At 63.3% G+C, this 108,865-nt stretch carries 128 protein-coding genes and 3 tRNA genes (2 of these 131 cut by a window edge); 81 read left to right on the plus strand and 50 right to left on the minus strand.

All coding sequences use genetic code 11. From position 1 onward, the window contains the following. Together JQ573_RS03450 and JQ573_RS03455 are read right to left on the minus strand one after the other, a co-directional pair. Positions 1-376, minus strand: the 5' portion of a protein-coding gene (locus tag JQ573_RS03450; protein ID WP_212317414.1) for a hypothetical protein. It extends 335 nt beyond the left edge of the window; only the first 376 of its 711 coding nucleotides appear in the window; the start codon lies at positions 374-376; its stop codon lies off the left edge, out of view. A 309-nt stretch (positions 377-685) separates the two neighbouring features. Next, positions 686-1,393, minus strand: a complete 708-nt coding sequence (locus tag JQ573_RS03455; protein ID WP_212317412.1) for a S24 family peptidase — start codon at positions 1,391-1,393, stop codon at positions 686-688. Between the two features lie 98 nt (positions 1,394-1,491). On the opposite strand from JQ573_RS03455, the gene JQ573_RS03460 reads away from it, so the two are divergent. The 28 genes from JQ573_RS03460 (at position 1,492) to JQ573_RS03590 (ending at position 22,036) form a co-directional block, all read left to right on the plus strand. Beyond that, entirely contained in the window at positions 1,492-1,764 is a 273-nt protein-coding gene (locus JQ573_RS03460) for a hypothetical protein (RefSeq protein ID WP_212317410.1), read from the plus strand. Next, a complete protein-coding gene (locus JQ573_RS03465) occupies positions 1,764-1,937 on the plus strand; it encodes a hypothetical protein (RefSeq protein WP_212317409.1) in 174 nt (57 codons plus the stop codon). Before JQ573_RS03460 ends, JQ573_RS03465 begins: the two co-directional genes overlap by 1 nt. Before the next feature lie 130 nt (positions 1,938-2,067). Continuing rightward, positions 2,068-2,406, plus strand: coding sequence for a hypothetical protein (locus JQ573_RS03470; protein ID WP_249131200.1), 339 nt, complete (start codon positions 2,068-2,070; stop codon positions 2,404-2,406). Continuing rightward, positions 2,407-2,967 carry a helix-turn-helix domain-containing protein gene (locus JQ573_RS40875; protein WP_312014357.1) on the plus strand — a complete coding sequence of 187 codons (561 nt, stop codon included), beginning with the start codon at positions 2,407-2,409 and terminating at the stop codon, positions 2,965-2,967. After that, positions 2,964-3,260, plus strand: a complete 297-nt coding sequence (locus tag JQ573_RS03480) for a hypothetical protein (protein ID WP_212317408.1) — start codon at positions 2,964-2,966, stop codon at positions 3,258-3,260. The genes JQ573_RS40875 and JQ573_RS03480 overlap by 4 nt, the downstream gene beginning before the upstream one ends. Positions 3,261-3,438: 178 nt before the next feature. Continuing rightward, positions 3,439-3,618: a hypothetical protein gene (locus tag JQ573_RS03485; RefSeq protein WP_212317407.1), complete on the plus strand. Its 180-nt coding sequence runs from the start codon at positions 3,439-3,441 to the stop codon at positions 3,616-3,618. Next, positions 3,615-3,809 (plus strand): hypothetical protein, encoded by a 195-nt coding sequence (locus tag JQ573_RS03490; protein ID WP_212317406.1) that lies wholly within the window; start codon positions 3,615-3,617, stop codon positions 3,807-3,809. Before JQ573_RS03485 ends, JQ573_RS03490 begins: the two co-directional genes overlap by 4 nt. Then, entirely contained in the window at positions 3,806-4,756 is a 951-nt protein-coding gene (locus JQ573_RS03495; protein WP_212317405.1) for a hypothetical protein, read from the plus strand. The genes JQ573_RS03490 and JQ573_RS03495 overlap by 4 nt, the downstream gene beginning before the upstream one ends. Positions 4,757-4,830: 74 nt before the next feature. After that, entirely contained in the window at positions 4,831-5,268 is a 438-nt protein-coding gene (locus JQ573_RS03500) for a hypothetical protein (RefSeq protein WP_212317404.1), read from the plus strand. 8 nt (positions 5,269-5,276) lie between these two features. Further along, positions 5,277-5,741, plus strand: a complete 465-nt coding sequence (locus JQ573_RS03505) for a terminase small subunit protein (protein WP_212317403.1) — start codon at positions 5,277-5,279, stop codon at positions 5,739-5,741. Positions 5,742-5,877: 136 nt separating this feature from the next. Continuing rightward, a complete protein-coding gene (locus tag JQ573_RS03510) occupies positions 5,878-6,351 on the plus strand; it encodes a hypothetical protein (RefSeq protein ID WP_212317402.1) in 474 nt (157 codons plus the stop codon). 119 nt (positions 6,352-6,470) lie between these two features. Further along, on the plus strand, positions 6,471-7,796 hold the full coding sequence (locus JQ573_RS03515) for a PBSX family phage terminase large subunit (protein ID WP_212317400.1): 1,326 nt from the start codon (positions 6,471-6,473) through the stop codon (positions 7,794-7,796). 186 nt (positions 7,797-7,982) lie between these two features. Then, positions 7,983-8,936 carry a hypothetical protein gene (locus tag JQ573_RS03520; protein WP_212317399.1) on the plus strand — a complete coding sequence of 318 codons (954 nt, stop codon included), beginning with the start codon at positions 7,983-7,985 and terminating at the stop codon, positions 8,934-8,936. Positions 8,937-9,288: 352 nt separating this feature from the next. Beyond that, entirely contained in the window at positions 9,289-9,414 is a 126-nt protein-coding gene (locus tag JQ573_RS40575; RefSeq protein WP_283815037.1) for a hypothetical protein, read from the plus strand. Between the two features lie 72 nt (positions 9,415-9,486). Next, positions 9,487-11,685, plus strand: coding sequence for a phage portal protein (locus JQ573_RS03525; RefSeq protein WP_212317397.1), 2,199 nt, complete (start codon positions 9,487-9,489; stop codon positions 11,683-11,685). After that, positions 11,686-12,105, plus strand: a complete 420-nt coding sequence (locus JQ573_RS03530; RefSeq protein WP_212317396.1) for a hypothetical protein — start codon at positions 11,686-11,688, stop codon at positions 12,103-12,105. Further along, positions 12,105-12,905, plus strand: coding sequence for a hypothetical protein (locus JQ573_RS03535; RefSeq protein WP_212317395.1), 801 nt, complete (start codon positions 12,105-12,107; stop codon positions 12,903-12,905). Before JQ573_RS03530 ends, JQ573_RS03535 begins: the two co-directional genes overlap by 1 nt. After that, the gene (locus JQ573_RS03540) at positions 12,905-13,336 is read left to right on the plus strand and encodes a hypothetical protein (RefSeq protein WP_212317394.1); all 432 of its coding nucleotides are present in this window, start codon (positions 12,905-12,907) and stop codon (positions 13,334-13,336) included. The genes JQ573_RS03535 and JQ573_RS03540 overlap by 1 nt, the downstream gene beginning before the upstream one ends. A gap of 3 nt (positions 13,337-13,339) precedes the next feature. Beyond that, a complete protein-coding gene (locus JQ573_RS03545) occupies positions 13,340-13,996 on the plus strand; it encodes a hypothetical protein (RefSeq protein WP_212317393.1) in 657 nt (218 codons plus the stop codon). A gap of 78 nt (positions 13,997-14,074) precedes the next feature. Further along, positions 14,075-15,067, plus strand: a complete 993-nt coding sequence (locus JQ573_RS03550; protein WP_212317392.1) for a hypothetical protein — start codon at positions 14,075-14,077, stop codon at positions 15,065-15,067. A 166-nt stretch (positions 15,068-15,233) separates the two neighbouring features. After that, positions 15,234-16,301, plus strand: coding sequence for a N4-gp56 family major capsid protein (locus tag JQ573_RS03555; RefSeq protein WP_212317391.1), 1,068 nt, complete (start codon positions 15,234-15,236; stop codon positions 16,299-16,301). A gap of 46 nt (positions 16,302-16,347) precedes the next feature. Then, positions 16,348-16,770 carry a hypothetical protein gene (locus JQ573_RS03560; protein ID WP_212317390.1) on the plus strand — a complete coding sequence of 141 codons (423 nt, stop codon included), beginning with the start codon at positions 16,348-16,350 and terminating at the stop codon, positions 16,768-16,770. 101 nt (positions 16,771-16,871) lie between these two features. Next, a complete protein-coding gene (locus JQ573_RS03565; protein ID WP_212317389.1) occupies positions 16,872-17,501 on the plus strand; it encodes a hypothetical protein in 630 nt (209 codons plus the stop codon). An 80-nt stretch (positions 17,502-17,581) separates the two neighbouring features. Further along, entirely contained in the window at positions 17,582-18,982 is a 1,401-nt protein-coding gene (locus tag JQ573_RS03570) for a hypothetical protein (protein WP_312011349.1), read from the plus strand. Then, entirely contained in the window at positions 18,979-19,287 is a 309-nt protein-coding gene (locus tag JQ573_RS03575) for a hypothetical protein (RefSeq protein WP_212317386.1), read from the plus strand. The genes JQ573_RS03570 and JQ573_RS03575 overlap by 4 nt, the downstream gene beginning before the upstream one ends. Then, positions 19,271-19,681, plus strand: a complete 411-nt coding sequence (locus tag JQ573_RS03580) for a hypothetical protein (RefSeq protein WP_212317385.1) — start codon at positions 19,271-19,273, stop codon at positions 19,679-19,681. The genes JQ573_RS03575 and JQ573_RS03580 overlap by 17 nt, the downstream gene beginning before the upstream one ends. Further along, positions 19,681-20,547 (plus strand): tail fiber domain-containing protein, encoded by an 867-nt coding sequence (locus tag JQ573_RS03585; RefSeq protein ID WP_212317384.1) that lies wholly within the window; start codon positions 19,681-19,683, stop codon positions 20,545-20,547. Before JQ573_RS03580 ends, JQ573_RS03585 begins: the two co-directional genes overlap by 1 nt. Positions 20,548-20,857: 310 nt before the next feature. Beyond that, positions 20,858-22,036, plus strand: a complete 1,179-nt coding sequence (locus tag JQ573_RS03590) for a hypothetical protein (protein ID WP_212317383.1) — start codon at positions 20,858-20,860, stop codon at positions 22,034-22,036. Between the two features lie 216 nt (positions 22,037-22,252). Here JQ573_RS03590 and JQ573_RS03595 read toward each other — a convergent pair whose 3' ends face one another. Beyond that, positions 22,253-22,411 (minus strand): hypothetical protein, encoded by a 159-nt coding sequence (locus tag JQ573_RS03595; protein WP_212317382.1) that lies wholly within the window; start codon positions 22,409-22,411, stop codon positions 22,253-22,255. Between the two features lie 105 nt (positions 22,412-22,516). Between JQ573_RS03595 and JQ573_RS03600 the strand changes: the two genes are divergently transcribed. Continuing rightward, positions 22,517-25,381: a hypothetical protein gene (locus JQ573_RS03600; RefSeq protein WP_212317381.1), complete on the plus strand. Its 2,865-nt coding sequence runs from the start codon at positions 22,517-22,519 to the stop codon at positions 25,379-25,381. Here the strand turns inward: JQ573_RS03600 and JQ573_RS03605 are convergent. Next, on the minus strand, positions 25,357-25,530 hold the full coding sequence (locus JQ573_RS03605) for a hypothetical protein (RefSeq protein WP_212317380.1): 174 nt from the start codon (positions 25,528-25,530) through the stop codon (positions 25,357-25,359). The genes JQ573_RS03600 and JQ573_RS03605 overlap by 25 nt on opposite strands. Positions 25,531-25,532: 2 nt before the next feature. Here JQ573_RS03605 and JQ573_RS03610 point away from each other — a divergent pair, with 2 nt between their 5' ends. After that, positions 25,533-26,240, plus strand: a complete 708-nt coding sequence (locus tag JQ573_RS03610) for a hypothetical protein (RefSeq protein WP_212317379.1) — start codon at positions 25,533-25,535, stop codon at positions 26,238-26,240. A 3-nt stretch (positions 26,241-26,243) separates the two neighbouring features. Then, a complete protein-coding gene (locus tag JQ573_RS03615) occupies positions 26,244-27,224 on the plus strand; it encodes a phage tail protein (RefSeq protein WP_212317377.1) in 981 nt (326 codons plus the stop codon). Here the strand turns inward: JQ573_RS03615 and JQ573_RS03620 are convergent. Further along, positions 27,221-27,739: a DapH/DapD/GlmU-related protein gene (locus JQ573_RS03620; protein WP_212317375.1), complete on the minus strand. Its 519-nt coding sequence runs from the start codon at positions 27,737-27,739 to the stop codon at positions 27,221-27,223. The two genes, JQ573_RS03615 and JQ573_RS03620, sit on opposite strands and share 4 nt — an antisense overlap. A gap of 261 nt (positions 27,740-28,000) precedes the next feature. Between JQ573_RS03620 and JQ573_RS03625 the strand changes: the two genes are divergently transcribed. The 5 genes from JQ573_RS03625 (at position 28,001) to JQ573_RS03645 (ending at position 30,209) form a co-directional block, all read left to right on the plus strand. Continuing rightward, positions 28,001-28,216: a hypothetical protein gene (locus tag JQ573_RS03625; RefSeq protein WP_212317373.1), complete on the plus strand. Its 216-nt coding sequence runs from the start codon at positions 28,001-28,003 to the stop codon at positions 28,214-28,216. Continuing rightward, positions 28,216-28,722, plus strand: coding sequence for a lysozyme (locus JQ573_RS03630; protein ID WP_249131201.1), 507 nt, complete (start codon positions 28,216-28,218; stop codon positions 28,720-28,722). Before JQ573_RS03625 ends, JQ573_RS03630 begins: the two co-directional genes overlap by 1 nt. Positions 28,723-28,725: 3 nt before the next feature. Next, positions 28,726-29,208, plus strand: coding sequence for a hypothetical protein (locus JQ573_RS03635; RefSeq protein WP_212317369.1), 483 nt, complete (start codon positions 28,726-28,728; stop codon positions 29,206-29,208). Positions 29,209-29,394: 186 nt separating this feature from the next. Continuing rightward, positions 29,395-29,910, plus strand: a complete 516-nt coding sequence (locus tag JQ573_RS40735) for an AP2 domain-containing protein (RefSeq protein WP_312011350.1) — start codon at positions 29,395-29,397, stop codon at positions 29,908-29,910. After that, the gene (locus JQ573_RS03645; protein ID WP_212317367.1) at positions 29,910-30,209 is read left to right on the plus strand and encodes a hypothetical protein; all 300 of its coding nucleotides are present in this window, start codon (positions 29,910-29,912) and stop codon (positions 30,207-30,209) included. Before JQ573_RS40735 ends, JQ573_RS03645 begins: the two co-directional genes overlap by 1 nt. Before the next feature lie 20 nt (positions 30,210-30,229). Here the strand turns inward: JQ573_RS03645 and JQ573_RS03650 are convergent, their stop codons facing one another. Then, positions 30,230-30,748 carry an acetyltransferase gene (locus JQ573_RS03650; protein ID WP_212317365.1) on the minus strand — a complete coding sequence of 173 codons (519 nt, stop codon included), beginning with the start codon at positions 30,746-30,748 and terminating at the stop codon, positions 30,230-30,232. 123 nt (positions 30,749-30,871) lie between these two features. Then, positions 30,872-31,255, minus strand: a complete 384-nt coding sequence (locus JQ573_RS03655; protein ID WP_312011351.1) for a hypothetical protein — start codon at positions 31,253-31,255, stop codon at positions 30,872-30,874. Between the two features lie 615 nt (positions 31,256-31,870). Between JQ573_RS03655 and JQ573_RS03660 the strand changes: the two genes are divergently transcribed. Further along, positions 31,871-33,457 carry a recombinase family protein gene (locus JQ573_RS03660; RefSeq protein WP_283815038.1) on the plus strand — a complete coding sequence of 529 codons (1,587 nt, stop codon included), beginning with the start codon at positions 31,871-31,873 and terminating at the stop codon, positions 33,455-33,457. A 107-nt stretch (positions 33,458-33,564) separates the two neighbouring features. Here JQ573_RS03660 and JQ573_RS03665 read toward each other — a convergent pair whose 3' ends face one another. The 3 genes from JQ573_RS03665 to JQ573_RS03675 all read right to left on the minus strand — a co-directional run bounded on the left by JQ573_RS03665 (position 33,565) and on the right by JQ573_RS03675 (position 35,343). After that, the gene (locus tag JQ573_RS03665) at positions 33,565-33,714 is read right to left on the minus strand and encodes a hypothetical protein (RefSeq protein ID WP_212317361.1); all 150 of its coding nucleotides are present in this window, start codon (positions 33,712-33,714) and stop codon (positions 33,565-33,567) included. Positions 33,715-33,924: 210 nt separating this feature from the next. Continuing rightward, positions 33,925-34,206 carry a hypothetical protein gene (locus tag JQ573_RS03670; RefSeq protein WP_212317359.1) on the minus strand — a complete coding sequence of 94 codons (282 nt, stop codon included), beginning with the start codon at positions 34,204-34,206 and terminating at the stop codon, positions 33,925-33,927. A gap of 261 nt (positions 34,207-34,467) precedes the next feature. Next, entirely contained in the window at positions 34,468-35,343 is an 876-nt protein-coding gene (locus JQ573_RS03675; RefSeq protein WP_212317357.1) for a hypothetical protein, read from the minus strand. A gap of 93 nt (positions 35,344-35,436) precedes the next feature. On the opposite strand from JQ573_RS03675, the gene epmA reads away from it, so the two are divergent. From epmA to JQ573_RS03695, 4 genes are read left to right on the plus strand one after another with little or no spacing between them, the layout of a single operon-like run. Further along, positions 35,437-36,489 (plus strand): EF-P lysine aminoacylase EpmA, encoded by a 1,053-nt coding sequence (gene epmA / locus JQ573_RS03680; protein ID WP_212317355.1) that lies wholly within the window; start codon positions 35,437-35,439, stop codon positions 36,487-36,489. Continuing rightward, positions 36,486-37,577, plus strand: coding sequence for a lysine-2,3-aminomutase-like protein (locus JQ573_RS03685; RefSeq protein WP_212317353.1), 1,092 nt, complete (start codon positions 36,486-36,488; stop codon positions 37,575-37,577). The genes epmA and JQ573_RS03685 overlap by 4 nt, the downstream gene beginning before the upstream one ends. Then, positions 37,546-37,797 (plus strand): hypothetical protein, encoded by a 252-nt coding sequence (locus JQ573_RS03690; protein ID WP_312011352.1) that lies wholly within the window; start codon positions 37,546-37,548, stop codon positions 37,795-37,797. The genes JQ573_RS03685 and JQ573_RS03690 overlap by 32 nt, the downstream gene beginning before the upstream one ends. 22 nt (positions 37,798-37,819) lie before the next feature. Then, positions 37,820-38,080: a hypothetical protein gene (locus JQ573_RS03695; RefSeq protein ID WP_212317352.1), complete on the plus strand. Its 261-nt coding sequence runs from the start codon at positions 37,820-37,822 to the stop codon at positions 38,078-38,080. 66 nt (positions 38,081-38,146) lie between these two features. Here the strand turns inward: JQ573_RS03695 and JQ573_RS03700 are convergent, their stop codons facing one another. The 3 genes from JQ573_RS03700 to JQ573_RS03710 form a co-directional block, all read right to left on the minus strand. After that, the gene (locus tag JQ573_RS03700) at positions 38,147-39,232 is read right to left on the minus strand and encodes a 3-deoxy-7-phosphoheptulonate synthase (protein WP_212317351.1); all 1,086 of its coding nucleotides are present in this window, start codon (positions 39,230-39,232) and stop codon (positions 38,147-38,149) included. Between the two features lie 235 nt (positions 39,233-39,467). Further along, entirely contained in the window at positions 39,468-40,040 is a 573-nt protein-coding gene (locus JQ573_RS03705) for an HdeD family acid-resistance protein (protein WP_212317350.1), read from the minus strand. An 80-nt stretch (positions 40,041-40,120) separates the two neighbouring features. Beyond that, positions 40,121-41,158, minus strand: a complete 1,038-nt coding sequence (locus JQ573_RS03710; RefSeq protein WP_212317349.1) for a PrsW family glutamic-type intramembrane protease — start codon at positions 41,156-41,158, stop codon at positions 40,121-40,123. Between the two features lie 209 nt (positions 41,159-41,367). Here JQ573_RS03710 and JQ573_RS40580 point away from each other — a divergent pair, with 209 nt between their 5' ends. After that, positions 41,368-41,586: a DUF2061 domain-containing protein gene (locus JQ573_RS40580; protein WP_212317348.1), complete on the plus strand. Its 219-nt coding sequence runs from the start codon at positions 41,368-41,370 to the stop codon at positions 41,584-41,586. A gap of 590 nt (positions 41,587-42,176) precedes the next feature. On the opposite strand, the gene JQ573_RS03720 is transcribed toward JQ573_RS40580, so the two are convergent. Beyond that, positions 42,177-42,665 (minus strand): ferritin-like domain-containing protein, encoded by a 489-nt coding sequence (locus JQ573_RS03720; RefSeq protein ID WP_212317347.1) that lies wholly within the window; start codon positions 42,663-42,665, stop codon positions 42,177-42,179. Positions 42,666-42,764: 99 nt separating this feature from the next. After that, positions 42,765-43,997: a Zn-dependent hydrolase gene (locus JQ573_RS03725; RefSeq protein WP_212317346.1), complete on the minus strand. Its 1,233-nt coding sequence runs from the start codon at positions 43,995-43,997 to the stop codon at positions 42,765-42,767. A 155-nt stretch (positions 43,998-44,152) separates the two neighbouring features. On the opposite strand from JQ573_RS03725, the gene JQ573_RS03730 reads away from it, so the two are divergent. From JQ573_RS03730 to JQ573_RS03745, 4 genes are all read left to right on the plus strand, one after another. Continuing rightward, positions 44,153-44,503: a hypothetical protein gene (locus tag JQ573_RS03730; protein ID WP_212317343.1), complete on the plus strand. Its 351-nt coding sequence runs from the start codon at positions 44,153-44,155 to the stop codon at positions 44,501-44,503. Between the two features lie 379 nt (positions 44,504-44,882). Beyond that, a tRNA-Glu gene (locus JQ573_RS03735) sits at positions 44,883-44,957 on the plus strand. Between the two features lie 168 nt (positions 44,958-45,125). After that, positions 45,126-45,383, plus strand: a complete 258-nt coding sequence (locus tag JQ573_RS03740; protein ID WP_176531167.1) for a PilZ domain-containing protein — start codon at positions 45,126-45,128, stop codon at positions 45,381-45,383. A 31-nt stretch (positions 45,384-45,414) separates the two neighbouring features. Beyond that, on the plus strand, positions 45,415-45,660 hold the full coding sequence (locus tag JQ573_RS03745) for a hypothetical protein (RefSeq protein WP_212317342.1): 246 nt from the start codon (positions 45,415-45,417) through the stop codon (positions 45,658-45,660). 12 nt (positions 45,661-45,672) lie between these two features. Here the strand turns inward: JQ573_RS03745 and JQ573_RS03750 are convergent, their stop codons facing one another. The 3 genes from JQ573_RS03750 to JQ573_RS03760 form a co-directional block, all read right to left on the minus strand. Next, complete coding sequence (locus tag JQ573_RS03750; RefSeq protein ID WP_212317340.1) at positions 45,673-46,314, minus strand: glutathione S-transferase family protein; 642 nt, start codon at positions 46,312-46,314, stop codon at positions 45,673-45,675. Between the two features lie 348 nt (positions 46,315-46,662). Continuing rightward, positions 46,663-47,115 (minus strand): VOC family protein, encoded by a 453-nt coding sequence (locus JQ573_RS03755; RefSeq protein ID WP_097672220.1) that lies wholly within the window; start codon positions 47,113-47,115, stop codon positions 46,663-46,665. A 788-nt stretch (positions 47,116-47,903) separates the two neighbouring features. Continuing rightward, positions 47,904-48,077, minus strand: a complete 174-nt coding sequence (locus tag JQ573_RS03760) for a hypothetical protein (protein ID WP_212317338.1) — start codon at positions 48,075-48,077, stop codon at positions 47,904-47,906. Between the two features lie 168 nt (positions 48,078-48,245). Between JQ573_RS03760 and JQ573_RS03765 the strand changes: the two genes are divergently transcribed. From JQ573_RS03765 to JQ573_RS03775, 3 genes are all read left to right on the plus strand, one after another. Continuing rightward, positions 48,246-48,593, plus strand: coding sequence for a GrlR family regulatory protein (locus JQ573_RS03765; protein ID WP_212317336.1), 348 nt, complete (start codon positions 48,246-48,248; stop codon positions 48,591-48,593). 232 nt (positions 48,594-48,825) lie between these two features. Then, positions 48,826-49,011 carry a hypothetical protein gene (locus JQ573_RS03770; RefSeq protein ID WP_212317335.1) on the plus strand — a complete coding sequence of 62 codons (186 nt, stop codon included), beginning with the start codon at positions 48,826-48,828 and terminating at the stop codon, positions 49,009-49,011. Between the two features lie 320 nt (positions 49,012-49,331). Continuing rightward, complete coding sequence (locus JQ573_RS03775; RefSeq protein ID WP_212317334.1) at positions 49,332-49,607, plus strand: hypothetical protein; 276 nt, start codon at positions 49,332-49,334, stop codon at positions 49,605-49,607. Between the two features lie 132 nt (positions 49,608-49,739). On the opposite strand, the gene JQ573_RS03780 is transcribed toward JQ573_RS03775, so the two are convergent. Continuing rightward, the gene (locus tag JQ573_RS03780) at positions 49,740-49,901 is read right to left on the minus strand and encodes a hypothetical protein (RefSeq protein WP_212317333.1); all 162 of its coding nucleotides are present in this window, start codon (positions 49,899-49,901) and stop codon (positions 49,740-49,742) included. 267 nt (positions 49,902-50,168) lie between these two features. On the opposite strand from JQ573_RS03780, the gene JQ573_RS03785 reads away from it, so the two are divergent. From JQ573_RS03785 to JQ573_RS03805, 5 genes are all read left to right on the plus strand, one after another. Next, on the plus strand, positions 50,169-50,930 hold the full coding sequence (locus tag JQ573_RS03785) for a Sir2 family NAD-dependent protein deacetylase (RefSeq protein WP_212317332.1): 762 nt from the start codon (positions 50,169-50,171) through the stop codon (positions 50,928-50,930). A gap of 212 nt (positions 50,931-51,142) precedes the next feature. Continuing rightward, complete coding sequence (locus JQ573_RS03790) at positions 51,143-51,805, plus strand: cold-shock protein (protein ID WP_092113928.1); 663 nt, start codon at positions 51,143-51,145, stop codon at positions 51,803-51,805. A gap of 122 nt (positions 51,806-51,927) precedes the next feature. Continuing rightward, complete coding sequence (locus JQ573_RS03795) at positions 51,928-52,407, plus strand: DUF192 domain-containing protein (RefSeq protein WP_212317331.1); 480 nt, start codon at positions 51,928-51,930, stop codon at positions 52,405-52,407. A 120-nt stretch (positions 52,408-52,527) separates the two neighbouring features. Continuing rightward, positions 52,528-52,604 (plus strand) — tRNA-Pro (locus JQ573_RS03800). 902 nt (positions 52,605-53,506) lie between these two features. Further along, the gene (locus JQ573_RS03805; protein WP_212317330.1) at positions 53,507-54,283 is read left to right on the plus strand and encodes a cyclase family protein; all 777 of its coding nucleotides are present in this window, start codon (positions 53,507-53,509) and stop codon (positions 54,281-54,283) included. Between the two features lie 357 nt (positions 54,284-54,640). Here the strand turns inward: JQ573_RS03805 and JQ573_RS03810 are convergent, their stop codons facing one another. Then, positions 54,641-54,922 (minus strand): hypothetical protein, encoded by a 282-nt coding sequence (locus JQ573_RS03810; protein WP_212317329.1) that lies wholly within the window; start codon positions 54,920-54,922, stop codon positions 54,641-54,643. Positions 54,923-55,288: 366 nt separating this feature from the next. Between JQ573_RS03810 and JQ573_RS03815 the strand changes: the two genes are divergently transcribed. Further along, positions 55,289-57,106 (plus strand): carbamoyltransferase C-terminal domain-containing protein, encoded by a 1,818-nt coding sequence (locus JQ573_RS03815; protein ID WP_212317327.1) that lies wholly within the window; start codon positions 55,289-55,291, stop codon positions 57,104-57,106. A 40-nt stretch (positions 57,107-57,146) separates the two neighbouring features. Here JQ573_RS03815 and JQ573_RS03820 read toward each other — a convergent pair whose 3' ends face one another. The 3 genes from JQ573_RS03820 to JQ573_RS03830 form a co-directional block, all read right to left on the minus strand. Beyond that, positions 57,147-58,595: a SagB family peptide dehydrogenase gene (locus tag JQ573_RS03820; protein WP_212317325.1), complete on the minus strand. Its 1,449-nt coding sequence runs from the start codon at positions 58,593-58,595 to the stop codon at positions 57,147-57,149. A gap of 30 nt (positions 58,596-58,625) precedes the next feature. Further along, positions 58,626-60,878 carry a TOMM precursor leader peptide-binding protein gene (locus JQ573_RS03825; RefSeq protein ID WP_212317323.1) on the minus strand — a complete coding sequence of 751 codons (2,253 nt, stop codon included), beginning with the start codon at positions 60,876-60,878 and terminating at the stop codon, positions 58,626-58,628. 184 nt (positions 60,879-61,062) lie between these two features. After that, positions 61,063-61,470, minus strand: coding sequence for a hypothetical protein (locus tag JQ573_RS03830; RefSeq protein WP_212317321.1), 408 nt, complete (start codon positions 61,468-61,470; stop codon positions 61,063-61,065). A 263-nt stretch (positions 61,471-61,733) separates the two neighbouring features. On the opposite strand from JQ573_RS03830, the gene JQ573_RS03835 reads away from it, so the two are divergent. Continuing rightward, entirely contained in the window at positions 61,734-62,624 is an 891-nt protein-coding gene (locus tag JQ573_RS03835) for a VOC family protein (RefSeq protein ID WP_212317320.1), read from the plus strand. Positions 62,625-62,633: 9 nt separating this feature from the next. Here the strand turns inward: JQ573_RS03835 and JQ573_RS03840 are convergent, their stop codons facing one another. Next, the gene (locus JQ573_RS03840) at positions 62,634-63,797 is read right to left on the minus strand and encodes an OpgC domain-containing protein (RefSeq protein WP_212317317.1); all 1,164 of its coding nucleotides are present in this window, start codon (positions 63,795-63,797) and stop codon (positions 62,634-62,636) included. Positions 63,798-64,038: 241 nt separating this feature from the next. On the opposite strand from JQ573_RS03840, the gene JQ573_RS03845 reads away from it, so the two are divergent. Then, on the plus strand, positions 64,039-64,344 hold the full coding sequence (locus JQ573_RS03845) for an ETC complex I subunit (RefSeq protein ID WP_212317315.1): 306 nt from the start codon (positions 64,039-64,041) through the stop codon (positions 64,342-64,344). Between the two features lie 142 nt (positions 64,345-64,486). Here JQ573_RS03845 and JQ573_RS03850 read toward each other — a convergent pair whose 3' ends face one another. Next, positions 64,487-64,984: an Lrp/AsnC family transcriptional regulator gene (locus JQ573_RS03850; RefSeq protein ID WP_176531184.1), complete on the minus strand. Its 498-nt coding sequence runs from the start codon at positions 64,982-64,984 to the stop codon at positions 64,487-64,489. A gap of 2 nt (positions 64,985-64,986) precedes the next feature. After that, entirely contained in the window at positions 64,987-65,640 is a 654-nt protein-coding gene (locus JQ573_RS03855; protein WP_212317313.1) for a TetR/AcrR family transcriptional regulator, read from the minus strand. Positions 65,641-65,832: 192 nt separating this feature from the next. On the opposite strand from JQ573_RS03855, the gene JQ573_RS03860 reads away from it, so the two are divergent. From JQ573_RS03860 to JQ573_RS03875, 4 genes are all read left to right on the plus strand, one after another. After that, complete coding sequence (locus JQ573_RS03860) at positions 65,833-67,005, plus strand: isovaleryl-CoA dehydrogenase (protein WP_212317311.1); 1,173 nt, start codon at positions 65,833-65,835, stop codon at positions 67,003-67,005. A gap of 143 nt (positions 67,006-67,148) precedes the next feature. Beyond that, positions 67,149-68,753 (plus strand): carboxyl transferase domain-containing protein, encoded by a 1,605-nt coding sequence (locus JQ573_RS03865; protein WP_212317309.1) that lies wholly within the window; start codon positions 67,149-67,151, stop codon positions 68,751-68,753. Between the two features lie 14 nt (positions 68,754-68,767). Beyond that, positions 68,768-70,777: an acetyl/propionyl/methylcrotonyl-CoA carboxylase subunit alpha gene (locus JQ573_RS03870; protein ID WP_212317307.1), complete on the plus strand. Its 2,010-nt coding sequence runs from the start codon at positions 68,768-68,770 to the stop codon at positions 70,775-70,777. Continuing rightward, positions 70,774-71,700, plus strand: a complete 927-nt coding sequence (locus JQ573_RS03875; protein WP_212317305.1) for a hydroxymethylglutaryl-CoA lyase — start codon at positions 70,774-70,776, stop codon at positions 71,698-71,700. Before JQ573_RS03870 ends, JQ573_RS03875 begins: the two co-directional genes overlap by 4 nt. 181 nt (positions 71,701-71,881) lie before the next feature. Here JQ573_RS03875 and JQ573_RS40050 read toward each other — a convergent pair whose 3' ends face one another. Further along, entirely contained in the window at positions 71,882-72,079 is a 198-nt protein-coding gene (locus JQ573_RS40050; RefSeq protein WP_249131508.1) for a hypothetical protein, read from the minus strand. Between the two features lie 138 nt (positions 72,080-72,217). Between JQ573_RS40050 and JQ573_RS03880 the strand changes: the two genes are divergently transcribed. From JQ573_RS03880 to JQ573_RS03895, 4 genes are all read left to right on the plus strand, one after another. Next, entirely contained in the window at positions 72,218-73,498 is a 1,281-nt protein-coding gene (locus JQ573_RS03880; RefSeq protein ID WP_409334700.1) for a diguanylate cyclase, read from the plus strand. A 1,075-nt stretch (positions 73,499-74,573) separates the two neighbouring features. After that, positions 74,574-75,500 carry an SMP-30/gluconolactonase/LRE family protein gene (locus JQ573_RS03885; protein WP_212311640.1) on the plus strand — a complete coding sequence of 309 codons (927 nt, stop codon included), beginning with the start codon at positions 74,574-74,576 and terminating at the stop codon, positions 75,498-75,500. A gap of 108 nt (positions 75,501-75,608) precedes the next feature. Further along, a complete protein-coding gene (locus tag JQ573_RS03890; protein ID WP_212311639.1) occupies positions 75,609-76,202 on the plus strand; it encodes a GNAT family N-acetyltransferase in 594 nt (197 codons plus the stop codon). A gap of 28 nt (positions 76,203-76,230) precedes the next feature. Beyond that, positions 76,231-77,874, plus strand: coding sequence for a GMC family oxidoreductase (locus JQ573_RS03895; RefSeq protein WP_212311638.1), 1,644 nt, complete (start codon positions 76,231-76,233; stop codon positions 77,872-77,874). Between the two features lie 198 nt (positions 77,875-78,072). Here the strand turns inward: JQ573_RS03895 and JQ573_RS03900 are convergent, their stop codons facing one another. From JQ573_RS03900 to JQ573_RS03910, 3 genes are all read right to left on the minus strand, one after another. Beyond that, positions 78,073-79,575 carry an NAD(P)/FAD-dependent oxidoreductase gene (locus tag JQ573_RS03900; RefSeq protein ID WP_212311637.1) on the minus strand — a complete coding sequence of 501 codons (1,503 nt, stop codon included), beginning with the start codon at positions 79,573-79,575 and terminating at the stop codon, positions 78,073-78,075. Positions 79,576-79,647: 72 nt separating this feature from the next. Continuing rightward, positions 79,648-80,490 (minus strand): MoxR family ATPase, encoded by an 843-nt coding sequence (locus JQ573_RS03905; RefSeq protein ID WP_092124583.1) that lies wholly within the window; start codon positions 80,488-80,490, stop codon positions 79,648-79,650. A 105-nt stretch (positions 80,491-80,595) separates the two neighbouring features. Beyond that, the gene (locus JQ573_RS03910) at positions 80,596-80,841 is read right to left on the minus strand and encodes a GlsB/YeaQ/YmgE family stress response membrane protein (protein ID WP_092124584.1); all 246 of its coding nucleotides are present in this window, start codon (positions 80,839-80,841) and stop codon (positions 80,596-80,598) included. 286 nt (positions 80,842-81,127) lie between these two features. Between JQ573_RS03910 and JQ573_RS03915 the strand changes: the two genes are divergently transcribed. The 3 genes from JQ573_RS03915 (at position 81,128) to sseA (ending at position 83,730) form a co-directional block, all read left to right on the plus strand. After that, a complete protein-coding gene (locus JQ573_RS03915; protein WP_166216842.1) occupies positions 81,128-82,303 on the plus strand; it encodes a VWA domain-containing protein in 1,176 nt (391 codons plus the stop codon). Between the two features lie 55 nt (positions 82,304-82,358). Next, on the plus strand, positions 82,359-82,772 hold the full coding sequence (locus JQ573_RS03920; RefSeq protein ID WP_016847778.1) for a rhodanese-like domain-containing protein: 414 nt from the start codon (positions 82,359-82,361) through the stop codon (positions 82,770-82,772). Between the two features lie 100 nt (positions 82,773-82,872). Then, positions 82,873-83,730, plus strand: a complete 858-nt coding sequence (sseA, locus tag JQ573_RS03925; protein ID WP_212311636.1) for a 3-mercaptopyruvate sulfurtransferase — start codon at positions 82,873-82,875, stop codon at positions 83,728-83,730. A 66-nt stretch (positions 83,731-83,796) separates the two neighbouring features. On the opposite strand, the gene JQ573_RS03930 is transcribed toward sseA, so the two are convergent. Next, positions 83,797-84,639, minus strand: coding sequence for a hypothetical protein (locus JQ573_RS03930; RefSeq protein ID WP_212311635.1), 843 nt, complete (start codon positions 84,637-84,639; stop codon positions 83,797-83,799). Positions 84,640-84,968: 329 nt separating this feature from the next. Between JQ573_RS03930 and JQ573_RS03935 the strand changes: the two genes are divergently transcribed. Beyond that, positions 84,969-86,204, plus strand: a complete 1,236-nt coding sequence (locus JQ573_RS03935; protein WP_212311634.1) for a L,D-transpeptidase — start codon at positions 84,969-84,971, stop codon at positions 86,202-86,204. 75 nt (positions 86,205-86,279) lie between these two features. On the opposite strand, the gene JQ573_RS03940 is transcribed toward JQ573_RS03935, so the two are convergent. Together JQ573_RS03940 and JQ573_RS03945 are read right to left on the minus strand one after the other, a co-directional pair. Further along, positions 86,280-87,242, minus strand: coding sequence for a D-2-hydroxyacid dehydrogenase family protein (locus JQ573_RS03940; RefSeq protein WP_212311633.1), 963 nt, complete (start codon positions 87,240-87,242; stop codon positions 86,280-86,282). A 124-nt stretch (positions 87,243-87,366) separates the two neighbouring features. After that, positions 87,367-87,609, minus strand: a complete 243-nt coding sequence (locus JQ573_RS03945; RefSeq protein WP_212311632.1) for a hypothetical protein — start codon at positions 87,607-87,609, stop codon at positions 87,367-87,369. Between the two features lie 270 nt (positions 87,610-87,879). On the opposite strand from JQ573_RS03945, the gene ettA reads away from it, so the two are divergent. Together ettA and JQ573_RS03955 are read left to right on the plus strand one after the other, a co-directional pair. Then, complete coding sequence (gene ettA / locus JQ573_RS03950; RefSeq protein WP_212311631.1) at positions 87,880-89,529, plus strand: energy-dependent translational throttle protein EttA; 1,650 nt, start codon at positions 87,880-87,882, stop codon at positions 89,527-89,529. Between the two features lie 168 nt (positions 89,530-89,697). Further along, complete coding sequence (locus JQ573_RS03955; RefSeq protein WP_176533115.1) at positions 89,698-90,282, plus strand: TIGR00645 family protein; 585 nt, start codon at positions 89,698-89,700, stop codon at positions 90,280-90,282. Between the two features lie 30 nt (positions 90,283-90,312). Here the strand turns inward: JQ573_RS03955 and JQ573_RS03960 are convergent, their stop codons facing one another. Next, the gene (locus tag JQ573_RS03960) at positions 90,313-91,425 is read right to left on the minus strand and encodes a toll/interleukin-1 receptor domain-containing protein (protein WP_212311630.1); all 1,113 of its coding nucleotides are present in this window, start codon (positions 91,423-91,425) and stop codon (positions 90,313-90,315) included. Positions 91,426-91,667: 242 nt separating this feature from the next. Between JQ573_RS03960 and JQ573_RS03965 the strand changes: the two genes are divergently transcribed. Then, positions 91,668-92,900 (plus strand): lytic murein transglycosylase, encoded by a 1,233-nt coding sequence (locus JQ573_RS03965; RefSeq protein ID WP_212311629.1) that lies wholly within the window; start codon positions 91,668-91,670, stop codon positions 92,898-92,900. A gap of 84 nt (positions 92,901-92,984) precedes the next feature. Here the strand turns inward: JQ573_RS03965 and JQ573_RS03970 are convergent, their stop codons facing one another. After that, complete coding sequence (locus tag JQ573_RS03970) at positions 92,985-93,269, minus strand: hypothetical protein (RefSeq protein WP_212311628.1); 285 nt, start codon at positions 93,267-93,269, stop codon at positions 92,985-92,987. Positions 93,270-93,506: 237 nt separating this feature from the next. Next, entirely contained in the window at positions 93,507-93,812 is a 306-nt protein-coding gene (locus JQ573_RS03975; RefSeq protein WP_050422015.1) for a hypothetical protein, read from the minus strand. Positions 93,813-94,197: 385 nt separating this feature from the next. On the opposite strand from JQ573_RS03975, the gene JQ573_RS03980 reads away from it, so the two are divergent. Both JQ573_RS03980 and bfr read left to right on the plus strand, forming a co-directional pair. Continuing rightward, entirely contained in the window at positions 94,198-94,470 is a 273-nt protein-coding gene (locus JQ573_RS03980; protein ID WP_016843730.1) for a bacterioferritin-associated ferredoxin, read from the plus strand. A 228-nt stretch (positions 94,471-94,698) separates the two neighbouring features. Beyond that, positions 94,699-95,187: a bacterioferritin gene (bfr, locus tag JQ573_RS03985; RefSeq protein WP_092126895.1), complete on the plus strand. Its 489-nt coding sequence runs from the start codon at positions 94,699-94,701 to the stop codon at positions 95,185-95,187. A 96-nt stretch (positions 95,188-95,283) separates the two neighbouring features. On the opposite strand, the gene JQ573_RS03990 is transcribed toward bfr, so the two are convergent. The 4 genes from JQ573_RS03990 to JQ573_RS04005 form a co-directional block, all read right to left on the minus strand. Beyond that, positions 95,284-95,697, minus strand: coding sequence for a hypothetical protein (locus JQ573_RS03990; protein WP_212311627.1), 414 nt, complete (start codon positions 95,695-95,697; stop codon positions 95,284-95,286). Between the two features lie 176 nt (positions 95,698-95,873). Further along, positions 95,874-96,227, minus strand: coding sequence for a hypothetical protein (locus tag JQ573_RS03995; RefSeq protein WP_212311626.1), 354 nt, complete (start codon positions 96,225-96,227; stop codon positions 95,874-95,876). Between the two features lie 158 nt (positions 96,228-96,385). Next, entirely contained in the window at positions 96,386-96,733 is a 348-nt protein-coding gene (locus JQ573_RS04000) for an MmcQ/YjbR family DNA-binding protein (protein WP_212311625.1), read from the minus strand. 245 nt (positions 96,734-96,978) lie between these two features. Beyond that, complete coding sequence (locus JQ573_RS04005; protein WP_249131203.1) at positions 96,979-97,380, minus strand: nuclear transport factor 2 family protein; 402 nt, start codon at positions 97,378-97,380, stop codon at positions 96,979-96,981. Positions 97,381-97,518: 138 nt separating this feature from the next. On the opposite strand from JQ573_RS04005, the gene JQ573_RS04010 reads away from it, so the two are divergent. Then, complete coding sequence (locus tag JQ573_RS04010; RefSeq protein ID WP_312011353.1) at positions 97,519-98,208, plus strand: metalloregulator ArsR/SmtB family transcription factor; 690 nt, start codon at positions 97,519-97,521, stop codon at positions 98,206-98,208. Positions 98,209-98,223: 15 nt separating this feature from the next. On the opposite strand, the gene JQ573_RS04015 is transcribed toward JQ573_RS04010, so the two are convergent. After that, entirely contained in the window at positions 98,224-98,469 is a 246-nt protein-coding gene (locus JQ573_RS04015) for a DUF2188 domain-containing protein (protein ID WP_173641286.1), read from the minus strand. 119 nt (positions 98,470-98,588) lie between these two features. Between JQ573_RS04015 and JQ573_RS04020 the strand changes: the two genes are divergently transcribed. Both JQ573_RS04020 and JQ573_RS04025 read left to right on the plus strand, forming a co-directional pair. Then, positions 98,589-98,855, plus strand: a complete 267-nt coding sequence (locus tag JQ573_RS04020; RefSeq protein ID WP_212311623.1) for a DUF2277 domain-containing protein — start codon at positions 98,589-98,591, stop codon at positions 98,853-98,855. A gap of 98 nt (positions 98,856-98,953) precedes the next feature. Then, entirely contained in the window at positions 98,954-99,181 is a 228-nt protein-coding gene (locus tag JQ573_RS04025) for a hypothetical protein (protein ID WP_212311622.1), read from the plus strand. A gap of 56 nt (positions 99,182-99,237) precedes the next feature. Here JQ573_RS04025 and JQ573_RS04030 read toward each other — a convergent pair whose 3' ends face one another. Next, positions 99,238-99,765: a collagen-like protein gene (locus JQ573_RS04030; protein ID WP_212311621.1), complete on the minus strand. Its 528-nt coding sequence runs from the start codon at positions 99,763-99,765 to the stop codon at positions 99,238-99,240. A gap of 129 nt (positions 99,766-99,894) precedes the next feature. On the opposite strand from JQ573_RS04030, the gene JQ573_RS04035 reads away from it, so the two are divergent. Then, the gene (locus JQ573_RS04035) at positions 99,895-100,881 is read left to right on the plus strand and encodes a hypothetical protein (protein WP_249131204.1); all 987 of its coding nucleotides are present in this window, start codon (positions 99,895-99,897) and stop codon (positions 100,879-100,881) included. Here the strand turns inward: JQ573_RS04035 and JQ573_RS04040 are convergent. Beyond that, positions 100,878-101,138 (minus strand): helix-turn-helix domain-containing protein, encoded by a 261-nt coding sequence (locus JQ573_RS04040; RefSeq protein ID WP_021076090.1) that lies wholly within the window; start codon positions 101,136-101,138, stop codon positions 100,878-100,880. The two genes, JQ573_RS04035 and JQ573_RS04040, sit on opposite strands and share 4 nt — an antisense overlap. 169 nt (positions 101,139-101,307) lie before the next feature. Next, the gene (locus JQ573_RS04045; RefSeq protein WP_212311620.1) at positions 101,308-102,075 is read right to left on the minus strand and encodes an SDR family NAD(P)-dependent oxidoreductase; all 768 of its coding nucleotides are present in this window, start codon (positions 102,073-102,075) and stop codon (positions 101,308-101,310) included. Between the two features lie 199 nt (positions 102,076-102,274). On the opposite strand from JQ573_RS04045, the gene JQ573_RS04050 reads away from it, so the two are divergent. Further along, positions 102,275-102,673: a hypothetical protein gene (locus JQ573_RS04050; RefSeq protein ID WP_249131205.1), complete on the plus strand. Its 399-nt coding sequence runs from the start codon at positions 102,275-102,277 to the stop codon at positions 102,671-102,673. An 85-nt stretch (positions 102,674-102,758) separates the two neighbouring features. Here JQ573_RS04050 and JQ573_RS04055 read toward each other — a convergent pair whose 3' ends face one another. Next, complete coding sequence (locus JQ573_RS04055; RefSeq protein WP_092124604.1) at positions 102,759-103,013, minus strand: hypothetical protein; 255 nt, start codon at positions 103,011-103,013, stop codon at positions 102,759-102,761. A 259-nt stretch (positions 103,014-103,272) separates the two neighbouring features. On the opposite strand from JQ573_RS04055, the gene JQ573_RS04060 reads away from it, so the two are divergent. Then, positions 103,273-103,713, plus strand: coding sequence for a hypothetical protein (locus JQ573_RS04060; protein WP_212311618.1), 441 nt, complete (start codon positions 103,273-103,275; stop codon positions 103,711-103,713). Positions 103,714-104,088: 375 nt separating this feature from the next. Here JQ573_RS04060 and JQ573_RS04065 read toward each other — a convergent pair whose 3' ends face one another. The 4 genes from JQ573_RS04065 to JQ573_RS04080 all read right to left on the minus strand — a co-directional run bounded on the left by JQ573_RS04065 (position 104,089) and on the right by JQ573_RS04080 (position 107,670). After that, complete coding sequence (locus tag JQ573_RS04065; RefSeq protein WP_212311617.1) at positions 104,089-104,670, minus strand: GDP-mannose pyrophosphatase; 582 nt, start codon at positions 104,668-104,670, stop codon at positions 104,089-104,091. Between the two features lie 19 nt (positions 104,671-104,689). Further along, positions 104,690-105,130 carry a GNAT family acetyltransferase gene (locus JQ573_RS04070; RefSeq protein ID WP_212311616.1) on the minus strand — a complete coding sequence of 147 codons (441 nt, stop codon included), beginning with the start codon at positions 105,128-105,130 and terminating at the stop codon, positions 104,690-104,692. Between the two features lie 14 nt (positions 105,131-105,144). Next, positions 105,145-106,572 carry an FAD-binding oxidoreductase gene (locus JQ573_RS04075; RefSeq protein ID WP_092124607.1) on the minus strand — a complete coding sequence of 476 codons (1,428 nt, stop codon included), beginning with the start codon at positions 106,570-106,572 and terminating at the stop codon, positions 105,145-105,147. A gap of 111 nt (positions 106,573-106,683) precedes the next feature. After that, positions 106,684-107,670 carry an L-threonylcarbamoyladenylate synthase gene (locus JQ573_RS04080; protein ID WP_212311615.1) on the minus strand — a complete coding sequence of 329 codons (987 nt, stop codon included), beginning with the start codon at positions 107,668-107,670 and terminating at the stop codon, positions 106,684-106,686. 79 nt (positions 107,671-107,749) lie between these two features. On the opposite strand from JQ573_RS04080, the gene JQ573_RS04085 reads away from it, so the two are divergent. After that, positions 107,750-107,826: transfer RNA gene (locus JQ573_RS04085), tRNA-Pro, on the plus strand. A 290-nt stretch (positions 107,827-108,116) separates the two neighbouring features. On the opposite strand, the gene JQ573_RS04090 is transcribed toward JQ573_RS04085, so the two are convergent. After that, positions 108,117-108,865 carry the final stretch of a PQQ-binding-like beta-propeller repeat protein gene (locus JQ573_RS04090; protein WP_212311614.1) on the minus strand. It continues 1,084 nt past the right edge of the window, so the window shows 749 of its 1,833 coding nt (coding positions 1,085-1,833); its start codon lies off the right edge, out of view — the gene reads right to left on this strand; the stop codon is at positions 108,117-108,119.

A 108,865-nucleotide genomic window follows, 5' to 3' on the forward strand; every position in this document is an offset into this window, starting at 1 on the left:
TCAGCGGCTCGAGTTTCCCATATACGAATTGCTGACCGCGTATCCAATGCAGCGCAGTCTTGTTTAGACCAAAACTTTCGCAAGCTTGCGTGACGATCTTCTCAGCTTCCTCCTGAGTCATCGGTTCCGTATAGAGCGAGGTTATTTTTTTCGGATCACTGCGATAATGCCTCAAGCTGAAATGGACTGAGTTGTTTATGCAGAACGCCGCGTACTCAAACTCATCCAGATCGTCGGTCCCAGTGTGTATTCTCAAAGTAAAAAAGCGCAGTGCACGCCCCAATATGGCCTGGGGTTCAAGTTCGCGATCAAGCTCATGCTTGTTCTGCTGGACGACGTTTACAGCTGCTTGTTTGTTACGTTTGCCTTTAGGCATGCGTAATCGACCCCATCGACTGTCTTCATTGTGATTCCAGGTGTGCGGCCTGCGTACCAATTTACGTGGAGCGGGCCTTGGTTTGGTTCAGGACAAATCTCCGTCGTAAAATCGATGCCTCTCTCGCCATTCTGCAACGGCATGGCATATCCGCGAACGGTTGCCGTGTAGCCGTATCGCGCGGCGGTTCCCCAAATTTCACCCGAGCTTGCTTGCACAATTGCTATCTCTTTGGTTTGTAGATTAGTTTCTTTCCTGCAATATACCCCATACAGCATCACTACTTTCAACCTCCTCATTTCGAAATAGTCATCGTCGTCCCTTGTACATCCCAACAACCTGATGGCAGATCGGCCAGTCGGCTCGGTGCTCGCTGAACGTCTTGGCCGGGTTGTATTGCTCGAGCTTGAACGAGCGATCGTTGAATGAGATCAGGTGCTTGATCATCGACTTGGCGTCGCCGGTGCGCGGGTCGTGATCGTAGAGAATTACATCTGTGCCGCGCTCGGGCGGCCGGCGAGGATGGACGAGAGCCATATCGCCGGGGCGGTAGGCCGGAACCATTGATTCTCCGACCACTAGGACGCCATAGCTGTCGGGGACGCCTTCGAGGATGACCGGCCGCTTGACCCACTCCATTACGTCAGTGTGCACGATCATGAAGCCTTCGCCGCCCTGTGCGGCGGCGTAGATTGGGAAATCGCGAATGCCGACGAGTTGATTGCCGGGAACGAAAGGCGGAGGTGGTTCGGTGAGCGCTTTGACCTTGCCAGCCGGTACGTCCGCCATAAGACTGGGGCCAGCGCCCAGGAGTTCGGCCACCGTCCAATCCAGTGCGCGGGCAACCTGCTCGTGCTTATCCGATCGAATGGATGCCTTTTTCCCATTGATGAAGTCGCGAATGTAGGTGCGTTCGAGCCCGACATTCGCCGCGGCCGTGATCGGCGAGCGGTCCAGTTCGGCGAGCCTAGCAGCCATTCGCGATCGCATATCTGGTTTTAAGTCATTGTCCTTCATGTGGAAATTATCCCACTTAGGGTGGGATTTTCCAAATGGAAACAATCCCACTAAATCCCCTTGTGAAGTAGGATTTATTCCACTACTCTGCTTGGGTGATGCAGCAATCATTCGAGCAGGCTTGCAAGAAAAAGCTTTTGGCGTGTGCTGAGGCATACGCGCGGCAGCGGGATATCAAGCTGACGACGTTGGGCCGGATTGTCGTCAACGACAGCCGGTTCTTTTCTCAAATGCATGATGGCGGTCGGAGCTTCACGGTCCGCAAGTACGACGAAATCTTGCGATGGTTCTCGCAAAATTGGGCGCCTGGCGTTGCTTGGCCCGATTGGGTCGAGCGTCCCGCTTTGCCTGCGGCGAGGGACGCCGCCTGATGCGCAACGTTTCACCAACGTTTCAGGCCACGGGCGCGCCGCTCAAACGCGGCTATGTGGCGCAAGCCTTGATCGACGTGGGCGCGGTGCTGTTCGGCCTGCTGTTCATCGGAACGCGGCTCGCTTCGATCGCGCTCAACATCTTCGCTCTGTTTTTGGTTTTGGGGATCTAGCACGCGCGCGGCGAAAACCGCGAGCGGCTGGAAGGGGAAGGGTTCGTTCTCGTTGTCCGGGTTCGTCATGCCGGAAGTTCAAACATGGCGCGTTTTGCAAGTGTGCAAATTGATTTGGAGGCGAAAGCAAATGCCGCGGTCTGCGTATCTGGATGAAGCGGTTAGGTGGTCGAAAGACCTGACGAAAATGCGTTCTCGGGGTGCAGGAGACACCGAAAACGCGATGCGTTCGATAGAGCGTGAGTACGGGGTGGAATACGGCGTTCTCTGGCGGCTTCGCTATCGGCGATCTCAGCTCAAGGACATCGGCGTCACCGCGTACATGCGCCTCAAGGCGGCCTACCAGGCCGAGTGCCAACGTCAATTGAGGATGCTCAAGCATGAAATTGCGATCACCGAGGCGGCGTGCGGCGCTGCATCGGATCCTGTGGTGCAGGCTAAGGCTTTGGTTCGCCAGAACGGGGGCTAAATGACCCCTGCGACGCACCGACCAACCGAAACGGAATTGAAGGCGCACCATCGGCGCTCAGCGTTCCGGGCCTCGATCGACGCGAAGGCCGCTGAACTGGCGGCGTCCAAACTGCGAGCCGCGCTCGAGGCGGCGCGGCCTAAGCCTGCTACGGTCAAGCCTGCGCCTGTCGTCGTTGATCCGCCGCTCTACTTCCCGCCGATGAAAGGGCCGTGGTTTGCGATAGATGGTGCGACACTGGTCAAGACGCTGACAGTTCGCGACATCCAGATTGCGGTTTGCGATCGGCTCGGCGTGACCATGGCCGAATTCCTGGGCGAGCGCCGACATGGGCCGATTGCCCATGCGCGGCAAATCGCGATGTATCTCGCCAAGGTATTGACCGGGCGCAGCCTTCCGGAAATCGGCCGGCGGTTCGAACGAGATCACACCACGATCATGCACGGGGTTCGGAAAATTCACCGCGAATGCGGTCTCGATCCCGATCACCCGGAGTGTTTCAGCGTCGAAACTTCCGACCTGGTGAAGCTGCTCCGCGCCGAGGTGGAGTATTGCGATTGAGCGGCCTGCCGCTGCTCGAGCTGATGTCCGCGCCGCCGTCTTATCCGGATGGCGTGCCGCTCAACGTCTGCCAGCAGTTCGAGCGCCTGGCGCTCGAGGTCCGCAACGTTGGATATGACCGATATTCGGCGGACGCGATCCTGCATCGCATTCGCTGGCATGAACGGATTGAGCGCGGCAACCGCGCTTTCCGCTGCAACGACCATTGGACTGCGCCGCTCGCGCGCTGGTTCCTCCAAATCCATCCAGAAGCCAAGGGCTTTTTCGAGCTGCGGGAGCGCGTGGACGAATGACAGTGTTCAAGAACAGGCAATTCCGCCTGCCATCGGGCGAGGCAGCGCAGGATTGCGACCCTGTGATTGCGCGGATGTGGGCTGACAAATTCGATACCGTCGACATCGCCCGGCGCGTCGGGAAGCCAGAGAGCTACGTGGCAAATCGCTTGGCCGCTCTTCGTGACGCGGGGCGCCGATGAGTGCGCCTGTGTTTGTCCGCTGCAAGGATGACACGCTAGCGCGTGAGATCCTGACCGTTGGTCGCGTGTACGAGGTCGCCGGCGAGCGGGACGGCAATTACCGCGTCCTGGGGCGCTGGCTGGCAGTCCGGCGGTTCGAGCCTGCGACCTATGACGATTGGGTGGCGCAGCGATGAGCGACGGGCCTGCGATCGTCTACGTCAACGTCTACCGCCCGCTGATGGGTGCTTGCGGCACCGTCTGGGCCACGCGCGAGCTCGCCGACCAGATGGCGGCGCGAAATCGAATTGCATGCGTGTCGGTAAAGGTGGGGGAAAGCCTCGGCTGCACGCTGTTCAACATGACACGGGAAGGGGCGGCGGGGTGAATAATCCTTGGTTTCGGATGTATGGGGACGTCATCAACGATCCCAAGGTGATGCGGCTTCCGGAGGTCATGCGTTGGCGCTGGGTTGCGCTGCTGTGCATGGCCTCGAGGAATTCCGGCCGGCTTCCCGGCGTGCCTGACATCGCTTTCGCCCTTCGCATGTCGGAGGATGACGCCGGCGCGACGCTGTGGGATCTCAACGCCGCTGGGCTGGTCGATGAGGTCGAGCCCGGAATCTACGCTCCGCACAATTGGGAAGGCCGGCAGTACAAATCGGACAGCTCGACCGCGCGCGTTCGCGAGCACCGCGAGAAGGTGAAGCGCGAGGCGGAAGAGGCGGCGAAGCGAAACGTTTCATGTAACGGTGACGGAAACGTTTCCGTAACGGCCCAGAACAGAACAGAACAGAGCAGATCAGAACATAGCTCTCGGTCTGTCGACCGATCGGCGAGCGAGCCCAAACAGATCGACCTTGAGGAAGCGATAGCGGCGAAGCGTGGTGCTGAACCGTCTCGCTTCGATGAGTTCTGGCAGGCCTATCCTCGCCGGGATGGTCCGAACCCGCGCAAGCCGGCGGAAACCCGGTTCAACTCGCTGGTGAAAACCGGCCTCGACCCGGCAATGTTGATTGCTGCGGCGAGGAAGCTCGCAGCCGATGAGCACGCGCGCGGCAACGTCGGGACGAGGTTCATTCCGCAGGCCTGCACCTGGCTCAATCAACAGCGCTGGTCGGATCATGCGGCCGTCTTTGCGCTCCAGACGATCGGCGGCGAGGCAGCGCACGAAATGGCGATTGAGGATGCCGTGAGGATGTTTGCGCGCAATGGCTTCTGGTCGCGCCACGCTGGGCCTGCACCGGGGCTCACTGGCTGTCGTGCGTCGGCTGAATTGCTCGCTAAGCACGGGTTGACGATCGACGGGCGGCGCCTCGATGTCGTCGCTGCGTGAGTTATCCCGAGAAATCTTAAAACCGTTCGCTTTTCACTAGGCGCTTTTACCAAATCAACCGCTCTCTAAAACCCATGAGCATCGCAGACCTCAAGTCCCGCTTGCCGGATGTGCCCGGTATCGAAACGCTCACTCTCGCGCTTTCGGCCGGTCATCAACGTTTGACGTGGGCCAATGGCTCCATGTCCGCAAACGTCGGCGCCTTCGCCTCCGACCAGGACATTGAGGACGCAATCCGCAATGCGGACCGGCTCCCTGCCGTCGCGCTGATCCCCGAAACCTCGAAAGGAAACGTCATGTCGGTTACCGGCGCTGGCTTTGCCGGCGGCAACCTGAAAACCCAACTCGCCGCGATCCGCCAGAAGATGCAGGACGGCCAAGCCAAGATGGCCGCCTCGCTGGCGAAGATGGATCAGGCCGCGACCGCTCATAACCAGCTCGCCGATACCGTGAGCGCGGAAGCTGACGCTCTTCTGGCCGACATCGGTCAATTCACCAACGGGGGCGAGTAAGTCCCCCTATGGCTCGTCCGTCCGATTACTCCCTCGAACTCGCTGCCGTGATCTGCGACCGGATGGCCGAAGGTGAGAGCCTGCGCACCATCTGCAAGGCGGAGGACATGCCCGCCCGGTCCACCGTGTTCCTCTGGCTGGCGGCGCACAAAGAGTTCTCGGACCTATACGCGCGCGCGACGGATGCCCGGGCGCACCTTCTAGCCGAAGAAATCCTCGAGATCTCCGACGACGGCCGGAACGATACCTACAAGGACGACGACGGCAACGAGATGACCAATCACGACGTCATCGCGCGGTCGAGGCTTCGGGTCGACAGCCGGAAATGGCTGGCGGCTCGCCTGGCACCTCGGAAGTACGGCGACAAGATCACTCAGGAGCATACCGGCGCAGACGGCGGACCGATCAAGCAGGAGGTCAGCCGCATTGAGCTGGTCGCCGCGCCGTTCCCCGCGAACATGGGGGAAGGCTGATGAACGTTGGGCCTCACGCCGGCGGGTGCCTGATCTGGGCTTACCTGATCCTGATCGGTGCTGCTGTGGCGGCCGTCTACTTCTTCGGGTGACGCTGAGCCGGCAGTTTCCGGCGGACTGAGACAAGGAGAATGATTTGAGCTCTACCGAACAACAGTTGCAGGACCGCGTACAAGAGCTTGAGGCGCTGCTAGGCGTCGGCAACGACGACGTTTCGCGGCTGTTGACGGTGCTCGATGCCACGCCGCAGCAATGCGAAATGGTCGGGTTCATGCTCAAGCGCGCGGTCGCCGGCCGTGAGGCAATGTTCACCGTCTTGTTTGGCGCTCGGCCCGAGTGCGACAAGCCGGAAATGAAGCTGATCGACGTGCAAATGGTGAAGGTCCGCGCCGCGCTCGAGAAGGTCGGCATTCCGGTCCACACCGAATGGGGCGCCGGCGGCTGGTCTCTCACGCGATCGGACAAGGCCAAGCTCCGCGCCATGATGGAAGGGCGCGAGCCGCCGCCGGCAGCCGCGCCGATCGCGGCGCCGCGGCCGTCGCCGCTTCCGACGCCTGGCGCGCGGGAAGCGCTCCGCGACCGCCGCATGGCCTTCCTGGAGGGCGCGTGATGCTGCTCATGGCGCTGCTCTGCTTCCTCAACGAATGCCCGGGGCTCGCGTTCATCGCGCTTTGCCTCTGGGCTCTGTCGGAATGAAACGTTTCCTCTGACGTTTCATAAACGTTTCGCATGACCGCGGCTCAAATCCTCCTGCCTCCTAAGCTCGTCCCGGTGTTCACTGGCGATGCCATGTACCGTGGCTCGCACGGTGGCCGTGGGTCGGCGAAAACGCGCTCGTTCGCCACGATGGCGGCTGTGCACGGGCTCCGTTGTGCGCGAGCGGGCCAAGACGGCGTTGTGGTGTGCGGTCGCGAGTTCATGAATTCGCTGGCCGATAGCTCGTTCGAAGAGGTCAAGGGCGCCATCTACAGCACGCCATTCCTCGCCGAAGCCTACGAGGTCGGCGAAACCTACATCCGGACCAAATGCCGCCGGATCAACTTCGCCTTCATCGGCCTGCGGCACAACCTCGATAGCGTGAAGTCGAAAGCGCGCATCCGGCTCGCCTGGGTAGATGAGGCCGAGCCCGTGTCGGATGTCGCATGGACCAAACTTGACGCGACCGTGCGCGAAGAGGGCGCCGAGGTCTGGGTCACCTGGAACCCGGAGCGTAAGAAAAGCGCGACCCATCTGCGCTGGCGGGCCGATCCGCCGCCACACTCGAAAATCGTAGAGCTGAACTGGCGGGACAACCCGTTCTTCCCGTCGACGCTCAACCAAAAGCGGCTGAACGATCTCGAAAAGCGGCCGGATCAATACGACTGGATTTGGGAGGGCGGGTTTCGAACCGCTGTCGAGGGCGCTTATTACGCCAAGGCGATGGCGCAGGCCAAGGCCGAGGGCCGGATTACGTTCGTCCCTCGCGATCCGCTCTTGCAGACGCGGGCCTATTTCGACATCGGCGGCACCGGCGCGCGCGCCGACGCGGTGGCGATTTGGATCGCCCAATTCAGCGGCCAGAAAATCAACGTCCTGGACTATTACGAGGCGCAGGGCCAGCCGCTATCGGTCCATATCGACTGGATGCGCTCCCGCGGCTACGGCAACGCTTGGGTGATCCTGCCGCACGATGGCGCGCACGGCGACAAGGTTTTCGCGACGTCCTATGAAAGCGCGATCCGGGAAGCCGGGTTTGATGTGCTGGTGATACCCAACCAGGGCGCCGGCGCGGCCTCAGCGCGCATTGAGACCGGCCGGCGGCTTTTCCCGCGCATATTCTTCAACGCCGATACCACTGAGCCGGGCCGCGATGCGCTCGGCTGGTATCATGAGAAGAAGTCCAACGATGAACGCAACATCGGGCTCGGGCCGAACCATGATTGGTCGTCGCATGGCGCGGACGGTTTCGGTCTGATGTGCATTCACTACGATCAGCCGGCCGGCTCGCCCCCGCCGCGGGAGCGCTATCGCAGCTCGGGCCGCAGCTCGGGTGGGGGCTCTTGGCAGAGCGCGTAGCGCGTGGCGCAGGATATCAAGCCGCGCCTGTCTCAGAATGGGACAAAATGGGGCTGAGGTGCGCCATGGGTGTGAATATGGCGCAAAAGTCGTGAAAAGCCGATCGTTTCTCGTTTTGTTCACGCATGTGTGGTACAACAATGCGTTGTGGCGAATCGCCGAACTCGCTCCAAAATGGAGATTTGATTGCTCGAACCTAAGACGATGGCCCGGAGCCGTACCGCGGACCACTGGGCAAATGTCAGTGACGAAAAGCTGATCGACCTCGAGCTTGAGATTGATAATCCCGAAAGTCTCGCGGGTCTCGTGCGGGAGGTGCCTCCCAACTTCGCTGATGCTCACGTCGAGTTCAAATACGACCTGACGGGCGTCGAGATGACGGAGGAGTTTTCCTGCGTCCACGGCCATCACCGCCACAAGAAGGGCTTCGTGATGAATGTCGACGGCACCCGGTTCATGGTGGGGTGGCTGTGTGCAAAGACGATCTACAACGAGGACTTCGATCGCTACACCGCCGACTTCGACGCTGCCGTCATTCGAAGAGAAGCCATTCTGCGGGTCCAAGTCATCAAGAACGCCGTGATGCCGTTCGCGGCATGGGTTGCGGATCTTTCCAAGGCGGATTGCGTCAAATACTTCAGCAAGCTGCGTGGGTCGCTAAACCATAAGATGGAATGGGTCTACGACAACCTGCCCGCTCTGGCAGCCTTGGATGAGCATGTCACGAAGGCGAAGATGCCGAAGCACCTCTGCGATGAGGTCACCGACGTTCGCGAAGAGTGCAATAAATTGATGGTCGAAACATCCGCCGTCGTCGCCTCGCTGGCAGGAGAAGCGCAGAAAGTGGCAGCGACGATCGGAGCGATCAGGGCAAGGTCCGATGGACTGATCAAACGAGCGGAAGCGTTGCTTGTGAAATTGGGTGACGTTGAGCTGTTCTTTCAGCCTGCCTGCCTTGCGGTGATCTGCGAGCATGCCAACAAATACGACAATCCGAAGCGGCGACGATATCAGGCTAGCATGCTCTCCTTGGCTTGTCGGGGGGCCGACAAGGCGTCTGTTGAGTTGCCGAGAGACTTCAAGATGCCAAGCCGGCAACCCATTGAATCCTTACGCACAGCCATCGCAAATTCGGCCTGAGACGGATGTGCCAAGGGCCACCGCTCGGGCGGTAGCGCTCGCTAAACAGGCGACCGCCTCACCGCACACCGTGAGCAGTTTTCAACCGATTGGATTTTCAGGAGTTTCGTTACCCTGCAAAAGTAATCGCGAATATGCAATGATTTCAAAGGCTTTATGCACATAGCGTCGGACAGCGATTGAAAAAATGGATTTTGGTGTCGTTTGCGTTTTTTCTAAGCGTTTGTTTTTGCGCGTAGATTGAAAAATTGGCCCTCGGTGCGTTGCGTCGATTTGGAATCCGTGTCTCCTACTTAAGCCCCCTGACAAGAACGATTCGCTCTTCAGATTTTTCTGAAAGGAGAGCTGCGTCGTGGATAAACTTGCCTTCAAAGTCTGGGGTCTTGCTGTGGATGCCCAGGGGACGCTTGCTGTGGTCGAGGCGTTCATTATTGCCGTGTTGTTTGTTTGTGCGGTGAGTTGGCGGTTTCGAAAGTGAGAGAAACGGCCAAGAAAAATCATTTCCGCCGCGATGTTAGGACCAAAAATCAATCCAATCGGATGATTTTTGATGCTGAACGACGCGGGCGGCTACGGGCAGGGCGATAAGGACGAGCGCGAGGCGCCGACCGATGCCGATGGCATTTTTTCCAAGCTCCAGAAGTGGTGCAAAACCGACTTCAACAGCAAGGGCCAAGCTGCATGGCGCACCGAGGCCCGCGAAGATTTCGACTTTGAGGCGGGCGAGCAGCTCACGGAAGATGACAAGGCGATTTTGCAGGATGCAAAACGCCCGATCGTTATTTTCAATCGCGTCGGGCCCGTGGTCGACAGCGTGTCGGGCCAGGAGGTCGGCAACCGGCAGGAAGTCCAATTCCTGCCGCGCACCGAGGGTGACGTACAGGTCAACGAGCTGCTGACGGCGGCGGCGAAGTGGTTCCGGCAACAGTGCGACGCTGAGGACGAGGAAAGCGACGCCTTCCGCGACATGGTCGTTTGCGGCATGGGCTGGACCGAAACCCTGCTGGACTATGAGGACAATCCCGAGGGTGATCCCAAGATTGAGCGGCGCGACCCGCTCGAAATGGTGTGGGATAGCGGCGCGTCCAAGCGAAACCTGCGCGACATGCGCCGGGTTTTCCACATCCGCCGCGGCGTGCCGCTGGATGAGGCCAAGGCGCTTTGCCCGGGTGATCCCAATAGGCCATTCGAGGACAGCGATTACAACGCCTCCTGGATTGATGACGTCGGGGCCAAGGACGAGGGCAAGCCGCACGAGAACGACAATCGGTTTTACGACAAACCCCAGACCGGAGAGGGCGAGGACAGCGACGACGGCGTGACGCTGGTTCGCGCCCAATGGTGGGAGCGCGTGCCGGTTTACCTGGTCCTTGATCCGACCGACCCGACCGGCGAAAAAATCCTGACGCTGGACAAGGACGATTTCGAGGATATGAGCGCGAAGGCGAAGCTCGCCGGCGGCTCGCTGCGCTTCACCAAGTCGACACGGAAGGTCTACCGGCAGGCCTATCTTGGATCGGTGCTGCTCGAGATCGGCGATGCGCCCTGCGAAGGCCATTTCTCGTTCCAGTGCATGACCGGCAAGCGGGACCGGAACAAAAACACCTTTTTCGGCCTCGTCCGCGCCATGAAAGACCCGGCGCGCTGGTCGAACAAGTGGATGTCGCAGACCATGCACATCATGAATACGACCGCAAAGGGCGGCGTGGCGGTCGAGCGCGGGCAGTTCTTCGACAATGACGCGGACGGTGAGGCGTCCTGGGCGAAACAGGACACGGTTACGTTCCTCAAGCCTGGAGCGCTCGGCGCGAGCCCGAAATTCGTTCAGAAACCGACCTCGCAATTCCCGCAGTCATCGTTTGAGCTGATGCAATACGCCGTTACGTCTCTGCGCGACGTTTCGGGCGTCAACGTCGAGATCCTGGGCATGCAGAGCGCGGCCGGGCAGGCGGCGAGCCTCGATTTACAGCGCAAGCAATCGGCGCTGACCATCCTGCAACCGTTGTTTGACAGCCTTCGCCGGTATCGGAAGCAGCAGGGCCGGCTCATGCTGTACTTGATCGAGCACTATCTTTCGGATGGGCGCCTGATCAAGATCGAGGGCGAGGAAAACGCGCAGTATGTCCCGCTGATCCGCCAGCAGGTTTTCACCAACAGCACGCAATATGACGTGATCGTTGATGAAAGCCCGACGTCGGCGAACCAGAAAGAGGCCACCTGGGCGATGTTGCAGCAGCTCTTGCCGGTCATCGGCAAGATGCTGCCGCCGGCAACCTGGCTCGCGCTGCTCAAGTATTCGCCTCTGCCGACCTCGGCGCAAAAGGCGATCTCGGACAGCATCCAGCAGGCGCAATCGCAGCCCGATCCGGAGCAGCAGAAGCGCGATGCGGAATTGAAGCTCCAGCAGGACAAGGCTGCGGCCGATATCGCCAACCACAAGCAGGCCTCGGACGCCAAAATCCAGACCATGCAGCAGGAAAGCGCGGCAAAGATGCAGCTCGCCGCGCAGGAAGCGCAGCATAGTGCCATGCTCAAGGCGTTGACCGCGCCTCCCGCGGTCGATCCGGAGACCGGCCAGCCGGTGCAGGGCTCGGGCGGCGGCGACACGGCGGCGCTGATCCTGGCTTTCATGCAGGAAATGCGGCGCGACATGAACACGCTGGCGACCGCGCTCAACACGCCGAAAAAGCTGATCCGCGATCCGCAGACCGGCGAAATCGTCGGCATCGCACCCGTAGGGACCAACTAAATGGCCGCTTTCAACAAGTTCAACGTTTTCATGGGCGACCTTGGCAGCAAGGTCCACAATCTGACTGCCGACGCGCTCAAGATACTGCTTACCGACGTCGCGCCGGTGGCCACGAACACGGTCAAAGCGAACCTGACGGAAATCGCCGCCGGCAACGGCTACACCGCCGGCGGCGGTGCGGCCTCGTTCACCTCCTGGACACAGGCCGCGGGCGTCTGGAAGCTCGTCTTGCAGCCGGTCCTCTTCACGGCGACCGGCGGCAACATCGCGCAATTCCGCTATGCCGTCCTCTACAACTCGACGCCGGCGAACGGAAACCTGATCGGATGGTGGGACTACGGCGCCGAGGTCAATTTGACCAACGGCAACAGCTTTACCGTCCAGCTCGACACCACTAACGGCGCGTTCACGCTCACCTGATGGCAAGCTCTTTTCTCGACGTCTGCCGCTTCACTCCGACCGCTGGCGGGACCACGGATTGGACCTATTCGAGCCCGGTCACCGGCTATCAGTCGCCGGCGGCTGCGGGCGCGGTCAATGGCGCGGTCTACAGCTATCGGGCGGAAAGCGCGGACCTGTCGCAATGGGAGGTGGGTTTCGGTGCCTACAGCACCGGAACCGGCGTGCTGTCGCGAACGACGGTGCTTTTCAATTCCGCCGGCACCACGGCGAAAATCAACTTCTCGGCCGCTCCGCAAGTCGCGGTTGTGGCGCTCGCTGAAGATCTGCTTTCGTTCAATGCGGCCCAATCGTTGACATCGCAGCAACAGCGGCAGGCGCGTCAGAACATCGGCGTCGATAATGGCCTGTTCATTGCGGATCGCAATGGCGTCGATCAGTCCGGCATGACAGCCAGCGCTTACAACAAGATTTCGTTCAACAACAAGGTGAAGGACGCGAACGGCTGGTACGATGCGACGACGAACTTCCGTTACACGCCACTGATTGCCGGCACATATGCTATCGCACTGTCTGTTGTCTCCAACCTCAGCGGCGGCGGCGAAGGCCCACAGGCGGCCTTGTACAAGAATGGCGCTGTCGCAAAGCTGGGCACCTACAGCGCCACAGGAGGCGTGACCAACAGCATGATCCTTGCGGCGATCCCCATGAACGGATCGACCGACTACGTCGAAGCCTACACCTACCTTCCGTCCACCATAACGTCGATGCTTGGCGCAACGCGGTTCAGCTACTTCCAAGGCTGGAGGATTGGTGACTGATGTATAGACCGGAACAGTTCGTCGACGCGATCCTCAGCCTTTGCTCTGGGCTGCAACCGCGCATTGACTTCGACGTCACCAATGACGGCGATGGCCCGGTGATTTCAGGCTGGTACCGGACGGACGTCGCGCAGCCGACGCAAGCGCAGATCGAGGCGGTTGACACGGATGCGCTGCAAGATCCGGCCACGGTACTGCCGCAAGATCTGATGGCGCAATTCACGGCGGCCGATGCTGCGAAAATTCAGGCAGCGATTGCCGGAAACGTTTCGTTCTGGCTGCTCTGGCAGGCCTTCACGACCCAGCGCGATCCCATGGTGGTAAGCAACGATCGCTTCAAGCAGGGTTGGGCCGGCCTCGTCTCGATCCTCGGCCAAGCGCGGATGAACGCGATTGCCAGCGCGCTCGGCGTTTCAGCACTGAGCGGCTAACGGATGTCCCTTCTCGGCTTCAACGCGGTCGGGCGGCTTGCCCTCGGGCAGATCGGGCAGGCTGGTCCGGTCAATATCAGCATGCCCGCTGCGCCTGGCGCATTCGCGCTCGCCGGTGTCGCAGTCACGTTCAAGCTGTCCGAGGCCGTAACGGCCGGCGGCTATGTGCTGGCCGGTGTCGCCGCCGGCGGCAAGATCACGGAAACCGCAGCGCCGGGGGCGTTTGCGCTCTCGCTCAAGCCGGCGACGTTCGGCGCGTCCTTCGCTACCGCTCCCGGCGCTTTCACGCTCACGGGCTATGCGGCGAATGAACCCGTGGTTGAGGATGCCGACCCGGGCGCATTCCTTTGGACCGGCAACGATGCGCCGCTGATCCGGACCGGCCTTGATTACGATTTCCAACAGGGCGGCATCGGCCACTACCTCGAGGAGTTGGAGCGAGTTCGCCAGCTCCAGCGGATCACGCGCAATCCCGGTGTGCCGATCGACCGCCGATCTCGGCCCCGTTTCCAGCCAATCGGGAGGCCGCTTGTCGCGCCGCCGGTACCTGCGGTGGATGTGCAGGCGATCGCCCGCGAGCGCATGGCGGCCCAAATGGCGGCCGTGGCTGCACAGAAAAAACGCCGGGACGAAGAGGCCTTGTTACTTCTCGCTTGCTAGGCGCGGTTAACGCTTGATCCGCGCGCACGGCGTTTCCGTGTTCTCTGCGGCGGCAGCACCGCCAGAAAGCGACAACGAATGAACTTTGAAGGGATCGAGGGCGGCGCCGGCGGCGGTGGTCCGACGATGACGGCGGACGAAGAGGCGTTTTTCACCAGCGGCGGCGAGAAAGGAATTCCCACGGATGAGGCTGGTGGCAGTGGTGATGGCGGCGGCGGTGAGGGCTCTGGCACCGGCGGTGCCGCTGACACTGGCGGCGCGGACAAGCCCGGCGCCACGGTCGACAACCCGGGCGGCGAGGGCAAGGGCAACCAGCATGTACCGCTCGCAACGTTCCTCGAGGAAAAGAACGCCCGCAAGGATCTGGCGAAGCAGCTCCAGGATGCGCAGCGGCAGATTGCGGAATTCACCGGCAAGTTTTCCATCATCGACCGTCTCAAGCTCGTCGGCTCCGATCCGGGCACCGGGCAGCCGGCCGCGCCGCCGACGCCGGAAGAAGACATCTTCGGCGCCGTGAAGCACGTCGGCGAGACGGTCGCCCAGATGCAGAAGCGGCTTGATGATCAGGCCGCGGCCGACAAGAAGGCCAAGGATGATGCGGCGGCGCAGACCGATTTCGTGAATCGTTACCGCAACGACGCGGAAACGTTTCAGAAGTCGAACGCGGATTATCGAACCGCTTATGACTTCCTCCTACAGTCGCGGGCAGCCGAGTTGCAGGCGATCGGGTACGACACTCCGGAGGCTCTGCATCAGGCTCTCATCGCGGATGAAACCGCCATTGCTGAAATGGCTTTCGCCAAGAACAAGAGCCCGGCGGAAATGATCTACACGCTTGCGAAGCAGCGTGGTTACAAGGCGGCCGCTCCCGATCCCTCAAAGGGAAAGGGCGCGGAAAAGCTCGATACCATCGAGCGAGGGCAGGCGGCCAACAAGAGCCTGTCCAGCACCGGCGGCAACGCAGGCGACGCGGATATGACCGCGGAAGCTCTGATAGCGATGCCGATGGACGAGTTCGAGGCGTGGACCGCCAAGAACCCGGCGAAGGCAAAGCGTTTGATGGGCGGCTGATACCGCCCGCGTGAGTAAGGCCCGCGGAGCCTCAATCCGTTTTCGAGTGGCGCCCGTCATCGCGCTACGCCTCCACCGAAGGCGGGAAATCTCGGTGTTGCGCTCGATCGCAGCGGGAAGCGGTCAACCCCCAACACCGAGATCAACCCCTTTCTGAGGCATCGAAATGTCTACGACCACCTACGGCGTCAATGACGCGCTCTCGAACAAGCTTTGGGCGAAAAAGCTCAACGTCGAAGCGCTCAAGACCACCTATTTCGGCAAGTTCATGGGCGAGAGTTCGTCCAACATGATCCAGGTCAAGACCGAGTTCGAGAAGAACGCGGGCGACCAGGTGACCATTGGTCTGCGCGTTCAGCTCGCCGGCGACGGCGTGACGGAGGGGCAGGTTCTCCAGGGCAACGAAGAGGCGCTTTCCACCTATTCGGATGCGCTGAAAATCGGCGAGCTGGCGCATGCGGTCCGTGTTCGCAACAAGAACACGATCGACGCCCAGCGCGTGCCGTTCAACCTCCGCAGCGAGGGCAAGGACGGTCTGACGGACTGGTTTTCCAACCGGTTCGATACGACCATGGCGAACCACCTTGCCGGCAACACGCTGGTGACCGATAGCCGGTATACCGGCAACAACGCGATCACGGCGCCGACCAACATCTACCGCAAGGGCGCGGCGACCGACGACGCAACCATCAACGGCGACAATACCGCGACCTTCAATCTCGGCATCATCGACGCCTTGGTGGAACGCGCCGGCGTGGCGTCGCCGCTGGTCCGGCCGATCATGGTCAACGGTGAGCGCAAATACGTCATGTTCCTGCACGACTACCAGGTGACGGACATGCGGACCAACACCAACGCCGGACAGTGGCTCGACATCCAGAAGGCCGCGCTCGCCGGCGGCATCGGCACGAAATCGCCGATCTATAACGGCGCGCTCGGCGAGTACAACAACGTCGTGCTGCACAAGTGGAACCGGCTGCCTTACGGCATTTCCAACGCCGGCGTCGCGCAGACCAACACCCGCCGGGCCGTGTTCTGCGGTGCCCAGGCGGCGGCGGTCGGCTTCGGCAAGGAGTTCGCGAAGGGCTCCCACTTCAAGTGGGTGGAAGAGCTGTTCGATTACGAGCGCGAGCTTGGCGTTTCGGCTCAGACCGTGTGGGGCATCAAGAAGTCCGTGTTCAACGGCGCCGACTTCGCCGCCCTGGTCGCCACCACCTACGCCGTCGCGCACTAAGCGCGACGGCTCCACCGATCCCGTAACCTAAAGAAGGCATTTCGATATGTCGGCGACCAACACTCCCAGCACCACCGCGCGCCAGTTGCAGGAGCAGCAGGTTCATTACCTGCGCTTCGCGGTGAACTACAACGACCCCGGCATTGCCGCCGGCGTCAAAAAGCAGACCCTGCCGAAAGGCGCCCTCCTGATCGGTACCGATGTCTATATCGGCGCCGCGTTCAACGCCGCGACCACCAACGTTCTGACCGTTGGTTCGGCCGCGGGCTCGAACGCCGATATCGTCAGCGCTGCCGCAGAAAACGAGGGTGCAACCGGCCTGACCCAGAATATCCCCCCGACCGGCGCCATGCTCGGCCCGCTAGCGGCGGATACTCCGGTGTTCGTCCAGTACACCCAGACCGGCGCAGCGGCCACCGCCGGCTCGGCCGTGGTCATCGTCAAGTACATCCCCAACAACGATATGTAGGGTGGTGGACGTCTGGTTGCATTACGCGGGCGCGGCGCTGGTTCTCAACGAGCCGGCGCCGCCTCCGTCTCCTGTCATCTATCAGCGCCCGGCGGTGGACTATGGCGAGCTATTTGGACCTCCAAACCAGGATCGCGGGCGACCTGACGCGCGACGATCTGGGAAGCCAAATAAAGGACGCAATCGGCGACGCGATCAAAAATTACGAAACTGATCGCTTCTATTTCAACGTCACGCGCTCAAAGACGTTTCCGACCGTCACCCTCCGGGGATCTTACGACGGCTCCGACCTCGCCGAAATTCCCAACATCATCCGGATTGACCACCTGTTCTTGCGTGACAGCGTGTCGACCTACGATCTCGAACGGCTCGAGCCGGACGAATTCGAGTGGTTGCAGGGCAACAACACGGGGCCGGGCAAGCCGAACGTTTTCACCTACATTGACGGTCAAATCATGCTCTGGCCGGTGCCGATCACGGTCTACACGATCCGGCCGCACATGCATTACCGCCTGGCGGCGCTCTCCGCGGACGGCGACAGCAACGCATGGACGAATGACGCGGAACAGCTCATCCGCGCACACGCGAAATTGCTGCTCTACACCAACGTCATCGAAGACACGGACGGCATGCAGCGCGTGCAACTCCAAATCCCAGCCTACAAGGGTAAGCTCGACTACGAGACCTCGGCGCGCATGTCGACGGGCAAGATCCGCGGGACGGATTTCTGATGCAGCTTGTCCCGTTCGGAGAATACAAGCCCGATCTCAGCGACTATGAGGCGCAGACCGGCCGCAACGTACTCAATGTGGTGCCGCGCGGCGACGGCTACGGGCCGTTTCCCAGCCTTACGGCGCTCTCGCAGGCGCTCGGCGCGCAGTGCCGCGGCGCATTTGCCGCGTACAAGACGGATGGCTCCGTTGTCGTGTTCGCCGCTACGGCGTCCGATCTCTGGGTGATGGACAACACGACCTATAGCTTTTCGAAGGTGTCGCTCGCCGGCGGTCCCTATGCCGCGATCTCGGCCAACGACAATTGGCAGTTTGTTCAGTTCAACAACCTGGTGATTGCTGTTCAAGCGAACGTCGTTCCGCAGGTTTTCGACGTTTCGAGCTCTACGGCCTTCGCGAACCTCGCCGGCAACCCGCCGCAGGCGCGCTACATCGACGTCGTGGGCCGGTTCGTCGTGCTGGGTGGCCTCCTGACCAATCCGAACCGCGTGCAATGGTCCGGCCTCAACGATGTGAACGGCGCGAATTCGTGGACGCCCGGCATCAACTCGGCCGATTACCAGGATCTTGCGGACGGCGGCTTTTGCCGCGGCATCGCGGGCGGCGAAACGGGCGTCATCCTGCAAGACAACATCATCCGGCGCATGATCTACCTGCCGGGCGATCCGCGCGTGTTCCAAATCCAGAAAATCGCGGAAGGCCTTGGCATCTATGGGCCGGGTAGCCTCGTCCGCTCGGGCTCGAGCATCTTCTTCTACTCGTTGAAGGGTTTCCATCGGATTGACCCCGGCGGGGTGCCAGTGCCGATCGGCCGCGAGCGCGTCGACCGCACGTTTTCAACCGATCTCGACGCGACCAACCCGCAACTCTTCCAAGGCTTCGCCGATCCGCGTAGCTCGCGCGTCATCTGGGCTTACAAGTCGGTCAACGGCGTGGTGAACCAGTTCGACAAGGCGCTTTGCTACGACCAGGTGTTGGACAAGTTCACTCCGCTTCAATTCTCCGGTGAGTTCCTGTTCAAGATGGCGCAACCCGGCATCACGCTTGAGGCCGTGGATACGCTCATCGGGTCGAACCTGGACGCAATTGTCCAGTCCTTTGACAGCCTGTCGACCGTCATCGTTCCGGAGCTAGCGGCGTTCTCGACCGATCACAAAGCGTCGTTTTTCCGCGGCCCGAACCTCGAGGCGACGCTAGCGACCGCCGAACAGGGCACCGATGGGCGCCGGGTCAAACTCAAGATCGGCTTCCGGCCGGTCTCCGATGCGCCGGCGGTCTACGGCTCGGCCTCGCGTCGCGAAAACCTGCAATCGGCGGTGCAGGCCGGCGTTGAGCGGCTAGTCAATGCCGTTACGGGCATCTGCAACATGCTGGTTGACACTCGTTACAGCCGTTTCCGCTGCCGGATCCCCGCCGGCACGGTTTGGACCTTCATCAACGGGGTTGAGCCGGTCGACCTGGCCGCGAAGGGCAAGCGATGAGCGTTTTTCTGCCGGATACCAACGAGCGAGATCTTTCAAAATACGCGATCTCGCTCCAGCAATTGGCGAACGGGCGCTCGAACGCGACGGGCTCGGTTACACTCGCCAGCGGCGCGACTTCAACGACGGTCTCGGCGATCAACTGCGCGCCCGGCAGCGCGGTTTTCCTCTTCCCACGAACTGCTAACGCCGCGGCGGCATTGTCGGGAACGTTCGTGGGGACTGTCGGCAAGCAGTCTTTCACGATCACCCACGCGAACAACGCTCAAACGGACCGAACCTTTTTCTATGTCTGCCTTGGCTGAACTTATCTGCGTCCCGCCGGAGCGCGTCCGTGAAATCTGGCCGCGCGTCGAGGCGATGCTTGGGCGCGCGGTGCTGCGCACCGATCTCAGCCACACTGCCGACATTGCGCGCGATGTCCTTGAGGGCGATGGGCTGCTCTGGCTTGCCTGCGATGGGGACAAGATCGAGGCCGCGGCAATCACGCTCCTGATGCGCACCGATCGGCATTTGGTGTGCCTGATTACGGCGCTCGGAGGCGAAAATCGGGAACGCTGGGTGCCGTTGCTCGAGCAAATCGAGGGTTGGGCTAGGGCGGAGGGCGCGAAGCGGCTGCGGCTGATGGGGCGCGCGGGCTGGGCGCGCGTCCTGAAAAACTACCACGTCTCGAACATCGTCATGGAAAGGGCGCTCTGATGGGCGGCACGTCAAAGAGCACCACCACCCAATCGTCGTCGCTGTCGCCCTATGATCCGGCGTCGGGCGCGCTGACCGGCCTCCTGGGCGGATTGACCAACCTGTCGGGCTCGGCCGGCAGCACCACGGCGGCGCAGAATGGCGCGCTCAACACGATCGAGGCGAACGCGAATAACAACCCGTTTGCCTCGCCGATGACGTCCGGAACGCTCGGGCTGCTCAATGGTGGCGGCGCGACGAACAACGATGCTGCGATCAAGTCGAACCTCGGCATGCTGCAAAATGGCATCGTCGGGCAGACCGCGAGCGGCGCCAACATCGGCAACAATCCCGCGCTGAAAGCCCAGCTCGACCAGATCACCACGGATGTTACCAATTCGACTAACGGGGCATGGGCCGCGGCGGGCCGCGATGGCTCGCCGGGCAACGCGCAGGCGCTCGGCCGCGGCATCGCCTCGGGCGTCGCGCCGGTGATCGCCGCGCAGTACAACACCGATGTCACCAACGCGCTGAACGCCGCCAATACGCTCTACGGCGCCGGCAACACCACCTATGGCATTTTGAACGCCAACAATGCGACGGCGAACCAGAACTTCGCCAATGGCGTAGGCACGGCCGGAACGGCGCTCGATAGCCAGAATTGGGGCGCGAACGCGACCCTCGCGGCGGAAGGGCAGCGGTTCGGAATTCCGGCCTCGCAGCTCACGACGCTGCTCGGCGCCGTCGCGCCGGTCGCCGCACAATTCGGCACGCAACGCGGGACGTCCAACACCGAAAGCCAGATGTCGGGTGCGCAGCAGTTCGCGACGATCGCGAGCGGCATCGGCTCGCTTTGGCCGAAGGGCAACATTTCTTTCGGGGGATAACTGAATGCCGGGGCTTCTCGATCTTCTCACGGGGCAATCGGGCGCGTCGCCCTTTAGCGCGCTGTATCCTTCGCCGCTCTACGGCACGCTTCCGGTTGCGACCGGGCAGGCGCCGAACGCCACGGACGCGGCCAGCTACGGCGCGCTCGGCGTCGATCCTTCCGCGTTCGCGCTGCCGACGCCTCCGGTTGATCCGTTCACGCCGCAGCCGCAGGCGGCTCCGACCGCGCCGGCCGATGGTTTCGGCAAGGGCGCAGTGCCGTTCAGCTTCGCCGGGCCTGGCTCGAACGTCGTCAATCCGTCGCAGATCGTGGCGCCGCCGCCGGCCGCCGCGCCGGTTGCGGCCGCAACTCCCACCGATGCGTCGTCGCGAAACCGCGCGCCGGATGACTATATCCCGGTCGGCAATTACCAGATGCCGGCATTCCGGGGCGGTGCGCCGGCTCCCGCGGCTGCGGAGGATGATGAAGAGGCCGCGCCGGCGGCTCCTGCCGCGCGTGCGCCGGTTACGGGTGCGCCGGCCTCGGCGCCGTTCTCGCTCGCCGGTGCTGGCGGCGGTTTCAGCGATCGGCTCATGAAGGCAACGCGCGGCTTCCTGGGTAACCTGTCGAGCGGACCGATTGGCGCGCTCGCCGGCGGCGCTGGCGCGCTCATCACCGGGCAGGAAACCGACCCGTCCGCGATCGCGCAAGGCAAGCTGAACGCGACCGGTCAAGCGCTGCTCGCCAAAGGCGCGTCTGTGCCGGAAGTGCGTGCTGCGCTCGGCAATCCTGCGGTGATGAAAGCGCTGATCGACCAATATTACGGCAAGGACAAATGGTCCGTGGTCAAGGTCGGCAAGGACGCGGACGGCAACGAAACCTTCATGCAGCAGAACCAGGTTGATGGCACGCTGCGGCCGTTGCCGGCTGGCACCGCTCCCGTGGCGTCTAGTCCGCCTGGCACTGTCACGGGGCCGGATGGCAAGGCGGTTGCGATCCCACCTGGTGTCGATCGCAAGACGTTCATCAAGCGGGTTTCGGAGAGTGCTGCGGACGCGGCGACCGGCAAGCAGACCGAAGCGCAGGCCAAATCCGCTGCTTTCGCCGCCCGTATGGAGAAGGCGCAAGCCGAGCTCGACAAGCTCCAGAACGAAGGCCTGAGCGCGACGCAGGCGATTTCCAGTAGCGTCCCATTCGTTGGGAACTACCTGCAATCGGCAAATCATCAGCAGTACGAAACGGCGAAATCGGCCTTCATCAGCGCCAAGCTGCGTGCGGAAAGCGGCGCGGCTATCAGTCCGTCCGAGTACACGCGCGAGGAAAAGGAACTGTTCCCGCAGCCCGGCGACACTCCCGCGCGCGTGCAGCAAAAGCAGCAATTGCGCGCGGCGGCTCTCGCAGAAATGAAGCGCTCGGCCGGTCCCGGTTATGCGGCTCGGCCCGCGTCTGCGAAGCCTGCCGGCTCAATCAACGTAGGCGGTCAGGCAATTAATTGGAGCGTCAACTAGATGGCTAATCTGACGATCGGCGACAAGTCGGTGACCGTTGACGATAGCTTCTTGAAGCTGTCGCCTGACGATCAAAACGCCGCTGTGGCCCAGATTGCCCAGCAGATCGGCGCGGCTCCCGCGTCGCCGACGCCGGCCGAACCTCCGGCGTCACCGGTCACCCTCAACGATGTTGCGCGCTCGGCCGCAACCGGCGTTCCTATCATCGGCGGCGCGTTAAACAAGCTCGATGCGGCAACGAATGCCGCGCTCGCGCCGTTGCTCAATCGGTTCTTTGCCCCTGGCGATCAATTGCAGGGTGAAACGTTTCATGACCGTTACGAGAATTCCCTGCGCCAGCAGGAAGGCGCCGACAAGAAATTCGCGGCTGAACATCCGATCGTTGACACGGCGGCGCAGCTCGCCGGCGGCGTCGCGTCGATGGCGCCGGCGGTCATGGCGGCGCCGAAAGCTTTCGGCGTCACTGGCACCATGCGCGAAATGGTGCGCAACGGCGCGCTCTCTGGCGCTGCGATGTCCGGTGCTGATGCGGCGGTGCGGGGCGAGGATGTTGTACCGGCGGCGACGGTCGGCGGCATCATTGGCGGCGCGGCCGGTCCGGTTGGCAAGGGCGTGGGCAAGGTGGTTTCCGCGGTCGCTGATCGCTTCAATCCTGCCGCGGCGACGCCTGGCAACGTCGTCAACGTCGCCGGCGTCGATGTCCCACTGTCGCAGTCTCAAATCACGCAAAATCCCGCGTTGTCGGCGGAAGAGCAAGTTTTGCTGCGCGGCGGTCGCGGTGAGCCGGCTCAGGCGCGGGCGCAAGCCTTCAAGGATCTGCAAGACGCGCGCGTGACGGAGGCGGGCGACCAAATCGCGGCTGGCCTCGACCCGACCGGCACGGCCGCGCGCACCACGCCGAACGAGGCCGCGGAGCGGATCGCCGCCGAGTTGATCGCGCAGGAACAGGCGCAGCAGGCCGCGGCGGCTGGTGTTCATGCCGGCCCAATGTCGCCTGCACAACAGCGGGTCGACATGGCCCGATCCATCGGCGGAGGCCAAATCCGGGCTGCGGCGCCGGTCGATGCCGCGGAAGTGCTCTCTGATCGCTTCGCGGCGGCTCGCGATGCGGCTAAGGCGGATTACCGCGGGAAATATGCGGACGTCGCCGCGGCGCCTGGTGAGTTCGCGCCGGGCTCTGCGTCTGGCTTTCGCGCTGATGTCGACGCGGGTCTGCTCGCCGGCGACAATCCGGTCAGGCTCGACGCGACGAACACGCCGAAATCGCTGCGCGGTCTCGAAATCATCGACGATAGCTTGAACGCCGCCGGTCCCGGCGTGCGTGCACCGGCCGCGCCTGGCGCTCCCGCCGCCGTGGTCGATGAGCACGCGCGAAACGTTGCGGACATCCGCGCGAAGTTCGGTGATGACGTCGCGGCGGCCTACAATCGACAGAAGGCGGCGGCCGTGCCGGCGCCCGCGGCACCGAAGGCGCAAAGCCTGCTGGAATTCATCGCGTCCAAGGGCGGCTTGGGGCCGGATGCCGAGTTGGCGGCGATCGGCGGGGAAGGCCACACCGTCAACGTCGAGGGCGTCGGGCGCCGCAAGTTGGTTCGTCAAGGCGGCTGGCCGCTCGATTACGCGCGCGAGGCGGCGGAAGAGGCCGGATACCTGCGGGGCAACCACGGCGGAACGTCCACCGTCAATGATCTGCTCGACGCGATCGACGCGGAAATGCGCGGGCAAAAGCGCTATCCGGAGGGTTTCGAGGGCCACATTGGCAAGCGTGAGACCGCGGCCCGCTCGGAGCGCGAACAGCACGAATTTGACGCGCACATGCGCGGCATTGACGAGGATCTGAACGCCGCCGGCTATGGGCAACTCGGCGGCGACGTCCGCCAGCGCGCAGCCAAGATCATGGCAGACGAGGGCGCAACCGCGGATGACGCGGTGGAGCGCGCTTTTCACCAGCTGGAGCAAGAGGACGCCGCGGCGCTCTCGCGTGGTTCTGACTTCCCTGGCGATCGGCCGGCCGCGCCGGCGCCGCAACCCGCCGGCGCGCCGTTCACCATGCGCGACGTCGAACAGGTGCGAAAACAACTCTCGACGCTCTATGGCGACGCGCGGCGCGCCATGATCGCCGGCGGTTCTGGCGCGGATCTTCACGCGCTCGAGCACATCACGGACCAGTTTGACCAGCGCGTGGCGCAAATGGTCGAACAGGGCAAGTTCTCCGGGGACGGTCCCGCGGTGCTGCAAATGCAGGAAGCGGCGCGGGCGTCCTTTGCCGACTACAAGCAGAAGTTCGCCAAGCGCGGCGCCGGCGATACGGTCGGCGCGGCCGTCGAAAAAATTCTGGGGAAATTCGCCGATACGAAGGCGACCCCGGACGAAATCGTAAAGCTGGCCTACGGCTCGGGATCCGCGCCTGGCGGTCAAATGCCTGTGCAGATCGCGCAACGGATCGAACGGATTTTCGGCCGCAACTCGGAAGAGTTCGCGACCTACAAGCAGGGTCTTTTCGCGCATCTGACCGCCGGCGAGCCGGAAGAAGCGGCGGCGCGGATCGGCGAATTCCTCAACGGCACGAAAGGCCGGCTGCTGGCTCATACCGTGTTCGATGCCGGCGAGCGCGCGCAGCTCGCCCGCTACGCCGATCGGCTGCGCGGCACCATCCCGCAACCGAACGAGCCCGGCGCGATCGCGGCGACCCTGCGGCGCTACAGCGGCGCCGATGGCGCGCCGCCGGCGTCCGCAAACAAGATCATCAACGATCTGATGGGCGCGACCGGCAAGGGCAACGGCGTGAACGCGCCGCTGATCGCTTCGGCGCTGAAACAGCGGCTTTCGCCGGAAGGGTGGACGTCGCTGCGTCAGGGCGTGTGGGAAAAGCTGACGAATGCCGGCGAGGGCAAAATCCCCTACGAGGCGCAAGCGCTCTCGCAACGGCTGCATGAGTTCTTGAACGGCGCGGGCTCGCAGCTCGCCGGCGTGCTTTATACCGACCAGGAACGCGCGCTCATGAAGCAACTGGCCGCGGTCTATAAGCAGATGATCCCGGTCAAGGGCACCACGAACCCGTCAGGAACGGCGCCGATGCTGGCGCGGATCGCGAACGGCGCGCGATCGTCGCTGCTGCCGCTGCTCGGCTTCAACACCGCGGGCCTGCCTGGCGCGGCCGTGGCGCTCGGCATCGACAAGGGTTTGGGCCGGATCGCGAACGCGAACCAGGCGCGCAAGGCGACGGAGCTATTTTTCGGCGACCAGCCGCGGCGCGCGGTCGATCCGCGATTTGCAACGGGCGCCGGCATTGCCGGCCGCGGCCTGTTCTCGATCGAGGATCAGCGGCGCCGTTCTTCGCGGTGATCGTACCAGCGCGCGGCGCCCAGCATGGCGGCAATGGTCACTAACCCGCCGATGATACCGAATTCAATGACTATGCCGTGGGCGGCGAGCCGTACGCCTTCCATGGCGACGGCGAAGAGAACGACGCAGGCTAGAATTCTGGTGGTCAAAAATGAACCTCGTTGATCAGATTGTGGGTGTGGAAAGCGGCGGGGACGCGAACGCAAAAAACGCGAACTCTTCTGCAGCGGGACCGGGGCAATTCATTGATAGTACCTGGCTCGACATGCTGGCGAAGCATCGGCCGGACATCACCGGGACGCGGGATGAATTGCTTGCGCTCAAGACCGATCCGGCCCTCTCTCGCGAAATGACGGCGGCTTACGCCGCTGACAACGGCGGGATTCTAAAGGGCGCCGGGCTTCCTGTCACGCCCGGAACGCAATACCTCGCGCATTTCGCCGGGCCCCAAGGCGCGGTCGGGATCTTGAGCGCCGATCCATCGACGCCGGCCGGCGCTGTGCTCGGCGCCAAGGTGGTTAAGGCAAATCCGTTCGTCGCCAATATGTCGGCTGGCGATCTCGCCGCCTGGGCGGACCGCAAGATGGGCGGGAAGGGCGCGCCTATGTCGATCGCCGGGCCGGCGGCGGTTCCTAGCTCGGCGCCGGCCGCCGTACCTGCTGGCGCGAGCGCGTCGGCGGATGCCGCGCCGGCGCAACCCTCATCGCCATCGGTGCAAATCACCGGACCGGGCGGCGGCGCGCCGGCGGTCAGCCTGGCGCAGCTTACGGCGGTCCCCCAAGGCACAAATTTCTTGCCGGCACTCCCTAATGTCTACGGCTTGAAGATCGCGCCGTTTTCTTTCAGGGGCAGGGGTTAAGGAATGACGTTTTGGAAGTGGAGCCGGACTGCTGCGAACAATGCGACGGCTGACAGCACTTGCCCGTTTCCGGAGGGAATGGCGCCCTCGGCGCTGAACGACGGTACGCGCGGCATGATGGCCGCTGCGGCGAAATATCGCGATGATATTTCGGGCGCGCTCGTCACCACGGGGACGTCGACCGCCTACGCGATCTCGAGCAACCAGGGCTTCGACAGTCTTCCGCATATGGATGGCGCAATGATCGCGTTCACTCCCCATGCGACAAATGGGGCCGGCCCGGTGACGCTCAACGTTGACGGGCTCGGGGTTCAGCCGTTGCGGACCGCGCCGGGGGTGGAACTGCTGTCTGGCGTTCTCATTCAGGGTACGCCCTATGTTGCCTTCTATCGGAACGCGGACAATGCGTTCTATCTGCAAGGTGGGTACGGCAACCCGTACAACGTGCCTCTGGGCGCCAGCTTGGACTATTGGGCGCTGGTCGCGCCGAATAGCTCGTTCGCTTTCCCGAACGGTCAGGCAATTTCGCGCACCACCTATTCGGCGCTGTTCAATCTGATCGGTACTCTCTACGGGGCCGGCAACGGAACGACGACGTTCAATCTGCCGAACAAGACCGGCCGCGCTTCCGTCATGCGCGATCCTGGCGGCACGCAAATCAGCGGAGCCGTTTTTACCTCTCTCGATCTCGGCGGCGTGGGTGGAAACCAGCTTAACACCCTCAACACTGCGAATTTGCCGCCCTACACCCCCTCCGGATCAGTGTCGGGAACCATAAGCGGAAGTGCCTTCGCGAACTTCTTTTCGACCGGCACCGGCTCACAGGCGAACGTCTATAGTCCATCCACCGGCAGCGCCAGTCCGCTTCCGGTATCTGGAACATTCTTTGGATCGTTGTCAGGCAATGCACAGGGCGGCACGAGCACGCCATTTTCGAACGTTCAGCCGTCGATCGTTTGCAACTGCATCATGCGGATAATCTAGGGCGCGATACTTTTGGTTACGACGCTGCCATGCGGCACGACGACATTGTTCCCAATTTCCACCCCGCGCAGAATGATGGAGCCGGCGCCTATTTGAGCGCCGTCGCCGATTTTTACAGGACGTTCGGCCAGCTCGATTTCCTTCGGGTGCCCAACCGTGAAGATGCTTCTAATCTGGGCGTGTCGCGCTGTGGCGCTAAGCGGGTGCGTGTGGTTGTCGAAAATGCTCACGTCGGGGCCGATCACGACGCCATTGCCGATCTTGATGGCGCCGCCGGACCATATCCGAGCGCCTTCATAAATATAGCAATCGCTTCCGATTTCGATATCGCCGCCGTGGGCAAAGACGAAAAGTTCGCCGCCTATAAACGAATTAGCGCCGACCCGGATGTGTTCGCTGCTTGCGCGCGCGTTAAGTATCCTGGCTTTCCAGCCGAGAACGGCGGCGGGTGCGAGTTTGCACGTCGGGCGTCCTAGCAGCTTTCTTGCCAGAAAGCCTAGGTTCGCTTGAACCATCGGATGACGTCGGCTTTTAGGAACAGCCAGCCGGATTTCAGCACGACTTTCCAATAGGGCAGGATACGTGGATCTCGCGCATATCGCGGAGCAGTGTTTTTGGGACGCATGAAGCGCAATTAGCACCACAACCCATGATTGACAATATTTGGCAACGCCCCGGCAGCATTTAGTAACCCCGTACCGGGCGCCGAAACATCCACTAACTGCGCCGCGGTAGCCCTTTCCGAGAACGGAATTCCTCTCGGAAACGGGTGCCATGTGAAGTTCGCCGCCAGTCTGAACGCATACCGCCGCCGGCACGGCCGGCGCATCGCGATTGAACAGGCCGTGTTCTGGAGCGCCGTGGGTGGCCTCCTGCTGATCTGGCCGCACCTCTCCGAAACTCTTCCGTCCGGAACCTACATCGTAGGCGGCGTGCTGCTGTCCGTCGCGAATGGGGTTGCGGTCTATCTCAAGCGGCCGGGGGCTCAGTGATGGCGGTTACTCGCAAGCATGTCGCCGGGTTGTCGGTCGCAGGCGCGGCGCTCGCCGGCGTTTTGGTCTCCCATTGGGAGGGCATAAACCTCGTTGCGAAGCATCTGCCGTTTGATCCGCCTGGCGTGATCACGGTTTGCGGCGGCATCACCAGTTACGATTGGCCGTGGCTCACGGAAGGGATGACCTTCACCAAGGCGCAATGCCAAGACGAGCTTTCGCACGTCGCGGAGCGCTACGCCGATAAGGTGGTGGTTTGCGTCCCGTCGCTGCCGACCATGCCGCCACACCGTCAGGCGGCCATCGCGTCGTTTGCGGTCAACCTCGGGCCGGGCAAGGTCTGCGGAACGTCGATTGCGCGGGATCTCAACGCCGGCCGGGTGAAAGAAGCCTGCGACGCCATGGTGAAGTACGTCGCCGCCAACGGCAAATTCTTGCAGGGCCTCTACAACCGCCGGACCGACGCCATGTGGGGCGAACGTCCGTGGTGTCTGCGGGAGGATTGACCTTTGCTCGGCGATCTCTTCTGGAACGTTGCAACGTCGTATTTCGCGCTCGGGCTCGACGGCCTCGTTTTCGTCGTGGCTTTCGTCATCGGGCATTTCCCGCTGCTGCGCTACTCGGCGCAGCTCGCGCCCTACGTCAACGTTGCTCGGCTCGTGTCCGTCCTGGTCGCCGCGCTCCTGTTCTTCATGATCGGCTTTCGCGTCTCGGATGAGCGCGAAGAGGCGAAAAGCCTGCGGGCAACCCTCGCGGCGCGCGATCTCGACTTGGAAAATTCACGGAAGTCACTCGACTATGAGACCGCGCGAGCCGGCGCGATCGCCGAAGGGGCACAAGCACAGCATGAAGCCGACGTTGAATATATCCGCCAGCTCGAGGGCAACGATGCTTGCAAGTTTGATCCTTTTGGCGGGGTGCGCGACGGCTCCGCGCGAGGATCTTCCGCCGCCGCGGGAAGTGGCGCGGGATCTCCCGCCGGCGCCCGATAAGCTCGCGAAGGCTCCTCCGGTGCCTCAACTCGACACTCAGTGTCATTTCCCCTGGTTCCGCGTGAAGGGCTGCGCGGGGAAAGACGCACGCGCCATGCTGCGGCTGACCGTTTCCGATGACCTCGAGGTTCGGAGCCGGCTTGGTGCGGTGCCGGATTGGTACGAAAGCGTGAGGAAGTCGTACAAGTGAAGAAGCGCCCGATTACAATCGAAGGCGATATCGCTCGTGTTCCGCTCACGAAGGGATATGTCGCGATCATCGACGCGGCCGATGTTGATCTTGTCGATGGGTACAACTGGCACGCATCGACGCACCCGAATGGCACGACGGTCTACGCCTGTCGTAAGGAGCGTGATGGCGCCGGCAAGTGGCGCGTGATCCGCCTGCATCGCGCAATTCTCGGCGTGACCGATCCGGAGATTGAGGTCGATCACAAAGACCTTGCTGGGCTGAATTGCCGCCGGGCCAATCTGCGCGAGTGCAGTCACGCCAAGAACCAACGCAATAGACGTATGCACCGCAACAATGCCAGCGGTCTAAAGGGCGCTTCCTGGGATGCGCGGCGCAGAAAATGGCGCGCGCACATCGAGGTCTCCGGTTTGAAGAAGCACCTCGGCTACTTCGATACGCCAGAGGCCGCGCACGCGGCTTATTGCGCGGCTGCGACTGACGTCCACGGCGAATTTGCGAGGGCGGCGTGATGTCGTTTACTCCCGCCCAGCGCAGCGAGTTTGAGCAGGTAGCGAAGATGGCCGCGAAAGAGGCCGTTTCTGAAACGTTTCTCATGCTCGGAGTGGACGTCTCAAACCCCGCGTCCGTGATCTCGGTACAAGGGCAATTCTCTTTCCTCCGGAACATGCACTACGCGGCCCGGCATTTGCGCAACGTCATCATAGCCGGTGTGGTGGGCGCGATGGTGACCGGGGCCGTGTGGGCGTTCTGGACAGGATTCAAGGTGAGTGCGGCGTCATCAATAGCGCCCATCTCTGGGTCCAGGTGATCTACGATGCAGCATCCACTCTATGGGAAGTATTTTGTCACGATCGTACCAGGGGGCACGATCGAGTCTGGAGCCACGACAGCTCCTCGAAGAACAAACGCTCCAGTTCCGATTGTCGTTCCGCGGCCGATAATGATTGGTTTGTCGAGAAGCAGGCCTTTCATATCTCTTGGGTGGCCAACCGTAAAAATAGAAATCGCCTGTTCCTTGCGCTTCGTTGCGGATAGCGGATGGGAGATGTTATCGAAGATGTTGACGTTAGGGCCGATGACTACGTCATCTTCGATCTTGATTGATATGCCGGACCATATTCGAACCCCCACGTCAATATAGCAGCGTTCGCCGATATCAATATCTCCTCCGTGAGGAAGGGCGCAAAGCTCGCCGTTGACGAACGTATTGCGGCCAACGCGGATGTACCGGCTGCTATCTCTTGGATTCAGGATTCTGGCTTTCGAACCGATCCTGGCGCCAGAGGCCAGCTGACAAGTCGGGCGCCCTAAAGCAACCTTCGCTAGATAGTTGAAATTCCAGTTCATATCTGCGGCCGGTTTCCGACCTCAGAGAGTATGGCGCGAACGGCTAGAACAACGAGCCCGACGACTAATAGAACGACAACCAAAGCTAGCCACCACATAGGTCTCAATCCCGCATCGCGCCTTCTATTTGAGGCGATATTTCCTGCCGTTTGTGCTCGGGTCGCTGTTATCGCTCGACGAAAACGTCAAGACGACTGGCGAGCCGGGCACGCCATGCGTAAGAGCAAACAGGCCGTGGCCTATCGTCGCGATCTCTTCCTGTTTGCTGTTGGCTGGTCCGAGTGGCTTATCGTCTTCGTACAATCGCGCGCTACTTAGCTCAGCAACTGGATACACCACGGGCACCCGATACGCGGACCCTTGGTAAGGCTGAAACGCTCCACGGATCAGGTATCTGTCGCCTGGAGGAGAGAATAGGGACAGGAAGTAGAGAAATAAGCTCGACGCAAAAGCAAAAAGCATGGAGCCGAGCGCGACGCGCGTATCGCACGAGAGTTTAATGGGCACGTTCACTGCTTCTTGCTTACTGGCCTATTGTTGGACGTCTGGGAGAGTTGAAAACCCTCAGTCATCCCCAATTGGCGTCCCTCTCTAAATCCAGCGCGATAGGCCAGTCGTCCGCAGATGAGGAGCAGCGCAACTGCGCCGGCAGCAATGGCCGTCAATGTCATGATGGATTACGAATTAGGTTGCACAAAACAAAGCGGGCAACCATAAACATTTAGAAACAGGAATGTAATCCCCATTTCGCACCGATTTGCGAGTTTCTGCTCATCCTTTCGATCTATGGTAGTATCTTGATACCCGGCTGGCCGTCAGGCATCTCTGGGCGCGGTAGATCGGCTGCACATGGTTCGTTCGTTGCAACTTACCTGTGCGAGCGAGGCTGGTCTGCTAGAGGGGAAGGTGCCAGCCATGCTTCTGCAGAACGGCCGCGAAAGCTCCAGTCGCCATCGCGACCAACGCATGCCAGAATGCGGTCGCGCCACGGGCGGCGCTCAGTGAGCGCAAGCAAGGGATTTCTTCAAGGCGGACTTTTGCGAACTTGCCGTGCCCTCAGGCACGAAATCCCATCTTCAAGCTGTCGCCGTGTTGGAGTAAGTTGGTGCGATCGGGGTGCCTATGGCAAACGCGCTTACGATAAAGAAGGAGCATCTTCCTCGAGGTGAACTGGAAAGGCGAGCGGCACAGTACGTTCGCATGTCCACCGACAAACAGGTCTATTCAATTGCGAACCAAATGGCGCTGATCGCAGCTTACGCCAGCGTTCACGGGTTGGCGATCGTCGAGACCTATAGCGACGAGGGCAAAAGCGGTCTTCAAATCAAGAACCGAGCGGGCCTTCAACGGCTCATCAGAGACGTCACGACAGGTTCGGCGGACTATGGCCAGCTTCTTGTCTACGACGTCAGTCGATGGGGACGCTTTCAAGACTTGGACGAAAGCGCACACTATGAATTCCTGTGCCGGCAGGCTGGCGTCAAGGTTGAGTACTGCGCGGAGGAATTCAAGAACGACTTCAGCACAGCTTCCACCTTGGGCAAATACATCAAGCGAACGTTGGCTGCCGACTTCAGTCGCGATTTGTCCGCTAGGGTCCATGCCTGCCATTCTCGGGTTATTCGACAAGGATTTTCGGTAGGCGCTCCAAAAACCTACGGACTTAGACGCGAGCTGGTCGATCAAAAGCAGCGCCCGAGGCAGATCCTGGAGAAAGGCGAAGTAAAGTTTCTGCAATCCGATCGCGTGAGAATCCGACAGGGACCACCGCACGAGGTAGCTATCGTCAAATGGATCTTCGCGCAGTGTCTGAAGGGAAAGACTGATGAATGGATTGCGAGAGAGCTAAATCGTCGTGAAATTGCGACATCTACCGGCCGTCCGTGGAACTCTGCCCTTGTTTGTCGAATTCTCAAGAACGAGGCTTTCATTGGAAACCTCGTCTATAATCGGATGTCACGGAAGCTAAAGGGCCCCCGGGTCTTCAATCCACCTGATCAATGGATCAGGGTCGAGGGATGCATCGATCCGATAATCAGCACTTCCATCTTCGAGCGCGTTCAAAAGCTTCTCGCTAGCAGGCGCATCGAAATATCAGAATCTGAAATGCTAGCTCGATTGCGCAAGACCCTTCGCAAAAGGGGGCGGCTGACTACCGGGATCATCAACAGCACCGTCGGGCTACCGTGTTTCCATACCTATATCCGTCACTTCGGGTCGATCAGAGAGGCCTTCCGCCTCATCGGTTACACTTCCGAGCGAGACCATACATACATTGATGCAAAAGAAAGTTGGGCAGAGGAGATTGCGGCTCTTTGTCGAGAGATCGGAGCGCACCTCAAGAAGCTCGGAAGAAGAGCAAAGGCGTTGGAGGACCAACTCTTCATCGGGAAGGAGGTATTGCTGAACTTTCGCGTCGCTCGCGCTTACCGCTATCCAGGATGCTTAAACCAGTACCGCATTCCATTCATTCGAAAGGTGGTTGGCCGGTGGGTAGTTGTCATTAGGCTGACCAACGACGCGAAGTCTGTGCTCGACTACGTACTGATCCCGAAAGCTGGGTTGGTTAAACCAGATACGAGAGATGGTGTAAGACTCACTGATGCCGCTCGAGATCGCCTTGGTTTCGATGTCTTCGATTCGCCGCGTGCCTTATCTAAGGGGATACATCGAGCGCTTTCGATTGGACGAACTGGCGCCGTCAAATAAGCGCGCGGCCGCGGAAGCCACAAGGTGGCTGCGCTGTATGGGCGGCCGTGGGTCCGCGAGCGCGCCACTGGCTAGGAATGTCGCTCGCAAAGTGAACTGCGACCGCCTCATTCCTCGACCTCGTAGAGGAATGCGACGCCTTCGGGGTCATGCTTGGCGAACCAGCGGTCCGCCGCTTCCTCGCTTGCGAAAACCTTGAGGTGGTCGACGTCGCCGACTTCTGCGCTTGTGTTGACGTAGATCCAGACCGTTTTCATTGGCTACCCCTCATGCGCCTGAAAAGGTCGCGGACCTCGGCCAGCTTCACGACCGATCGGACGTGCTTTGAAAGCTGCTCGGCTTGGCGCGCCGCGATCTCTGTCCGTTTGTCGCCATTCTTCGTGGCGTGGTAGGCGCGCAAGTCCCGCATGAAGGCCTTGGCGGCCTCGGGCGGGATCTCGATCGGATTTCGCGCGACAGGCATAGCGTCAATCCTGCCAGTGCTTCGGTCTGTTCCAGGGTCGGTTTTTGCCGCGCTCCTGCCATTCGCGGCCCTCGCGAATATCCTCCTCGGTGAGGGTGGGGCGGATCGCACCCCAAACCAGCTTCACCATGCGCTGACATTCCGCGACGTCGACGCAATGGCCGCGCTGCCACGGCTGCTGCGGCTGGACCGGGAAATTCACGTTCCACGCGACGGCGGCGCTTTCCCGCGGCATGCCCTGTTGCCGGTGGATGCGGCCTATGCTGATGCCGTCCCAAATCACCACGTAATCGTCCGGCGCGGTCTCGCGCCGATGACGGCTTTGCGCAAAAGGAGATGCTCGGTCACGCGGGTAAGCCTACGGTAAGCCTATCGGCGGTTTTTCTGCATTCGTTCACGTTCGTTCACGTTTGTTCTAAGAGCAAACGATAAATATATCAATGATTTAGGTGCATCCGCGGAAAATACTGATTTGTCCCTGAGATGCCAGTCTTTTGCGGCCGAATTCGGCAGTTTGCCAACCGCTGGCAACAGCCCTCGGGGGCCGCTAACGAGGGTCCTTGCCGGGGATTTTTCGAGCCTTCTCGTTATGTTCGGCAAGGCTTGGGGGAACCGAGAATGTGCCCGTCTTCAGGTCGTAAACGCAGCGCCAGTCCTCAACCCAGGGGAAGGCCGTATCTTCGCCCTGGATATCGAAGGACAGGCCGATCACCAGATATCGGCTGTTCGGCCAATGCTGACCCATCGCGGCGTAATTGTCCTCCAGGCCCCTGATCAGCCCGACCTGCATGTGATCGAGCGCATAGGGGTCGTTCGGGTCGCGGCGTACGCCATCGGCTGCCGGCTGGGTGTAGAAGAAGTCCCACGCGGCCTCGCCAAGCGGCCTTTCGGTGGCCGGCACGAACCGATCGCCGGTCCGCTTGTAGAGGTAGAGGGTGTGATATCCGGCGCCGAGCTTCTGCATCCGTACCAGCCAGCGGCTGTCCGGGCTGAAGCGGAAGCCGGCCTGATAACCGGCTACGTTGGTGCCTTCGCCCTGGTTCAGCAGCGCGCCATGCTTGTGGGCCCGGTCGAAGGTCCAGAACTGGAACAGGAGACCTTCATCGCCGATGTCCTTCGCATATTGCTCGAGGCGGACCGTTCGATCCGGGGAGGTGAAGCTGGCGTCCGCGACCCGCTTGAACTGGCTGTCAGGGCTGTCGGCCCGCGCCGGCGTCGCCACGGCAAAGCCGAGCAATAAAAGCAATCCAGCAGTTCGCAACCAGCCGGCCATGGCGACATCCTGTGTCCGCGGAACTGGCGATGGGACGCGCGAGCCGGCGTTCAGGTTCAGCCGTGGGAACGCATGGACAATGCCGGCATCTTTCGACAAGAAGGGATTCGCTTCGCCGCGTTCCGCTGCGACCAAGGCCGTGTCGACCATGTATTTGTATGGAATCAAGGATTTGCGCCCGGCTCTTAAATCGGGGCGGTGGCTTGTTGATGTTGAATCCGTAACCGTTGGATCGGCCGGCCGATGACCGCCCATGACCAGCCCTCGCCCTGGTGGACGCCGTCACGCTACGCTGATCGCAAGCCATTCCTGCAGGCTCGGACCGCGATCACGCGGGTGCTCCGGGCGTGGTTCGAGGAGCAGGGCTTCGCCGAGGTCGAGACCGCCATCCTGCAGATCTCGCCGGGCAACGAGACCCATCTGCACGCCCCCCGTACCGAACTCAGGCAAGCCGACGGCTCAGGTGCGCCACGCTATCTGCGCACCTCGCCCGAGTTCGCCTGCAAGAAGCTGCTCGCGGCCGGCGAGCCCAGGATCTACGAGTTCGCGCGGGTGTTCCGCGATCGCGAGCGCGGCGACCTGCATTTGCCCGAATTCACTATGCTGGAATGGTACCGTGCCAATGCCGGTTACGACGCCATCATGGCCGACACGATCGTCGTGATCGCCCATGCGGCGCAGGCGACCGGGATCGGCCGGTTTTCATTCCGCGGCAGGATGGCCGATCCGTTTGCCGAGCCGGAATTGCTGACGGTTGCCGCCGGTTTCGAGCGCTTCGCCGGCATCGACCTGCTCGCGACGATCTCGGGCGGCGAGGGCAATCGCGAGGCGCTGGCGGCAGCCGCGCGAGAGCGGGTGCGGATCGCGGACGACGACACCTGGTCGGACATCTTCAGCAAGGTGCTGGTCGAGCATGTCGAGCCCAATCTCGGACAGGGCCGCCTGACGGTGCTGTTCGAATACCCATCGCCCGAGGCCGCGCTGGCGCGCACCAAGGCGGGCGAGCCACGCGTCGCCGAGCGTTTCGAGGTCTATGCCTGCGGGGTCGAGCTCGCCAACGGCTTTGGCGAGTTGACCGACGCAGCCGAGCAGCGCCATCGTTTCACCGCGGCGATGGACGAGAAGGCCCGCCGTTACGGCGAGCGCTATCCGCTCGACGACGATTTCCTTGCCGCCGTCGGCCAGATGCCCGAGGCGAGCGGCGTCGCGCTCGGCTTCGACCGGCTGGTGATGCTGGCGAGCGGCGCACCACGAATTGACCAGGTGGTCTGGACGCCGCCTGCAGGAGAGCCATGAACAGGATCGATCCGAAACTGGCGGCAACGCTGCGCCAGCCGCGCGAGCTGGCCGATGCCGGCCTCGTGCCGGTCGCAGCTCTTGCCGAGCTCGAACAGGTGGCTGCGCGCTACGCGGTCGCGGTGACGCCGGAGCTCGCGGCGCTGATCGATCCGGCCGATTCCACCGATCCGATCGCGCGGCAGTTCATCCCGAGCGCTGACGAGCTCGTCGAGCAGCCGGGCGAGAACGCCGATCCGATCGGCGACGATGTGCATTCACCGGTCGCCGGGATCGTGCATCGCTATCCGGACCGGGTGTTGTTCAAGCTCGTCCATGTCTGCGCGGTCTATTGCCGGTTCTGTTTCCGGCGTGAAATGGTCGGGCCGGGCAAGGCCTCGGCCTTGTCCGACGATGCCTACCGCGCGGGACTGGAGTACATCCGTACCCATCAAGAAGTCTGGGAAGTCATCCTGACCGGCGGCGATCCCTTGATGCTGTCGTCGCGCCGGCTGTCCGAGATCATGGCCGATCTTGCCGGCATCGATCATGTGAAAATCATCCGCCTGCACAGCCGTGTACCGATCGCCGATCCCGGGCGCATCAATCCCGACATGACCGCGGCGCTCCGGGCCGAGGGGGCGACGACCTGGATCGCCATCCACGCCAACCATCCGCGCGAGCTGGGCGCCAATGCCCGCGCCGCGTGCGCGCGCCTTGCCGACGCCGGCATTCCGTTGGTCAGCCAGACCGTCCTGCTGCGCGGCGTCAATGACGATGCCGCGACGCTCGCGGCGCTGATGCGCGCCTTCGTCGAGTGCCGGATCAAGCCCTATTATCTGCACCACGGCGACCTTGCACCCGGCACCGCGCATTTGCGCACCACCATCGAAGCCGGGCAGGAATTGATGCGGGCGTTGCGCGGGCGCGTCTCCGGACTGTGCCAGCCGGATTATGTGCTCGACATCCCCGGGGGCTATGGCAAGGCGCCGATCGGCCCGACCTATTTGTCGCTGCCGGCTTCCCGCGAAGGTGAGGATCCGGTCGAGCGGCGGTACCGTATCGTCGATTATTGCGGTGACGTTCATCTTTACCCGCCGCAACCCTGAGCCTGCGATGAGCGGGGCCGGGGACGGACGGCAGGAGCCGCCCGAGGACGAGGGCCGCCGCGGCGTCGAAAATGCTGTGATGTTCTGCTGCTTTGTGGTGCTGGTCGCCGCGGGAATCTGGCTCCTTGGCACGATGGCCGATATACGGAAGGTTCAGGATTGCGCAGCGCAGGGGCGACGCAACTGTGCTACCGTCGAGGTGCCGGAACGGGCGCAATAGGGTTGAGAAGCGGAGACGCGAGATGCGGAAGACTGTTTTGTTGATGGCTCTGATGATGGTTGGAGCGCCCCAGGTTGGAACGTCCCAGGCATGGGCGCAGCAACAGGGCGGATCGTCCTCCATGCAGAAGAACGCGCCGCCGCCGGAGGCGCCGGTCGGACATCGTCAGCCACGCCGCGGCGACGTTCCCAACGAAAAGAATATCAGCGATCCGAACAATACCGCGAACAAGGAAGACGCTGCGCTCGACAAGAAGATCAAGAGCATCTGCCGCGGCTGCTAGGCTACGGAAGAGACCGGCGGAGCGCGATATCCGCCCCGCCGGCAACGCTCAATCCGTTCGACCGTCTCAGGCCGAACGCTCCTGCAGGCCATCACGCCGCACGCTGCGCCTCGCGTCGACAGCATCGGCCAACTGCTTCAGCACGTCAGCCGTCGTCGCGAGATCGATGCAGCCGTCCGTGATGCTCTGGCCATAGGCCAGCGGCTTGCCCGGCACGACGTCCTGGCGTCCCGCGACAAGGTTGCTCTCGATCATCACGCCGATGATGCGCTGTTCGCCGCTTGCGACCTGCCGTGCGATGTCGGCCGCAACCAGTGGCTGGTTCTCCGGCTTCTTGCTGCTGTTGGCGTGGCTGGTGTCGATCATCAGTCGTGGCGCGACGCCAGCGTGGCCGAGCTCGGCGGCGGCCGCATCGACGCTTCCGGCATCGTAGTTCGGCACCCGGCCGCCGCGCAGGATGACGTGGCAGTCCTCGTTGCCCCTGGTCGCGGCGATGGCCGAACGGCCGCCCTTCGTGACCGCCATGAAATGATGCGGGTGCGACGCCGATTTCACCGCGTCCGCCGCGATCCGCACGCCACCGTCGGTGCTGTTCTTGAAGCCGACCGGGCACGACAGGCCGGACGCCAGCTCGCGATGGATCTGGCTCTCGGTGGTGCGCGCGCCGATTGCGGCCCACGAAACCAGATCGGCGATGTATTGCGGCGTCGTCATGTCGAGGAATTCGGTGCCGGCGGGCAGGCCGAGATTGTTCACGGCCGACAGCACGTTGCGTGCAAGGCGCAGGCCCTTGTTGATGTCGAAGCTGCCGTCGAGATCGGGATCGTTGATCAGGCCCTTCCAGCCGACGGTGGTACGCGGCTTCTCGAAATAGACCCGCATCACGATCTCGAGGCGGTCGGCGAGCTGTTCGCGCAGGCTGGCGAGACGCTCGGCGTAATCGACGGCCGCCGCGGGATCGTGGATGGAGCAGGGGCCGACGACGACCAGCAAGCGGTCATCGGTGCCGTTGAGGATCGCGTGGATGGCGTTGCGGGCGCCCATCACGACCCGCGTCGCCGTCAGGGTGCGCGGAACTTCCCGCATCACCTCTTCGGGCGTACTCAGCTCTTTCAGTTCCTTGATGCGAAGGTCGTCTGTCGTACTCAACACGGCTGGCTCCTTTGGAGTTCGGGACCTGCCGGCACACAAAAAAGCCGCCAGGTCTGGCGGCTTGTTTTGGATGTTTGCTGCAATTCTTCAGATTGAGCGCGATCCTCCTGCCGCCAGCGAGCTGTCGTAGCTAAAGTACCAAAAATAGCTGGTGGCGACGGTGATCATGGCGGGCTCTATACCCGACGGATATCGGCCTGTCACCCCCCAAATCCGCAGGCGAGCCGGTTCGCCGTCAGGTGTTGCGCGCGGCCAACGCCATACCTATCAGGGTCGCCCCGCCGAACATCAGATTGAGGCCGACCAGGAGGCCGATCGCCCAGCCCGCCGACTCCGGCAGGCCCGCGATGATGAAGAAGGCGACGACGACATCCATCAGGCCGGCGATCAGGAGCCAGGACCAGCGTCCCGACAATTCGCGGCGGTGCTCCAGCGCATACATGATGGTGGCGACGCCCTCGGCGACGAAATAGGCGCCGATCACGATGGTCAGCGTCAGCACACCCTGCATCGGACGCGCCAGCAGCACCATGCCGGCCAGCACGGCGAGCGCGGCCGAGATCAGCGACCACCAGAAGCCCGGCATGTTGCGCGCCCAGAAGGTCACGATCAGTCCGCCGATGCCTGAGATCAGGAACATCCAGCCGAGGAAGATGGTGACGGCGAGGCTCGCGAATGTCGGCACGATCATCGCCGCGATGCCGAGGATCACGAGCAGGATGCCTTCGAACAGAAATGCCTTCCAGTGTTGCTTGACCGCGGCCTGCATCTCCGATCGCAGTCTGTCGAGATTGTTGGACAAGGTCATCGCGGCTCTCCAAATCTGCAACCGAAAAGTCGGCAACGGTAAAGTCTGCGAGCACGGGGTCTGCGAGCGTGCGGCGTATCCTAGCCCTGGCCCGGCGCGGACGGAAAGCCCTCCGCGGCGGTCCGCATCCGGTTGCGGCCGAGGAAATAGACCGTGGTGGTCGCGATCAGCAGCGCCAGGCCGATCAGGATCGAGGTGAAGCCGATCGGGACCAGGATGAACGAGGCATTGCGCTCGGGATTGACGTACCAGTGGTGCAGCGAGGTGAGCAGGAAGGAGACCCCGGCAAAGCCGGTGCCGCCGCCGACCAGCAGCAGCGCCCACATCCGCCGCAGCTGGCTCAGCCGCTCGCGCGCGACATCAGTGCGCGGGGCATGATGCCTGCCGAGGCGGCGCACCAGGCGGATTGCAAAACCGATCGAGGAGAAGCCGATCAGCACGCTGGCCGAACCGAGCAGGAGCCGCGCGGTCGAACTAAGGTCGGGAATGCGCTGGAGCGCGAGCAGCGGAAAATCGAACGCCGAGTGCAGCGCGACCGGCGCGACCAGCACCAGCGCCCAGTTGGTGATGCGCGCCCAGTCGCGGTGGCCCCGGTAGGCGCCGAGCGCGCCGCCGGAGCGCGCGATCGCAAGGTAGGCGCCGGCGATGATGCCGAGCGCACCGTGAAACGGCACCGTGAGCACGCTGCGCAACGCCGCGAGCGCCCGCCACATGTCCTTGTGCTGGACGAGATAGGCGAGGTTCTCGTAGGCCGCAAATCCGAGGCCCGCGGCCGCACCATAGACCACCGTATCCATCGGATCGGCGAAGGCACGGCGGCGCGTCGAGATGGCGACGATGACGAGAACCTTGACGATCTCCTCCGGCGCCGCGACGCCGAACGCCGCGCGGACCGCCTGGGTCGCCCAGGGATTGTCGGGAATGGCAAGCAGCGCGTTGAAGGGAATGCGCGCCAGGCCGAGCAGCGAGATGCTGGCCGCGCCGAGCACGAAGGCGAGCCACACCTGCACCGGCGGTCCAGGGCGCTCGTCGGCGGCAATCACCAGCCACAGCACCAGCAGCGCGGGCGCGATGGCGGCGGCGCCAATCACAGTCGGAAGCGACTCAAGCAACAACATGGGGTCAATCTGTTCTCGTGAACGGCGAAAATGGCCGCAAACCCAGCGCTTTGCAAGGTCGCCGGCGGTCGCGAACACGCGCTTGGGAATTCACGTTTGGCTGTATCCGGCGGCTGGCACATTCGGATCCTGGAGGATTGCGCGGCGGGCGCAAGCGCGCCGGTAAACGGCATGGTAGAAGTGTTCGATCAGACGGGAGACGTTACCGGGTGCATTTACGCGCAGCAGAGAGTCACACGCGATCGATCCTCAAGGCCATCAGCTGGCGGACATTGGGGACGCTCGATACTTTCGCCATCAGCTGGTTCATGACCGGCGAGGTCTCGCTCGCCGGCTCGATCGCCGGGCTCGAGATCGTCACCAAGATCGCCTGGTACTATGTACACGAGCGGGTCTGGGCAGTTGTTCCGTTCGGACGGCGCGCCTGACCCGTGCGACCGGTGCGACGAAACAGGATTTTTTGGAACGGACCAGGCAGTGATGAACCCCGCTGGATTTGCGGGGCCGTGCAGGTGCGCGAGAACAAGATCCACTTCTGGATCGAAAACAGTGTTCACGCTATTGGGCAAGTCCGAACGGCGGGAGCGTCGCAGGACGTTGACGAATGGGTTCGTCGGCTCACAGCCAAGGCTGAAGGTCGGGGCCTCCGCCGTTTCTGCGAACAGCTATTTCTGAGCCGGAGTCCCGGAAGGCCGTAACCAATCCGCCATCTGTGCCGCGGTTTCCGCCTGGCGAGCTCTTCGGATCAACCGTTCGCGCTCAACGCCTGGGTAGGTGCCCTGTGCTTCCTTCCGAAGACGCTCAGCCTGATCACCAAGGCGAATTTCGAGAGTATTAGTCTGCTTGAACCGGCGACGCTGCATGGAACGCTGCTCCGTCTTGTTGGGGAGGGCGGGAGCGCGTGATGGCGTTCTCGTCACCGATAGATGCCGCGTGCGGGGCGATGACGATGACCAACGGCCCGCGCGGCAATTTGTTCCTGCAATGGGAACAACCCCCGCGCGGGCCGAGGCACAGCTCAGGCTGCTTCAGCGTTGATGGCTGCAACGGCCAGTTTGGTCAGCGCGTCGTCGGTTTTCTTCTCCTCAGCCAGGGTCTGATCGAGAAGCTTGACCGCGTCGTTCATGCTCAGCTTGCTGGCCCATGCCTTGAGCGTGCCATAGCGGGAGATTTCGTAATGCTCGACCGCCTGCGCCGCGGCAAGCAGGCCAGGATCGAGCGCCGGCGTGTCGGCGTATTCGTCCATGATCTCCTTACCCTCGTCGATGATCCCCTCGATCGCGTCGCATTTCTTGCCGCGCGCCGGTTTTCCCAACAGCTCGAAGATCTTCTCGAGCCGGTCGATCTGGCCTTCGGTCTCCTCGTGATGCTTCTCGAAGGCTGCGCGCAACTTATCCGATGACGCTGCCTTGGCCATCTTTGGCAGCGCCTTATAGATCTGCTTCTCGGCGTAGTAGATGTCCTTCAAGGTGTCGAGGAACAGGGCGCTGAGGTCTTTCTCCGGCATCGACTTTCTCCATCGCAAAGGTTGATTTCGCGATCCCAACCCGTGCGCAGATGCGATGTTCCTATTTGTGGTGGCTCGGGCTTGAGCCAGCCGAACCGATCATTGCGTCAGCAGGCGGCGGCAGGTTTCGACGAACACCTCGGCGCCCGTCACGATATCGGCGTCGTCGGTGTTCTCGCTCCAGTGATGGCTGATGCCGCCGATCGACGGCACGAACAGCATCGCCGCCGGCATGATGGTGGCGAGGACCTGGGCGTCATGGCCGGCGCCGCTCGGCATCCGGATTGATTTGCCGCCGGCGCAGGCGGCGCTCGCGGCCTCGATCGCGTCCTGGAAGGCAGGCGTCATCATCGCGGGCACGCCGGTGCGGATGCGCTCGACCTCCACGCCGCAGCGGCCCTGCGCGGTGGCTTCTTCTGCCATGCGATGCAGATGAGCCTCGAGCCGCGCGATCACCTCGGGATTGTCGTCGCGGATCTGGAACAGCATCTCGGCGTGGCCTGGAATGATGCTCGGCGCGCCTGGGTCCAGCGTGATGCGGCCGGTGGTCCAGACCGTGCGCGGTCCGCACAGGGCAGGGAAGCTGTCGTCGATCGCGACGCAGAACCGCGCCAGCGCCAGGCCGGCATCCTTGCGCACGGCCATTCGTGTGGTGCCGGCATGGTTCTGCTCGCCAGTGAACGTGATGCGATATTGCCAGATGCCGACGATGGAGGTGACGACGCCGATCTTGAGCCGGCTGCTCTCCAGCGTGTCGCCTTGCTCGATATGCGCTTCGAGATAACCGATATGGCGGCGAGGTTCGGCGCTGAGGCGCGGGCGGCCGGCGAAGCCCGCATCGTGCAACGCCTGGCGCATGGTGCGATCGCTGGAGCGGTCGCGTGCCGCATCGATGTCGGCCTCGGTCACCGCGCCCGCGAACGACCGGCTGCCGAGGAAGCTGCCGAAATGTCCTTCCTCGTCGCACCATGCAGCGACCTCGACCGCGCCATCGATGCCGGGATCGCCGTTGATGACGCGCGCGGCCTCCAGCGCATAGATCACGCCGAGCGGCCCATCGAGCCAGCCCGCATGGTTCTGACTTTCGAGATGCGAGCCCGCGAGCAGCTTCGGTCCCGCTTTCGTGCTGGTGCCGAATACGTTGCCGATGCCGTCGATCGTCGCGGTGAGGTCGGCATCGAGCAAGTGTGCCGCAAGCCAGTCCAGCGAGCGCAGATGCGGCTCCGAGAATGTCGGCTTGTGCACGCCGGTCTTGTAGGCGCCGATCGCGCGCAGTGCATTGAGATCGGCGAGCACGCGCTTGCCGTCGAAGCGACCGTTGATGCCTGACATGGTTGGACTCCGGATTTACGTCTTGACGCCGCAATCCCGTCTTGATGCCGTCGCGGTTGGATGCGACGGAACAATCAGGGCAAACGATTTTTTAGCGGTTCTGCTCTTAGGTCGCAGTACGAATGTTGCAGTACGAATAGCGTGTGGGTGTGATCATGTCTGCATTCCGGAACTGGGCCCGCAAGGCCGCTGTGGTTCTTCTTCCGATCGCGCTCGGCGCTTGCGCGCAGTATTCGCAGCAATACAGCATGACGACCCCGCCGCCGGGAACCGGTCCGCTGGCCTGGGACGGCGCGGGACAAGACCCCAATTCGCCGCAGCCGCGACGCCATGCGCGGAATGTTTCGCCGGCGGTGGCGGAGACGCAACTGTCGGAAGCGGATGCCGACGACCGGCTGGCGCGCAAGCTCGTGATCTGCGGCACCTGCATCAAGCAGACGCCGGTGGCGGCGGCCGCGGCGCAGCCGACCAATCGTCAGGACGTCGCGAGCGTGACCAATCACTAGCGCGCTGTCGCCAGACATCGATCCGGCCTGCAGGCCTTAGTTAGGCCACGATGTCGTTCGATGCGCAGGCCCATGTCGTTCCGAAAACTCATTGTTCCCGCCGCCGTCGTCGCGCTTGCCGCCGCCATCCTGATTCATGGGGGCGGTTCGCGGGCCCATGCGCATGCGCCGTCGCATTGCGGCTTCTGGACTTCGATCGAGGCCGGATTGTCGTGCAGGTAATCGCCCGCAGGAGGCCTGGGCGGCAGTCCGGGAAAAGCGTTCTGAACGCTTGCCCGTCCGGCCAATCGCCACTATACGTTCGCCCGTCGCGGCCGTTCGCCGGTAGCGGCCAGTACGGCATATCCGACGTCTAACGTATTGATTTGCCGGGAGTTTTGCTCCCTTCGTCTATCGGTTAGGACGCCACCCTTTCACGGTGGAGAGAGCGGTTCGATTCCGCTAGGGAGCGCCATCGGCGCCAAACCGGAAATCCAGCAGACTCAACGAATTATCGCGCAGGCGAACGGCTTGCCGTGCGGTTCGGCGCACTGTGAACAACGGCACAATCACTGCAATCCGCCGGGCTTTCGCAACCTTTTGTAAAGCCAGCGGCGATACGGCTGGGCCTGGGGATGATGTGATGGCTCTAGGGTCCAAGAAGCGCGAAACGCGCAAATCGCTGCGTCAATCCGGCTGGATCACGCTCGACGGCGGATTCGCCGCGCGGCCGTGCGTGGTCGAGGACATGTCCTCGTCGGGCGCAAAAATCACCGTGCAGGACAACAACACGCTGCCGGCCAAGCTGCGGCTGGCGTTTTCGCGCGACGCCCGCACCGGGCGCGCCTGCGAAGTGGTCTGGCGCGAGGGCAAGACGTTCGGCGTCAGATTCGTGCGCTAGCCTGATCCGGCCGCGCGCGATAAAAGGCCGAATGCGCAAGACCTGCTTCGCCGTCATCGCCGTCCTGCTTCCCGCCGCTGCGTTCGCGCAAGCCGGCGACCGCCGCAATTTCCAGACGCCGCCCGATGCCGGCAGAACCCTGCCGTCGAAATCCGCGACGCGGAGCAATTCCTGCGCGTCGTACGGACCGGGCTTCGTCAAGGTCGAGGGCTCCGACACCTGCGTGAGGTTAGGTGGCGCCATCAGTGTCGGTGCGGGGGTGTCCAGCGGACGCTGAGCGGCTTGCCGCTCACGACATCGGCGGCGCGACGATGCGCACGAAGGCCGGCCGCTGCGCGATCTCGCCGAACCAGCGTTCGAGATGGGGCAGCTTCGGCTTCGTGACGCCCTCGACACCGAACCAGCGCCGCGCAAAGGCGCCGAGCGCGATGTCGGCGATCGTGAACTGATCGCCCTCGAGGTAGCGGCGGCTCGCAAGCTGCGCCTCGACGACGCGCCACGCGACGCCCGCGGCATCGGCGTCCTTCTGGATCTGGACCATGTCGCGCTTCTCCGGCGCCGTGCGCACCAGTCCCCAGAACAGCGGGCGCTCGACCGGTTGCAGCGTCGACAGCGTCCAGTCGAGCCAGCGGTCGACGGCCGCGCGCGCCTTCGGCGCCTGCGGATAGACCGGCGAGCTCTGGCCGTAGGCCAGGCAGAGATAGCGCATCACCGAATTGGATTCCCACAGCACATAGTCGCCGTCGACCAGCGTCGGGACGCGGCCATTCGGATTCATCGCGAGATAGTCCGGCTGATCGTTCTTGCCGAACTGCATGCCGGCATCGATGCGCTGATAGGGCAGGTCGAGCTCGGCCAGACACCAGAGCACCTTTTGCACATTGACCGAATTGGCCCGGCCCCAGATCGTCAGTTGCGGCTTGCTGTCCATCACGCGTTTTCTTTCCGCTGTTGCGCTTTGCGCGCGTTCTTAGCCGAACCGTCAGGGAAAAGCGCGGGGTGAATTGTATCGAGCGCAAAAAAAGAGACTCCGCCGCGATGCAGCAGAGCCTCGTCGATAGCAGTCAAATCGCAGTCAGTGACCGAACAGCAACCACAGCACGATGATCACCGGGATCGGCACACCCAACAGCCAAAGCAAAAGTCCTTTTCCCATCTCCTCGCCTCCTCGCATTCGTGTGAGGAGGCAACGTCAACTGCTGCGTCATGTTCCTCGCGATCGCTCCGCGCTTCGCCGATGGAGAAACGCGGATTAGGAACGTGCGCGCGGGCGCTGCGTTTACCAGTGCCCGGTGTTCGGCATCGAGGCCCATGGTTCGGCCGGCGCCTTCGGATCGCCCTTCTGCAGGATCTCGATCGAGTGCAGGTCGGGCGAACGCACGAACGCCATGTTGCCGTCGCGCGGCGGACGGTTGATGGTGACGCCCATCTTCATCAGCTTCTCGCAGGTCGCGTAGATGTCGTCGACCTCGTAGGCGAGATGGCCGAAATGGCGGTCCTCGCCGTATTTCTCCTCGTCCCAATTGTAGGTCAATTCGACCAGCGGCGCGCCGCGGCTTTGCGGCAGCGACTTGAGCAGATGGAGATCTTCCTCCGCGCAGAGAAACACCAGCGTGAAGCGGCCCTTGTCATTGTCGATGCGGCGCACTTCCTTCAGCCCCAGCGCGTCCTGATAGAATTTCATCGCGACATCGAGATTGCGGACGCGCAGCATGGTGTGCAGATAGCGCATTTTCTTGTCCTCCTGGGAATTCAGAGATTTTGTTTTGGCTGGAGCGAGACGCGCCAAGAAATAGCAGCAAAACGGAGCGCGGGGCAGGGGCCTGCACGACTTTTGCGACCGCTCCGGGCGGCTGCGTTCTCAAGCTTTCGCGAGCCTTCGCATTGAGCGACCTGCGACACGCTCATGCAGCGCGCGATACGGGAAAGCCCCGCCCAGGAGAATTCTGGAACGGGGCTTTCGTGGTCGAGCCTTGGAGGCACGGCGCTCTATCTCATCGAATGCCCATCACTGCCAATCAAGGACGCGCGAGGTTGGACCTCCTCTAAAAAGCAAAACCCCGCGAGTGGCTCGCGAGGTCTGATGCCGGCGGGCCTTGGGGAGATCGTGCCGGCAACCAGCCATCTAACGGTGCTTGCGGCGGCAGGTTCCAGCATCCCAAAAATAGAAAGCCCCGCAGGCTGGATGCGGGGCTTTCCCAGTTGACGGACTGGGGGATCTCTCAGGGCGTGAGCCGTCAACTGTTGGAGACCAAACTTAAGGTTGAATTTATAAAATGCAACAGCGCCGCGTAGACGGAATATCCTCGTCCCACAGCGCTGCGCCAGACGCTGGGCCCTGAAATCCCCAGCGCAGTTTTGTCTTGGCGCTGCGTAAAAGGTTCAAAGGAAAAGCCCGGCGAGGGGGGATTTGCGGCGGCCTTCAGGGCCGGCCTGGCGCTGGGTCCCCGGATCGCGCGCGACATGCGCCGGCGCGCGCCGCCACGTGTGCGATGCAAACGTCGTTGGCCGGTTGTGATCTCACACCTTGATGTCGAGAATGGTCTCGACGGCATCGCGGTCGGCCTTGTTCTTGGCGGCGAAGACGTCGAGCACATCCTCGCTGATGATGCGCGGCTGCTCCTTCGCCGTTTGATCGACGACGAGTTGCACTCTGGCGTGCGTCACTTCGACAGGTACGGGGTAAACGAGCATGGCTCTCTCCCTCCGGCTGTCGAACCCTGTCAGGGCTTTCTTAACGATTTGTAAGCGCCTGTATCAGCGCTTTCGGTTCGAATCGGCGGCCGGGCGGTATTGGCCCCGCTCGCCTGCCGCCCTGCTTGGCGCCATACTGCGGGCCTTTGGGACCGGACGGCGCGATCGATGAGGAACGGGCTCTATTCGATCCATATCCATATGATGGACGGCGTGCGTGGCCGCGACAGCGGCGTCCTGATCCTGCGCGATGGTCTGCTGATCGGCGGCGGGCCGCATTTCTGGTCGATCGGGGCCTACACGGCCGGCGAGGGCACGTGGAAGGGGCATCTCAGGACCAACCAGCATTCCCCGTTTTCCGATCCGTTCACCCGGCCGCTGTTCGCCGGCCAGGAGGTGACGAGCGGATTTTCCGGCACCTTCAGCGGTGACCAGGCCGAAGTGTTCGGAACCGTGCTGGTTGGAACCCGCAGCCTGAGCTTCCAGGCAACCCTGAAAAGGCTGGCCGACGCCTGATTGCGGCAAGGCTGTGGACGAGTGCGCAGCAAGCTTCGCATTCTGTTTGGCAAATCGAGCTGGCGCGGCTGTGGATTTGCTGCGGACAAGCGCGGGATATCGTTGTGGATGTCGGCCTGAGGCCTTCCAACACCGCTTACCGGGCCACCGCTAACCCTACCTGGTTAGGTTAAGGGCAGCATCGCGTTGTCACCACCTGTGATTGCGGTAGGGATGGTTGCAGGTGACAGCCATGACGCCATCGTTCCATAGCGCTGACAGACCGACCCACCGGCGCGTGATGGTGGTGGGCTTGCTGCTCTGTTCCGCCTTTGTCGCGATCAGCTTCTGGCTTCGGCCGCAGCCGGAGAGTGGCAAGGCGCTCGTGAAGGCGGACCGGCTGGTCCGCACGGCGGGAGAGCCGCGGAAATCAAACTAGAGCGGAAATCAAACTGGAATCGGCAAGCCGAGCCGCGCCCCGGCGCTCAGTCCGGCAGCTTCCCGTTCGGATGCTTGTGATACATCGCGATGCCGATAAAGCCGGCAAAGCCCATCACATTCAGCAGCAGTTCCATCCACGCCGGCATCGATGCCAACCTCGCTTGCGGCAAAGCTAATCATTGAGGTTGTGTTTTTGTTCCAGCGCTAACCGATGGTAGCTTTGCGCTATCGCATGGCTGCGGAACCCGAAGGGGCGTTTTGCTGCAACCATCCATTTGCGCCCGCGTTGGTGCCCATCACCACGTGAGGAGGTTGTCCATGAAACGGACATTAGCAGTTTTGGCGACGGTAGCGACGGTGGGCGCAACGATGGTCAGCGCGCCGGCGCAAGCGCGCGGTATCGGCCCTGGTCTGGCGTTCGGTCTGGCCGCCGGCGCACTCGCCGCGGGTGCGGCCGGCGCGTATGCGTACGGCCCACACTACTATGGGCCCGGCTACTATGATGGCCCGCGCTACGGCTACTACGGCGATCCCGGCTACGCCTATTATCGCGGTCCGTACTATCGGCACCACTACTATCGCCATTATTGGTAACGGAGATCAGCCCGGAGCACACCGCTCCGGGCTTTCTCAATTGCGCGTCATGGTGTGATCGCGCGGACGTGCGTTCGGGTTGCCTGTGGCTCGCGGTGTGATCGTCCGGTGAGCGCACGCGTCGGCGCGACATCAAGCGCTCTGGCGCTGCAATCCACTCCAGACATTGCCGAGCGTATTGTCGTAATATTCCTGGCGATCGCGCTCGAACTTCTGCTGCGTCGCGCGGAAGCTGGCAACGCGTGCGACGATCTCTTCGCGCTCGCGCGCGGCACTGTCTTTCTGATCGGCCATTGCCCATCCTCTTCGTCATGGTCCTATCCCCGCCGGGCATTGGCATCAGTGAATTGGGCGTCAATGCGGAGCAGACTTTGCAGGATTGTGATGAAGCCAAGGCAGCGGAAGAGGCAGCCGAAGAGCGACGAGGCTGACGCGCCGGCGGGGCGGGTCGTCAACGCAGCCCGATCGCCGCGGCCTCACCGCCGCTCGCTCGCGTGATGGTTGAGCTCGCAATCGCGCCGACCATGCTATAGTCGTGGCCGGCCAACCGGATCATTCCCGGTGATTGCAAAAGATCTGCGCAGCGGCGTCGAGCGGCTCGGCAACATGATTGCCGAGGCATCATCGATCGTGCCCTTCACCGGGGCGGGCATCTCCACCGAGTGCGGCATTCCCGACTTCCGCTCGCCCGGCGGGCTGTGGACGCGCAACCGGCCGATCCCGTTCGACGAGTTCGTCGCCAGTCAGGAGGCGCGCGATGAGTCATGGCGCCGGCGCTTCGCGATGGAACCGACATTTGCGGCGGCCAAGCCGGGGCGCGGGCATCGTGCGCTCGCGTCGCTTTACCGGGCCGGCAAGGTTCCCGGCATCATCACCCAAAACATCGACAATCTGCATCAGGCGTCGGGCTTCAAGGCCGACGACGTCATCGAGCTGCACGGCAACACCACCTACGCCCGCTGCATCGGTTGCGGCAAGGACTACGATCTCGCGTGGGTGAAGCTGCACTTCGACAAGACCGGTGGTGCGCCGGACTGCGCGGCGTGCGGTGATCCCGTGAAGACCGCGACGATCTCGTTCGGGCAGTCGATGCCCGAGGATGCGATGCATCGCGCGGCGGAACTCGCAAGGCACTGCGACCTGTTCCTGGCGATCGGCTCATCGCTGGTGGTATGGCCCGCCGCGGGCTTTCCGATGATGGCGAAGGAGAGCGGCGCGCGGCTCGTGATCATCAACAACGAGCCGACCGATCAGGACAACATCGCCGACCTGGTGATCCGGCATGACATCGGCGACACGCTTGGTCCATTCGTAGGCAATTGACGCCTGATTGATTCGCGGCTGTGCAAGCCTGTTCATAGTTCCCGCAAGAATCGTTTTTTAGCTATGCCCGGCAAGCGGGAGTGTTATCTTTTGGTTGAGAGATTCGCGCAGCGTCCAGATGATTTGTCCAAGTGAGTTGGTCATGGAGAGCTGCGTGTACAGGGTGCGCCGCAACGTCGGCGCTCTGCATTTGATGTGTGGGGTCCGGGGTCATGGGGTCGGACGGATTTGAGTCCAAGAAGCTCGGCGGACCGCCGATAGGCGGAGTTGGGCAAAGCAGGATTGCACAAGGCGAGTACGGCAGCGCGCCGCGCGATCCGGCGATCGATGCCTTCTCCGGTCTCGGCGACGCCGCGGCCAACCTCGTCGAAGTCTCCGGCGTCATCAAATGGTTCGACGCCTCGAAAGGCTACGGCTTCATCGTCCCCGACAATGGCTGGCCCGACATCCTGCTGCACGTGACGGTGCTGCGGCGCGACGGCCATCAGACCGCCTATGAGGGCGCGCGGCTCGTCGTCGAGTGCGTGCAGCGCGCGAAGGGTTACCAGGCCTTCCGCATCGTCTCGATGGACGAGTCGACCGCGATCCATCCGGCGCAGATGCTGCCGCCGCGAACCCATGTCACCGTGACGGCGACCAGCGGGCTCGAGCGTGCGCAGGTCAAGTGGTTCAACCGGCTGCGCGGCTTTGGCTTCGTGACTTGCGGGGAGGGCACGCCCGACATCTTCGTGCATATGGAGACGCTGCGCCGCTTCGGCATGACCGAGCTGCGTCCCGGCCAGTATGTGCTGGTGCGGTTCGGGCCCGGCTCCAAGGGCATGATGGCCGCCGAGATCCACCCGGAGACCGGCCCCTCGGCGCTGTCGTCGCACTGAGCCCCGAGCTGGACTCCCTGACGGAAACGTGAGCCGCCGGCGAACCGCCAGGGCTCTGGCATTTGCCGCAATCATCGGGTTAGGGTCCGCCGGAAAATCTTCCCCGGTGTGAGTATTTGTCGATGAATTTCGATCGCATGCTTGGGCGGCCCCGCCCGTGGCTGTTGGCCTCCCTCATCATGATGTTCGGCGCGCTGCTGGCCCCGGCCGCGCTGGCTGCCAGCGTCCAGCCGCTCGAGATCGTCACCAAGTCAGGCGTGCACGTCTTCTCCGTCGAAATGGCGACCACCGAGCAGGAGAAGGAGACCGGACTGATGTACCGGAAGGAGCTCGCGGACGGCAAAGGCATGCTGTTCGACTTCACGCCGGAGCAGGAAGTGTCGATGTGGATGAAGAACACCTACATCTCGCTCGACATGATCTTCATCCGCGCCGACGGGCGCATCCTGCGGATCGCCGAGAACACCGAGCCGATGTCGACCAAGATCATTCCGTCGCGGGGACTCGCCAGGGGCGTCCTCGAGGTGATTGCCGGCACCGCGCAGAAATACGGCATCCAGCCCGGCGACCGGGTCGGCCACCCCTTGTTCGGCGGCCACTAGCTCTCTGTTCTCAATGGTTTCTGGGCGGGAAACCGTTGCCGATGTCCCAGCCGGAAGTCCCGCACCAGCGCCTTGCTGGCGCTGGCTGAAGCGTGTATCCACGGGGCTTCTCGGAAATGTCGGGGTATAGCGCAGCCTGGTAGCGCGGCAGTTTTGGGTACTGCAGGTCGTTGGTTCGAATCCAGCTGCCCCGACCATTCAAATCAAAGACTTGATAGGTTTTTCGAGGCCTCTTACGTCCCAGATTTTGCGTCTGGGAAGAGCATGGAAGGAAGAGGGCGGCGTCCTGGACAAGTCCGTCGAACTTACCGATCCGGCCACCGAACTCGCCGATCTTGTTGAGCGGCTGCGACCGACGAAGCGAATGCCGACTGGATTGGAAGCAATCGCTGGCGTCGTGGTCGCTCAAAACGATGCGATCTTTGTTGATCTGCTAGCCGAAGCCCCGCGCTCCGCTCCCCGCAACGTCAGCCGCCCGGGCGCTCACCAGATCAACGAGCCGGCGGGTTGTAGCGATCCAAGATCACGGTTCTTGAGCCACTCTCCGACGGTCGCGGGATGGCGTCGTCGAATTTGTGATAGCGGTCGAACTGCTGCTGCTCATCGCGCAGATGTGGCGTTTCGGCGGACGCGTAAGCTCTCTTTGCACCGTTCCAGTGATCAAATCCCGACACGACGCAACCCCGTCTTGATTCAGATGCAGGTGGGTTAGCATCGTTGTAAGGGTATCTCTGTATCGCCGTGGCAACACCACCAGCAATCCGCCCGACACGAGGACACGGATTGTTTCTGTGGCTCTCTGTGCGTGAACAGCGTTCTGGCACGGGTAACCACGCTTCGGCCGGGATGTCTTGCCTGATGCAACAACGCCGCCTGGACGGAATATGGGTCGTCCAGACGGCGTCGCCGAATACTGGGCCCTGAAATCCCCAGTGCCCATGGGTCGTCCGCGCGTGAAATAGGTTCAACGTTGCGGCGCCTTGCCGCTGTCGCAACCGGAGCAGACCGTGCCTGATCTCGAGCGGATGTGGCTTGCCGATGGTGCGCGCGGACTGGCAGGCTGGTTCGGCCTGACAAGACCAATCCGCGAGGAAGCACCATGGCGCGCAGACTGATCGATATCTCGGTTCCCTTGCAGAACGACGTTCCGGCCGATCCGCCGGGCAATCACCCGACCATCCAGTATATCGACCACCAGCAAGGGCTGCCGCGCATGCTGCAGTTCTTCGATGGGCTGAAGGCTGCGGATCTGCCTGACGGGCAGGGCTGGGCCGTCGAGCAGGTCTCGCTCTCCACGCACAACGGCACGCATCTCGATGCGCCCTGGCATTTCCATCCGACCATGAACCGCGGCGAACGCTCGTGGACCATCGACGAGGTGCCGCTGGAATGGTGCTTTCAGCCGGGCGTCAAGCTCGACTTCCGCCATCTGCCTGACGGCTACGTCGCGACCGCAGGCGATGTCGAAGCCGAGCTGAAGCGGATCGGCCACACGCTGTCGCCGCTCGAGATCGTCGTCGTCAACACCAGCGCCGGCGCGAAATACGGTCAGGCTGACTACGTCAATTCGGGCTGTGGCATGGGCTATGAGGCGACGATGTATCTGCTCGAGCGCGGTGTGCGGCTGACCGGCATCGACGGCTGGAGCTGGGACGCGCCGTTCGTCTTCACTGCTAAGCGATACGCTGAGACCAGGGACGCCAGCCTGATCTGGGAAGGCCACAAGGCCGGGCGGCACATCGGTTACTGCCACATCGAGAAGCTGCACAATCTCGAGCAGCTGCCGTCGACCGGGTTCATGGTGTCGTGCTTCCCGGTGAAGATCGAGCGCGCGTCGGCGGGATGGACGAGGGCGGTTGCGATCCTCGACGATTAGGCGCCTTCGGGCTGTTTCGCCCGGTTCGGGAACCGGTGGACATGCTGTGCATTACGGCGGGTTGTTGCGGCACGGCTACAGCCTGAGGCAGCCGAATCTGCTCTCATACACGTCGTAGATGCATTGGGTGATCGGGCCGGCGGCTCGTCCTCGCGTCCCGATTTCTGAAGCGTTCTCTCCCGTGACTAGAGCCCCGGCGTCTCCCGGGGCTCTTTCTTGCGTGCCGGAGATGAGCCAGGCCCCAGCGGGTGAACCGAGCCCCAGCAGAACAACCAAGCCGCAAAAAGAAAATCAGGTGCGCCGGGACCGACGCACCTGATTGATGTCTTCAATATCGCTTGTATCGGCCGGCGGTTGTTACCAGCGGCAAACGCGAACACCACGCGGGGTCCACCAGCAACGGGGACCGACGTAACCGCCGTAGTAGCCATAGCCGCGGCCATAACCATATCCGCGACCATAACCCCAACCGCGTCCGCGACCCCAGCCGCCGCGATACCCATAGCCGCGTCCGCGCCATTGCGCCTGCGCAGACGACGTGGTGGCGCCGACCAGGATGGCGGAGGTGCTTGCGACATAGACGAACAACAAAGCGACTGCTGCGAGGCAACGAGTCAGGATATTGTAGCGTTTAGTCATTCCGAAGATCTCCAGTCACTTCCAAACATCTGAACTGATGCTGGCTGTCTCGCTTGGACGCGCGACACCGGCATCCGGTTCGAGCATGCTAAGACAATATTTTCACTAAGGTTCTTGCGAGCTTTAACGACTCTATTGAGACCAACAGGTAAGGTCAAGTTACGTTCCCGCCTGCAAAGGATGATGTGGTTGCTACACTCATCTTGTCGTTCATCCGCCGTTCATTCTGTTCATCTTGCATTGCGCCGATGTGATTTGTGCATCGCAGAAGCAGAGATTTGCGAGCCGCGGAAAATGCCGCCGAGAACTTGAAGTCGACACGATCATGTTCTCTGAGCGTTCCAGAATCCTCCCCGAAGAGTGCCCATGCCGAAACAACACACCTACGTCCTTGGTCTCAACGTCTACGACCATGACGTGAGCGCCTGCCTGCTGCGTGACGGCGCGATCGCCTATGCGATTTCCAAGGAGCGCATCACCCGCGAGAAGCACGCCTCCGGCTTCTACAAGGAAGTCATCGACTACTGCCTGTCCGCCGAGGGCATCACGCTCGACGACGTCGATCTCGTGGTGAGCAACAGCTACATCCTGCCGGTGCCCGAGATGGAGGAGCGGATGCTCCATCAGGACATGCCGGGCTTCCTGCCGATCGCCGAGCGCAACGAGGCGATCAAGCACCCGCTGTTTCGCGCGAAGTCCGACAAGGTGGTGTCGATCTCGCATCACCTCGCGCATGCCTATAGCGCGTTCGCGGTGTCGCCGTTCAAGGACGGCGTCGTGATGATCGTCGACGGCGTCGGCAACTATCAGGCCGACGCGATGGAAGCCTATCCGCAGGATGGGACCTCGCCGCTTGCCCGCGAGTCCGAAAGTTATTACAGGTTCGACGATACCAAGCTCGAATGCCTGAAGAAGGTCTTTATGGAGCCGGCGCGCGGTCTCTTGTCGGACGAGTTCTACAACATGCCGGGTCTCGGCGCGCTGTACAGCCGGGTCTCGACCTATGTGTTCGGCGACTGGAACAAGTGCGGCGAGCTGATGGGGCTTGCACCCTATGGCCGCCGCGAGCAGGTCGGCCATCTGCTCGAGATGAAGGACGGCAGGCTGCACGTGCCGTTCTGGGGCGCCGAGAACCAGCAGCCCTTCGTGCTCGACAGCGGCAGCTGGGACAAGAGCCCGACGATGCGGCACTGGGAGGACATCGCCTGGCGGGTGCAGGACGACACCGAGAACGTGCTGCTGGCGCGGGCACGCTGGCTGCGCGAGACCACCGGTGCGAAGAACCTCTGCATCGCCGGCGGCGTCGCACTGAACTGCGTGGCCAACGGGCGCATCGCGCGCGAGGCCGGCTTCGAGAATGTCTGGATCCAGCCCGCCGCCGGCGACGACGGCATCGCTATCGGCTGCGCCTATTACGGCTGGCTCGAGATTCTGAAGCAGCGCCGCGCCTTCGTGATGGAGCACGCCTATGTCGGCCGGCGCTACAGCGACACCGAGGTCGCGGCCGCGCTGCAAAGCTTCCTGGTGCGCATCCAGGTCGACGCCAAGCGCAGCGACAATATCTGCCGCGACACCGCCAAGCTGCTCGCCGACCAGCGCGTGATCGGCTGGTTTCAGGGCCCCTCAGAATTCGGTCCCCGCGCGCTCGGCAACCGCAGCCTGATTGCCGATCCGCGCAAGGCCGAGATGAAGGACATCCTCAACAGCCGCGTCAAGCACCGGCAGGCCTTCCGCCCGTTCGCGCCGATCGTGCTGGCCGAGCGGATGACGGAGATCTTCGAGGGCGAGGAGGACTCACCCTACATGCTGATCGCCAAGCCGGTGCGCCCCGAATGGCGCGACAAGATCCCGGCGATCGTGCATGTCGATGGCTCGGCGCGGGTGCAGAGCGTGCGGGAGGAAACCAACCCGGTGCTCTATCGCCTGCTGAAGGAGTTCGAGGCGCTGACCGGTGTGCCGGTGCTGATCAACACCTCGTTCAACGTCAAGGGCGAGCCGATCATCGAGACGCCGCAGGATGCGGTGAGCTGCTTCCTTACCACCGGGATCGACAACCTCGTGCTGCACGACACGCTGGTGTCGAAGACCAAAATGCACAAGGTCGTCACGCCGGTGATGACGACGTTCGGCGACGTCGCCACCATCGTCTCCTCGACCACCCAGGACGGCAGCCGCGGCGGCTGATCACAGTCCTCCAGGCAAGCTTGTCGCGGCAGATCGAGGACTATCCGGCAGGGGGCGGTTCCATGCCGCGCCCCAGCCCGAACTGGCCGACCGCTCCCTCGACGTGAATGTCGAGCCCGGTCATCTTCGCGAACAGATCGATATTGGTGGTGCCGATCGCACAGCCGCCGAGGCCTAAATCCGTCGCCACCAGGTACAGCGTCTGGGTCAGGACGCCGACATCCTTCAGGATGAGCGCATAAGCGATGGCGCTGTACTTCCAGGAGATCCGGCCAAAACGCGCGGCGATGGTGATCAGGATCTGCGGTGGAGACGGCGCGTCCATGGCAAATCCCGCGCTTTGCAACATGGCCTCGAAGTGTTGCGGGCGAACGTCGATGGCTGCCAACGCATGCGCATCGGCGTCGTAGTGGTAGAAACCTGGCGTCAGGCCGTCGCAATTCGCGACGGCCAGATAGAGCTCAAGCTCGTAGGCGCTGCCCGCTGCCGGATACGGCCTGCTGGTGTATTCGATATCGGGACCATCATCGGCAAACTCCAGCTGCCCGCTCCATTTCGCCCGGACCCGCGCGACGCTGTTCAGGAACGTCGAAAGTTCAGCCAACGTGATGGGCTTGTGATTGTCGAAATCGCGAGTCGAATGCCTGTCATGCAGCAGTTGTTCCAGCGGCGAGGCGATGCGGTCGGCTTCCGGCAGCCTGATGCGCTTACCGGGCCAGGCAGGTCGGATCGCGGGGAGCGGCGCAATCAGGCCGGTGTGCGGATAGAGGCCACCCAGCGGATTAGCCTGTCGGCCTTCTGTGCTGCGGGCATGGAACAGCAAGTCGTGAAAATCCCAGAGCACGAGGCCGTCATCGCCTTCCGCTTTTCGCAGCGTATCGCGTTGTGCCGCGTCGACCTCGATCAGGATTTGGCAGTCCAGCAGCAGCGCAAGCAATGCAGGGCCCGGATAGCCATCCAGACGCCGGATGCGGCTGATCTTCTGAGGAGTGGCAAGGATGGTCAGCAGGGCCGCAATCCGCGCATCATGGATCCTCAACAGTGCGCCGGCCCGCGGTGATTCCAGAATCATCTCGGTGCCGCGCCGCCGAAGATAGGCGAAGCGTGACAGCACGATTGTTGCCGCATCGTCGAGCTTTGGCGTTCGCGGCCAGTAATCGGGGGTCTGCGGCTCGATCGTGACGAGAGGATTGGCGTCGCCCGTGCGCGCCAGGCGATATTCCAGCAGGCCGCGGTGTGCCAATTGCCGCACCAGGCGCTCGACCTCTCGCTCGACCGCATCGCCGTCAGAGCGACGGAGTGGCAGGCCTGCCTGCAGTTCGAGGGCGCGTTCCGCTGCGGCTGTGCTGAACGTTCCCAGAGGCTCCGAATAGCCTTCGACATGGGCCGCTATACTCCCGTCAGGTTGCGCTTCGAGCGCGACGAGCGGGTTGAGCCGAGCGAAGATAACCGGCGGCGTGGTGCGTGACGATTTCTTTTTCTCGTACATTTTGCTGGGCGCGCGCACGCCGGTATCACCTCAAGTGTGCGGGAGAAATGGCGTCAACTCGCTTTCCAGCGACGGCCGATCGCGCAACCCGAGCTTGACGGGCACATCATAGAGCCGCCCCGGCGCGAAGCGGCGATAGAAATGGCGCATCCCGGGAACGATGACCCGGACCACCGGAACCTCGACGTCCGGTCGCGTCTGGTCGAGAATCAGGAAGTCGAGACCCGCGCGGGTCGCGATATCAACGCAGGCATCCACCTGTGCACGGGTGTTGTCGAGCGGCACGTCCGTCGCGGCGGCCGGCGGGATGACGGGATTGGCACTTGGAATCAGGAACGGATATTCGTCGAGCCGCAGCGGATTGACGCCATCGAGGCTCGGCTTCTCGCCGCTGCCACCACCCATCAGACCGATGGAGAGGAACTGATTCAACTCGGTCAACGACCGCAGCAACGCGATGCGCGGATCGAAGTGAGCGCCCGAGCCAAACTCGATGTTTTCCTGACCGTTCTGCATCCAGTGCACGATCGCGACATAGGTCGGGACGCCGAGATCGCTGGTGATATCCAGCACCCAGAGCCGCCGGCCCGATTCCTCGAGTTGGGTCTTCAGATCGCGGACGTAGGAATCGCCGAACTGGTCCAGATCGACCGCAGCGCGTTGCGACCGGTTGTACCACCAGATCGCATAGGCGTCGCGCTCCATCAATTCGAGGAAGCCCTGCACGATGGCTTCCTCGCGGGTATTGCCGGCAGCGCAGCCGTTGGAATCAGCGGCGAAGGCCGCCGGACCCTGATAGAAGAAATACAGCAGGCTGGTCGGAATCTGCCTGAACCGCTTGTCGCGCAACGACCAGACGGGTGACCATTCGATTTTCGCGGACGGATCAAACGGCTCGGGGGCGGGCTGGGTGTGGTGTGAGTCGTTGGGATTCGGCACGGCGCTGCCGCGGTACTGCTCGTCGCTGAAGAGCAGGATGTCGTTGGGACGGATTGCGTCGCCAGGGGGGAAGTCGGCGAAGCGTTTTCGGGCCCGGATCTCATCACCCTGGAAAATTCCCGAATATCGCTCGATTGCTTCCATCAGCGCGCTGGCCTCGCCTTGCTCGGCCGTGCTGCCCTTGCCGAAACTGCCGCCGCTCAGCCCGGCGCGAAGCTGATCCACGTTCTGCGCCGGCGCGGAGAAGTTATGTTGGGCATAGAAATTGGTGTTCATCGGCAGATCGACTTCGATCCGCTCCAGCCGCGTCACCACACCGGTGAGGGGGCTGACATGCTTCTTGAACCGCGCCACCGTGGTGCGGGACGAGACGGTGCGATAGCCGCCGCTGGTCATGACCAGCTTGGCGCCGGGTCCCAATTCGACCGGTTGTGGTGACCGCCGCGGGTTTTGCAGTTTCTTGTTGCCGCAGGTTGGGCATTGCGGGCGGGCTGCCACGTAGTGCTTTGCAATGGTCGAGCCCAGCAGGTCGAGACTGACGATGTGATTGCGCAGATCGGTGCGGAAGCCGCTCGCGATAGCCTTGGCGACTTCAATCGCCGCAAAGTGGATGGCGCTCTGTCCAACGGTGTGCTGTGCGAGCGGAGACACCGCGATCGCCTGCGCTCCGCCGCGATCAAGGAAGCCCTTGACCTCGCGGTTGCGGATCATCCGGTCGTACAGGCAGGTCCAGCACGCGGTCTCGCCCGGGCTGAACATGGGGCCGACTAGGGGAAATACCCCGGAGGGCTGCACCAGCAACCAGGCTGATCCATCGGACACGCGCTGCAGGTTGCGTTCGGCGAGCCGCCGATCGAGATAGTCGTTCACCAACGTAACCGTAAGGTCGGGCGATGTCTTGACGACGCGGACGCCCAGCCCCTGCAGTGCCTTGCTCAATTCGGCCGCGCCCTTGACGTCGATCGTCTCAAGTCGAACGCGGCAGTTGTGAAGGTTTTGTTCGGCTATCGCGTCAGGAAGGCCCAGGCTCGCCCAAAGTCCCGCCGCGGCGGTGCCGGGACCTGGCGATTTCGCGATCACATAGCGGCGGTCGAGCAGTCGCTTGATGGCTTCATTGATCTTGTCGGACGGAAACTTTCGCCCGAGCTTGTCCGTGAGCTTGGCGACGCTGCATCCATTTGCACCGATTGCCGACGCCAGCGTGCAATAGAGCTCGCCATGGAGAAAGAACTTTCGATCTTCGGAATAGAGGCAGACAACATCCGGAGGCAGCACGTAGGCCGTGAAATTCGGTGCGAACTGCAGAACGTCGTTGTTGGCGCGCTGGGTGGATTTGCCTGGCAAAGAATCGTTCCTGTGCAGCTTGTGGGTCGATCATTGAAGCGGGCAAGGCGCCGGCCTCGACACCTCCGCGCCGTTGCCCGAAGCGAGCCGCGCAACGATACGGACACAATACAAATTTGGCCGGGTCGACGTGTGTCGGACCCGGCCATGACGGTCGATGTGTGTCAACGCGATGCTGTTTCGACTAGCAGATGCGGCAGGCGCCCCACGACAGACAGCAGCCGCCACCGCAACCAGCGCAGCCACCGCAGCGGCAGGCACGGCAGCCGCGGCAACCACGACAGCCGCGGCAACCTCGGCAGCCGCCGCATCCGCGCCACGCCACCTGGACGCCGGCTCCGATGTCTTCCTTGTCGAACAGGTGGAACGTCGCCAGGCTGACGTCGGCGATTTCTTCTTCGCCGAGTGTGATGGCTTGGGTCGGTCCGTACTTCTGAATCGGCGGCGCGTCTGCTGCTGGAACTGCGGATGCGGACGCACCCCCGACCAGCGAGAAAGTCAATCCGGCTGCACCCAAAGCGGGCACAGCGGCCTTGGTCATACGCTTGCTCGTCACACGCTTGGTCTTGGGGGCTTGCTTCACTCGCGGCATGCTCGCATCCTCCATTCTTGACGTGTTGTCGAATTCAACTCTCGCGCAGTTGTACAAATTGTCGCAGCCGCATGCAAGGCGCGCTGCGCGCACACTCTCGCGAGGCGCTAGCGTGCATCAAGTGCTGTCGTTCATCTTCGTTCTCGGGTTCATCTTGATGAACGCGATCATTGGCCGGCCCTGTCGCTCAGGCGCGATCGTTGACGATGTGGGAATTTGCATGCTGCACTGCGGTTGTCCCGACGCCGAAGCGAGGGATCGGCATGGCTGATGATGGTGCGAGCTTCGCTTGGTATGAGCTGCTGACCACGGACGTGGGAGGAGCGAGTGCCTTTTACGGCAGCGTCCTCGGCTGGGTGACGAAGGATGCGTCGACACCCGGGATTTCTTACAAATTGTTCATGTCGGGGGAGCTTACCCGAAGCGGTCTGATGGAGTTGCCGGAAGAGGGCATACGCCAGGGCGCAACCCCGCGATGGATTGGTTATGTCGGTGTTGACGACGTGGATCTTGCCGTTCGCCGAATGCTAGAACGTGGTGGCGCCGTCTACGTGCCACCGACCGGCACCAATATCGGCCGTATCTCGATCGTCGCCGACCCGCAGCGGGCGACGTTCGGGTTGCTTAGCGGATCAAGGATCGCTCGGCCCGCGGTTGAAGGCCTCGATGCCCCTGGACGGGTCGGCTGGCATGAACTGCTGGCTGCCGATTGGCGGAAGGCCTTTGGTTTCTACAGCGAGGTTTTTGGCTGGCGACAGGCCGACAGCGACGTCGCTGGCGCCGAGTCCTACCAACTGTTCTCTGCTGGTGGGCAGACCATCGGTGGAATCTTCAACAAGCGTCCGCTCGAACCGATCGCGTTCTGGCTTTACTATTTCAACGTCGACGACGTCGACGCCGCCATCGTGCGAGTCAGGGCCGGTGGCGGACGGGTCTACGAGGGGCCGCTGGAGCTGCCGAACGGCAGTTGGATCGTTCGCTGCCTTGACCCGCAGGGCGCCACGTTTGCCCTGGAGGGAGCGCGCAGCTCCGATAGCATCGCGAAGGCGCCGCCGGCCGAGTATCGCTGGACCACCACCTGGGATGGGTTCACTTCAAAGGGCAGGTGGCGAAGCGGCCAGCCGGGTGGCAAAGGGCGGCGGCCGGGCAAATGACGTGCTTTGTCACCCAGCCTTTGCCGGCGCCGCCGGCTTCTGCGCCGGCGGCTTGATCGGCTTGTCCTGCCGCTTCGACCACGAGATGTAATAGGCCACGATCGTCATGATCGCGATGCCGGAGATGCTGACGAAGATCTGCGCGAACAGCGAGCCCGAGCTCATCGAGAGCTCGAAATGTCCGACAAAGGACAGGAACACACCGACGCAGAACACCGCGAGCGACTGCTGGCCGCAGACGATCAGGGGATCGAACACCTTCCACTCCAGCGCCGACCAGTCCTTCGGGACGAAGCGGATCACCAGCACCGTGATCACCACGAAGTGCAGGAAGCGATACGGCGCGAGGTTGGTCTTGTCGTTCGGATTGAAGGTCGAATACAGCCAGTCCGGGAACATCGCGCCGAAGTCCGGGAAGCGGCCGGCCATCGTCATGATCAGGGCGAAGATCAGATAGGCGACGCAGAACCACAGCGTGTAGCGCGAATTGATGATGTGCATGTTCGCGCGCGCGCCGCCCATCGCGCACCACGAGCCGAATACGAACAGCACCTGCCAGGCGAACGGATTGAAGTACCAGGTCCCTGCCGGGTAGGCGGGCAGGTTCCAGCCCATGTGCCGCGACACCAGCCACAGCGCGAGCGAGGCCAGCATGGTCCAGTTCGGCTGCCGCAGCATGAACCACAGCACAGGCGGGAACAGGCCCATCAGCACGATGTAGAGCGGCAGCACGTCGAGATTGACCGGCTTGAACTTCAGGAACAGGCCCTGGCGCAGCGTCTCGGTGGCGTTGTCGACGAGGCCCGCGACGTTGAACTCGTTGATGATCTCGGAATCGCCGAAGCGCAGCGCCAGATAGCTGATCGAGGCGATGTAGATCACGAACAGGATGATGTGGGCGACATAGAGCTGCCAGACCCGCTTGGTCAGCCTTGTGGCGCCGACGATGAAGCCCCGCTCCAGCATCATGCGGGCATAGACGAAGGATGCGGTGTAGCCGGAGATGAAGACGAACAGGTCCGCGGCGTCGCTGAAGCCGTAATTCCGGGTCGTGATCCAGTTCACGATATTGTCGGGGATGTGATCGAGATAGATCGCCCAGTTCGCGATCCCGCGGAACAGGTCGAGCCGGAGGTCACGTCCTTTGTCGGGCAGGTGAGCGTGGATTTCCATGGGGCGCCGCTTCCTCGAGATGATGCCGTCGAGAAGGCCGCGCCGCGGGCCCAAGAGGCTCCAAACGGAAGCCCCCGAGGCCAGATTGTCACAGCGCGGTAGAATGACTATACCGGTCCGGCGAAGGCTCCCTCCGAGATCGAGGAATCACCGATCAGATCGTTGAACGGTGTCTCTATACTATCCCGGCGGTTTCCTTCAAATCGCTTCCATATCGCACATCCCACGGGGCCGACCATCCATGACCGCACGCATTTTTAAGCCCGCCAAAAACGCGATGCAATCGGGACGTGCCAAGACCAAAGAGTGGCAACTGGACTACGAGCCGGAGCAGCCGCGCACCGTGGAGCCCTTGATGGGCTGGACCTCGTCCACCGACATGAAGCAGCAGCTCGCGCTGCAGTTCGAGACCAAGGAGGAGGCGGTCGCCTATTGCGAGCGCAAGGGCATCGCCTACCAGGTGATCGAGCCGAAGGATTCGGCGCACCGCCAGATCGCTTATGCCGACAATTTCGCGTTCCGCCGCTGGGAGCCGTGGACCCATTAGGCCATACCGCTTCAAAACGAGTTCAATTCCGTCATGGCCGGGGTTGTCCCGGCCATCCACGTCTTTGCTGCCTGAATGAAGAAAAGGCGTGGATGCCCGGCACGAGGCCCGGCATGACGAGTCTGGCGGAAGGGGCTCCGGGTCAGCCCGCAGGGCTTGGCGCGGCGAGGGCGCCCGGGATCGGCAGCGGCGCATCCTTGGAGACGCCGAGCACCGGAAAACTTCGAATTTTACGCACGTTGGGCAGGCCGGCGAACTGCAGCAGCTGCTGACGCATGTCGTCGACGCTGGGTGCGACGCATCTCAGCATAAAATCGGCATCGCCCGAGATCCGCCAGCATTGCAGGAAGCGCGGCACGGCGGCGACCGCCGCCTCGAACGCCTCGATCGCAACCAGGTTCTGGCTGTCGAGCTGGATCAGGACGAAGGTCGTCACCTCGTAGCCCAACAGCCGTTCGTCCAGCGTCGCGCGGATCGCCTGCACCACACCGCGGCTGCGCAAGGCGCGGACCCGGCGCAGGCAGGGCGGCGCGGTGATGCCGACGCGCTCCGCGAGCTCGTTGATCCTGATCCGGCCGTCCCGCTGCAATTCGGACAGGATCCGCAAATCGATGTCATCGAGCTGTGGGCGCTCTGTCACAGTCACGAGTCCGCTACCGCAGTCCGCGGCCTCTTGCTGCCGCTGCCGACCCGACCGAGCGCAGCCTGCGGTGCGACGCCCGACAGCACCAGCTTCTCATGCGCCGCGATGATGGCGTCGCGGGTCAGCCGGCCGCCGGGGCGGTACCAGGTGCAAAGACCGGTCAGCAGCGCGATGATGGCGAAGGTCGCGACCTGGATATCGCCGACCTCGAACACGCCGTCCGAGACCCCCTCGGTGAGAATCTGCGCCAGCCGCTGCTCATAGGCGCCGCGCAACGCCACCACGACGTCGTAGTTCTTGGCATCGAGGCTGCGCAGTTCGGAATTGGCGATGAAGACCTCGCGCTTGCGGGTCATGTGATAGCTGACGTGGAAGGCGACGAAGGCGCGCAGCTGCTCGACCGGATCGGCCTTGCCCTCCAGCGCGAGGTCGAGCTCGCGCAGCAAATCGTTGATATGCTCCTGCACCAGATCGAACAGCAGGTCCTGCTTGGTTGAGATATGGTTGTAGAGTGAGCCGGCCTGGATGCCGACCTCGGCGGCGAGCTGGCGCAGGCTCATCGCCTCGTAGCCGCGCTCGAAGATCAGGCGCACGCCGGCCTTGCGGATCGCCTCCAGCGTCGTGGGGCCATGTGAGCCGATCGTGCGTGCCATCAGGGCCTCGGAGGGATGTTGGCTTGTCAGGGAGTGCCGGAAACAAGCAAACGACCGTATGTTTATCGCATGAAATCCCAGTCAATTCAACGAACTGCGGATTTCATGCGCAAACCATAGCACAGTCGCTTGCGAAGCAAAGAAAAAAACGTATGATCGTTTAATTGCGAGATGAATCTCATGGGAGGGATCATGGCCTCGAACCGGGCGGCAATCTTCAATTTCGACCTTGGCGAGACCGCGGATGCGATCCGCGAGACGGTGCATGATTTCTCGACCAACGAGATCGCGCCGCGCGCCGCCGAGATCGATCGCTCCAACACCTTTCCGCGCGACCTCTGGCCGAAAATCGGCGCGCTCGGCCTGCACGGCATCACGGTCGAGGAGGAGTACGGCGGATCGGGCCTCGGCTATCTCGAACACTGCATCGCGGTCGAGGAGATCTCGCGCGCGTCGGCTTCGGTCGGGCTGGCTTACGGCGCGCATTCCAACCTCTGCGTCAACCAGATCCGCCGCAATGGCAACGAGGCGCAGAAGCGCAAATATCTGCCCAAGCTGATCTCCGGCGAGCATGTCGGATCGCTGGCGATGTCGGAGCCGTCCGCCGGCTCCGACGTGGTCTCGATGAAGACCCGCGCCGAGAAGAAGGGCGACCGCTTCGTGCTCAACGGCAGCAAGATGTGGATCACCAACGGCCCCCATGCCGAGACGCTGGTGGTCTATGCCAGGACCGATGCCAATGCCGGCCCGCGCGGCATTACCGCCTTCATCATCGAAAAAGGCATGAAGGGCTTCTCCACCGCGCAGAAGCTCGACAAGCTCGGCATGCGCGGCTCCGACACCTGCGAGCTGGTGTTCGAGGATTGCGAGGTGCCGGAGGAGAACGTGCTGAGTGAGGTCGGCCGCGGCGTCAACGTCTTGATGTCCGGTCTCGACTATGAGCGCGCGGTGCTGGCGGCGGGACCGATCGGCATCATGCAGGCCTGCATGGACGTCGTGCTTCCTTACGTCCACGAGCGCCAGCAGTTCGGCGAGCCGATCGGCTCGTTCCAGCTGGTGCAGGGCAAGATCGCCGACATGTACACCACGATGAACGCCTCGCGCGCCTATGTGTACGCCGTGGCGAAGGCCTGCGACCGCGGCGAGACCACGCGCGAGGACGCCGCCGGCGCGATCCTCTATGCCGCCGAGAAGGCCACCCAATGCGCGCTGGATGCGATCCAGCTGCTCGGCGGCAACGGCTACATCAACGACTATCCGACCGGCCGGCTGCTGCGCGATGCCAAGCTCTACGAGATCGGCGCCGGCACCAGCGAGATCCGCCGCATGCTGATCGGCCGCGAGCTGTTCGCCAAGACGGCCTAGAATCTCTCCCTCGCCCCGCTCTTCGCGGGAGAGGGGTGGGGTGAGGGGCTGTCACCACATCAGCGTTGACAGTTGAGCTCACCCTCGTGCGATGAGCTACATTCGTAAACCCAACCGATACTCCAGCGAAACGTGCAACACCGATGCCGCTTCATTCGACGATCGATCCCACATCCTCTGAATTCGCCCGCAACGCCGATGTGATGCGCAGCCTGGTCGCGGAGCTCCGGGACAAGCTCAAGCAGGTTGCCGGCGGCGGGGGCGAGACCTCGCGCAAGCGGCACACCTCGCGCGGCAAGATGCTGGCGCGCGATCGCGTCGATCTGCTGGTCGATGCCGGCACCGCATTCCTCGAGCTGTCGCCGCTCGCCGCCAACGGGCTCTACGGCGGTGACGTCCATTCGGCCAGCGTCATCACCGGCGTCGGACGCATCGCGGGACGCGAATGCATCATCGTCGCCAACGACGCCACCATCAAGGGCGGCACCTACTACCCGCTGACGGTGAAGAAGCATCTGCGCGCCCAGGACATCGCGCGGCAGAACAATCTGCCCTGCGTCTACATGGTGGATTCCGGCGGCGCCTTCCTGCCGCTGCAGGACGAGATCTTTCCCGACGAGCGGCATTTCGGCCGCATCTTCTACAATCAGGCGCAGATGTCGTCGCAGGGCATCCCGCAGATCGCCATCGTGATGGGCTCCTGTACCGCGGGCGGCGCCTATGTGCCTGCGATGTCGGACGAGAGCATCATCGTGCGCAACCAGGGCACGATCTTCCTCGGCGGACCGCCGCTGGTGAAGGCCGCGACCGGCGAGGTCGTCACCGCTGAAGAGCTCGGCGGCGCCGACGTCCACTCCCGGCAGTCGGGTGTGACCGATCACTACGCGCAGAACGATGCGCACGCGATCGGGATCGCGCGGCGCATCGTCGGCACGCTGAAGCAGCCGGCGAAGGCGCCGCTCAACATGAAGGCGCCGCAGGAGCCGCTGTTTCCCGCCGAGGAGATCTACGGCGTGGTCTCCGCCGACGGCCGCAAGCCGTTCGACGTGCATGACATCATCGCGCGGATCGTCGACGGATCCGAATTCGACGAATTCAAGAAGCTGTACGGCACCACGCTGATCTGCGGCTTCGCCCATATCTGGGGCTATCCGGTCGGCATCATCGCCAACAACGGCATCCTGTTCAGCGAGAGCTCGCTGAAGGGCGCGCATTTCATCGAGCTGTGCTGCCAACGCGGCATTCCCCTGGTGTTCCTGCAGAACATCACCGGCTTCATGGTCGGCAAGAAGTACGAGGCGGGCGGCATCGCGCGCGACGGAGCCAAGCTGGTGACCGCGGTTGCGACCGCCGGCGTGCCGAAATTCACCGTCGTGATCGGCGGCTCCTACGGCGCCGGCAATTACGGCATGTGCGGCCGCGCCTACAGCCCGCGCTTCCTCTGGCTGTGGCCGAACGCCCGCATCTCGGTGATGGGCGGCGAGCAGGCCTCGATGGTGCTGAGCCAGGTGCGGCGCGACGGCATCGAAGCCAAGGGCGAGAGCTGGTCGGCGGAAGAGGAAGACAAATTCCGCGAGCCGATCCGCGCGCAGTACGAGAAGCAGGGCAATCCCTATTACGCGACGGCGCGGCTCTGGGACGACGGCGTGATCGATCCCGTCGACACCCGCCTGGTGCTCGGGCTCGGCCTGTCGGCCGCGGCCAATGCGCCGATCGAGCCGACGAAGTTCGGCCTGTTCAGGATGTGACCCAGGATCTGACCATGGACCGTTCAAAACTCTACCGGCGTTTCCGCACGCTTCTGATCGCCAACCGGGGCGAGATCGCCTGCCGCGTCATCCGCTCGGCGCGCGCGATGGGGCTGCGCACCGTCGCGGTCTATTCCGAGGCCGATCGCGACGCGATGCATGTCGCGCTTGCTGACGAGGCGGTACTGCTCGGGCCGGCACGGGCGCGCGACAGCTATCTCAACACCGAGCACGTCATCGCAGCCGCTCGCGCGATCGGCGCGGAAGCGGTGCATCCCGGCTACGGCTTCCTGTCGGAGAACGCCGAATTCGCACAAGCCTGCCTTGATGCTGGCCTGGTGTTCGTCGGTCCGACCGCGGCGATGATGACCGCGATGGGCTCGAAATCCGGCTCGAAGGCGTTGATGGAGAAGGCCGGCGTGCCGTTGGTGCCCGGCTATCACGGCGAGGCGCAGGACGAGGCGATCCTGGCGGAGGCCGCCAACCGGATCGGCTTCCCGGTGCTGGTGAAAGCGTCGGCCGGCGGCGGCGGCCGCGGCATGCGCGTGGTCAATTCGGCGGGCGAGCTGTCGGCCGCGATCACAAGCGCCAAGCGCGAAGCCAAGGCGGCGTTCGGCGACGACCGCATGCTGATCGAGAAATACGTGCAGAACCCGCGCCACATCGAGGTGCAGATCATCGGCGACAGCCACGGCAATCTGCTTTCGCTGTGGGAGCGCGAATGCACGCTGCAACGCCGGCACCAGAAGGTGATCGAGGAGGCGCCGTCGCCCACGCTCAACGCCGCGCAGCGCGAGACCGTCTGCGAGGCCGCCCGCAAGGCGGCCGGCGCGGTCAATTATGTCGGCGCCGGCACCATCGAGTTCGTCTCCGACGGCAAGGATGTGTTCTTCATCGAGATGAACACGCGTTTGCAGGTCGAACATCCCGTCACCGAGCTGATCACCGGCGTCGATCTGGTCGAGTGGCAGCTGCGCGTTGCCTTCGGCGAGGCGCTGCCGCTGAAGCAGGACGAGATCAAGCTCAATGGCCACGCCATCGAGGCGCGCGTCTACGCGGAAAATCCGCAGAAGAACTTCATGCCTTCGGTCGGCCGCATCAAGACCTGGCGCACGCCGCCGGAAGGCGACGGCCTGCGCATCGACGCCGGCTATCGCAGCGGCGATAACGTCTCGCCGTACTACGACGCGATGCTTGCCAAGGTGATCGCCTGGGCGCCGACGCGCGAGGGCGCGATCGAGAAGCTCAATCGCGGGCTGGAACAAACCGACGTCCGCGGCATCGTCACCAACATCCCGTTCCTGTCGGCGCTGGTGACGCATCCGGACGTCAGGGCCAATGCGATCGATACCGGCTTCATCGAGCGCGAGCTGAAGAACCTGACATCAGGCACAGGCGCGGCCGGCGAGTTCGAGCTCTGCGCAGCGGTGGCAGCGATCGTGCAGGATGAACAGAAGGCCGCGCGAAGCGAGGCAAACTCGCCCTGGCAGGCGTTCGGCTGGATGCCGGTCGGCCGCCGCCAGCGGGTGTTTTCATTCCGGCAGGGCCACGAGGCCGCCCAGACCGTCACGCTGTACTATGGCAACGGACCATCGACGCTATTCGTCAGCGGGCGCGAGGTCGCCTTCGCGATCTCGTCAGCCGGCGATGATGGCTTCGACCTGACGCTCAGGGGGGTGAAGTCGCGCGTCGCATCGGTGATCGAGGGCCACGAGCTTTACCTGCGCACCCGCAACGGCCGTTTCGACCTGCACTGGGTTGATCCGTTCGGCGGCGAGAGCGAGGAGCAGGTCGGTGAGGACAAAATCGTGGCGCCTTTGCCGGGCACCGTGGTCGCGCTGCTGGCCGAGGAGGGCGCGACGCTGGAGAAGGGCGCGCCGATCCTCACCCTCGAAGTGATGAAGATGGAACAGACCCTGCGCGCGCCCTATGCCGGCGTGTTGAAGAAGCTCAAATGCAAGGTCGGCGACATCGTCGGCGAGGGCGTCGAGCTTGCTGAAGTCGAGCCCGCGGCCGCGTCATGAGCGATCAGATCCACATCGTCGAGATGGGGCCGCGCGACGGCCTGCAGAACGAGAAGACGCCGGTCAGCGTCGAGGCGCGCATCGCCTTCGTCGAGGCGCTGGTGGCGGCGGGGCTTAAAACCGTCGAGGTCGGCGCCTTCGTGTCGCCGAAGGCGATCCCGCAGATGGCAAGCTCCGACCAGGTGCTGCGCGGCGTCAGCCAAATCAAGGACAAGGTCAAGGACGCCGAATTCCACGTGCTGGTGCCGAACGAGAAGGGCTATGACGCCGCGCGCGCGGCCGGCGCCCAGGTCGTCTCGGTGTTTGCGGCGGCCTCCGAAGGGTTTTCGCGCGCCAACATCAATTGCTCGATCGCGGAATCGATCGAGCGCTTCAAGCCGGTGCTGGCGCGCGCCAAGGCCGATGGCGTCAAGGTGCGCGGCTATATCTCCTGCGTGCTCGGTTGTCCGTTCGACGGCGAGATCAAGCCGAAGGCGGTCGCCGACCTCGCGATGACGCTGTGGGATCTCGGCTGCTACGAGATCTCGCTCGGCGACACCATCGGTGTCGGCACGCCGCTGAAGGCCAAGGAGATGCTGCGTGCGGTCGGCGCCGAGCTCCCGGTCGGCAACCTCGCGATGCACTTCCACGACACCTATGGTCAGGCGCTCGCCAATCTCTATGCCGGCATGGAGGAGGGCGTGCGCGTGATCGATGCCGCCGCCGGCGGCCTCGGCGGCTGCCCCTATGCGCCCGGCGCCACCGGCAACGTCGCGACCGAGGATGTCGTCTACATGCTCGAGGGCATGGGCGTGAAAACCGGTATCGATATGGAGAAGCTGCTGGCCACGACGAACGAGGTCGCCGGTTTGCTCGGCCGTCCGCCGGTCAGCCGCGTCGCTTCGGCGCTGAACGCGAAACGGAAGCGGCTGAGCGGATCGTAGTTCTCCACCGCACGGGTTCCAGGAACCGCAAGCTGGAACCCGTTGTGCAGCGCACGCCGCCTTCGTTCATCCGCTCTGGGTCAAAACCCCTCGAAAGCGTTCATGGCTTGGTGACTCAAACATGCTGAGGTGAGGGGGCTCGCAATTGCTCCAGGTGCGTCTCGCCATGTCCGGACAGGTGTCAGCTTCCCGCGGCCGAACGTTTTTGGCCGGAAAGATCGTTTTCAATTTCGGTCGGTCGGCCTTCGATTGCACGGTCCGGCAGCTCACCGATACCGGAGCGACCGTGGAACTCGAAAGCGTCGTTGGCATTCCCGACCAGGTCCAACTGTTGATCGTCGGCACCAATCAGGTGAGGCCATGCAAGCGGCTGTGGCAATCGGACCGCCAGCTCGGCCTGGTGTTTGAGGCGCAGCAGGCGAATGCTGCGGCACCCGCGCCTGCCGCTGCCGTGTCTGCCGCTCCTGCGCCATCAGCCATTCCGGAGCGGCGCAGCGGCGACATTCTGCGCGGGCACATGCTGGCGCTGCGCGCAGCGCTCGATCATATCCCGGTCGGCATCCTGCTCTTGGACGCGCAGCTGAAAGCCCTGTTCATCAACCGCGCGTTCCGGAACATGTGGCAGCTTCCGGACGCGGTGGCCGACCGCAATCCCAGCTTCACCGATCTGATGCATCACGGATGCAAGACCATGGCCTATGAGCTGCCGGCTGAGCAGCTTCAAGCCTATGTTGCCGAACGCGTCCGCCTCGTGAGCGCCGGGGATGCAAATCCGATCGATCTCAGGCGCAGCAATGGCGATGTGGTTCGGTGTCAGTGCACGCCGCTGCCCGACGGCGGTCGGATGGTGAGCTACACGCCCGTGACCGACATCGTGCGCGCGTCGGACAAGTTGAAGGTGCTGACCGGCGCCCTCGAGAACGTGGAGGACGGCGTCGTCCTGCTCGATCGCGATCTCAATGTGATTTTCCTCAACCGGAGAATGCGGGAATTCTGGGAGGTGAGTGAGGAGGAGATTGCGCGGCATCCGGCATACGTCACGCTTCTCACGCGCGGCCGCCGGGCAGTCCCAAGCGGCTCGACCCCGGAGCAAATCAAAGCCTTTCCGGCGAAGCGGATCGCGGAGATCAAGGCGGGCGATCACAAGCGCGACGTCCAGACGCCTGATGGCCGCAACATCAGGATCCATTGCTCAACGATGGCAAACGGCGGCCGGATGCTGACCTTTGTCGACGTGACCGATCTCGTTGGTAATGCGCGACAGCTCGAGGTGCTCGCGACCACCGATCCGCTCACCGGACTGTTCAACCGCAGGCAGTTCCTGACGACGCTGGACGCGGAGTGGAGCCGGTTCCAGCGCTACTATCGCTCCGTCTCCGTGTTGATGGTCGATATCGACTACTTCAAGAGCATCAATGACCGGCTCGGTCATGCGGCCGGCGACGAGGCCATCAAGGCCGTTGCCGAGATCTGCATTCGCGGTAAACGCAAGTCCGACGTCGTCGGACGTGTCGGAGGCGAGGAGTTCGCGGTTCTGCTGCCGGAAACGACATTGTCGCGCGCCCGGACCGTCGCCGAGCGCATTCGCAAGAGGGCGGAAGGGTTGGCATTGGCGGCGGATGGTCATCCGGTGCGACTGACAGTGAGCATCGGCGTTGCCGAGGCCCTTACCAGCATGCCCGGGATAGACGCGCTGATGAAGGCCGCCGATGCCGCGCTCTACCAGGCCAAGGAGCACGGCCGGAATCGCGTCGAGTGCTGGGTGCCTCCGGCGCCACCGAAGTTGGCGGCCGAGTAGATTGCGGGATGGGTCCTTCGTCATTTCCGGGCTCGTGCTTCGCACGCCCTCAGGTGCGCAATTGCGCATCGGGAAATGACGGAAGGAGGTGCGACAAAACAACCCGACGGGCAACTCACTCAAAATGCGTCAAGCCCGCGCGACGAAAATATTTCGGTTTACCGGAAGGCCAACTCAGTGTTATGAAATCGCCGTCTCACCCGATCGAGGGGCGCTTCGCGATCGTCACGAACGCGGTGTGGGATGCGGTGGACGCCGAGCGTGTGACTGACGAGAGCACGCGAAGCGGACGGTGAAGTCGTGTGGTCCTGACGCCCTAGCGGCAGGTGTCTTTTCACAAAGCGCTCACGCGTCTTGCGAAGGCGGTGACAAGCAAGCCCAGTCTCGCCGGGGAGAGCACGAAGTAAGCCGTAACCCATCGCGCAGGGAAAGCCGGAATGCTCCGGTTACACCTGTGGTCCTACCCCCGAGCTTTCTACCTTTTGCTCGGGGCCCATGGGTGCGATCGGCACCCGGCTTTCCCTGCGCCCTCATCAAGAGCGAGGGCGGAACGAAGAGCACAGCTCGGGCAGATCATGTCGCGAGAATGCGGAAGCATGACTCAAAAGTCGAGCCACACATTCAGTGTCGTCCCGGGCTTGACCCGGGACCCATAACCACAAATGGAAGTTGCTGCGCGACGTTGGGGCCACTGCCCTCTCCAACAACACAACCCTGTGGTTATGGGTCCCTGCTTCGCAGGGACGACGAACGGAGAGAAGCGTGTACTTGGGCTCCATCACCGTCACCCTGAGGAGGCCGCGGAGCGGCCGTCTCGAAGGGGCGACGGCCACCAGCGGGGCCGTGCATCCTTCGAGACGCCGCTTCGCGGCTCCTCAGGATGACGGGTTTGATAGTGTTGGCAGGGACGACGTCGCCGCTACTGCGGCATCATCCCACCTCAACGCCGGGCAGCGTTGCGCCCCTGATTGCTTGGCAAGCCAAACCCCGTTTGCCATAACAGGATGAAACAACAACGTTGTGCGTGCGGGACCGTTCGAAAATCCGCCTGCAGCCAATGAGCCGGGAGGATGCCATGGCCAATATCCGCGTACTCGCCACCGATCTCGAGTTTCCCGAAGGTCCCGTCGTCATGCCCGACGGTTCGGTCGTGCTGGTCGAAATCCGCGGCCAGCGGCTGACCCGGGTCTATCCCGACGGACGCAAGGAGATCGTCGCCAAGGTGCCGGGCGGCCCGAACGGCGCGGCACTCGGCCCGGACGGCAAGATGTACGTCTGCAACAATGGCGGCTTCTCCTGGATCCCGACCCGCAACATGATCATGCCGGGTCCGCAGCCGGAGGATTATCTCGGCGGTTCGATCCAGCGCGTCGATCTGCAATCCGGCAAGGTCGAGACGGTGGTGACGAAGTGCGGCGAGCATGAGCTGCGCGGGCCGAACGATCTGGTGTTCGACAGGCAGGGCGGCCTGTGGTTCTCCGATCTCGGCAAGCGCCGCGCCCGCGAGATGGATGTCGGCGCATTCTATTATCTGAAGCCCGGCATGAACGAGATCGTCGAGGCCGTGCACGGCATCCTGCCGGCCAACGGCATCGGCCTGTCGCCGGATGAGAAGACCGTCTACATCGCGGAGACGCCGACGGCGCGGCTGTGGGCCTATGAGGTGTCCGAGCCCGGCACCATCAAGCCGCGCGACGTGATCTATCGCGGCGAGCGCGGCAAGCCGATCGCGGGCCTCGGCGGCTACCAGATGTTCGATTCGCTCGCCGTCGAAGCATCGGGCAATGTCTGCGTCGCGACGCTGATTTCGGGCTGCATCTCGGTGATCGCGCCTGACGGCACCGTGGTCGAGCAGGTGCCGACCGGCGACCGCGTCACCACCAACATCGCCTTCGGCGGCCCCGACCTGAAGACCGCGTACATCACGCTGTCCGGCAAGGGCGAACTGATCGCGATGGACTGGTCGCGGCCGGGATTGCCGCTGAATTTTCTGAACAAGTGACGTAAGAACGTCATTGCGAGCGAAGCGAAGCAATCCATGCCGCCACGAACACGGAGGGAATGGATTGCTTCGTCGCTTCGCTCCTCGCAATGACGGAAAGGAATCAAAATGCCCTGGCTTGAACCGGTCACCCTTCGCGGCGCACATGCGCGGCTCGAACCGTTGTCCCATGATCATCGCGACGGTCTCGTCGACGCAGTGAAGGACGGCCATCTCTCTCAACTCTGGTACACCTCGATCCCGCAGCCGGAGAACATGGCCAAGGAGATCGACCGAAGGCTCGGCCTGCAGGCCGCTGGATCAATGCTGCCGTTCACCGTGTTCGATGCCGACGGCCGGATCTCGGGCATGTCGACCTACATGAATGTCGATACGCCGAACCGCCGCGTCGAGATCGGCTCGACCTGGTACGCCAAGCGTGTGCAGCGCAGCGCGGTCAACACGCAGTGCAAACTGCTGCTGCTCCAACACGCCTTCGAGAAGCTCGATTGCATCGCGGTCGAGTTCCGCACGCATTTCTTCAATCACCAGAGTCGGCGCGGCATCGAGCGTTTGGGCGCCAAGCAGGACGGCATCCTGCGCAGCCATCAGATCGCGCCCAACGGTACGTTGCGCGACACCGTGGTTTACAGCATCATCGCCAGCGAATGGCCGACGGTGAAGGCGCATCTCAACTATCAACTCAACGAAAAGCCGCGCTGACACTTTGGTCGGCGCCAGAAGCGAGACGATGGAAACGTTCGATTATGTGATCATCGGCGCAGGCTCCGCCGGGAGCGTGCTGACCAACCGGTTGAGTGAAGACGCTGCTGTCAGGGTGTGCGTGCTCGAGGCGGGGCCGAGCGACTGGCATCCTTACATCCATCTGCCGGCCGGCTTCATCAAGACCTTCCACATGAAGAGCGTGAACTGGGCCTATCAGCAGGAGGTGGGTCCCTACACCGGCGGGCGCAGCATCTACGCGCCGCGCGGCAAGACGCTCGGCGGCTCGTCCTCGATCAACGGCCACATCTACAATCGCGGCCAGCGCCAGGATTTCGACACCTGGGCGCAGCTCGGCAATCGCGGCTGGGGCTATCCCGACGTGCTGCCGTACTTCCGGCGCATGGAGCGGCGGATCGGCGAGGGCGACGATACCTATCGCGGCCGCGACGGCAATCTCACCGTCACCACGATGGACTGGCAGGACCCGCTCTGCGAAGCCTTCATGGCGGGCGCGGTCAGCCTCGGGATTCCGCGCAACCCCGACTACAACGGCCAGATCCAGGAGGGCGTCTCCTACTGCCAGCGCACCATCCTGAACGGCCGCAGGGTCAGCGCCGCGACCGCGTTCCTGCATCCGGCGCGAAAGCGGCCGAATGTCGACGTGCGCACGCATGCGCATGTCACCGGCATCATCTTCGAGGGCAAGCGCGCGGTCGGCGTGCGCTACAACCGCGGCGGCAAGCACGGCGATCCGCTCGAGATCCGCGCCACCAAGGAGGTCATCCTCTCCGGCGGCGCCTATAACTCGCCGCAGCTGTTGCAGCTCTCCGGCGTTGGTTCGCCCGACCTGCTGAAGTCGCACGGCATCGAGGTGCGCCACGCGCTGCCGGGTGTCGGCGAGGGCCTGCAGGATCATTACGCACCGCGCTCGGTGGCGCGGGTCAAGAACATCCGGACCATCAACGAGCTGCGCCGCGGCTTCAGCCTGTGGGGCGAGGCGATCAAATGGGCGACGACGCGGCGCGGGCTACTGTCGCTGTCGCCGACCATGGTCTATTGCTTCTGGCATTCTGGCGAGACCACCGAGAGCTCCGATTTGCAGCTCACCTTCACGCCGGCGAGCTACAAGGAAGGCGTGCAGGGCCAGCTCGAGGACGAGCCCGGCATGACGGTGGCCTCATGGCAGCAGCGGCCGGAGAGTCGCGGCTATGTCCGGATCCGCTCCGCCGATCCGTTCGCGCCGCCGATCATCCAGACCAACTATCTTGCCGAGGCGATCGACCGCCGCGTCGTCGTCGCCGGCATGAAGCTGGCGCGCCGGCTGCTCGCCTCCGAGCCGCTCAAGCCGTATTTCGCCTATGAGGATTTTCCCGGCCCGAAGGTCACGAGCGACGAGGAGCTGCTCGCGGCCGCGACCCAGCGCGGCACTACCACCTTCCATCCCGGCTGTACCTGCCGGATGGGACCGGCCGATGCGTCCTGGGCCGTGGTCGACGACCAGCTTCGGGTCCATGGCATGGAGGGCCTGCGCGTGATCGACGCCTCGATCATGCCGCGGATGATATCGGCCAACCTCAACGCCTCGACCTTGATGATCGCCGACAAGGCCTCCGACATGATCCGCGGCAAGACCCCCGAAGCCGCCGCGAAACTGCCGGAGTATGCGTGAGGCGATTGCGCGGTGATATTCGCACCGATGCTCGTCGATCAGCGCGTTCGATCTATCACCGTCATCCTGAGGTGCGAGCGGAGCGAGCCTCGAAGGATCGACGGCCACCAGCCGGGCCGTGCACCCTTCGAGGCTCGCTTCGCGAGCGCCTCAGGGTGACGGGATCCGTACTTGAGTGACGGGAAAGAAGAAGGGAGCTCAGCCGTAGACGAACGCCTTGTCCTTGAGGTCGATCGCCGGGAATTCGTCCTTCTCGGCCCAGTAGTCCTGGTTGTGCTGCCACTCCGGCTTGTCGCCGCGCTTCGGCAGCAGGTGCATGCCGCGCATCATGTAGCCGGGGTTGAAGTTCTCCGGATCGATCCACGGCAGCAGCGGCATGTTGTGGTCTTCGGGGCGCAGCGCCGGCGTCACCTTGTTCACGCCGGTCGCCTTCATGTGCTTGAGCATGCGGCAGACGAAGTCGCCGACTAAGTCGACGCGCAAGGTCCAGCTGGCGCGGAAATAGCCGAACACCCAGACGAGGTTCGGCACGCCGGTGAACATCATGCCGCGATAGGTCACGGTGTCCTTGAAGTCGAGCGGCTTGCCGTCGATTGCGAAGTCGATGCCGCCATTGGCGGAGAGGTGGAAGCCGGTCGCGGTGATGATGATGTCGGCCTCGAGCTCCCTGCCGGACTTGAGCAGGATGCCCTTCTCGGTGAAGCGCTCGATCTCATCGGTGACGACGGAGGCCTTGCCGCCCTTGATGGCGTGGAACAGGTCGGCATCCGGAATGAAGGCGATGCGCTGCCGCCACGGCCGGTAGCGCGGCGTGAAGTGGGTGGCGATGTCGTAGTCCTTGCCGAGGACGGCCTCGACCGCCGCAAGCAGGTCCTTCTTGGCGCCCTCGGGCTCGGCGAAGGTCCGCCTGGTGAAGGCGTCCTGCTCGAACAGGATCTTGCGGCGGGTGATCTCGTGGATCCAGGCCTCGTCGACCTGCAGCCGGCGCAACTCCTCGGCGATCTCGATCGCGTTGCGGCCGGTGCGGAAATAGGTCGGCGAACGCTGCAGCATGGTGACATGGCCGGCGTCCTTGGCCATCGCCGGGATCAAGGTCGCAGCGGTGGCGCCGGAGCCGATCACGACCACGCGCTTGCCCTTGTAGTCGAGGTCGTCGGGCCAGGTCTGCGGATGCACGACCGTGCCCTTGAACTTCGCCATGTCGGTCCATTCGGGCGTATAGCCCGCGTCGTGGCGGTAGTAGCCCTGGCACATCCAGAAGAAGTTCGTCGTGAAACGCAGCTGCTCGCCGGTGTCGATACGCGTCGCATCGATGGTCCAGAGGTTGGTCTCGTTCGACCACTTCGCCGCGGTGATGGTGTGGCGATAGCGGATGTGGCGGGCGAGATCGTTCTCCTCGATCACCTCGCCCATGTATTTCAGGATCTCGGCTGCGCTCGCGATCGGCGCGCTGGTCCACGGCTTGAAGCGATAGCCGAAGGTGTGCAGGTCGCTGTCGGAGCGGATGCCGGGATAGCGATGCGTCGACCAGGTGCCGCCGAACGTCTTCTGCGTCTCCAGCACCACGAAGCTGGTGCCCGGGCATTGCGTGGTGAGATGGTAGGCGGCGCCAACGCCGGAGATGCCGGCGCCCGCGATCAGGACGTCGAAATGCTCTGATGTGACGGGCTCGGCGGCGCGGATTTGGGTCTGGACGTTCATCTTCCCTGGTCTTCTTCTTGGTTGGAGCGGTTCAGTAAAACGCCGGAGCGAATGCCCCGGCGTTTGCGTGAACTAGACTTCGCGGCGGCTGAGGAACGCCAGCCGCTCGAACAGGTGCACGTCCTGCTCGTTCTTGAGCAGCGCGCCATGCAGCGGCGGGATCAGCTTGCGCGGATCGCGCTCCCTGAGCATCTCGGGCGTGATGTCCTCGTTCAGCAGCAGCTTGAGCCAGTCGAGCAGCTCCGAGGTCGAGGGCTTCTTCTTCAGGCCCGGTACTTCGCGAACCTCGAAGAAGATCCGCAGCGCCTCTTCCACCAGCCGCTTCTTGATGCCGGGGAAGTGCACGTCGACGATTTTGTTCATGGTGTCGGCGTCTGGGAACTTGATGTAGTGGAAGAAGCAGCGGCGCAGGAACGCGTCCGGCAGTTCCTTCTCGTTGTTCGACGTGATCATCACGATCGGGCGCAGCTTCGCCTTGATGGTCTCACCGGTCTCGTAGACATGGAACTCCATGCGGTCGAGTTCGAGCAAGAGGTCGTTGGGGAATTCGATGTCGGCCTTGTCGATCTCGTCGATCAGGAGCACCGGACGCTTCTCGTGGGTGAAGGCCTCCCACAGCTTGCCGCGCTTGATGTAGTTCTTGATGTCGGACACGCGGGCGTCGCCGAGCTGGCTGTCGCGCAGCCGCGACACCGCGTCGTATTCATAGAGGCCCTGCTGCGCCTTGGTGGTCGACTTGATGTGCCAGGTCAAAAGCGGCGCGTCGATCGCCTTGGCGACTTCCTCGGCCAGCACGGTCTTGCCGGTGCCGGGCTCGCCCTTCACCAGCAGCGGGCGCTCGAGCACGATGGCGGCATTGACGGCGACCTTGAGGTCATCGGTGGCGACGTAGTCCTTGGTACCCGTGAATTTCATCGATCTGGTTGCCTTGTTTCGTTCGTTGGCCGCATGGGTCTCACCTTGGGCCTCAACATGAAACGACCGCTCTCGCAGCGGCCGTCGGAGATGCAAATTTTTCGATCACGCTCGTCTGATCATCGATACGATCACCAGCACGATGCAAGCGCCGATCGTCGCGTTGAGGATGTCGCGGATCGCGCTGCCGCCGAGGCCGACGCCGAGGCGCGGCAGCAGCCAGCTTGCCACCAGCGCGCCGATGATGCCGACAACCATGTTGCCGATCAGCCCGAAGCCCGCGCCGCGCACGATCAGCCCAGCGAGCCAGCCGGCAATCGCACCGATCACCAGTGCCGCAATGATGCCCATTCAAACGTCCTGCCCAATGTCTTGTCAGGCGCAATTGTAATTGAAAAAGCCGGGCGGTCTAGGGCGGATTCCGCAGCGCAGCGGTACCCTGAACGGCGCGGCACGCATGGAATGTCGACCGTCATGTTTCCGCTGCGCGGAATGACCGCCGCACGGATACGGGGCGGGGCGTCGTCGGGTGGACCCCCGCAAGACATGGCGCCAGGGGCCAAATCAAGGCGGATCGCCGGTCTCGGCATGGCTCGGCCCCTTGACGCCACCGGTCCAGCGGGCGATCTAGGTGAGTATGTTCCTGCAGTTCTTCACATCGCTGCGCGACGCCCAGGTCCCCGTGACGCTACGGGAATATCTGACCTTGATGGAAGCGCTTGACGCCGATCTCGCCGAACAGACCGTCGAGAACTTCTACTATTTGTCGCGTGCCGCCCTGGTGAAGGACGAGCGCAATCTCGACAAGTTCGACCGGGTGTTCGGCACCGTGTTCAAGGGGCTCGAGAGCCTGCTCGACGCCATGGGCAAGGCGGAGATCCCCGAGGAGTGGCTGAAGAAGCTCGCCGAGAAATATCTCACCGAGGAAGAGAAGAAGCAGATCGAGGCCATGGGCTGGGACAAGCTCATGGAGACCTTGAAGAAGCGGCTCGAGGAACAGAAGGGCCGTCACCAGGGCGGCAGCAAGTGGATCGGCACCGCGGGCACCTCGCCGTTCGGCGCCCACGGCTACAATCCCGAAGGCGTACGCATCGGCCAGGAGAAGAACCGCAACAACCGCGCCGTGAAGGTGTGGGACAAGCGCGAGTTCAAGGATCTCGACGGCAATGTCGAGCTCGGCATCCGCAACATCAAGGTCGCGCTGCGGCGGCTGCGCAAGTTCGCGCGCACCGGCGCGCCCGACGAGCTCGATCTCGACACCACGATCAAGGAGACCGCCAACCACGGCTATCTCGACGTGCACATGCGCCCCGAGCGGCGCAACGCGGTCAAGGTGCTGGTGTTCTTCGATATCGGCGGTTCGATGGATTCGCATATCGAGCAGGTCGAGGAATTGTTCTCGGCCGCCAAGAGCGAATTCAAGCACATGGAATATTTCTACTTCCACAACTGCCTCTATGAGGGCGTCTGGAAGCAGAACAAGCGGCGCTTCACCGATCGCACGCCGACCTGGGACGTGCTGCACAAGTACCCGCACGACTACAAGGTGGTGTTCGTCGGCGACGCCTCGATGTCGCCTTACGAAATCATGGTGCCCGGCGGCTCGGTCGAGCATGTCAACGAAGAGGCCGGCTCGGTCTGGCTCGACCGCATCACCCGCACCTATCCGCATGCGGTGTGGCTCAATCCGGTGGCGCAGAAGCACTGGGATTATTCGGAATCGACCACCATCATCCGCCGCCTGTTCTCGGAGCGCATGTATCCGATCACGATCGAGGGTCTGGAGCACGCGATGCGGGAGCTGGTGCGGTAAACGCGCAAGGCGTCGCGCGCCGATGGGCGCGCCAACAACATCCAGGGAGAGCCCCATGCCCCAGAACATCCACCGCGGCATCAAGGTGATGATCGACGAGGCCAATGCCGAGATCGAGACCATCAGCGCGGCCGATGCGATCACGCTGATCGGCAAGAACGATGTCGTGATCGTCGACATCCGCGATCCCCGCGAGATCGAGCGCGACGGCAAGATCCCCGGCGCATTCTCCTGCACGCGCGGCATGCTGGAGTTCTGGATCGATCCGAACAGCCCCTACGCCAAGCCGATCTTCCAGGAAGACAAGAAGTTCATCTTCCACTGCGCCGGCGGCCTGCGCTCGGCGCTCGCTGCCAAGACCGCGAAGGACATGGGCCTGAAGCCGGTCGCCCATATGGGCGGCGGCTTCGCCGCCTGGCGCGAGGCCGGCGGTCCGATCGAGGCGTGGGAGCCGAAGAAGAAGGGCTAAGCCAAGATGTCACACGCCGGCTTGACCCGCGTGTCCATCGTTTCGAGGCAAGATGGATTGCCGGATCAAGTCCGGCAATGACGATGGAGTGACAGGTAAGATGACCACCACCGACGATCCGCTCGTTTCGACCGAATGGCTGGCTGCGCATCTCGGCGACGCCAACGTCAAGGTGCTCGACGCGACCTTCAAGCTGCCCGGCGTGCTGCCGCTGCCGAAGGACGACTATCTCGCCGCGCATCTGCCCGGCGCTGTGTTCTTCGACGTCGACGCGGTGTCCGATCATTCCAATCCACTGCCGCACATGTTTCCGAGCGCCGAGCAGTTCGGCCGCGACATCGGCGCGCTCGGCATCAGCAATGCCGACACCGTCGTGATCTATGATTCCGGCGGCTGGGTCGCGGCGCCGCGCGCCTGGTGGATGTTCCTGTCCTATGGCCATCGCAACGTGCGCATTCTCAACGGCGGCCTGAAGAAGTGGCGCGCCGAGGGCAGGGCGGTCGAGAGCGGCGAGGTGAAGCCGAAGCCTGCAATGTTCAAGGCGAGCTATGATGCGAAGCGGGTGCGCAGCATCGAGCAGATGATCGCCAATGTCGAAAGCCGTGCCGAGCAGGTGATCGATGCGCGCGCCGCCGAGCGCTTCGAGGGCCGCGCGCCGGAGCCGCGACCGGGCATCCGCGCCGGCCACATCCCGGGCGCCCGCAACGTGCCCTACAACCAGCTGTTCGATGCTGCCACCGGCGAGATGAAGCCGCTCGACGATCTGCGCAAGTCGTTCAGTGGTGCGGGTGTCAAGCTCGACGCGCCTGTTGTCACGAGCTGCGGCTCCGGCGTCTCGGCCGGCGTGCTGACGCTTGCGCTCTACCGGCTCGGCGTCACGGACACCGCGCTCTATGACGGCTCGTGGTCGGAATGGGGACAGGCGAGCGGCCCGCCGATCGCGACGGGACCGGCCTGAGCGAAAGCGTTTTCGAGCGAAGTGGACTCCGGTTCGCGCAAAGAAAACGCGTCAAAACAAGAAGGTCTAACGCCGGGTGAGCGGTGCCAGGATTGGCTGGCCGAACGGGTCGAGCTGCTGCTGAACCGCCTGCCGAACCGGCGGCGCGCGGACGATCCGCCGGCGCTCCTTGCGATGCGCGGGCTTGCTGGTCGCGTTGCGCTCCGGCTTCTTCGCTTCAGTGGCCTTCGGCACGGCCGGTGCTTCGACGACAATTTCGGGTCCACCCAGCGTTGCGATCCTGCTCGCGGCCGCGATGGCCTCGGGTGACGGCGGCGGTGCGGGCTCCGGCGTAGCCATCGCGGGTGCCGGTGCGGCGGGCGCGGGTTCGCTGGGTGCGGCAGGCGGATCGGCCACCGCGGCGACCTTGGCTTCGGTTGGCGCCGGTGCTGCTTCCGTGGAAACCGGTGCGGGCTGCGATGCGGGCGACGGATCCGCGGCCGGAGGTTGCGGAGCGACTTCAGCGGACTGCGCTGGTGCAGGAGTTTCGACCGTCTGGGCTTCCTGCTTCGGCGGGGCGGGCGGCGGATCATCCGTCTTCACCGCGGCGAGCTTCGCCGGCTCGGCTGGAGGAGAGGCTTCGGCAGGAGCAGGCGGCTCGGAGGCGGCAACTGGCTCTGAGGGTGTCGAGGGGACCGGGCTGTCGGCCACCGCCTTGTCTGCGGCTGATGGCTCGACCCGCACCATGGCGAGCACCGGCGGGGCCTCGGGCTGCTGCGCAAATTGCGGCTCGGGCGGGGCCCGGCGGGCCGGAATGCTGGCGAATTCCTCATGCGCCGCGCGAAACAGCGCGGCTGCCCCTAACCCGAACACTAGAAGCGAGGTGGCCAGCACGATCGCGGCGAACAAGAATCGAAGGCCGGGGAGCATGGGCGCGGGTTCCCCCTTCTGCGGGAGGCTCTTTGACGTCGAGGGAACGCGGTGACCACACAAGAAAGCCGGCGTCGCGAGCGACGAATCAGGCCGATTCGAAGATATCGCAACCCTCGAAGACTGTTTGTTACAAAATGCGGGTGATTGATGACTTTGGGCAGGTGGACAAACATTCCCGACCCATGAGACATCTTTGCCGCAGCGTTGACGGCACATCACAAATGCCCGAAATGGCCCGGGTTTCGCGGATTTGTCTTGAATGCGCCGCTATCTTCCTGCATTGGGCCGTTAACAGTCCGGTGTGGCTTGGGGACTATAATAGAGCAATGATGATCAACCGCATTCTGACGATTTGCGCTGCCGCGGCTCTCGGCGTGGCGGGAACCTCGCTTGCGCATGCGCAGCAGGGGTATCCGGTTCCCCAGGGGCCGGCCTATTCGGCCGCGCCGCAGCCCTACTCGCAGGGCAACATGCCGGATTTCGACTCGCTCGACGATGAAGATGCGCCGCGCAATTCGGCCGCGCTGCCGCCGCCCGGCCCGGTGATGTCGCCGGATGATCCGCGCTATGGCCGCCCGGCGAATGCGCCGGTCTATTCCGATCGTGGTGCGCCGGCCGGTCCCGTGATGTCGCCGGACGATCCGCGCTACGGCCGTCCGATGAATTCCCAGCCGGTCTACTCCGAGCGCGGTGCGCCGACCGGTCCGGTGATGTCGCCCGATGATCCGCGCTATGGCCGGCCGATGGGGCCGCCGCCGGTGATCTATGGCGATCGTCCGGGCGCGCAGCAAGCCAATCGCGACAATGGCGTTCCGGCCGCGGGCGTGTCCTACGGCGACGACCGCGGCGGCATGCGTCCGCCCGAGGGCGTGACCGGAGCCGTGCCGCAGCAGCAGGCGCCCGTCGATGCCAACGGCAAGCCGCTGCAGATCGCGTCGCTGCCGGCGGACGAGCAGCCGGAAGATGGCCCGGCGCGACTGGCACCGAATCTGCGGCGCCAGGAAGTGGCGTTCGCGACCAAGGAGCCGGCCGGCACGATCGTTGTCGATACGCCGAACACCTACCTCTATTACATCCTGGGCAATGGCCGGGCGATCCGTTATGGCGTCCGCGTCGGCCGCGACGGCTTCACCTGGACCGGGGTGCAGAAGATCACCCGCAAGGCCGAGTGGCCGGATTGGCATCCGCCGACGGAGATGATCGAACGCCAGCCCTATCTGCCGCGCTTCATGGCCGGCGGACCCGGCAATCCGCTCGGCGCCCGCGCGATGTATCTCGGCTCGACCGTGTACCGTATTCACGGCACCAACCAGCCGTCGACCATCGGCAAGTTCGTCTCGTCGGGTTGCATCGGCATGCTGAACGAGGACGTCTCGGACCTGTTCGAGCGCGCCAAGGTCGGCACCCGCGTGGTTGTGCTGCCCGGTGGCGCCGCCCCGGGCACGACGACGGCTTCCGCCGCGCCGCCGCCCAACCCGATGGCCCCCGCTCAGGCCGCGCCGCTGCCCGGCACGCAGCCGACCTCGGTCCAGCCGCTGCCCGCACCGGTCACGGTGCGCTAGGCCAACCGGCAAACTCATCATTGAAAAAGGCGCGCGAACAGCGCGCCTTTTTTGTTTGCCGATCGATGTCCGATCTCAGGCCAGCCGCCGCGGCGGCTCGCTGCCTTTGGTGAAGGCGTCGATGCACGCGACCATCTGCTGATAGTGCGCCTGCAGGCTCTCGCGCGTCGCATAGCCGAGATGCGGCGTGATCACGACATTGTCGAGCTTGCGAAGCGGGTGATCTGATGGCAGCGGCTCGACCGAGAACACGTCGATGCCGGCGCCGGCGATCTTCTTGTCGCGCAGCGCCGCAAGCAGGGCGTCTTCGTCGACGATCGGCCCGCGCGCGGTGTTGACGAGATAGGCAGACGGCTTCATGCGGGCGAGATCGGCAGCGCCGACCAGTCCGCGTGAGCGCGGGCTCAGCACGACATGGATGGTGATGATATCTGATGTCGCAAACAGCTCGTCCTTGCTGGCGTAGCCGACGCCGGCCTCCTTGCACTTCTCCGGCGTCAAATTGGGGCTCCAGGCGATGACGTTCATGCCGAACGCCTTGGCCATGCCGGCGACCTTGCTGCCGAGCTTGCCGAGGCCGATGATTCCGAGCGTCTTGCCCTCGATCTCGGTGCCGGCAAAGCTCTGCCAGGCCTCGCCGGCGTGCATGCGGGCATTCTCGCGGCCGATGCCGCGGGTCAGTTCCAGGATCAGGGCCATGGTGAGGGGCGCGGTGGGATCGCGGCTATACTGGGTGCCGCACAGCACCACCTTGCGGTCCTTGGCGGCCTCCATGTCGATCGCGGCGTTGCGCATGCCCGACGTGATCAGAAGCTTCAGGTTGGGCAGCGCGTCGAGCAGGCTCTTCGGGAACGGCGTGCGTTCGCGCATCGCGCAGATGATCTCGAAGTCCTTCAGCTTGGCCGCTGCCTCCGCCTCGCTCGCGAACGGTTTGTCGAACACGACGACCTCGACGCGATCCTTGATCGCCGGCCAGTCGGCCAGCGAGAGCGCGATGTCGAAATAGTCGTCGAGGATTGCACAGCGGAGCCGCGTCATCGGAAAGTCCATTCAGGGTGAGGGCGACGGTGGAAATCATCCGTCGGGATACCCGTCATGGTCGCGCGCAATCGGCAGGCGCGCAAGCGGCCGCGGTTTCAAAAAGCGGCGATTGCCGGATGGCTCAGGACGGCTTGCGTGCCTTCGCGGTGCGGATATCGGCGAGCATCGATCGGACCGCGGGCGACAGCGCCATCTGCTTGGCACGGCAGGCTGGCCCCGGGCCGCGCATATAGTGCAGTTCCGGCCGGTAGGGATTGAAAGCCCTGGCGACGAAGGCTCGCCAGAAGGCGCGGAATTCGGCGAACAGCGTCGCCTCGCGTTTGGTCGTGGAGCGCGAAAGAGGTGCTGAAATGATGGTAGCCATGACGTGGCCTCAACTGTTTGTCGCGGTTCTGCCGCGAAAATCGCCGTTTTCGGCGTTGAGAACGAGTTTTGGCCTGATTTATTAAAAGATAGTTTCAATTGTCGTGATTCGGCGCGCACATGGTGTCGAACCCGTAATCACCCGTGGCGAATGGACGGAACGTGGTGAACGGATGGAAAACGACCGCCCCGCGGTTGCGCTTTCGGGGGCCGGCCGTTACATCGGCCACAGCAAAATTTCCACAAATCGGATCAATTCCAGGGACAGCGGATGGCTCGCCAGTTCATCTATTTCATGCAGGGTCTGACGAAGGCGTATCCGACCCGCAAGGTGCTCGATAACATCCATCTGAGCTTCTATCCGGACGCCAAGATCGGCGTGCTCGGCGTCAACGGCTCGGGCAAGTCGACGCTGCTCAAGATCATGGCCGGCCTCGACAAGGAGTACAACGGCGAGGCCTGGGTCGCCGAGGGCGCCCGTGTCGGCTATCTCGAGCAGGAGCCGCACCTCGATCCCGCACTCAACGTCCGTGAGAACGTCATGCTCGGTGTCGCCAAGCAGAAGGCGATCCTCGACCGTTACAACGAGCTGGCCGTCAATTACTCGGACGAGACGGCTGACGAAATGACAAAACTGCAGGACGAGATCGAGGCGCAGGGCCTGTGGGATCTCGACAGCAAGGTCGACCAGGCGATGGACGCGCTGCGCTGCCCGCCTGACGATGCCGATGTCACAAAGCTGTCGGGCGGTGAACGCCGCCGCGTCGCGCTGTGCCGCTTGCTGCTCGACCAGCCGGAATTGCTGCTGCTGGACGAACCGACCAACCATCTCGACGCCGAGTCGGTGTCGTGGCTGGAAGGCCATCTGCGCAACTACCCGGGCGCGATCCTGATCGTGACCCACGACCGCTACTTCCTCGACAACGTCACCGGCTGGATCCTCGAGCTCGACCGCGGCAAGGGCATCCCCTACGAGGGCAACTATTCGTCCTGGCTGCAGCAGAAGCAGAAGCGGCTCGAGCAGGAAGGTCGCGAGGACGCCGCGCATCAGAAGACGCTGGCCCGCGAGCAGGAGTGGATCGCATCCTCGCCAAAGGCGCGTCAGGCCAAGTCCAAGGCACGTTACCAGCGCTATGAGGAGCTGCTGAAACAAGCCAGCGAAAAGCAGACCCAGACCGCGCAGATCACGATTCCGGTCGCCGAGCGTCTCGGTCAGAACGTTGTCGACTTCGAAGGCCTCAGCAAAGGTTTTGGCGACCGCATGCTGATCGACGATCTCACCTTCAAGCTGCCGCCGGGCGGCATCGTCGGCGTGATCGGTGCCAACGGCGCCGGCAAGACCACGCTGTTCAGGATGATCACCAAGCAGGAGACGCCGGACAAGGGCTCCATCACCGTCGGCGAGAGCGTACATCTCGGCTATGTCGACCAGTCGCGCGACGCGCTCGACGGCAAGAAGACGGTGTGGGAGGAGATCTCGGGCAACAACGAGCTGATCCTGCTCGGCAAGAAGGAAGTCAACTCGCGCGGCTATTGCTCGTCGTTCAACTTCAAGGGCGCCGACCAGCAGAAGAAGGTTGGCGCGCTGTCGGGCGGTGAACGCAACCGTGTGCATCTCGCCAAGATGCTGAAGTCGGGCGCCAACGTCCTGCTGCTCGACGAACCGACCAACGACCTCGACGTCGACACGCTGCGTGCGCTCGAAGAGGCGCTGGAGGATTTTGCCGGTTGTGCCGTCATCATCAGCCATGATCGCTGGTTCCTCGACCGCATCGCGACCCACATCCTGGCCTTCGAGGGCGACAGCCATGTCGAATGGTTCGAGGGCAACTTCCAGGATTACGAAAAGGACAAGATGCGCCGCCTCGGCCAGGACAGCATCATTCCGCACCGCGTGAAGTACAAGAAGCTGACGCGCTGATCGGTTGAAGTGGTCGAGCGCGGCTATCGCGCCGCGTTCGACCACTCCCTCGTTTTGGAGGATCGTGACGGCATCGCGGCGCAAATCTGCGGCCAGTTGTCGCTTTTCAAGTGCGCGGGATTGCGTAGATAGAGCGCTCCGCAATTTCAATTCCGCGAGCACTCCAACATGTCCGCACTTTCAGACGCGCCCGCCCGCTCGAAGGGCCGGCCGCTGCGTCCCGTTCCCATGCTGATCTTCGGATCGCGCTGGCTGCAATTGCCGCTCTATGTCGGCCTGATCATCGCCCAGGGCGTCTATGTCGTGCTGTTCCTGAAAGAGCTGTGGCACCTGTTCGCCCATGCCTTCGATTTCAGCGAGCAGCAGATCATGCTGGCCGTGCTCGGCCTGATCGACGTCGTCATGATCTCGAACCTCCTGGTGATGGTGATCGTCGGCGGCTACGAGACCTTCGTGTCGCGCCTCAATCTGCAGGGACATCCGGACGAGCCGGAATGGCTCAGCCACGTCAATGCCAGCGTGCTGAAGATCAAGCTGGCGATGGCGATCATCGGCATCTCCTCGATCCACTTGCTGCGCACCTTCATCGAGGCCGGTGCGCTGTCGTCCGGCAAGGGCACCTACACCGAGACCGGCGTGATGTGGCAGACCATCATCCACTGCGTCTTCATCCTGTCGGCGATCGGCATCGCCATCGTTGACAGACTGTCGAACGACTCGATCGAGGGCGCCAAGCAGCAGGTTGGGCATTAGCCGGGATAACTAATAATGGCTGGCGCCGCGTCATCGCGCCGTGCGCTGGCCGAACAATGCCGGCGCGGTGATCCTGCCCAGCCATTCCGGGATTTCCGCGGCCTCGCGCGGGAATCCGCGCGCCATTGCCAGGATGAATGTGGTCTGCCAGACGCCGAATAGCACCAGCCAGGCCAGCCAGTCCGGAAATTTGACGATCGCGCCGTAAACGGCTCCGGCCGCTATGGCAGCGATCCAGTTCACGACAACGCTGTCGAGCCGCCTGAAGCCGGGATTGGTCAGCAGGACGCCAAGAATTGTGATCGCGCCGCCAACGGCTCCTCCGACGCTGCCGATGACGTAGCCCATGAACGGGTTATTGCCGAGCGTGTCCCTGACCTCGGCGGGGGTGGTGGTTGTGTCGGCGGTACCGACGTCAGCGGCGGCGACAGCTTTCGAATACTGGCCGAGTGACTGAAGCGTGACGCTGCTGGCATCGTAGGCCGCGATCCAGGCCGCAGCCGTCACCGCAACCACCAGTGCCAGCTGGAACCGGTCCTTGACGCCAAATATGAAGTTGCAGATCGCGACCACCAATCCAAATATCACACCGGGCAGGATCGTTATCCCACCGGTCGGCGTGGAATCCACGAACGAATATTGCAGAACGCCGGTGGCATACCTCACGGTAATGAAGCTGCCGACAACCGAGAAAAGCGCCAGCACGACGAAGGGCCAACTGGATCGGCCGCGCGACTGCGCGCGCTCGGCCGCCAGCATGCGGTCCACCGCGGCTCGCGTCTCGGCCGCGGCACTGCCCTGCGGCTCCAGGATCGTGACCGCCTTGAGATAGGCCGGGACCTGGTCGAGCGAGGTCGGCGCCATCATCACCGGCAGCACGCGATTGCTCGGGTTCGGCCATTTGGCTCGGGCAAAGGCGAGCTCGCTCAAGGTGTAGCGTCCCTTGGTCACCGATTCCGGGCTGATCAGGAACACCATAAAATCGCTGCTTTCGATGGCTTTTTCGACGCGCGCATCGAAGCTGTCGCCCGGCGGGAGATCGTCGTGCGAAAAGAAGACGTCATGGTCGCAATTGCGCAGGGACTGAGCGATGTTGTCAGCCTGCGATTCCAATTCGGAGGGAAATGACAAAAATATGCGCATGGCAAAACTTACCACCCAGAATTGAATTCTGACATTGCCGAATCCACGTTGCAATGCCTGTTTCCGCTAGTGTGCTGAATGCGAAGTTCGTGCGATTTCGCGGCAGCCGCTTTCACGAACTTCGCATTCATAAAGCACACTAGAATCATAAGTTTGCTAGTGTCCTTATCGAATCCGAAGTTCGCTCCGAAGGTGCGGCGATGATACGAACTTCGGATTCGGGACACGAGGTGAGATCGATCATGAAATGGCCAGCCACCATCGTCGCATGCGCGCTGCTGCTGTGTGCGCCGCTGCAGCGGCCCGCATCCGCCGCCGACGCAGCGTTCACCCAGTTCATCGCCTCGCTGTGGCCGGAGGCCAAGGCGGCCGGCGTGTCGCGCGAAACCTTCGATCGCGAGACGCGCTCCCTCGAGCCCGACTACAAGCTGCCCGACCTGATCCTGCCGGGGCGTCCGAAGACCGGCGCACCGGCGCAGGCCGAATTCGTGCAGGTGCCGGCCGACTACATCAAGGAGGCCTCGATCGCGCGGCTCGCCACCGAGGGGCAGCGGCTGCTGCAGAAGTATCGTCCGTCGCTCGACGCGATCGAGAAGCGGTTCGGCGTGCCGGCCACCATCGTGCTGGCGATCTGGGGCCGCGAGACCGACTATGGCCGCTATTCGCTGCCCTACGACGCGTTGCGCGTGGTGGCGACGCAGGCCTATGTCGGCCGCCGCAAGGATCAGTACCGCACCGAGTTCATCCTTGCGCTGAAGATCCTCAGTGAGGGCGCCGTGACGCGCAAGGAGCTGCGCTCATCCTGGGCCGGGGCGACCGGCTACACCCAGTTCCTGCCATCGGAATATTACAAGCACGGCGTCGACCTCGATGGCGACGGCCGGGTCGACATCTGGCATTCGGTGCCGGACGCGCTCGCCTCCGCCGCGCAACAGCTCGTCAACAAGGGCTGGCAGCCCGGGGTGCGCTGGGCCTACGAGGTCACAGCACCCGCTAATGCCGATTGCACAATCGGTGTGCCCGAAGTGACAAAACCGATCAGCCAGTGGCTGCGGGCAGGCTTCGTGCCGGTGCGCGGCGCGAGGCTCAGCGCCACCGAGCAGGCGCAATCGGCCTCGCTGCTGCAGCCTGAAGGCAGCTACGGTCCGGCCTTCCTGACCACGCCGAACTACTTCGTGATCAAGGAGTACAATTTCTCCGATCTCTATGTGCTGTTCGTCGGCCATCTCGCCGACCGCATGACGAGCCCGCAGCCATTCGCGACGCCATGGTCGGCGTCGAAGCAGCTGCGCTCCGCCGATGTCGAGGCGATGCAGCAGCAGCTGACGAAGATCGGTCTCTACAAGGACAAGCTCGACGGCAAGGCCGGGATGCAGACCCGCGCCGCGCTCGGCGCCTATCAGAAGCAGGCCGGGCTCAAGGTCGATTGCTGGCCGAGCGAGGCAGTGCTGCGCGCGATGAACGGGCAGCGCTGACCGTCAGGCCTGCCTGGTGACGAAAACAAAAACCCGGCCGCAAGGCCGGGTTTTCGAGTGTGATGCTGAAAGCGTGTCGGTCGATCAGTCGCAAACCTGGATGCGACGGAAGCGCCAGCCGTAGCCGTCCCAGAAGCGCTCACGAACCCAGCGGCACGGAGCTTCTTCGACATAGGTCGGGGCCGGTGCAACATAGACCGGAGCGGGACGGGCGCCTGCGATCGCGCCGCCGAGCAGGGCGCCGCCGATCAGGCCACCGGCAACGCCGGCCGCGATGGCCCCGCCGTCACCAGCCTTGGCAGCCGGAGCAACCGCCAGCGAACCGGCAAGCGTGGTAACGGCGACAAGGGCAGCTAAAGTCTTCTTCATGTCTTTGGCTCTCCTGGAAGGTGGTGGCGTCGTGGTTCGGCGCCGGGTTTTAGGTGACTCACACGCTGATCTCGAACTGCTGTCTTGCTAAACAGCGCAGAACAGTCAACCGAAAGTAAACGTCGGCAGGCTCATCGCGCAGAAAAGCGGTTTTTTCTGGCCTTCTACAGCAGACGTCCCGGACAAACAGTCGGTTTTCCGGGACATCTGGTTCGAATTAATCGAGATGAACGGCGATCAATCGCAAACGCGCACTCGGCGAACGCGCCATGTGTAGCCGTCCCAGAACCGCTGGCGCTGCCAGAAGCAATCGGGACCGTAACCGGGCTCGGCGACATAGGCCGGACCGGGCGCGTAGTAGCCATAGCCCGGACCGTAGTAGCCGTTCTGCGAAGCGATCGCGCCACCGACGATGGCACCACCGATCAATCCCGCAGCGACGCCAGCGGCGACACCGCGTTGTGCCTGGGCGGGGGCGGGCACCGCCACGGCCGAAACCGCCAGAGTGGCGGCGGCGCAAAGCGCCAGCAATGTCTTCTTCATGACCTCACCTTTCTCACGGGAGCAGGGACAGCGTACGTTGGCGATCCGTCTCGCCAGAAGAGTTCCATACTCCGCTTGAATGATCAATGAACGACGCTGCCGTATTCGCGTCCAAATGCTTGCAGCTTTTGGCATATCTTGCAACGCACAAGCTTGTAGCCGCAGTGAACCGGTGCTTGCAGCGGTGGAAGCCGGGATTGGCCCGGTAGACCGGCCTGATGGGCTTCCTATTCCCGAAAGGCAGGGCCGACCGTTTTAGATTCATTCCAATATGAATCCCGCATCAGTTTGGAATTGCTACAAGAACCGGCTTTTCCCTTTGCATCCGGCCGGCGCCGACAATATCCATATTGGCGAGCATCACCCGTTGGACCCGCCTCATCTGATGATTGTCTGTTCCTGTAACGTCCTCAGCGACCACGATGTCCGCAATGCCGTCAATGGCGGCGGGTCTGTGACACGAAATGCTAAGCAAGTATATGGCTGCCTCGGCTGTAGCGCCGAATGCGGCCGCTGCGCGCGCACCATCAAGGCGATCATCGACGAGGCGCTTGGCCCCTGCGCCAAGGCCTGCTGCTCCGGCTGCCCCCACAGCGGCCATCCGCACGCCGCCAACGAAGACGCCGAGCCGGCCGAATTCGCGCTCGCGGCCTGCTAGGGCCATTTCCGGTTCTGATCGACGCAGAACCGAAGCTTCCCGTTTTCAATGCGTTTTCTTCATGCGATCCGGCTGCCGCGTCGCCGGAAACGCTCTGCCTCCGCAAATCCCCCGAAACCGGTTATCCACGCGCTGCTTCCGCGAAGGGTTGCTCTCACCGGTAATCTGATTTAGAAGCGTTCTAAATTCAGTGCTGGCCGGTTTTGGCCGCGACAGGTGGAGTGGATCATGCAAGGCGACCCGAAGGTCATCGATTATCTGAACAAGGGGCTGCGCAGCGAACTGACCGCCATCAATCAGTACTGGTTGCACTACCGGATGCTCAACAATTGGGGCCTCCTGGAGATGGGCAAGGTCTGGCGCAAGGAATCCATCGAGGAGATGGAGCACGCCGACAAATTCGTCGATCGCATCCTGTTCCTCGACGGCTTCCCGAACCTGCAGGTGCTCGATCCCCTGAAGATCGGCCAGGACGTCAAGGAGATCATCGAGTGTGACCTGGCCGCCGAGATCGGCGCCCGCACGCTCTATCAGGAGGCGGCGACCTACTGCCACGGCGTCAAGGACTATGTCAGCCGCGACCTGTTCGAGCAGCTGATGAAGGACGAGGAAGACCACATCGATTTCCTCGAGACCCAGCTCGACCTGATCAAGCGCATCGGTCTTGAGCTCTACACCCAGAAGCACGTCGGTCATCTGAAGGGCGAGGAGTCCTGATCGGCCTCTTCGCACTCGGAGGTTGGCTTTCAAGAATGCGAGAGGCCGTCCTTGCGGGCGGCCTCTTTCGTTTTCTCGATCCGGATGGAGTGATCGTCAGTAGCAGCGGATGATGTTGATGGTGCGATCGCCGTCGCGGCCGGGCACCGTCACGCTCTCGGTGGGGCAGCTCGACACATAGGGGCGATCCGACGGCACCACGGCCGGCGGATATCGATGCGCCCAATCCCAGGGCACGTCCTGAGTGTAGGTGTAGCGAACGTCGTTCGACGCCGGCGCCGGGACCTCGGCGGCGAAGGGAACGCCGGCGACGGCGTCCTCGTAATATCCGCTTGTCCCCGGCAACACGATGCCGGGCACGCGCACATGATGACGGAAAGCCGGATGGTGCGCGGAAAACGTACCGCGCGGCGCCGTTCCGGATCTCGCATAGGTCGCGGTCGAGGAAGCAAGCAGCAGCGCTGCAACGCCAAGGGACGCCATCAGCGCCCCATATGTTCGATACGCCATCGTTCGATGAGCCATTGTTCGACAAGCCATGGCCGGCACCACTCGCGGTTACGGAGCATTCTGCAGACGCTAGGCCGCGCCTGAGGGCGCCCGCAAACTCATCCTTAATTATTGGTTAAAAAGTAAGGTTAACAGGAGGTATATGTTTCAAATTGGCGCGACTGCGTGGCGGCGCGTCAAACCGCGTCCGCCGGAACGAAGCAGCTGATGATGATGTTGCCGCGGTGGTGCACGTACCACACCACGGCCTCGCCGACCGGGTTGCCGTGATCGCGGATGATCGCGCGCTCCGGTACCATCATCCATTCGCCCTCGATCGGCACCCAATAGGCGCCGCCCCGAACGTCATAGCTCGTGCGATGGCCGTCGGAGATATCGCAGCACGGCACGCCGTTCGGAGCGATCACGCTCTTGAACCAGGCGCGGATATCGGGCGGCACGTTGTCGTATTGGCCGTTGTCGAACGCCAGCGCTGCGCCCGCCGTCATGGCGAGCCACGCAAGCATCGCGCCATGCGTGAGCCTTCGCATCGCATCCCTCCGCGACAACCTTGTGCGTGACACGCGCGCAGCGTCCCGCGCGCGAATCCGATGTTCGTGCGATTAGGCACGAACCGCGCACGAGATGCATGCCCAAAGAATCAGCGAGGCAGCGCTGTTGTCCGTGATGCAGTGCGGGATCGTCGCGCTTAGGCCGGCTTCTTCGTGCGCGCCTTCTTCACAGGCTTTGCTGCGATATTGTCGCGAGCCATTTTGAGCGCGCTGCGTAGCGTGACCTGATCGGCTTTCGCGAGGCGGACATTGGTGCTGCCGCCCTTGCCCCAGCCGCCCGGCACCGGCCGGAAGATGTCCGGCTCGGCCTCGACCACGACAGCCTGTTGCTCCGGGGTCAGCTTCACCATGCCCCAATCCTTGTCGGGATAGCCGAGCGTTGCGAAGATGCGGTTGCCGACGCGAAAATCGGCGGTGCCGTGATGCGCGCCCTCAATCACCTCGGGCAGGCTCAGCGCGACCTTGCGGAAGCGATTTGCGGACATCGCTTCGATCTCGACCGCTACATCATGTGCTGCGGTGCCGTCTGCAGCAGCTCAAGCAGTTGCCTGGCATAGAATTTGGCATCGCCGGTCGTGAGGTGCCCGCGTGTTTCGCTGCTCGCCGGGATCAAACGGATCATGGTACTTCTCCCCACGCGCGGCGCGCTTGTCCGGCCGCTTCGACGCAAGCCTAGCATGACGGAAAGGCGTTATCCGAGCGCTGCGCCGCGCGGCTGGCGAAGATGTGCTTAGCTCGCCCTCAGCACGTTGAGCGCATACCATCCCCAATAGACACGGTGACGCTGGATCAGGCCGTCCCTGATCTCCATGACCTCGACGAGATCCATCTGATCGCCGTCCGGCGACTGGCGCGGATATTCCCAGGTGAGGATCCGGCCGTCGCTGAAGAAGCCCTGCTTGAAGCGCCGCCGCTGCGGCGGGTTGGTGCGGAACACGCGCGTGATGAACTCGCGCAGCGCGGCGCGACCCTGGACGATCCCGTCGGTGGTCTGCATCAGGTGCTGGACCAGCGGGCTTTCGATCGAGGCATCTTGCGCATAGAGCGCCAGCGCCGCCTCGAGGTCCTTGTTGCCGAGGGCCTCGTCCCAGAGTTTGTAGATGCGTTCCACGTCGGTATTGCTGGCTGTCATGATTGTTCCCTTGTGTTCGTCTGATGGCACCAATTTGATAGGAAGAGGCTGTCGCGACGTTTCAGGAAAAACTGAAATGAGTTTCACGGCGCGGCGAATACGGATAGGACGTTGTTGCGCGATCCGGAGGACGATGCGGTGAGATCATCCCAATCCGTGCAGACGGGATTTTCGCGGATCGCCGAGGCATTGGGCGATCCGGTGCGCGAGGCCATGGTCAGCGCGCTGGCTGACGGCAAGGCGCTGCCGGCAGGCGAGCTTGCCGCGGTGGCCGGCATTTCGCCGCAAGGCGCCAGTGCGCATCTGCAGAAGCTGGTGGATGCGCGCGTGCTATCGGTGTGGGCACAGGGCAGGTTCAGATATTACCGGATCAGGGACGACGACGTCGCGGCGCTGATCGAGAACCTGGTCGATCTTGCGGCGAAAACCACGGCCGGGCGCAAGCGCGCGATGCCCGCCGAGCAGCTCAGGCAATCGCGCACCTGCTACCATCATTTGGCGGGCCACCTCGGCGTGCTGCTGTCGAATGCGCTGGTGCGGCGCCGCCTCGTCGTCATCGACGGCCGCGATGGTCGCGTGACCGAGCAGGGGCTGGCCTGGTGCCGCGCCGAAGACATTGATTTCGATCCGGCGCGGCAGCCGCACCTGCGGCTCTGCAATGACTGGACCGAGCGCGTGCCGCATCTCGCGGGTCCGTTCGCCAATGCCGTGCTGGCGCGGCTGGTCGCGATGCGCGGCGTTGCGCCGCATCGGATTCCGCGCGCGTTGCGGATCACCGACCGGGGGCGGGCGTTCTTCGACCGGCTTGGCGTCGAGGTTCCATTCTGAAGCCGCGAGACCGTGCTAGCGGCCGTCCTCGACTTCGGTCTCCGGGCGGTCGTTGCCGGAGGCGGTTTCGGTCAGCCATTTGCCGTCCGACGTCTCGTACTGGATCGCTTCGGTGCGGCCGGGAACGCGTTGCTCGTTGGCGGCGCGCCGGGCGGCGGCAAGCGCCGCGGCATGGGTTGGAAACGGCTCCGAGAACACCCCGTCGACGGTATAGGCCCAGCCGCCGTCGTGCTGGACGACCTTGTAGATCACGTGGCTCATCCGGAACCTCGTTTCCGCAGTGGACGATGAGGCTGCCAGAATAGACCACGATGTCGTATTTTGCAGCAGCCGATCGTCTTTGAGACGCAAGCCCCGAGGTGCGGGCGAGGGAGACCGACATGTGCCGCAATATCAAGACGCTGTTCAACTTCGAGCCGCCCGCCACCGAGGACGAGATCCACGCTTCCGCGCTGCAATTCGTGCGCAAACTGTCCGGCTTCAACAAGCCGTCGCAGGCCAATGAGGCCGCCTTCAACCTTGCGGTGACCGAGGTCTCGGACGCCGCGCGCAGGCTCCTGATCTCGTTGCAGACCACGTCGCCGGCGCGCGATCGCGAGGTCGAGGCGGAGAAGGCGAGGGAGCGTTCGCGGCTGCGGTTCGGCTGAGGCCAGGCTGAGGCTCGCGCATTCCGTGATGCAGGTCACGGTGGGGCGCACTGCGCGCGGGCACCATGGCCGTTCCCCCCGGTCCCGGAGCAAACGCCATGAAGCCTGCCGCCCTGCTCACATTCTGTTCGATTGCGTTCGCCGTTCTCTGGACCTGCGGCATGCTGTGGTCGAGCGGCACGATCGACCTCGCCAACGTCATCATCCTGTCGGCCTGCGGGGCGTTCGCGGGTGTTGCCTGGTACTACGCGATGCGCTGGGTCTTCCAGCTCATGCAGCTTGCCCGGCCGTCCGATCCTCCGGCCAATCCTGGCGCGGAGCGGTAAACATCGAGCGCGACACGGACATAGCTGGCCGTGTCGCTGCGCAAGGACAAGAAGGGTTACTTCTTGTCCTTCTTGCGGTGCTTCTTCTTTTTCTTGTGATCGTCGTCCTCGTCGTCATCATCAGCGAAATCGATCGCGTCGACGTCAAGGGCGATCGCCTCTGCTGCCGCGCGCTCGGCGGCATCGCGTTCGGCGAGTTCTGCGGCTTCACGCTCCTTGGTGCGCTTGTAGTCTTCCCAGGCGTCGAAGATCATGTGCAGCCACGGCATCACCTGCTCGATCGACGGCAATTGGCCGGGCGGGCCGGCTTCACCGCGCGGGCCGGCCGGACCTTGCGGGCCCTGTGGACCAGCTTCGCCGCGCGGACCCTGCACGCCAGCCTTGCCTTGCGCCCCCGGCTTGCCCTGGGGGCCAGCCTTTCCGACCACGCCGGCCTTGCCCTGCGGACCCGGCTTGCCGCGCGCACCTTCGGGCCCCGGCCGCCCCGGATGTCCCTGCGGTCCGGGCTTTCCCGGCTCGCCCTGACGGCCCTGCGGCCCCTGTGCCCCTCGTGACCCCTGGCGGGAAACTGTCTCGTCAGCCACTGCTATGCTCCGTCGCGATTTGAAGTTGCTTGTAACAGAGGTTGGAGCACGGCTTCAATTCTGCCTGCCGGCGCCGATGCAAGCGATCAACAGTCATAATTCCATGCGCATATGACAACGGAGGGAGTGTTGCGGGTTCTGGACGGCATGTACCGCGAAGCCGCGGGCGAACCGCAACCGCTCGACATCGTCGTGACGCGACACGATGTGCTTGATGAAGCGGCCTTTCGCAGTACGGGCGTGCTCGCGCTCCATGAAGAGCTGTTTCCTGCGAGCGAGCGCGACAGCCCTGACGACATCGTGCGTTGGCTGTTGTCGGATGATGTCGGCGTGCGGCGACACTTCAGCGTCGGCGGCCACGAGATGTCCTATCGTCTCGACTCGCGCTGCTTCATCCTGCGCGCCGGCGCCGGGCGCGCGATCGGGCTCGGCTTCTTCACCTACGATCACGCAAGCGACCTGATCTTCTGCAACCATGTCGGCATCGCGAAGGCCTGGCGCGGCGGCGGCCTGGCGCGCGCGTTCTATCGCGAGATGGTCGCCATGCTCGATGCGCTGTTTCCGAACAATATCGGCGTGGTGCTCGAGGTCGAGCCATTCGATCGTGATCGCGTGGCCGCGATCATCGCCGATCTCGAGCGAGCGGGCGGGCGGCAGCTCGCGGCGAGCGAGCAGGACGAGATCCGCCGATTGCTGCGCGCGAGCTGGTACGACAGGCTTGACTACTCCGTGTTCTGCGACGCGCGCGCGATGCGGCCACTCGCGTGCCGCTCGCCATGTCTTGATCCGTCGCTGCCGTCATCGGATTGGGCGGCCGGAGAAGAGAGCTACTGGCTGATGTGGCAGGCGCGGACCGGCGCGGCCGCAGCTGAGGTGCGCGCAGGTCAGCTCTGGCACAAGGCTGCCACCGCAATCTATGTCGAGATCCTCGCAAAATCCCTGGTCGCGGCGGATCCGAACGGCCGGCGCGGCTATTGGGACTATGCGACCGCACTGGTGGGCCAGACGCTGCAACGGACCGCGGTGGCCGACGTGCATCTCGCACGCTGCCTCGGCGACGATGACGCCGCGTTGCTGTCGCGCTGGCGGCGTCTTGCGATCGACCTGCCGATCTAGGCCGCGGCGTGCTCGCTGTGCGGCACGTCGATGCCGTCGGCCGAATATTCGCGGATCTTGTTCCGCAAGGTCCGCACCGACAGTCCGAGCACGCGCGCGGCACGGGTGCGGTTGCCGTCGCAGCGTGCGAGCGTTTGCAGCACCAGTTCCCGCTCGACCTCATCGACGGTCGCGCCGATCAGCAGTGGGACGATTTCATTTGGAGCCAGCGACGGCAGCAGTGCTTCCGGCGACGGTACGGTGGACGCGTAAGACATGAACTCCTCCCGATCAACGCCCGCCTCGTCGATGAGGCGGAGACATCGAGAACCAACTACCCCGTATATCCACGGTGTGCCGGTTTGGTTAACAAGTCCTTAACGCGCCCCTAACTCCCTGCTTTGTAAGCAAAATACCCAGAAATCGCCACGATTGCGGTTCCATCGGTCACAGTGTCCGGTAGCCGCCATCGACCATCACGATCGATCCCGAGACATAGGCCGAGAGGTCCGAGGCGAGGAAGATCGCGGGGCCGACGATGTCCTCGGGCTTGCCGGCGCGGCCGAGCGGGGTGTGGTCCATGAAGACTTTCACGAGGTCGGGATTGCTGGCGCGCACCTTCTCGTTCAGCGGCGTCTCGATGAAGCCGGGGCCGATCGCGTTGACACGCACGCCGTCCTTGCCGAGCTCTGCGGCCAAAGCCTTGGTGAAGCCGAGCACGCCGTGCTTTGAGGCGGTGTAGGCCGGTGAGCTCGGTGTGCGCAGATGCACGAAGGACTGGATCGAACCGATATTGACGATGCGGCCCTTGCTCTTGCGCAGCGGTGCGAGGAACGAATGCGTCACATTGAAGACGCCGGTGAGATTGATCGAGATGATGTCTTCCCAATCCTTGATCACGGCCTCGTCGGCACCGAGCATACCGTTGCGGCGCGCGATGCCGGCATTGTTGACCAGGATTGAGACCGGTCCGACCTTGTCGGCGATTTGCTTCGCCATCGCGATACAGGCGTCGAGATTGGTCACGTCGAGCGCAAAGCTCTCCGCCTTGCTGCCGGCGTCGCGGATCTCCTTGGCCGCTTCCGCCGCGGCATCGCCGTTCATGTCGAGCAGCACCACGCGCGCACCCTCGCGGCCGTAGCCCGCGGCGATGGCACGGCCGATGCCCGAGCCTGCACCCGTGATGACGGCGATGTGATTGTCGAGAAGGGCCATGGTGTTTCCTCGTTCTGATTTATGAGCGTTGCCGACAACACTATTCAAAACTGCGCCAACCGAAACGCCAAGCCGCGTTTGCGCGTTGCTGTTATCCGGATTCGGATGACAGTACGGACCGATCATGGACTCGCATATCAGACATTGGAAAGGTGCAATCGCGCGCTTCTGCGCGGCGCCTGATCCCGACTATAGCGAAATGGCCAGAATGATCGCCGAGATCGCCACGACCGACTTCGACGAAACGCTGCGGCATGCGGCCGCACAGGTGCTGCCGATCCTGCGCCAGGCGGCGCTGAAATCGGCCGACCGCCGCACCCGATCGATGGCGCTGCGCCGTCTCGGCATCGTCAGCGATGTGCTTCATATGCTGTCCGCGCCGCAGTTCGGCCGGCGTGGCTTGACGCCGAAGGCGCTGACGCAGGAAGAGCGCTACCGGCAATTGCTTGGCCTGCCGTTCGGCCGCCGCCTCGCGGCGAACGAGGTCCACCAGGCGTTCAAGCGCGCCGCCAAGACGGTGCATCCCGACGGTGGCGGCAACGGCCCGGCATTCCTCGAACTCGCCGCCGCGCGTGACGCGTTGATCAAGCATCACTGACGCCTGATTGCGTCATGCCCGACAGCACGAGGGCGGACGCCGCGCCGTTGCCGCGTGTCCGCCCTGTGCGTGGTCGGGGAGGCGCTCAGAACGAGCAGGTGCCGTTGTTGAGGAGGCCGGTCTTGTAGCTGAACGCGGCGTCGAAGGTCGGCAGCTCCTCGCTGACGACGGCGAAGTTCGCCGGCCACGGCGTGGTCGGAATGCTCTGGTCCCAGATCTGGCAGAAGCCGGTGTCTTGCCAACGGATCAGATGATAGGGCGTGGCGCTGGCCGGGCTTGCCGCGGCAAGCACGGACACAGTGGCGGCGATGGCGGCACAGGCAATCGCAAGACGACGCATGGAAAATCTCCGGTTTGAAAATGTGAATGCTCCGCGGGGAAATCCTGGAGCTCAGGGGCCGATCGCCCCGGACATGCAGTGAGTGTTGCAACCCCGGGAACAGGTTCAACGCCGCTTGCGCGGACATTCCCGTCACCAATGGACGCCTGCTGTGCCAAATTGCGCCTGACGATGCGCTTGCTACAGTCGGCGCATTGCGATTCGCGCCCGCGTCGCGACGCGAGCAAATCGACGTGAGAAAATCCCGGGGAGACCGCATATGAAACTTTCATCCACCCTTCGCGCCGCGCTGGTCGCACTGATGGCCTTCACCGGCCTCGCTGTCTCCACCGCCGCTCGCGCCGACAGCGGCTTCGTGACGCTCACGATCTACAAGGCCGGATGGTTCATCGGCGGCTCCGGCGGCGGCGGCGTGCTGACGTTCCGCGGCCGCTCCTATCGGCTGTCCACCGGCGGTCTCGACTACGGCTTGGTGTTCGGCGGCTCCAAGACCGTGCTGCGTGGCCGCGTCAGCAATATCAATCGTCCGTCCGACGTTGCCGGCGTCTATGGCGCGGCGGGCGCGGGGCTTGCCGTCGGCCGCGGTGCCCGCGCGATCGTGCTGACCAATCAGAAGGGCGCGGTGCTCGAATTGACCGGCCACCAGGTCGGCCTGATGGCCAACGCCGATCTGAGCGGGCTTGCGATCACGATGCGGTAGAGTATCGCGGGAGTAACGAGCAGCAGATCGCCAGCCCAACACATGTCTGGCGTTTAGGCGGACTCAATCCATCCCCGTCATCCTGAGGAGGCCGCAACGCGGCCGTCTCGAAGGATGAATCGGCCACCAGCGGGGCCGTCGATCCTTCGAGGCTCGCTTCGCTCGCACCTCAGGATGACGGGGCTGGAGCATTATGGCTCGAGGGGCCAGCGTGCGCCTTGCGTGATTTCGGAATATTGGAAGCGTATCCGTGAGTTGCCCGACGTGTCAAGTCGAGCGCCGGCCGCCGCCGGCTACTTTGCATGGGGTTGTTTTCGATATTTTGTCTAGCTGATGGCGCGAGCCGCCTCGGTCCAGGCCGGGACGGGGCGGCATTCACCTGAACAGATGCAGTGCTGCGTATTGCAGCAGCATGATGGTCTTGCCGTCGACAATGCGGCCATCGCTGATCATGGCGAGCGCGTCGTCGATCGCAAGCTCCAGCACCTCGATGTCCTCGCCCTCGTCGGCGAGCCCGCCGCCGTCGCTGACGCGCATCGCGGCGTCGTATTCGGCGACGAAGAAATGCAGCTTCTCGGTCACCGCCCCCGGCGTCATGAAGGCTTCGAACACCTTGCGCACATGCGCGAGCCGGTAGCCGATCTCTTCCTCCGCCTCGGCGCGGATGCGTGCCTCCGGCGCGGCATCGTCGAGCATGCCGGCGGCGGCCTCGATCAGGAGATCGTCATAGCCGTTGGCGAATGCGGGATAGCGGAACTGGCGCACCAGCACCACGGTGCGGGTGTTGAGATTGTAGGGCAGCAGCGCCGCCCCGTTGCCGCGGTCATAGACCTCGCGCACCTGGGTCTGCCATTCGCCATTACTGCGGCGGTAGTCGAATGTCGCGCTCTTCAGCTCGTAGCGGCGCTTCGAAAGCAGCTGGACGTCCTTGACGCGGACGCGGTCGGCGATGCTCATGCGTCGATCCTTAACTCTGTCACGGCGTCGCTTCGCGACCGTCGAGCCATTTGGCCAGCATCACCGAGGTCGACTCCTCATAGCCGAGCGATTGGTAGAATGCGCCGGCCCTGGCGTTCTCCCGGCGCACCAGCAATTGCAGCTTCGGCACGCCGGCGTTGCGCAGCCAGTCCTCGGCCGCCGCCATGATGGTGCGGCCAAGCCCCTTGCCCTGGAGGTTGGGATCGACCGCGACGTAATAGACCCAGCCGCGATGGCCGTCATGACCGACCATCGCGGTTGCGACGATCGTGTCCGAGCTGCGGCCGACAAGGATGGCCGAGCTCGGTCCGCGCCGCGCCAGCACGATGTCGGCAGAGGGATCATTCCACGGCCGGGTCAGGCCGCACGCCTGCCACAGCGCGACGACAGCGGCGACGTCGGCGTCGGTGATCTCTGCAATGGCGAGAGAGGAGGGCATTGTCGCCTGCACGGTCACAGCACCTTGCCCGGGTTCATGATGCCGAGCGGGTCGAGCATCGCCTTGACCTGCCGCATCAGCTCGATCGCGACCTTGTCCTTGACGTCGGGCAACTCGTCGCGCTTGAGCACGCCGATGCCGTGCTCGGCCGAGATCGAGCCGCCCATCCGCAGCACGATCTCGAACACGACGGCATTGACGTCGTGCCAGCGCGCCAGGAAGTCGGCGGCATTGGCGCCGACCGGTTGGCTGACATTGTAGTGGATATTGCCGTCGCCGAGATGGCCGAACGGCACCGGCCGCGCGCCCGGGATCAGCTTCACGACCGCCGCATTGGCCTCCGCGATGAAGGCGGGAACAGCTGCGACCGGCACCGAGATGTCGTGCTTGATCGAGCCGCCCTCCGGCTTCTGCGCCGCCGACATCTCGTCGCGCAGCTTCCAGAACGCCTGGCGCTGGCTCAGATTGGCGGCGATGACCGCGTCATCGACGATGCCGTCCTCCATGCCCTGGGCCAGGATCGCCTCGAGCGCGTCGCGGGCATCGTCGCGCGACGACGACAATTCCATCAGCACGTACCAGGGATGCTTGCTCTCCAGCGGATCGCGGATATCGATGCCGTGGCGGATCGAGAAATCGACCGCGATGTCGGCGAGCAATTCGAAGCTCGTCAGGCTGCCCGCCGCCTCGTTGCGCGAGATCGACAGCAGCTTGAGGGCTGCCGCCGGTGACTTCAGGCCGACATAGGCGGTCTCGACCGCGCGCGGCTTCGGAAACAGCCTCAAGGTTGCGGCCGTGATGATGCCGAGCGTGCCTTCGGCACCGATGAAGAGGTTGCGCAGGTCGTAGCCGGTGTTGTCCTTCTTCAGCTTGGACAAGGCGTTGAGCACGCGACCATCCGCGAGCACGACCTCGACGCCGAGAGCCATCTCGCGCGCCACGCCATAGGCGAGCGCTCCGGTGCCGCCGGCATTGGTCGAGAGGTTGCCGCCGATGGTGCAGCTGCCTTCGGCGCCGAGCGACAGCGGGAACAGCCGGTCGACGTCGGCTGCCTTCTGCTGCGCGATTTGCAGCACTACGCCGGCCTCGCAGGTCATGGTGTTGGATTCGACATCGATGTCGCGGATCTTGTCGAGGCGCCGCAGCGACACCACGACCTCGCCATGATGCGGTGTCTGCCCGCCGACCAGGCCGGTGTTGCCGCCCTGCGGCACCAGCGCGATCCTGTGCTCGCTCGCAAGCTTGCAGATCGCAGCGACTTCGGCGGTCGAGCCCGGGCGCAGCACCAGCGGCGAGCGGCCGTGAAACAGGTCGCGCTCCTCGGTGACGTAAGGCTCGATGTCGGCGGCATCAGTCACGGCATATTTGTCGCCGACGATAGCGCGGAATTTTGCAAGCAATTCGGGCGGAAGCGGCGGCACCGCTGATTGGACGATGTTCATTTTTTCTTGGTCTTTCACTCAGTCGGGATCTTTATCGAGGCATGACCTCTGCGCAAACGCTTGGCGTTTGTCGCGGGGGAAACCGGCTCGCACCTTTCCGGGTCATGCTTGTTACCGCCCAACCGCTGCGCGGCGCAGCCGGTCATTGATGGCTTCGCCCAACCCGTCCTCGGGAATGGGCATCACGGCGATAGCATCTGCGTTTCTCGTGTCGAGCGTGCGAAGGTAGCCGAACAGATTGGCGGCGGCCTCGGCAAGATCGCCGCGCTCGGACAGGTTCATCTCCACGGAGGCGCATTCACGCCGCCCGACCTTGGCCGGCCCGAACGCCAGCAAGGCTTCGCCGACATGGACATCGCTCGCATTGAGCCGGACCGGTGTCCGCGGTGCATAATGTGACGCGAGCATGCCCGGGGCGATCGGCTGAGCGTCGCCTTCCGCATCGGGCGGCGGCGATTGCAGCGGATGTCCGAGCACGCGCTCGATCTCGGCGCGCGTCAGCCCGCCCGGCCGCAGCAGCACCGGATCGGAGAAGCAGCCGACGATGGTGGATTCGACGCCGACCTCGACCGGGCCGCCGTCGACGATCATGTCGATCCGGCCCGCCAGATCGCCGTTCACATGCTCGGCCGTGGTTGGCGAGACGTGGCCGGAGAGATTGGCCGACGGTGCTACCACGGCACCGCCGAACGCCTTGATGATGTCGCGCGCCACCTTGTGGGCCGGAATGCGTATCGCGACCGTGTCGAGCCCGGCGGTCGCGAGTTCGGCGACCGGGCAGGAGAGCGCCTTCGGCAGCACCAGGGTGAGGGGACCGGGCCAGAACGCTTCCGCCAGGCGCAACGCCTGCCCGTCAAACAGGGCGATCCGGCGCGCGGCGCCGAGATCGGCGACATGGGCAATCAGCGGATTGAAGGCCGGCCGGCCCTTGGCCTGGTAGAGCCGGGCGATCGCGGCGGCGTTGCCGGCGTCGGCGCCGAGGCCATAAACCGTCTCGGTCGGAAACGCCACCAGGCCGCCCTCAGCCAGGACCCCGGCCGCGGTCGCAGTGGCGGCGGCACCGGCGGGCAAAATGTGCGTTTTCAGGCCTGTATCCACTGTGACTAGATTCCTCAATTGGGTGCCTTGTGATCCCTTGCGGTCCCCGAAACCCGACGCTATAAGCCGGCCTCTTAGTCGGAGTGTGGCTCAGCCCGGTAGAGCACTGCGTTCGGGACGCAGGGGTCGCAGGTTCGAATCCTGCCACTCCGACCATTCTTTCAAGCACTTATAGTTTCTGTGTTTTTTGTGCGCAACGACATGCGCATCGATTTCGGGCGCGGCAGCCATGTCGGTCGATTCGATTCGACGCCGCTCGGAACCTGACGCGCGACGATTGTTGGGCGCGAGGGAAAAGCCGCCTGACGTGATGTTCCGTCGCACGTCACCAAGCACTAGAAGGCCTCCCGTCGGACCTGTCAGCCGGTCCTGGCCGACATCAAAGCACGAATAGCCCGTGGCGAGTAGTGCTCAACGTGCCGTCGCAAATGCTGACATCGTGTTTGTCAGGGGTTGCCGACCTCGAAGGCCAGCAGAACGTTGCCGGGCAGGCCGCCCCATTGCGCGTAGCCGGAATTGACATACAGCATGCCGTCGACGACGACCGCACCGGGGCCGTCCATGGCGCCGCCACGGGCCGGAACGCCATTCACCGTGGTGTAGTCGCGCGCGGTGTCGATCTCCCAAAGCAGCCGCGCATCATCGGTGGCGTAGGCGCGCAAGAAGCCGCTCACGCCACCCGAGAAGACGACGCCGGGAATGAGGGTGATCGCTGCGGAGAGGGCGGGACTGCATTGGGGGCGATCGCCACAGGCAACCGGCGCCACCTGCATCGCGATTTTCCCGGTCGCAAGATCGAGGCCAAACAGGCCGCCGCCTTCGCTTGAGTTGAGACGCATCGTGCCGTCCCTCAGGAACCGCACGTCGGAATTGGCGACATAAATTCGCTCCTGGTCCGCGGCGGAGCCCCACTCGGTTCCTCCCAATGGGCCACCTTGGCCGATCCGCGTCTGCCACAGGATCTTGCCCTCATGGTCGGGATCGAGTGCGTGCACCACTCCGGATTTCTGGCCGATCACCAGCACGCGTTGTCCGTTATGCAAGGTCACCAGGATAGGCGATTGTCCGAAGTCGTGGTCGGGGCCGCGGTCCTGCGGACAGTTGCTCTGGTCGGTGCCGAAGCACGCCACGACGAAGCTGTCCTTGGGCGTCGCTTGCTGATGCCAGAGCATTCGCCCGGTCGCGAGATCGAACG

The sequence above is a fragment of the Bradyrhizobium sp. AUGA SZCCT0105 genome (assembly GCF_018129565.1).
Taxonomy (GTDB): domain Bacteria; phylum Pseudomonadota; class Alphaproteobacteria; order Rhizobiales; family Xanthobacteraceae; genus Bradyrhizobium.

Excerpts from the sequence above, each read along its gene's own strand:
- JQ573_RS03965 (WP_212311629.1), top strand. The coding sequence starts at position 91,668 with ATGAAATGGCCAGCCACCATCGTCGCATGCGCGCTGCTGCTGTGTGCG.
- JQ573_RS03630 (WP_249131201.1), top strand. The coding sequence starts at position 28,216 with ATGGCGGTTACTCGCAAGCATGTCGCCGGGTTGTCGGTCGCAGGCGCG.
- JQ573_RS04045 (WP_212311620.1), bottom strand. The coding sequence starts at position 102,075 with ATGGCCCTTCTCGACAATCACATCGCCGTCATCACGGGTGCAGGCTCG.
- JQ573_RS03895 (WP_212311638.1), top strand. The coding sequence starts at position 76,231 with ATGGAAACGTTCGATTATGTGATCATCGGCGCAGGCTCCGCCGGGAGC.
- JQ573_RS03755 (WP_097672220.1), bottom strand. The coding sequence starts at position 47,115 with ATGCGCTATCTGCACACCATGCTGCGCGTCCGCAATCTCGATGTCGCG.
- JQ573_RS03930 (WP_212311635.1), bottom strand. The coding sequence starts at position 84,639 with ATGCTCCCCGGCCTTCGATTCTTGTTCGCCGCGATCGTGCTGGCCACC.
- JQ573_RS03975 (WP_050422015.1), bottom strand. The coding sequence starts at position 93,812 with ATGAAGAAGACATTGCTGGCGCTTTGCGCCGCCGCCACTCTGGCGGTT.
- JQ573_RS04015 (WP_173641286.1), bottom strand. The coding sequence starts at position 98,469 with ATGAGCCACGTGATCTACAAGGTCGTCCAGCACGACGGCGGCTGGGCC.
- JQ573_RS03885 (WP_212311640.1), top strand. The coding sequence starts at position 74,574 with ATGGCCAATATCCGCGTACTCGCCACCGATCTCGAGTTTCCCGAAGGT.
- JQ573_RS03535 (WP_212317395.1), top strand. The coding sequence starts at position 12,105 with ATGGCAAGCTCTTTTCTCGACGTCTGCCGCTTCACTCCGACCGCTGGC.
- JQ573_RS03645 (WP_212317367.1), top strand. The coding sequence starts at position 29,910 with ATGTCGTTTACTCCCGCCCAGCGCAGCGAGTTTGAGCAGGTAGCGAAG.
- JQ573_RS03500 (WP_212317404.1), top strand. The coding sequence starts at position 4,831 with ATGAGCATCGCAGACCTCAAGTCCCGCTTGCCGGATGTGCCCGGTATC.
- sseA (WP_212311636.1), top strand. The coding sequence starts at position 82,873 with ATGACCACCACCGACGATCCGCTCGTTTCGACCGAATGGCTGGCTGCG.
- JQ573_RS03540 (WP_212317394.1), top strand. The coding sequence starts at position 12,905 with ATGTATAGACCGGAACAGTTCGTCGACGCGATCCTCAGCCTTTGCTCT.
- ettA (WP_212311631.1), top strand. The coding sequence starts at position 87,880 with ATGGCTCGCCAGTTCATCTATTTCATGCAGGGTCTGACGAAGGCGTAT.
- JQ573_RS03465 (WP_212317409.1), top strand. The coding sequence starts at position 1,764 with ATGCGCAACGTTTCACCAACGTTTCAGGCCACGGGCGCGCCGCTCAAA.
- JQ573_RS03560 (WP_212317390.1), top strand. The coding sequence starts at position 16,348 with ATGTCGGCGACCAACACTCCCAGCACCACCGCGCGCCAGTTGCAGGAG.
- JQ573_RS04050 (WP_249131205.1), top strand. The coding sequence starts at position 102,275 with ATGGCCAGAATGATCGCCGAGATCGCCACGACCGACTTCGACGAAACG.
- JQ573_RS03660 (WP_283815038.1), top strand. The coding sequence starts at position 31,871 with ATGGCAAACGCGCTTACGATAAAGAAGGAGCATCTTCCTCGAGGTGAA.
- JQ573_RS03995 (WP_212311626.1), bottom strand. The coding sequence starts at position 96,227 with ATGCGAAGGCTCACGCATGGCGCGATGCTTGCGTGGCTCGCCATGACG.
- JQ573_RS03585 (WP_212317384.1), top strand. The coding sequence starts at position 19,681 with ATGGGCGGCACGTCAAAGAGCACCACCACCCAATCGTCGTCGCTGTCG.
- JQ573_RS03865 (WP_212317309.1), top strand. The coding sequence starts at position 67,149 with ATGCCGCTTCATTCGACGATCGATCCCACATCCTCTGAATTCGCCCGC.
- epmA (WP_212317355.1), top strand. The coding sequence starts at position 35,437 with ATGACCGCCCATGACCAGCCCTCGCCCTGGTGGACGCCGTCACGCTAC.
- JQ573_RS03920 (WP_016847778.1), top strand. The coding sequence starts at position 82,359 with ATGCCCCAGAACATCCACCGCGGCATCAAGGTGATGATCGACGAGGCC.
- JQ573_RS03775 (WP_212317334.1), top strand. The coding sequence starts at position 49,332 with ATGAAACGGACATTAGCAGTTTTGGCGACGGTAGCGACGGTGGGCGCA.
- JQ573_RS03740 (WP_176531167.1), top strand. The coding sequence starts at position 45,126 with ATGGCTCTAGGGTCCAAGAAGCGCGAAACGCGCAAATCGCTGCGTCAA.
- JQ573_RS03515 (WP_212317400.1), top strand. The coding sequence starts at position 6,471 with ATGACCGCGGCTCAAATCCTCCTGCCTCCTAAGCTCGTCCCGGTGTTC.
- JQ573_RS03555 (WP_212317391.1), top strand. The coding sequence starts at position 15,234 with ATGTCTACGACCACCTACGGCGTCAATGACGCGCTCTCGAACAAGCTT.
- JQ573_RS03860 (WP_212317311.1), top strand. The coding sequence starts at position 65,833 with ATGGCCTCGAACCGGGCGGCAATCTTCAATTTCGACCTTGGCGAGACC.
- JQ573_RS03730 (WP_212317343.1), top strand. The coding sequence starts at position 44,153 with ATGTCTGCATTCCGGAACTGGGCCCGCAAGGCCGCTGTGGTTCTTCTT.
- JQ573_RS03960 (WP_212311630.1), bottom strand. The coding sequence starts at position 91,425 with ATGCGCATATTTTTGTCATTTCCCTCCGAATTGGAATCGCAGGCTGAC.
- JQ573_RS03815 (WP_212317327.1), top strand. The coding sequence starts at position 55,289 with ATGCCGAAACAACACACCTACGTCCTTGGTCTCAACGTCTACGACCAT.
- JQ573_RS03945 (WP_212311632.1), bottom strand. The coding sequence starts at position 87,609 with ATGGCTACCATCATTTCAGCACCTCTTTCGCGCTCCACGACCAAACGC.
- JQ573_RS03990 (WP_212311627.1), bottom strand. The coding sequence starts at position 95,697 with ATGGCGTATCGAACATATGGGGCGCTGATGGCGTCCCTTGGCGTTGCA.
- JQ573_RS04020 (WP_212311623.1), top strand. The coding sequence starts at position 98,589 with ATGTGCCGCAATATCAAGACGCTGTTCAACTTCGAGCCGCCCGCCACC.
- JQ573_RS03710 (WP_212317349.1), bottom strand. The coding sequence starts at position 41,158 with ATGTTGTTGCTTGAGTCGCTTCCGACTGTGATTGGCGCCGCCGCCATC.
- JQ573_RS03820 (WP_212317325.1), bottom strand. The coding sequence starts at position 58,595 with ATGTACGAGAAAAAGAAATCGTCACGCACCACGCCGCCGGTTATCTTC.
- JQ573_RS03875 (WP_212317305.1), top strand. The coding sequence starts at position 70,774 with ATGAGCGATCAGATCCACATCGTCGAGATGGGGCCGCGCGACGGCCTG.
- JQ573_RS03580 (WP_212317385.1), top strand. The coding sequence starts at position 19,271 with ATGTCTGCCTTGGCTGAACTTATCTGCGTCCCGCCGGAGCGCGTCCGT.
- JQ573_RS03565 (WP_212317389.1), top strand. The coding sequence starts at position 16,872 with ATGGCGAGCTATTTGGACCTCCAAACCAGGATCGCGGGCGACCTGACG.
- JQ573_RS04060 (WP_212311618.1), top strand. The coding sequence starts at position 103,273 with ATGAAACTTTCATCCACCCTTCGCGCCGCGCTGGTCGCACTGATGGCC.
- JQ573_RS04075 (WP_092124607.1), bottom strand. The coding sequence starts at position 106,572 with ATGAACATCGTCCAATCAGCGGTGCCGCCGCTTCCGCCCGAATTGCTT.
- JQ573_RS03840 (WP_212317317.1), bottom strand. The coding sequence starts at position 63,797 with ATGGAAATCCACGCTCACCTGCCCGACAAAGGACGTGACCTCCGGCTC.
- JQ573_RS04025 (WP_212311622.1), top strand. The coding sequence starts at position 98,954 with ATGAAGCCTGCCGCCCTGCTCACATTCTGTTCGATTGCGTTCGCCGTT.
- JQ573_RS03650 (WP_212317365.1), bottom strand. The coding sequence starts at position 30,748 with ATGAACTGGAATTTCAACTATCTAGCGAAGGTTGCTTTAGGGCGCCCG.
- JQ573_RS04070 (WP_212311616.1), bottom strand. The coding sequence starts at position 105,130 with ATGCCCTCCTCTCTCGCCATTGCAGAGATCACCGACGCCGACGTCGCC.
- JQ573_RS03525 (WP_212317397.1), top strand. The coding sequence starts at position 9,487 with ATGCTGAACGACGCGGGCGGCTACGGGCAGGGCGATAAGGACGAGCGC.
- JQ573_RS03600 (WP_212317381.1), top strand. The coding sequence starts at position 22,517 with ATGGTGCGCAACGGCGCGCTCTCTGGCGCTGCGATGTCCGGTGCTGAT.
- JQ573_RS40875 (WP_312014357.1), top strand. The coding sequence starts at position 2,407 with ATGACCCCTGCGACGCACCGACCAACCGAAACGGAATTGAAGGCGCAC.
- JQ573_RS03805 (WP_212317330.1), top strand. The coding sequence starts at position 53,507 with ATGGCGCGCAGACTGATCGATATCTCGGTTCCCTTGCAGAACGACGTT.
- JQ573_RS03745 (WP_212317342.1), top strand. The coding sequence starts at position 45,415 with ATGCGCAAGACCTGCTTCGCCGTCATCGCCGTCCTGCTTCCCGCCGCT.
- JQ573_RS03845 (WP_212317315.1), top strand. The coding sequence starts at position 64,039 with ATGACCGCACGCATTTTTAAGCCCGCCAAAAACGCGATGCAATCGGGA.
- JQ573_RS03940 (WP_212311633.1), bottom strand. The coding sequence starts at position 87,242 with ATGACGCGGCTCCGCTGTGCAATCCTCGACGACTATTTCGACATCGCG.
- JQ573_RS03675 (WP_212317357.1), bottom strand. The coding sequence starts at position 35,343 with ATGGTCGACACGGCCTTGGTCGCAGCGGAACGCGGCGAAGCGAATCCC.
- JQ573_RS03490 (WP_212317406.1), top strand. The coding sequence starts at position 3,615 with ATGAGCGACGGGCCTGCGATCGTCTACGTCAACGTCTACCGCCCGCTG.
- JQ573_RS03615 (WP_212317377.1), top strand. The coding sequence starts at position 26,244 with ATGACGTTTTGGAAGTGGAGCCGGACTGCTGCGAACAATGCGACGGCT.
- JQ573_RS03955 (WP_176533115.1), top strand. The coding sequence starts at position 89,698 with ATGTCCGCACTTTCAGACGCGCCCGCCCGCTCGAAGGGCCGGCCGCTG.
- JQ573_RS03760 (WP_212317338.1), bottom strand. The coding sequence starts at position 48,077 with ATGCTCGTTTACCCCGTACCTGTCGAAGTGACGCACGCCAGAGTGCAA.
- JQ573_RS03455 (WP_212317412.1), bottom strand. The coding sequence starts at position 1,393 with ATGAAGGACAATGACTTAAAACCAGATATGCGATCGCGAATGGCTGCT.
- JQ573_RS03530 (WP_212317396.1), top strand. The coding sequence starts at position 11,686 with ATGGCCGCTTTCAACAAGTTCAACGTTTTCATGGGCGACCTTGGCAGC.
- JQ573_RS03790 (WP_092113928.1), top strand. The coding sequence starts at position 51,143 with ATGGGGTCGGACGGATTTGAGTCCAAGAAGCTCGGCGGACCGCCGATA.
- JQ573_RS03910 (WP_092124584.1), bottom strand. The coding sequence starts at position 80,841 with ATGGGCATCATTGCGGCACTGGTGATCGGTGCGATTGCCGGCTGGCTC.
- JQ573_RS03880 (WP_409334700.1), top strand. The coding sequence starts at position 72,218 with ATGCTGGCGCTGCGCGCAGCGCTCGATCATATCCCGGTCGGCATCCTG.
- JQ573_RS03970 (WP_212311628.1), bottom strand. The coding sequence starts at position 93,269 with ATGAAGAAGACTTTAGCTGCCCTTGTCGCCGTTACCACGCTTGCCGGT.
- JQ573_RS03725 (WP_212317346.1), bottom strand. The coding sequence starts at position 43,997 with ATGTCAGGCATCAACGGTCGCTTCGACGGCAAGCGCGTGCTCGCCGAT.
- JQ573_RS03610 (WP_212317379.1), top strand. The coding sequence starts at position 25,533 with ATGAACCTCGTTGATCAGATTGTGGGTGTGGAAAGCGGCGGGGACGCG.
- JQ573_RS03595 (WP_212317382.1), bottom strand. The coding sequence starts at position 22,411 with ATGTTCAGCCGCGAATTTCTTGTCGGCGCCTTCCTGCTGGCGCAGGGA.
- JQ573_RS03665 (WP_212317361.1), bottom strand. The coding sequence starts at position 33,714 with ATGAAAACGGTCTGGATCTACGTCAACACAAGCGCAGAAGTCGGCGAC.
- JQ573_RS04005 (WP_249131203.1), bottom strand. The coding sequence starts at position 97,380 with ATGACAGCCAGCAATACCGACGTGGAACGCATCTACAAACTCTGGGAC.
- JQ573_RS03835 (WP_212317320.1), top strand. The coding sequence starts at position 61,734 with ATGGCTGATGATGGTGCGAGCTTCGCTTGGTATGAGCTGCTGACCACG.
- JQ573_RS03980 (WP_016843730.1), top strand. The coding sequence starts at position 94,198 with ATGATTGTCTGTTCCTGTAACGTCCTCAGCGACCACGATGTCCGCAAT.
- JQ573_RS03685 (WP_212317353.1), top strand. The coding sequence starts at position 36,486 with ATGAACAGGATCGATCCGAAACTGGCGGCAACGCTGCGCCAGCCGCGC.
- JQ573_RS03870 (WP_212317307.1), top strand. The coding sequence starts at position 68,768 with ATGGACCGTTCAAAACTCTACCGGCGTTTCCGCACGCTTCTGATCGCC.
- JQ573_RS03890 (WP_212311639.1), top strand. The coding sequence starts at position 75,609 with ATGCCCTGGCTTGAACCGGTCACCCTTCGCGGCGCACATGCGCGGCTC.
- JQ573_RS03505 (WP_212317403.1), top strand. The coding sequence starts at position 5,277 with ATGGCTCGTCCGTCCGATTACTCCCTCGAACTCGCTGCCGTGATCTGC.
- JQ573_RS03795 (WP_212317331.1), top strand. The coding sequence starts at position 51,928 with ATGAATTTCGATCGCATGCTTGGGCGGCCCCGCCCGTGGCTGTTGGCC.
- JQ573_RS04040 (WP_021076090.1), bottom strand. The coding sequence starts at position 101,138 with ATGTCTTACGCGTCCACCGTACCGTCGCCGGAAGCACTGCTGCCGTCG.
- JQ573_RS03765 (WP_212317336.1), top strand. The coding sequence starts at position 48,246 with ATGAGGAACGGGCTCTATTCGATCCATATCCATATGATGGACGGCGTG.
- JQ573_RS03695 (WP_212317352.1), top strand. The coding sequence starts at position 37,820 with ATGCGGAAGACTGTTTTGTTGATGGCTCTGATGATGGTTGGAGCGCCC.
- JQ573_RS03720 (WP_212317347.1), bottom strand. The coding sequence starts at position 42,665 with ATGCCGGAGAAAGACCTCAGCGCCCTGTTCCTCGACACCTTGAAGGAC.
- JQ573_RS03780 (WP_212317333.1), bottom strand. The coding sequence starts at position 49,901 with ATGGCCGATCAGAAAGACAGTGCCGCGCGCGAGCGCGAAGAGATCGTC.
- JQ573_RS03705 (WP_212317350.1), bottom strand. The coding sequence starts at position 40,040 with ATGACCTTGTCCAACAATCTCGACAGACTGCGATCGGAGATGCAGGCC.
- JQ573_RS03550 (WP_212317392.1), top strand. The coding sequence starts at position 14,075 with ATGAACTTTGAAGGGATCGAGGGCGGCGCCGGCGGCGGTGGTCCGACG.
- JQ573_RS03915 (WP_166216842.1), top strand. The coding sequence starts at position 81,128 with ATGTTCCTGCAGTTCTTCACATCGCTGCGCGACGCCCAGGTCCCCGTG.
- JQ573_RS03485 (WP_212317407.1), top strand. The coding sequence starts at position 3,439 with ATGAGTGCGCCTGTGTTTGTCCGCTGCAAGGATGACACGCTAGCGCGT.
- JQ573_RS03750 (WP_212317340.1), bottom strand. The coding sequence starts at position 46,314 with ATGGACAGCAAGCCGCAACTGACGATCTGGGGCCGGGCCAATTCGGTC.
- JQ573_RS03460 (WP_212317410.1), top strand. The coding sequence starts at position 1,492 with ATGCAGCAATCATTCGAGCAGGCTTGCAAGAAAAAGCTTTTGGCGTGT.
- JQ573_RS03810 (WP_212317329.1), bottom strand. The coding sequence starts at position 54,922 with ATGACTAAACGCTACAATATCCTGACTCGTTGCCTCGCAGCAGTCGCT.
- JQ573_RS03770 (WP_212317335.1), top strand. The coding sequence starts at position 48,826 with ATGACGCCATCGTTCCATAGCGCTGACAGACCGACCCACCGGCGCGTG.
- JQ573_RS03620 (WP_212317375.1), bottom strand. The coding sequence starts at position 27,739 with ATGGTTCAAGCGAACCTAGGCTTTCTGGCAAGAAAGCTGCTAGGACGC.
- JQ573_RS03545 (WP_212317393.1), top strand. The coding sequence starts at position 13,340 with ATGTCCCTTCTCGGCTTCAACGCGGTCGGGCGGCTTGCCCTCGGGCAG.
- JQ573_RS03830 (WP_212317321.1), bottom strand. The coding sequence starts at position 61,470 with ATGCCGCGAGTGAAGCAAGCCCCCAAGACCAAGCGTGTGACGAGCAAG.
- JQ573_RS03905 (WP_092124583.1), bottom strand. The coding sequence starts at position 80,490 with ATGAAATTCACGGGTACCAAGGACTACGTCGCCACCGATGACCTCAAG.
- JQ573_RS03900 (WP_212311637.1), bottom strand. The coding sequence starts at position 79,575 with ATGAACGTCCAGACCCAAATCCGCGCCGCCGAGCCCGTCACATCAGAG.
- bfr (WP_092126895.1), top strand. The coding sequence starts at position 94,699 with ATGCAAGGCGACCCGAAGGTCATCGATTATCTGAACAAGGGGCTGCGC.
- JQ573_RS03855 (WP_212317313.1), bottom strand. The coding sequence starts at position 65,640 with ATGGCACGCACGATCGGCTCACATGGCCCCACGACGCTGGAGGCGATC.
- JQ573_RS03575 (WP_212317386.1), top strand. The coding sequence starts at position 18,979 with ATGAGCGTTTTTCTGCCGGATACCAACGAGCGAGATCTTTCAAAATAC.
- JQ573_RS03935 (WP_212311634.1), top strand. The coding sequence starts at position 84,969 with ATGATGATCAACCGCATTCTGACGATTTGCGCTGCCGCGGCTCTCGGC.
- JQ573_RS04055 (WP_092124604.1), bottom strand. The coding sequence starts at position 103,013 with ATGCGTCGTCTTGCGATTGCCTGTGCCGCCATCGCCGCCACTGTGTCC.
- JQ573_RS04065 (WP_212311617.1), bottom strand. The coding sequence starts at position 104,670 with ATGAGCATCGCCGACCGCGTCCGCGTCAAGGACGTCCAGCTGCTTTCG.
- JQ573_RS04000 (WP_212311625.1), bottom strand. The coding sequence starts at position 96,733 with ATGTCCGCAAATCGCTTCCGCAAGGTCGCGCTGAGCCTGCCCGAGGTG.
- JQ573_RS03470 (WP_249131200.1), top strand. The coding sequence starts at position 2,068 with ATGCCGCGGTCTGCGTATCTGGATGAAGCGGTTAGGTGGTCGAAAGAC.